General features: G+C 48.2%; 104 protein-coding genes and 4 tRNA genes. 35 read left to right on the top strand and 73 right to left on the bottom strand.

Annotation, left to right across the window (positions count from 1 at the left end):
- Nucleotides 1–86: 86 nt before the first annotated feature.
- The 7 genes from B2X65_RS00590 to B2X65_RS00560 form a co-directional block, all read right to left on the bottom strand.
- Nucleotides 87–160: transfer RNA gene (locus B2X65_RS00590), tRNA-Cys, on the bottom strand.
- A gap of 60 nt (nt 161–220) precedes the next feature.
- A tRNA-Gly gene (locus B2X65_RS00585) sits at nt 221–296 on the bottom strand.
- 132 nt (nt 297–428) lie between these two features.
- Nucleotides 429–986, bottom strand: a complete 558-nt coding sequence (gene pgsA / locus B2X65_RS00580) for a CDP-diacylglycerol--glycerol-3-phosphate 3-phosphatidyltransferase (RefSeq protein ID WP_290609835.1) — start codon at nt 984–986, stop codon at nt 429–431.
- A 32-nt stretch (nt 987–1018) separates the two neighbouring features.
- Complete coding sequence (gene uvrC / locus B2X65_RS00575; protein WP_290609833.1) at nt 1019–2836, bottom strand: excinuclease ABC subunit UvrC; 1818 nt, start codon at nt 2834–2836, stop codon at nt 1019–1021.
- A gap of 4 nt (nt 2837–2840) precedes the next feature.
- Nucleotides 2841–3491: a UvrY/SirA/GacA family response regulator transcription factor gene (gene uvrY, locus B2X65_RS00570; protein WP_349678696.1), complete on the bottom strand. Its 651-nt coding sequence runs from the start codon at nt 3489–3491 to the stop codon at nt 2841–2843.
- 233 nt (nt 3492–3724) lie between these two features.
- A tRNA-Ser gene (locus B2X65_RS00565) sits at nt 3725–3815 on the bottom strand.
- 182 nt (nt 3816–3997) lie between these two features.
- A tRNA-Ser gene (locus tag B2X65_RS00560) sits at nt 3998–4088 on the bottom strand.
- A 161-nt stretch (nt 4089–4249) separates the two neighbouring features.
- Between B2X65_RS00560 and B2X65_RS00555 the strand changes: the two genes are divergently transcribed.
- The 5 genes from B2X65_RS00555 to B2X65_RS00535 all read left to right on the top strand — a co-directional run bounded on the left by B2X65_RS00555 (nt 4250) and on the right by B2X65_RS00535 (nt 6289).
- Nucleotides 4250–4915, top strand: a complete 666-nt coding sequence (locus B2X65_RS00555; protein ID WP_290609831.1) for a Bax inhibitor-1/YccA family protein — start codon at nt 4250–4252, stop codon at nt 4913–4915.
- A gap of 70 nt (nt 4916–4985) precedes the next feature.
- Nucleotides 4986–5333, top strand: a complete 348-nt coding sequence (locus B2X65_RS00550) for a DsrE/DsrF/TusD sulfur relay family protein (RefSeq protein WP_290609829.1) — start codon at nt 4986–4988, stop codon at nt 5331–5333.
- Nucleotides 5333–5689 (top strand): sulfurtransferase complex subunit TusC, encoded by a 357-nt coding sequence (tusC, locus tag B2X65_RS00545; protein ID WP_290609827.1) that lies wholly within the window; start codon nt 5333–5335, stop codon nt 5687–5689. The genes B2X65_RS00550 and tusC overlap by 1 nt, the downstream gene beginning before the upstream one ends.
- Before the next feature lies 1 nt (nt 5690).
- Entirely contained in the window at nt 5691–5957 is a 267-nt protein-coding gene (locus B2X65_RS00540) for a DsrH/TusB family sulfur metabolism protein (RefSeq protein ID WP_290609825.1), read from the top strand.
- Nucleotides 5948–6289 carry a TusE/DsrC/DsvC family sulfur relay protein gene (locus tag B2X65_RS00535; RefSeq protein ID WP_290609823.1) on the top strand — a complete coding sequence of 114 codons (342 nt, stop codon included), beginning with the start codon at nt 5948–5950 and terminating at the stop codon, nt 6287–6289. The genes B2X65_RS00540 and B2X65_RS00535 overlap by 10 nt, the downstream gene beginning before the upstream one ends.
- 42 nt (nt 6290–6331) lie before the next feature.
- Here the strand turns inward: B2X65_RS00535 and serS are convergent, their stop codons facing one another.
- The 5 genes from serS to lrp all read right to left on the bottom strand — a co-directional run bounded on the left by serS (nt 6332) and on the right by lrp (nt 12957).
- Nucleotides 6332–7621, bottom strand: coding sequence for a serine--tRNA ligase (serS, locus tag B2X65_RS00530; RefSeq protein ID WP_290609821.1), 1290 nt, complete (start codon nt 7619–7621; stop codon nt 6332–6334).
- 123 nt (nt 7622–7744) lie between these two features.
- Entirely contained in the window at nt 7745–9097 is a 1353-nt protein-coding gene (locus B2X65_RS00525; protein ID WP_290609819.1) for a replication-associated recombination protein A, read from the bottom strand.
- A 5-nt stretch (nt 9098–9102) separates the two neighbouring features.
- The gene (gene lolA, locus B2X65_RS00520; protein ID WP_290609818.1) at nt 9103–9774 is read right to left on the bottom strand and encodes an outer membrane lipoprotein chaperone LolA; all 672 of its coding nucleotides are present in this window, start codon (nt 9772–9774) and stop codon (nt 9103–9105) included.
- Nucleotides 9775–12249, bottom strand: a complete 2475-nt coding sequence (locus B2X65_RS00515; RefSeq protein ID WP_290609816.1) for a DNA translocase FtsK — start codon at nt 12247–12249, stop codon at nt 9775–9777.
- 213 nt (nt 12250–12462) lie between these two features.
- Nucleotides 12463–12957 carry a leucine-responsive transcriptional regulator Lrp gene (gene lrp, locus B2X65_RS00510; protein ID WP_290609814.1) on the bottom strand — a complete coding sequence of 165 codons (495 nt, stop codon included), beginning with the start codon at nt 12955–12957 and terminating at the stop codon, nt 12463–12465.
- A gap of 136 nt (nt 12958–13093) precedes the next feature.
- Between lrp and ald the strand changes: the two genes are divergently transcribed.
- From ald to cspE (B2X65_RS00495), 3 genes are all read left to right on the top strand, one after another.
- Entirely contained in the window at nt 13094–14215 is a 1122-nt protein-coding gene (ald, locus tag B2X65_RS00505; protein ID WP_290609812.1) for an alanine dehydrogenase, read from the top strand.
- Nucleotides 14216–14518: 303 nt separating this feature from the next.
- On the top strand, nt 14519–14728 hold the full coding sequence (gene cspE / locus B2X65_RS00500; protein ID WP_019674401.1) for a transcription antiterminator/RNA stability regulator CspE: 210 nt from the start codon (nt 14519–14521) through the stop codon (nt 14726–14728).
- 288 nt (nt 14729–15016) lie between these two features.
- Nucleotides 15017–15226 (top strand): transcription antiterminator/RNA stability regulator CspE, encoded by a 210-nt coding sequence (cspE, locus tag B2X65_RS00495; protein ID WP_019674402.1) that lies wholly within the window; start codon nt 15017–15019, stop codon nt 15224–15226.
- A gap of 150 nt (nt 15227–15376) precedes the next feature.
- Here cspE (B2X65_RS00495) and B2X65_RS00490 read toward each other — a convergent pair whose 3' ends face one another.
- On the bottom strand, nt 15377–16831 hold the full coding sequence (locus B2X65_RS00490; protein ID WP_290609811.1) for a glyceraldehyde-3-phosphate dehydrogenase: 1455 nt from the start codon (nt 16829–16831) through the stop codon (nt 15377–15379).
- A 131-nt stretch (nt 16832–16962) separates the two neighbouring features.
- Entirely contained in the window at nt 16963–17352 is a 390-nt protein-coding gene (msrB, locus tag B2X65_RS00485) for a peptide-methionine (R)-S-oxide reductase MsrB (protein WP_290609809.1), read from the bottom strand.
- Between the two features lie 178 nt (nt 17353–17530).
- Between msrB and B2X65_RS00480 the strand changes: the two genes are divergently transcribed.
- From B2X65_RS00480 to B2X65_RS00465, 4 genes are all read left to right on the top strand, one after another.
- Nucleotides 17531–18196 carry a hypothetical protein gene (locus tag B2X65_RS00480; protein WP_290609808.1) on the top strand — a complete coding sequence of 222 codons (666 nt, stop codon included), beginning with the start codon at nt 17531–17533 and terminating at the stop codon, nt 18194–18196.
- Nucleotides 18197–18204: 8 nt separating this feature from the next.
- A complete protein-coding gene (locus B2X65_RS00475; RefSeq protein WP_290609807.1) occupies nt 18205–19224 on the top strand; it encodes a serine hydrolase domain-containing protein in 1020 nt (339 codons plus the stop codon).
- Between the two features lie 356 nt (nt 19225–19580).
- On the top strand, nt 19581–20282 hold the full coding sequence (locus B2X65_RS00470) for a sensor histidine kinase (RefSeq protein WP_290609806.1): 702 nt from the start codon (nt 19581–19583) through the stop codon (nt 20280–20282).
- Between the two features lies 1 nt (nt 20283).
- Nucleotides 20284–20982 (top strand): LytR/AlgR family response regulator transcription factor, encoded by a 699-nt coding sequence (locus B2X65_RS00465; protein ID WP_290609805.1) that lies wholly within the window; start codon nt 20284–20286, stop codon nt 20980–20982.
- A 10-nt stretch (nt 20983–20992) separates the two neighbouring features.
- Here the strand turns inward: B2X65_RS00465 and B2X65_RS00460 are convergent, their stop codons facing one another.
- From B2X65_RS00460 to B2X65_RS00410, 11 genes are all read right to left on the bottom strand, one after another.
- Nucleotides 20993–21670: a hypothetical protein gene (locus tag B2X65_RS00460; protein ID WP_290609804.1), complete on the bottom strand. Its 678-nt coding sequence runs from the start codon at nt 21668–21670 to the stop codon at nt 20993–20995.
- Between the two features lie 117 nt (nt 21671–21787).
- A complete protein-coding gene (locus B2X65_RS00455; RefSeq protein WP_290609803.1) occupies nt 21788–22309 on the bottom strand; it encodes a hypothetical protein in 522 nt (173 codons plus the stop codon).
- Between the two features lie 268 nt (nt 22310–22577).
- Complete coding sequence (locus B2X65_RS00450; protein ID WP_290609802.1) at nt 22578–23177, bottom strand: DUF1287 domain-containing protein; 600 nt, start codon at nt 23175–23177, stop codon at nt 22578–22580.
- A gap of 54 nt (nt 23178–23231) precedes the next feature.
- Nucleotides 23232–23993 (bottom strand): hypothetical protein, encoded by a 762-nt coding sequence (locus tag B2X65_RS00445; protein ID WP_290609801.1) that lies wholly within the window; start codon nt 23991–23993, stop codon nt 23232–23234.
- Nucleotides 23994–24174: 181 nt separating this feature from the next.
- Entirely contained in the window at nt 24175–24843 is a 669-nt protein-coding gene (locus B2X65_RS00440; RefSeq protein ID WP_290609799.1) for a LiaF domain-containing protein, read from the bottom strand.
- Nucleotides 24844–24963: 120 nt separating this feature from the next.
- Nucleotides 24964–25407, bottom strand: coding sequence for a hypothetical protein (locus tag B2X65_RS00435; protein ID WP_290609798.1), 444 nt, complete (start codon nt 25405–25407; stop codon nt 24964–24966).
- 23 nt (nt 25408–25430) lie between these two features.
- Nucleotides 25431–25838: a GFA family protein gene (locus tag B2X65_RS00430; protein WP_290609797.1), complete on the bottom strand. Its 408-nt coding sequence runs from the start codon at nt 25836–25838 to the stop codon at nt 25431–25433.
- Between the two features lie 2 nt (nt 25839–25840).
- Nucleotides 25841–26974 (bottom strand): serine hydrolase domain-containing protein, encoded by a 1134-nt coding sequence (locus B2X65_RS00425; RefSeq protein WP_290609796.1) that lies wholly within the window; start codon nt 26972–26974, stop codon nt 25841–25843.
- A 34-nt stretch (nt 26975–27008) separates the two neighbouring features.
- Nucleotides 27009–27314 (bottom strand): hypothetical protein, encoded by a 306-nt coding sequence (locus B2X65_RS00420; protein ID WP_290609794.1) that lies wholly within the window; start codon nt 27312–27314, stop codon nt 27009–27011.
- Nucleotides 27315–27350: 36 nt separating this feature from the next.
- Entirely contained in the window at nt 27351–27827 is a 477-nt protein-coding gene (locus B2X65_RS00415; RefSeq protein WP_290609792.1) for an alpha/beta fold hydrolase, read from the bottom strand.
- A 35-nt stretch (nt 27828–27862) separates the two neighbouring features.
- On the bottom strand, nt 27863–29224 hold the full coding sequence (locus tag B2X65_RS00410) for an amidohydrolase family protein (RefSeq protein ID WP_290609790.1): 1362 nt from the start codon (nt 29222–29224) through the stop codon (nt 27863–27865).
- Nucleotides 29225–29430: 206 nt separating this feature from the next.
- Between B2X65_RS00410 and B2X65_RS00405 the strand changes: the two genes are divergently transcribed.
- Complete coding sequence (locus tag B2X65_RS00405; protein ID WP_290609788.1) at nt 29431–30228, top strand: glycerophosphodiester phosphodiesterase; 798 nt, start codon at nt 29431–29433, stop codon at nt 30226–30228.
- A 64-nt stretch (nt 30229–30292) separates the two neighbouring features.
- Here B2X65_RS00405 and purT read toward each other — a convergent pair whose 3' ends face one another.
- The 5 genes from purT to malQ form a co-directional block, all read right to left on the bottom strand.
- Nucleotides 30293–31495 (bottom strand): formate-dependent phosphoribosylglycinamide formyltransferase, encoded by a 1203-nt coding sequence (gene purT, locus B2X65_RS00400; RefSeq protein WP_290609786.1) that lies wholly within the window; start codon nt 31493–31495, stop codon nt 30293–30295.
- Nucleotides 31492–33021, bottom strand: coding sequence for an NADP-dependent phosphogluconate dehydrogenase (gene gndA / locus B2X65_RS00395; protein WP_290609784.1), 1530 nt, complete (start codon nt 33019–33021; stop codon nt 31492–31494). The genes purT and gndA overlap by 4 nt, the downstream gene beginning before the upstream one ends.
- Nucleotides 33022–33104: 83 nt before the next feature.
- Nucleotides 33105–35198: a glycogen debranching protein GlgX gene (glgX, locus tag B2X65_RS00390; protein ID WP_290609783.1), complete on the bottom strand. Its 2094-nt coding sequence runs from the start codon at nt 35196–35198 to the stop codon at nt 33105–33107.
- Entirely contained in the window at nt 35198–37390 is a 2193-nt protein-coding gene (gene glgB, locus B2X65_RS00385) for a 1,4-alpha-glucan branching protein GlgB (protein WP_290609781.1), read from the bottom strand. Before glgB ends, glgX begins: the two co-directional genes overlap by 1 nt.
- A gap of 41 nt (nt 37391–37431) precedes the next feature.
- Nucleotides 37432–39621, bottom strand: a complete 2190-nt coding sequence (gene malQ, locus B2X65_RS00380; protein WP_290609779.1) for a 4-alpha-glucanotransferase — start codon at nt 39619–39621, stop codon at nt 37432–37434.
- A gap of 240 nt (nt 39622–39861) precedes the next feature.
- Here malQ and gap point away from each other — a divergent pair, with 240 nt between their 5' ends.
- Nucleotides 39862–40866: a type I glyceraldehyde-3-phosphate dehydrogenase gene (gap, locus tag B2X65_RS00375; protein ID WP_290609777.1), complete on the top strand. Its 1005-nt coding sequence runs from the start codon at nt 39862–39864 to the stop codon at nt 40864–40866.
- A 14-nt stretch (nt 40867–40880) separates the two neighbouring features.
- The gene (locus B2X65_RS00370; RefSeq protein WP_290609775.1) at nt 40881–41753 is read left to right on the top strand and encodes a D-hexose-6-phosphate mutarotase; all 873 of its coding nucleotides are present in this window, start codon (nt 40881–40883) and stop codon (nt 41751–41753) included.
- On the opposite strand, the gene B2X65_RS00365 is transcribed toward B2X65_RS00370, so the two are convergent.
- A complete protein-coding gene (locus B2X65_RS00365) occupies nt 41750–41941 on the bottom strand; it encodes a hypothetical protein (RefSeq protein WP_290609773.1) in 192 nt (63 codons plus the stop codon). The two genes, B2X65_RS00370 and B2X65_RS00365, sit on opposite strands and share 4 nt — an antisense overlap.
- A gap of 100 nt (nt 41942–42041) precedes the next feature.
- Nucleotides 42042–42449 carry a hypothetical protein gene (locus B2X65_RS00360; RefSeq protein WP_290609771.1) on the bottom strand — a complete coding sequence of 136 codons (408 nt, stop codon included), beginning with the start codon at nt 42447–42449 and terminating at the stop codon, nt 42042–42044.
- Between the two features lie 276 nt (nt 42450–42725).
- Between B2X65_RS00360 and ccoN the strand changes: the two genes are divergently transcribed.
- The 11 genes from ccoN (at nt 42726) to ttcA (ending at nt 52642) form a co-directional block, all read left to right on the top strand.
- Nucleotides 42726–44153, top strand: coding sequence for a cytochrome-c oxidase, cbb3-type subunit I (gene ccoN, locus B2X65_RS00355; protein WP_290609769.1), 1428 nt, complete (start codon nt 42726–42728; stop codon nt 44151–44153).
- A 10-nt stretch (nt 44154–44163) separates the two neighbouring features.
- Nucleotides 44164–44772 carry a cytochrome-c oxidase, cbb3-type subunit II gene (gene ccoO / locus B2X65_RS00350; protein WP_290609767.1) on the top strand — a complete coding sequence of 203 codons (609 nt, stop codon included), beginning with the start codon at nt 44164–44166 and terminating at the stop codon, nt 44770–44772.
- A 5-nt stretch (nt 44773–44777) separates the two neighbouring features.
- Entirely contained in the window at nt 44778–44960 is a 183-nt protein-coding gene (locus B2X65_RS00345) for a cbb3-type cytochrome oxidase subunit 3 (RefSeq protein ID WP_290609765.1), read from the top strand.
- Nucleotides 44953–45927, top strand: a complete 975-nt coding sequence (gene ccoP / locus B2X65_RS00340) for a cytochrome-c oxidase, cbb3-type subunit III (protein ID WP_290609763.1) — start codon at nt 44953–44955, stop codon at nt 45925–45927. The genes B2X65_RS00345 and ccoP overlap by 8 nt, the downstream gene beginning before the upstream one ends.
- Before the next feature lie 109 nt (nt 45928–46036).
- Nucleotides 46037–46525 (top strand): FixH family protein, encoded by a 489-nt coding sequence (locus B2X65_RS00335; protein WP_290609761.1) that lies wholly within the window; start codon nt 46037–46039, stop codon nt 46523–46525.
- Between the two features lie 23 nt (nt 46526–46548).
- The gene (locus B2X65_RS00330) at nt 46549–48966 is read left to right on the top strand and encodes a heavy metal translocating P-type ATPase (protein WP_290609759.1); all 2418 of its coding nucleotides are present in this window, start codon (nt 46549–46551) and stop codon (nt 48964–48966) included.
- Between the two features lie 3 nt (nt 48967–48969).
- Complete coding sequence (ccoS, locus tag B2X65_RS00325) at nt 48970–49179, top strand: cbb3-type cytochrome oxidase assembly protein CcoS (protein WP_290609757.1); 210 nt, start codon at nt 48970–48972, stop codon at nt 49177–49179.
- Complete coding sequence (locus B2X65_RS00320; protein WP_290609755.1) at nt 49179–49853, top strand: sulfite exporter TauE/SafE family protein; 675 nt, start codon at nt 49179–49181, stop codon at nt 49851–49853. Before ccoS ends, B2X65_RS00320 begins: the two co-directional genes overlap by 1 nt.
- Before the next feature lie 40 nt (nt 49854–49893).
- Entirely contained in the window at nt 49894–50598 is a 705-nt protein-coding gene (fnr, locus tag B2X65_RS00315; RefSeq protein ID WP_290609753.1) for a fumarate/nitrate reduction transcriptional regulator Fnr, read from the top strand.
- 99 nt (nt 50599–50697) lie between these two features.
- Entirely contained in the window at nt 50698–51630 is a 933-nt protein-coding gene (uspE, locus tag B2X65_RS00310) for a universal stress protein UspE (protein ID WP_290609751.1), read from the top strand.
- A gap of 70 nt (nt 51631–51700) precedes the next feature.
- Nucleotides 51701–52642, top strand: coding sequence for a tRNA 2-thiocytidine(32) synthetase TtcA (gene ttcA, locus B2X65_RS00305; protein WP_290609749.1), 942 nt, complete (start codon nt 51701–51703; stop codon nt 52640–52642).
- Nucleotides 52643–52688: 46 nt separating this feature from the next.
- Here the strand turns inward: ttcA and B2X65_RS00300 are convergent, their stop codons facing one another.
- The gene (locus tag B2X65_RS00300) at nt 52689–53549 is read right to left on the bottom strand and encodes a glucosaminidase domain-containing protein (RefSeq protein ID WP_290609747.1); all 861 of its coding nucleotides are present in this window, start codon (nt 53547–53549) and stop codon (nt 52689–52691) included.
- A 258-nt stretch (nt 53550–53807) separates the two neighbouring features.
- On the opposite strand from B2X65_RS00300, the gene B2X65_RS00295 reads away from it, so the two are divergent.
- Nucleotides 53808–55022, top strand: a complete 1215-nt coding sequence (locus B2X65_RS00295) for a pyridoxal phosphate-dependent aminotransferase (RefSeq protein WP_290609745.1) — start codon at nt 53808–53810, stop codon at nt 55020–55022.
- Nucleotides 55019–56410, top strand: a complete 1392-nt coding sequence (locus tag B2X65_RS00290) for an alanine/glycine:cation symporter family protein (RefSeq protein ID WP_290609743.1) — start codon at nt 55019–55021, stop codon at nt 56408–56410. Before B2X65_RS00295 ends, B2X65_RS00290 begins: the two co-directional genes overlap by 4 nt.
- Nucleotides 56411–56485: 75 nt before the next feature.
- Here the strand turns inward: B2X65_RS00290 and B2X65_RS00285 are convergent, their stop codons facing one another.
- Nucleotides 56486–56833: a YebG family protein gene (locus tag B2X65_RS00285; protein ID WP_290609741.1), complete on the bottom strand. Its 348-nt coding sequence runs from the start codon at nt 56831–56833 to the stop codon at nt 56486–56488.
- Nucleotides 56834–56968: 135 nt separating this feature from the next.
- On the opposite strand from B2X65_RS00285, the gene B2X65_RS00280 reads away from it, so the two are divergent.
- Nucleotides 56969–58219 carry an anti-phage deoxyguanosine triphosphatase gene (locus tag B2X65_RS00280; RefSeq protein WP_290609739.1) on the top strand — a complete coding sequence of 417 codons (1251 nt, stop codon included), beginning with the start codon at nt 56969–56971 and terminating at the stop codon, nt 58217–58219.
- Nucleotides 58220–58265: 46 nt separating this feature from the next.
- Nucleotides 58266–59303, top strand: a complete 1038-nt coding sequence (locus B2X65_RS00275; protein ID WP_290609738.1) for a patatin-like phospholipase family protein — start codon at nt 58266–58268, stop codon at nt 59301–59303.
- An 85-nt stretch (nt 59304–59388) separates the two neighbouring features.
- Here B2X65_RS00275 and B2X65_RS00270 read toward each other — a convergent pair whose 3' ends face one another.
- Nucleotides 59389–60753, bottom strand: coding sequence for a cyanophycinase (locus tag B2X65_RS00270; RefSeq protein ID WP_290609737.1), 1365 nt, complete (start codon nt 60751–60753; stop codon nt 59389–59391).
- Nucleotides 60754–60955: 202 nt separating this feature from the next.
- On the opposite strand from B2X65_RS00270, the gene B2X65_RS00265 reads away from it, so the two are divergent.
- Together B2X65_RS00265 and B2X65_RS00260 are read left to right on the top strand one after the other, a co-directional pair.
- Nucleotides 60956–61348 (top strand): MAPEG family protein, encoded by a 393-nt coding sequence (locus B2X65_RS00265; RefSeq protein WP_290609735.1) that lies wholly within the window; start codon nt 60956–60958, stop codon nt 61346–61348.
- A gap of 65 nt (nt 61349–61413) precedes the next feature.
- A complete protein-coding gene (locus B2X65_RS00260) occupies nt 61414–62778 on the top strand; it encodes a PQQ-dependent sugar dehydrogenase (protein ID WP_290609734.1) in 1365 nt (454 codons plus the stop codon).
- A gap of 331 nt (nt 62779–63109) precedes the next feature.
- Here B2X65_RS00260 and B2X65_RS00255 read toward each other — a convergent pair whose 3' ends face one another.
- Together B2X65_RS00255 and B2X65_RS00250 are read right to left on the bottom strand one after the other, a co-directional pair.
- The gene (locus tag B2X65_RS00255; protein WP_290609732.1) at nt 63110–65785 is read right to left on the bottom strand and encodes an EAL domain-containing protein; all 2676 of its coding nucleotides are present in this window, start codon (nt 65783–65785) and stop codon (nt 63110–63112) included.
- 124 nt (nt 65786–65909) lie between these two features.
- On the bottom strand, nt 65910–66107 hold the full coding sequence (locus B2X65_RS00250; protein ID WP_290609730.1) for a hypothetical protein: 198 nt from the start codon (nt 66105–66107) through the stop codon (nt 65910–65912).
- 162 nt (nt 66108–66269) lie between these two features.
- Here B2X65_RS00250 and B2X65_RS00245 point away from each other — a divergent pair, with 162 nt between their 5' ends.
- On the top strand, nt 66270–67235 hold the full coding sequence (locus tag B2X65_RS00245) for a transposase (RefSeq protein ID WP_290609728.1): 966 nt from the start codon (nt 66270–66272) through the stop codon (nt 67233–67235).
- 336 nt (nt 67236–67571) lie between these two features.
- On the opposite strand, the gene B2X65_RS00240 is transcribed toward B2X65_RS00245, so the two are convergent.
- The 24 genes from B2X65_RS00240 to tagH form a co-directional block, all read right to left on the bottom strand.
- Nucleotides 67572–68201 (bottom strand): hypothetical protein, encoded by a 630-nt coding sequence (locus B2X65_RS00240; protein WP_290609727.1) that lies wholly within the window; start codon nt 68199–68201, stop codon nt 67572–67574.
- On the bottom strand, nt 68185–68607 hold the full coding sequence (locus B2X65_RS00235; RefSeq protein WP_290609726.1) for a hypothetical protein: 423 nt from the start codon (nt 68605–68607) through the stop codon (nt 68185–68187). The genes B2X65_RS00240 and B2X65_RS00235 overlap by 17 nt, the downstream gene beginning before the upstream one ends.
- A complete protein-coding gene (locus B2X65_RS00230; protein WP_290609724.1) occupies nt 68592–72668 on the bottom strand; it encodes an RHS repeat-associated core domain-containing protein in 4077 nt (1358 codons plus the stop codon). Before B2X65_RS00230 ends, B2X65_RS00235 begins: the two co-directional genes overlap by 16 nt.
- Nucleotides 72669–72682: 14 nt before the next feature.
- A complete protein-coding gene (locus tag B2X65_RS00225) occupies nt 72683–73675 on the bottom strand; it encodes a hypothetical protein (protein ID WP_290609722.1) in 993 nt (330 codons plus the stop codon).
- A complete protein-coding gene (locus B2X65_RS00220; protein WP_290609721.1) occupies nt 73660–74706 on the bottom strand; it encodes a hypothetical protein in 1047 nt (348 codons plus the stop codon). The genes B2X65_RS00225 and B2X65_RS00220 overlap by 16 nt, the downstream gene beginning before the upstream one ends.
- Before the next feature lie 47 nt (nt 74707–74753).
- Nucleotides 74754–75044 (bottom strand): PAAR domain-containing protein, encoded by a 291-nt coding sequence (locus B2X65_RS00215; RefSeq protein WP_290609719.1) that lies wholly within the window; start codon nt 75042–75044, stop codon nt 74754–74756.
- Between the two features lie 62 nt (nt 75045–75106).
- Nucleotides 75107–76921, bottom strand: coding sequence for a type VI secretion system tip protein TssI/VgrG (gene tssI, locus B2X65_RS00210; protein WP_290609718.1), 1815 nt, complete (start codon nt 76919–76921; stop codon nt 75107–75109).
- A gap of 96 nt (nt 76922–77017) precedes the next feature.
- Nucleotides 77018–77497, bottom strand: a complete 480-nt coding sequence (locus B2X65_RS00205) for an Hcp family type VI secretion system effector (protein WP_290609717.1) — start codon at nt 77495–77497, stop codon at nt 77018–77020.
- Nucleotides 77498–77806: 309 nt separating this feature from the next.
- Nucleotides 77807–80440, bottom strand: a complete 2634-nt coding sequence (gene tssH, locus B2X65_RS00200; protein WP_290609715.1) for a type VI secretion system ATPase TssH — start codon at nt 80438–80440, stop codon at nt 77807–77809.
- Nucleotides 80441–80460: 20 nt separating this feature from the next.
- Nucleotides 80461–81456, bottom strand: a complete 996-nt coding sequence (gene tssG, locus B2X65_RS00195) for a type VI secretion system baseplate subunit TssG (protein WP_290609713.1) — start codon at nt 81454–81456, stop codon at nt 80461–80463.
- 24 nt (nt 81457–81480) lie between these two features.
- Nucleotides 81481–83313 (bottom strand): type VI secretion system baseplate subunit TssF, encoded by a 1833-nt coding sequence (gene tssF / locus B2X65_RS00190; RefSeq protein WP_290609712.1) that lies wholly within the window; start codon nt 83311–83313, stop codon nt 81481–81483.
- Nucleotides 83313–83801: a type VI secretion system baseplate subunit TssE gene (gene tssE / locus B2X65_RS00185; RefSeq protein ID WP_290609710.1), complete on the bottom strand. Its 489-nt coding sequence runs from the start codon at nt 83799–83801 to the stop codon at nt 83313–83315. Before tssE ends, tssF begins: the two co-directional genes overlap by 1 nt.
- A gap of 5 nt (nt 83802–83806) precedes the next feature.
- A complete protein-coding gene (locus tag B2X65_RS00180; RefSeq protein ID WP_290609708.1) occupies nt 83807–84649 on the bottom strand; it encodes a type VI secretion system accessory protein TagJ in 843 nt (280 codons plus the stop codon).
- Between the two features lie 10 nt (nt 84650–84659).
- Nucleotides 84660–86195, bottom strand: a complete 1536-nt coding sequence (gene tssC, locus B2X65_RS00175; RefSeq protein ID WP_290609707.1) for a type VI secretion system contractile sheath large subunit — start codon at nt 86193–86195, stop codon at nt 84660–84662.
- A 54-nt stretch (nt 86196–86249) separates the two neighbouring features.
- Nucleotides 86250–87740: a type VI secretion system contractile sheath large subunit gene (gene tssC, locus B2X65_RS00170; RefSeq protein WP_290609705.1), complete on the bottom strand. Its 1491-nt coding sequence runs from the start codon at nt 87738–87740 to the stop codon at nt 86250–86252.
- Between the two features lies 1 nt (nt 87741).
- Nucleotides 87742–88242 carry a type VI secretion system contractile sheath small subunit gene (gene tssB, locus B2X65_RS00165; protein WP_290609703.1) on the bottom strand — a complete coding sequence of 167 codons (501 nt, stop codon included), beginning with the start codon at nt 88240–88242 and terminating at the stop codon, nt 87742–87744.
- Between the two features lie 71 nt (nt 88243–88313).
- Nucleotides 88314–89402 (bottom strand): type VI secretion system protein TssA, encoded by a 1089-nt coding sequence (gene tssA / locus B2X65_RS00160; RefSeq protein ID WP_290609702.1) that lies wholly within the window; start codon nt 89400–89402, stop codon nt 88314–88316.
- A 78-nt stretch (nt 89403–89480) separates the two neighbouring features.
- Complete coding sequence (locus tag B2X65_RS00155; RefSeq protein ID WP_290609700.1) at nt 89481–90254, bottom strand: PP2C family protein-serine/threonine phosphatase; 774 nt, start codon at nt 90252–90254, stop codon at nt 89481–89483.
- A 17-nt stretch (nt 90255–90271) separates the two neighbouring features.
- Nucleotides 90272–91000, bottom strand: a complete 729-nt coding sequence (gene tagF, locus B2X65_RS00150) for a type VI secretion system-associated protein TagF (protein WP_290609698.1) — start codon at nt 90998–91000, stop codon at nt 90272–90274.
- Complete coding sequence (gene tssM / locus B2X65_RS00145; RefSeq protein ID WP_290609697.1) at nt 90982–94527, bottom strand: type VI secretion system membrane subunit TssM; 3546 nt, start codon at nt 94525–94527, stop codon at nt 90982–90984. The genes tagF and tssM overlap by 19 nt, the downstream gene beginning before the upstream one ends.
- Nucleotides 94528–94549: 22 nt before the next feature.
- On the bottom strand, nt 94550–95899 hold the full coding sequence (gene icmH / locus B2X65_RS00140; RefSeq protein ID WP_290609695.1) for a type IVB secretion system protein IcmH/DotU: 1350 nt from the start codon (nt 95897–95899) through the stop codon (nt 94550–94552).
- A gap of 19 nt (nt 95900–95918) precedes the next feature.
- Nucleotides 95919–97247, bottom strand: a complete 1329-nt coding sequence (gene tssK / locus B2X65_RS00135) for a type VI secretion system baseplate subunit TssK (protein WP_290609693.1) — start codon at nt 97245–97247, stop codon at nt 95919–95921.
- 30 nt (nt 97248–97277) lie between these two features.
- Nucleotides 97278–97763 (bottom strand): type VI secretion system lipoprotein TssJ, encoded by a 486-nt coding sequence (gene tssJ / locus B2X65_RS00130; protein WP_290609691.1) that lies wholly within the window; start codon nt 97761–97763, stop codon nt 97278–97280.
- A gap of 22 nt (nt 97764–97785) precedes the next feature.
- Nucleotides 97786–99117, bottom strand: a complete 1332-nt coding sequence (gene tagH, locus B2X65_RS00125; protein ID WP_290609689.1) for a type VI secretion system-associated FHA domain protein TagH — start codon at nt 99115–99117, stop codon at nt 97786–97788.
- A gap of 316 nt (nt 99118–99433) precedes the next feature.
- Here tagH and B2X65_RS00120 point away from each other — a divergent pair, with 316 nt between their 5' ends.
- Nucleotides 99434–101449 carry a serine/threonine-protein kinase gene (locus tag B2X65_RS00120; RefSeq protein WP_290609687.1) on the top strand — a complete coding sequence of 672 codons (2016 nt, stop codon included), beginning with the start codon at nt 99434–99436 and terminating at the stop codon, nt 101447–101449.
- Nucleotides 101450–101482: 33 nt separating this feature from the next.
- Here the strand turns inward: B2X65_RS00120 and B2X65_RS00115 are convergent, their stop codons facing one another.
- The 6 genes from B2X65_RS00115 to B2X65_RS00090 form a co-directional block, all read right to left on the bottom strand.
- Nucleotides 101483–102340 carry a cobalamin-binding protein gene (locus B2X65_RS00115; RefSeq protein ID WP_290609686.1) on the bottom strand — a complete coding sequence of 286 codons (858 nt, stop codon included), beginning with the start codon at nt 102338–102340 and terminating at the stop codon, nt 101483–101485.
- A 26-nt stretch (nt 102341–102366) separates the two neighbouring features.
- Nucleotides 102367–103017, bottom strand: coding sequence for a cob(I)yrinic acid a,c-diamide adenosyltransferase (gene cobO, locus B2X65_RS00110; RefSeq protein ID WP_290609684.1), 651 nt, complete (start codon nt 103015–103017; stop codon nt 102367–102369).
- A 2-nt stretch (nt 103018–103019) separates the two neighbouring features.
- Entirely contained in the window at nt 103020–104006 is a 987-nt protein-coding gene (locus B2X65_RS00105) for a FecCD family ABC transporter permease (RefSeq protein WP_290609682.1), read from the bottom strand.
- Entirely contained in the window at nt 104003–104788 is a 786-nt protein-coding gene (locus B2X65_RS00100; protein WP_290609681.1) for an ABC transporter ATP-binding protein, read from the bottom strand. The genes B2X65_RS00105 and B2X65_RS00100 overlap by 4 nt, the downstream gene beginning before the upstream one ends.
- Before the next feature lie 101 nt (nt 104789–104889).
- The gene (locus tag B2X65_RS00095) at nt 104890–105267 is read right to left on the bottom strand and encodes a hypothetical protein (RefSeq protein WP_290609679.1); all 378 of its coding nucleotides are present in this window, start codon (nt 105265–105267) and stop codon (nt 104890–104892) included.
- 105 nt (nt 105268–105372) lie between these two features.
- Nucleotides 105373–105696, bottom strand: a complete 324-nt coding sequence (locus tag B2X65_RS00090) for a YkgJ family cysteine cluster protein (RefSeq protein ID WP_290609677.1) — start codon at nt 105694–105696, stop codon at nt 105373–105375.
- A 111-nt stretch (nt 105697–105807) separates the two neighbouring features.
- Here B2X65_RS00090 and B2X65_RS00085 point away from each other — a divergent pair, with 111 nt between their 5' ends.
- Complete coding sequence (locus tag B2X65_RS00085; protein ID WP_290609676.1) at nt 105808–106566, top strand: glutaredoxin; 759 nt, start codon at nt 105808–105810, stop codon at nt 106564–106566.
- A 76-nt stretch (nt 106567–106642) separates the two neighbouring features.
- On the opposite strand, the gene B2X65_RS00080 is transcribed toward B2X65_RS00085, so the two are convergent.
- The 6 genes from B2X65_RS00080 to B2X65_RS00055 form a co-directional block, all read right to left on the bottom strand.
- On the bottom strand, nt 106643–107908 hold the full coding sequence (locus B2X65_RS00080; protein ID WP_290609674.1) for a serine hydrolase domain-containing protein: 1266 nt from the start codon (nt 107906–107908) through the stop codon (nt 106643–106645).
- Nucleotides 107909–107997: 89 nt separating this feature from the next.
- Nucleotides 107998–108405 (bottom strand): DCC1-like thiol-disulfide oxidoreductase family protein, encoded by a 408-nt coding sequence (locus B2X65_RS00075; RefSeq protein ID WP_290609672.1) that lies wholly within the window; start codon nt 108403–108405, stop codon nt 107998–108000.
- Nucleotides 108395–109243, bottom strand: coding sequence for a DMT family transporter (locus B2X65_RS00070; RefSeq protein WP_290609671.1), 849 nt, complete (start codon nt 109241–109243; stop codon nt 108395–108397). The genes B2X65_RS00075 and B2X65_RS00070 overlap by 11 nt, the downstream gene beginning before the upstream one ends.
- A gap of 240 nt (nt 109244–109483) precedes the next feature.
- Nucleotides 109484–109888, bottom strand: coding sequence for a DUF1801 domain-containing protein (locus B2X65_RS00065; protein WP_290609669.1), 405 nt, complete (start codon nt 109886–109888; stop codon nt 109484–109486).
- A gap of 446 nt (nt 109889–110334) precedes the next feature.
- Nucleotides 110335–111306, bottom strand: coding sequence for an NAD(P)-dependent alcohol dehydrogenase (locus B2X65_RS00060; RefSeq protein WP_290609668.1), 972 nt, complete (start codon nt 111304–111306; stop codon nt 110335–110337).
- Between the two features lie 441 nt (nt 111307–111747).
- The gene (locus tag B2X65_RS00055) at nt 111748–112578 is read right to left on the bottom strand and encodes a hypothetical protein (RefSeq protein ID WP_290609666.1); all 831 of its coding nucleotides are present in this window, start codon (nt 112576–112578) and stop codon (nt 111748–111750) included.
- Nucleotides 112579–112679: the final 101 nt, after the last annotated feature.

The raw sequence follows: 112679 nt of genomic DNA, 5'->3' as shown, positions 1-112679 counted from the left end.
AGCGAGGGATTTTAAATCCCTTGTGTCTACCGATTTCACCACCCGGGCAGACAACTTTTTGTAACCTTTACATCGTATCAGTATTATGGAGGCGGGTCCCGGAGTCGAACCGAGATGGACGGATTTGCAATCCGCTGCATGGCCATTCTGCCAACCCGCCAAATAACACGAAACATTCATCTTACAATAAGAATCTTATAATAAAAATCTTATTAAGAGTTGGAGCGAGTAACGAGGTTCGAACTCGTGACCTCGACCTTGGCAAGGTCGCGCTCTACCAGCTGAGCTATACTCGCAATGCTTATGGCCATGTGCCTTAACACGTGACGCATTCTACTGTTTTAATTAACCCAGTCAATAACAAATTAGTAGTTTTACAACTGACTGCTTATTTTTTAACTGACTTGAGCTAATTAACCGCAATTAACTTATTGCTGGGATAAATCATGCCAGGCTGCGGTTAAATATTGATACATCGACCACAACGTTAAAACCGTTGCCAGATATAACATGGCATAGCCAACCGGCGTAAACCAAGCCAGCAACATAAATTGTGGCTGCCAAATCAAACCAATAAGTGCCAGCATCTGGGCAATCGTTTTATACTTACCCAGATTTGAAACCGCCACATTGGCTCTCTTACCAATTTCTGCCATCCATTCGCGCAGCGCCGATATGGCAATTTCCCGACTAATAATAATAATAGCCGGAATACTAAACCACAGAGACTGTTCATGAATTGCCAGTACTACCAACGCGACGGCGACCATCACCTTATCCGCAACAGGATCTAAAAACGCACCAAATGGCGTCGATTGTTCTAGCTTTCTGGCCAGATAACCATCCAGGGCATCTGTAATGGCCGCCAGACAAAACACCAGTGCCGCCCAGAAACGGTAATGCTCCCAGCCAGAATAAAAACAGAAGATAAACACCGGGATCAGCAGAAGCCTGAACAACGTTAATAAATTAGGAATATTCCACATATAACCGTTCTCACAAAAACAATGACGCTATGCTACTTGTTATGACAAGCCTGGTAAATCTTTTCTGCTTGCGCACGAGAAATACCCGGCACCGAACTTAATTCTGTTACCGACGCTTTCATTACGCCTTGCAAGCCCCCCAGATATTGCAATAACGCCTGCCGGCGCTTCTCACCAACACCCGTTATGTTTTCCAGCGGACTCTTCGTGATACTTTTGCCCCGTTTACTACGATGCCCGGTGATGGCAAAGCGATGAGCTTCATCCCGAATTTGTTGGATTAAATGTAACGCCGGGCTGTCTGAAGCCAAATGCAACTGCTTACCACTATCCCACAGTATCAACGTTTCCAGGCCCGGTTTACGACTGACTCCCTTGGCGATACCAATCAACAAAGGCAACTTTTTAAATGGCCAATTCGAAAATTGAGCCAGCGCGATATTTAACTGCCCTTGTCCACCATCGATAAAAATAATATCAGGAATTTTAGTTTCATCAGTTAAACGGCTGTACCGTTTGTCCAGTGCAAACTGCATGGCAGCGTAATCATCACCACCGGTAATACCGGTTACATTGTAGCGGCGATATTCTTGCTTAAAGGGGCCCTCACCATCAAACACCACACAGGATGCAATGGTTGCCTGGCCCATGGTGTGGCTAATATCAAAACATTCCATCCGTTGAATATCGCTCTCAAGTGCCAGCAACAATTGCAGTGCAGCATATCGTAACTGCATTTTCTGACCGGCAGATTGCCGGCTGTCACAAGCAATTTCAGCATTTTTTTGTGCCAAACTAAGATACTGAGACTTCTCTCCCCGCTTAGCTGCAGTAATCCTTACTTTGCGTCCGGCAGCCTCAGATACTGCCAGGGCCAATGACTCTGCATCATCAAGCCGGATCGGCAACACAATTTCCGGAGGTATTTGCTGGCCACTGCTACCACTAAGATAAAACTGCAGCAAAAAAGCACTCAGTACTTCAACCGGCTCGGTATTAGCGGGTACTTTCGGATAATAAGATTTTGAACCCAGAATTTTCTGCTGGCGTACAAACAGAACGTGGACAACTGCCACCTGGCCAAACTTGGCAAAACCGATAATATCAAGTTCTGCGTGCTCGCCACTGACATACTGTTGTTCCTGTACCTGCCGCAAAGCAGTAATCTGATCACGAAAACTGGCAGCCGCTTCAAAAGCAAGTTGCTCGCTGGCCACATTCATTTTCTGAACCAGCTGCTCAACAACCTGCTGGTTTTTGCCGCTGAGAAATAAACTGGCCAGTTGTACTTGCTCAGCATAATCTTCGTCTGAAATTTTGCCAACACAGGGCGCTGAACAAAGCTTCAGCTGGTACTGCAGACAGGGCCTGGTACGCGCGCGGTAAAAACCGTCCTCGCATTGACGAATAGGAAAAATTTTTTGTAACGTTTTTAAACTCTGCCAAACTGCTCCGGCATTTGGATAGGGCCCAAAATACTGACCACTATGCTTTCTGGGACCGCGATGTGAACTAATCCTTGGGTGTTTATGATTGGAAATCAAAATATAGGGATACGACTTATCATCCCGCAGTAACACATTGTACTTCGGCATGAACTGCTTAATCAGGTTGTTTTCCAGGATCAGAGCTTCGGTTTCACTGTGAGTGGCGGTAATTTCAATACTGGCAATCTGGGCGACCAGTGCTCTGGTCTTAATACTGTCTACCTGCAGGCGAAAATAGCTACTCAGGCGTTTTTTCAGATCTTTTGCTTTACCGACATAAATTACCTGCTCTGCCTGGTTAAACATTCGGTAAACACCAGGCTGAGAAGGAACTGAAGCTAAAAATGTCTTAGAGTCAAACATCAAATCAGGAAGACACCTTGGCAATATCTATCATGCCGTGTCGCAAAGCCAAATGCGTTAACTCCACATCCCCACTGATGGCGAGCTTTTCAAACATTCGGTAACGATAGGAATTGACCGTTTTAGCGCTGACACTTAACTGCTCCGCGATATCATTGACCTTTTGACCACGGGTAATCATCAGCATGATTTGCAACTCTCTGTCAGACAGTCCTTCAAACGGGTTTTCGCTATGGTTATTTACCTTCGCTAATGCCATTTTCTGCGCCACTTCATCAGATATATGCCGCACACCGCTGTACACTTTACGGATAGCAGAAACCATGTCTTTCGGAGCAGAATTCTTTGAGATAAAGCCTGCAGCACCAAGTTGCATGACTTTAGTGGGTACTGGCTCTTCACAAGATACCGACAACGCCAGTACTTTAATATCCGGGCAGAAATGCAAAATACGCTTTGTCGCTGTCATCCCGCCCATACCAGGCATATTCATGTCCATCAGCACGACATCGGGTTCATGCTGCCGGCAAAATTGCAGCGCTTCTTCACCGGAACCTGCTTCGCCAATCACCTTGATACCACGCTCGTCCATTAGTATGCGACTAATCCCGGTTCGTACAAGTCCATGATCATCAACTAACAACACGTTAATCAAGCTGGCTTCTCCGTCTCACTAGTTATTAGAATTATTATGCAGCTAGCATAGTAGAGCCTGAGCGTTTGCGCTAACTGTTAGACACCAATATTGTCGGCAACACTTATTAGCGTAAATAGTGTGCCAGAAAGGTAAAGAATAGGAAACAAGATTCCATAACTATTTAACCAAATGCTGATAGTTTTGAAGTTTACAGATGGGTTAGCTTTGCTTGAAAACGGCTGGAGTAAAAGTGGCGGAGGGAGAGAGATTCGAACTCTCGGTGGGCTATTAACCCACGCCGGTTTTCAAGACCGGTGCATTAAACCGCTCTGCCATCCCTCCGCGGTACGGGGCGAATATTAAGAACTCCCCCCGCCTTTGTAAAGCGCTTTTTTAACGCTTTCACCTGTTTGGTTATAAATCCGCCAGCAATCTGCCATTTATTAAGCTTTACCTGACAGACATCAGCGTTTTATAGCTTATAAAAACAAAAACCACCTTGCGGTGGTTTACGTATTAAAAGGTGGCGGAGGGAGAGAGATTCGAACTCTCGGTGGGCTATTAACCCACGCCGGTTTTCAAGACCGGTGCATTAAACCGCTCTGCCATCCCTCCAGCGCTGCGTATACTAATCAGTTTAACTGGGAAAAGAAAGTCAAAAGTTAAAAAATTTTAGTTAATGCTTTTTTTTATACGATAACCACTGGAGCTACGGGAACTAAGTCAGTATGATAACTATCAGAAAGACATAATATTCAGCTAACAGGAGACTGCATATGTCGTATAGAGAAACCAGTACTATCAACACCGTCAGCAGCGGTATTGAAATTAATAAAGTGCTTCGCAATACTTATTTTTTGCTGGGGCTTACTCTGGCATTTAGTGCGTTAACAGCAGTTATTGCCATGGCAATGAACCTATCCCCTATGGCATCCATAGTCTGCTTTATTGCCGGCTTCATTATGTTATTTGTCGTAAATAAGAAAGCAGATTCTGCCAGTGGTATCTTCTGGGTGTTTGGTTTTGCCGGCGCCATGGGCGCATCGCTTGGTCCGCTACTCAATGCCTATGCCGGTCTGGCAAATGGTCCAAGTCTGATTATGCAGGCTCTGGGTGGCACTGCTGTCATTTTCTTTTCGCTATCTGCCTATGTATTAACTACCCGTAAAGACTTTTCCTTTATGGGCGGCTTTTTGATGGTAGGTTTAATTGTGGCAATGGTTGCTATTATTGCCAACATTTTCCTGGCTATACCGGCTTTAAGTCTGGCGATTAGCGCTGCTGTGATTTTAATTATGTCTGGTTTTATCTTATTTGATACCAGCCGGATTATTCACGGTGGTGAAACAAACTATATTCGGGCGACTGTCGGTCTGTACCTGAACATATTTAATATTTTCGTCCACTTGTTAAGTTTGTTAGGTATTATGGGCGACGAGTAACCCTTTGCCCTAACCTGAAGTTCCGCTAGAATACCCCGTCTTGTACGGGGTATTTTTTTATGAGGCCGATGTGACCACGTTTAGCCTGTTAATCACCACCAGCCCTCTGGCCAGCCAGAACTTTGCCAGTGCGTTGCAGTTTTGCAATGCGGCTCTGATATCAGGTTATCAGATTGAACAAATTTTTTTATATCAGGATGCCGTATTTGCGGCTGCAGCTGACATAGACTTGCCAGCAGATGAACCAAATTTGGGCCAGCAGTTGGCAATACTTTGCCAGCAGAACCACATCCCCTTATTGTATTGTGTTACCGCTGCTGAAAAACGTGGCATGCTTGATCCGGGTAGCAACTTTATCGGCGCCGGCCTGGCCGAATTCGCGATGCGTTTAACAAACAGCAAACTGGTACAATTTTAATGCAACATATTGCGATTATTCAGCGACAGAGCCCCTATAACAGCAGTGGTGGACGTGAAGCGCTTGATTTAACTCTGGCACTTGCCGCCGTCGAACATCAGCTGACCGTCATTTTTATTGGTGATGGCATTTATCAGCTGCTGCCGCTAAACCTGAACAGCGACTTTAGCTTAAAACGCTATCAGCAAGGCTTTAAGTTATTCGGCTTATACGAGATAGAGCAGCTGTATGTATGTCAACACTCCATGCAACAACGCCAGATTACACTTGAGGATTTATCCTTTGCCGCGAAGCAACTTGATACCATAGCGATGCAGCAACTGCTGGCTAAGCAGCAACAGATAGTGTGTATTTAATATGAAATTGATCTCACTGATAAACCCAGATGCTACTCTCGCAGAGCTGGCACCACTGTGCGATAACGACGATACCCTGTTGTTGCGTCAGGACGCCGTATATCTGGCAAGGCGAACCGATATTCGCTGGCCCTGCCAGAACATATCGGCGCTTAAATCCGATCTGGAAGTACGCAGCATCACCCCAGCGCCGGGCATTAGCATCATTGACGATGCCCGGTGGGTAGAACTGGCCGCTAGCGCAGCGCAGGTAGTGTTATGGCGATAAGCTATATTACGGTTGATGACAAGCAGCTTGTATTGGATAAACATGGGTATCTGGCTGATCTAAACGATTGGCACAAGGGTGTTGCAGTGTACTTTGCTGAAGAGGAGCAAATAAGCTTAACCGCCGCGCATTGGGAAGTGATTCAGTTTGTGCGGGATTTCTATCAGGAGTTTGGTACTTCCCCTGCTATCAGAGTGCTGGTTAAAGCGATGGCAAACCAATTTGGGCCTGAAAAAGGAAACAGCAAATATTTATTTATGTTATTTCCACAAGGGCCTGCCAAGCAGGCGACACGCCTGGCGGGACTGCCTAAACCTGCTCGCTGCCTTTAACGGTAACGAGCAGATAGTCTAGGCTAACTGACACACTATAAATTACTTAAGATGCGTCTGGCCTGCCATATAAGGTTGCAATACCGCTGGGATCTCAATCGTACCATCTGCTTGCTGGTAGTTTTCCAGAATAGCAACTAAGGTACGCCCCACCGCCAGTGCTGATCCATTTAAACTATGCAACAATTCTGGCTTTTTCATGTCGGTACTGCGAAATCGTGCCTGCATCCGACGGGTCTGAAAATCGGCCATATTGCTGCAGGATGAAATTTCACGATAAGTGTTCTGTGCTGGCAACCATACTTCCAGATCATAGGTTTTACTGGCACCAAACCCCATATCTCCGGTACATAACAGCATCACCCGGTAAGGTAACCCTAACAGTTGCAACACCTTCTCTGCATGGCTGGTGAGTTGCTCCAGCGCCTGCATTGACTGCTCCGGTTGCACCAGCTGTACCAATTCCACTTTGTCAAACTGGTGCTGACGGATCAAACCGCGGGTATCTCTGCCATAAGAACCGGCTTCGCTGCGAAAACATGGCGTATGAGCGGTAAACTTTAACGGTAATTCCGCAGCATCAACAATGCTGTCACGCACCAGATTAGTTACTGGTACTTCTGCCGTTGGGATCAAGGCCAGGCCCTGACCTTCCTCGGTAGCGGGCTGGGTATGAAACAAGTCGGCACCGAATTTCGGCAGCTGACCGGTACCAAATAAGCTGGTATGGTTAACCAGATACGGCACATAAAGCTCGGTGTAGCCATGTTCATTACTGTGTAAATCCAGCATAAACTGCGCCAGCGCCCGATGCAGGCGTGCCATTTGCCCTTTCATGACAATAAAACGGGTACCGGATAATTTTACCCCGGCGGCAAAATCCAGGCCTTCAACAAACGCCTCCCCAAGTTCAACGTGATCCTTTACCGTAAAATCAAATTTCCGCGGCTCACCGTGTTGCCGAACCAGCTGATTTTCAGTTTCATCTTTGCCAATCGGTACCGAGGCATCCGGTAAATTTGGGATCGTTAATGCCAATTGTTCGACTTCAGCTAAAACTGCATCTAGTTTAGCTTTGGCCGCATCAAGCTCTGCCCCTAAACCATCAACTTCTTTTAACAACGGACTGATATCTTCGCCGCGCGCTTTAGCCTGGCCAATACCTTTAGATTTGCTGTTACGCTGATTCTGCAGTTCCTGAGTTTGCACCTGCAACACCCGGCGTTGTTCTTCCAATGCACTAAATTTATCAATATCCAGCTTAAAACCACGACTGGCTAAGCGGGCCGCAGTTTCATTTAATTCGGTACGTAAAAATTTTGGATCTAACATAATAGTAGTTACTTCTGTCGGCTGAAGCCAAAACTGGCAGACATGGTTAAAATAATAGCCACGAATATTAACCAGCTACGCCTTAAATTGAAATGCCTTCGGGCGACTTAGTTGCAAGAAAGCCTATTTTTTATGGCGTTGCTGCGTGCTTTGCATATCAAGTTGGCGTAAATAAGCGAGTTTGTCTGCCAATTGTTTTTCCATTCCGCGTTCAGTCGGTTGATATACGCGTCTATCAGCCATTTCTGGTGGAAGATAGCTCTCCCCTGCAGCGTAAGCGCCTGGCTCGTTATGGGCATAACGGTACCCTTCACCATGACCCAGTTCCTTTTGCAGTTTACTCGGCGCGTTGCGTAAATGCAGCGGCACAGGGTAATCGGGCAACGTTTCGGCGAATTGTTTCATCTGGTTAAACGCCTGATATACCGCATTGCTTTTTGGCGCCAGCGCCAGATACACCGTAGCCTGAGCAATGGCCCGCTCACCTTCTGCCGGCCCCACCCGACTAAACGTATCCCAGGCATTCAGGGCCAGGGTAAGTGCCCTTGGATCAGCATTACCTATATCTTCGCTGGCAATTGCCAGTAAGCGCCGGGCAACATAAAGTGGGTCGCCACCGCCTGCTAAAATCCGGCAATACCAGTACAACGCTGCATCAGGATCGGAACCGCGGACTGACTTATGAAAGGCAGAAATCAGGTCATAGAACATATCACCCTGATTGTCAAAACCCGGTAATTGCCGGGGAACAACCTGTTTAATAACAGCAGCACTAATTTGCCGGCCCGAACCAGTATTCTCATCTGCCAGGGTCAGATCGGCAGCTTGTTCCAGAATATTTAACAGCTTACGGGCATCACCATTAGCCAGTTGCAACAATAACTGCTTAGCATCACTTTCAATCTTAAGCTGCATGGCACCGAGGCCCAACTTTTGATCGGTAAGCGCCCGCTCCAACACTTGCTGCAAGTCCGTGTCTGTCAGTGCTTTTAACACACAAACACGTGCCCGGGATAAAATGGCATTATTAAGTGCAAAAGCTGGGTTCTCGGTAGTGGCACCAATAAAAATGATAGTGCCATCTTCAATATAGGGTAAAAAAGCATCCTGTTGGGCTTTATTAAATCGATGTACTTCATCAACAAACAGCAACGTGCGCTGTTGATATTGTTGCTGGCGCTGCTGGGCATCATTAATTGCCTGCCGAATGTCTTTTACGCCACTGGTTACTGCAGACAACTTCTGCAAAGTCGCCTTAGCGTGCGTGGCAATCAGTTCTGCTAATGTCGTTTTACCGGTACCCGGCGGGCCCCATAAAATAAGCGAATACACTTTTCCGGCTAGCACTGCCTGGTACAGCGGGGTACCCGGCCCTATCAGGTGCTGCTGTCCAACATATTCACTTAGTGCTAATGGCCGCAGTCTGGCAGCGAGCGGCCTGATATCGTCGCTGAAATCGAGTGGTAAATTAGCCATAACCCTTAACGCTGACGTTGGTCATCAATATCAACGCCATCCGGTACGGTAAATCTGAATTGGCTATCAGCAATATCCGGGTTTAAGCGGGCATCAGTAAACCGAAACACACTTTGCTGCTGGTTAATATCGATGACCGTCATCTCACTGATACCGTTCTTATCAAACGCTAACGTCAGTTGTTGTACCGGGTTGTTACTGTCAATCGGATGAATAATAAAGACATCTGGGCGGGCGATAACCTGATATTGCTGCCATAGCAGAGGATCGGTTGTGGTCAGCAACGCAAATGCTGTCTGCCCTACCTGTGCTTTAGCATCATAAATACTTACCTGTTCAAGCAGCTCGTTATAAAACCACAGGTTATCGCCATCGCTTACCAGTAAAACCGGTTCTGGCTCTTCACCTTCAAACCTGAATTGAGCTACTTTTTTCAGCAGTAACCTACCCTGACCTTGTTGCAGTAACTGCTGCTGTTCGTCAAAAACCTGTTGCTGATATCGCGCAGAGAAACTGCTGATTTTAGCCAACTCAACCAGCAACTCGGCGCTGCCATCCGGCGCACTTAATCGCTGTACCTGTACCTGTTTTAAATGCGGAGCAAACTCAACAGTGGCAGCTTGTTGCGCCAGACAAAGATTGCTGAACAGCATTGCCACTAACACCAGTTTTTTCATTTAGTACCCTTTTGGTTGTGACGGAACCATCACTTCACGATTACCATTGTGGCCGGGGCCACTGACCACGCCACTCATTTCCATTTGTTCAACAAGCCGCGCTGCGCGGTTATAACCGATGCGGAATTTACGTTGCACCCCGGACACAGACGCCCGGCGACTCTCAATCACATGCGCAACGGCCTGGTCATATAACGGATCTGCTTCACCGTCATCACCTTCCATCGTTTCTCCCGGCAACAGGCTTTCTTCGCTGGTCTCACCGCTTAAAATTTCAGAAATATAATTTGGCTTACCACGTTTTTTCCAATCAGCAACAACCGCATGCACTTCATGGTCGTCAACAAAAGCCCCATGCACCCTGTTAGGCACACCAGAACCCGGTGGCAAATACAGCATATCGCCCTGCCCCAATAAGCTCTCTGCACCTTGCTGATCCAATATCGTTCTGGAATCAATTTTTGACGATACCTGAAACGCAATCCGGGTCGGAATATTGGCTTTAATTAAGCCCGTAATGACGTCCACCGATGGCCGCTGCGTCGCCAGGATCAAGTGAATGCCCGCAGCCCTGGCCTTTTGGGCGATCCGGGCAATAAGTTCTTCCACTTTTTTGCCGACAATCATCATCATGTCGGCAAATTCGTCAATAACTACAACAATTGCGGGTAATTTCTCAAGCAATGGTACTTCGGTACGCATATCATCAGAAGGTTTCCATAGTGGATCTTTTAACGGCTCGCCGGCAGCAATTGCCTCTTTTACTTTCTGGTTGTACCCTTTTAAATTCCGAACGCCCAGGGCAGACATCAGCTTGTATCGCCGCTCCATTTCCCCTACACACCAGCGCAGGCCATTAGCCGCATCTTTCATATCAGTAACCACTTCGGTCAGTAAGTGTGGTATTCCTTCATAGATAGATAACTCAAGCATTTTCGGGTCTATCATCAAAAAGCGCACATCATCCGGTGTCGACTTATACAGTAGGCTACAGATCATCACATTAACGCCAACTGACTTACCTGAACCAGTCGTACCGGCGACCAGCAAATGTGGCATTTTTGCTAAGTCAGCGACCACTGATTTACCGGCAATATCTTTACCTAATACCATGGTTAACGCCGACTTCGATTCAGTAAAAATCTCATCGCCAATGACTTCAGATAAACGTACTATTTCCCGGTGCTGATTAGGTAGCTCTAAACCAATAAATGATTTTCCCGGAATAACCTCAACCACCCGAACACTGATTGCAGATAACGAACGGGCTAAATCTTTCGAAAGGCCGGTAATTTTACTAACCTTAACCCCGGGGGCTAAATCCAGTTCAAAACGGGTTACCACAGGTCCAGGATGGACACCCACCACCCGTGCTTCTACGTTAAAATCAAGTAGCTTGGCTTCAACCAGCCTGGAAACACGCTCTAGATCGGCAGGGTCAATGGGGTTCTGCGCTTTGTCAGGACGATCGAGTAACGCTAATGAGGGCAGCTCTTCCATGGTATGCTGAACTTCTTCACTATCATCCGCATCTTCTTCATCCTCAGGAAATTGCATTAAAGGGTCTGACGATTCATAAGGTTCAAGCTGCGCCAGCGTTTTAGAAATGTGCTCGGCATTCATTGGCTCGTCTACTGCACTAAACGACAACTGCTCATCCGCCAGCTGGTCCATACTGTAGTAAGATTTCGCCTCTGTTTTTGGATTTAAAGGTTTAACAGGTAACGGCGCCGTTACTTTTGGCTCGCCAAAAAGCGCAGGTTCAGAGCGCTGTGCGGTCGATTTATGCTGCGCATGATTAAGTTGCAGCGGTGCAGGTTCAGCAGCGTCGGTATCATCTGACTCCGGTGGTGCACTGCCAAAACGCTCGCTCAGCCAGCCTGGAGCCAACGCCAACCATTGGCCAACCTTAAAGCAGGCTAACCCGAGATAATCTGCAACAGTTAACCAGGAAATGCCGGTCATTAAGGTCAGGCCGGTCGCAAAACCTGCCAGTAACAGTAAGCTGGTACCGATAAAGTTAAAATAGGGCAATAGCACGCTGGTGGTCACATCCCCTACTGCCCCACCAGAAGAAAAATAATAAATATCATTAAAATTCATGCTGCTTATTGCAGTGGCACACACCAGCGTTAGTACCAGGCCAATCAGCCTCAGTCCGAGAATAAGATAATCAAGGGCAAAAACGTTGTGATAGCGTTTAAATAATAAGTACCCGAACGCCGCGATCAAAAAGGGCATCAGGTAAGACACCCAACCAAAACTAAATAACAATACATCAGCGACCCGGGCGCCAATGAGCCCGGCAAAATTATTAACGTTGGTTTGATAACCGGTTTGCGACCAGCTTGGATCGGCGGGATCGAACGAAAATAATGCCAATAGTAAAAATAACGCCAGCGCCCAGAACAGGATCAATCCCACTTCGAGCAAGCGTTGCACGCCATTTAACGGAAATATTTGTTTGCTTTGCAAATGATGGGCCTCATTATTTTTATGCTGTCTGCGCAGACCTTACTACCTTACCAGAGCCAGCAAAAAAGTGCATCACCATCCTTGCTTTGCACCCGACTCTGGCTGGCTTTTTGCTATGGCGCTACCCCCACTTAGTGAGAGTAACAACGCCTACATTAACCCCAGCTTTACCTATTGCGGATTGCTAACGTATTACGGCGTAGCACAGTGGCGTTATCGGGAAATACTCATTGCTACAAAACTGCTTTGTTTCACTTCCTCCATGACCACATAAGTGCGGCTTTCCCGAACACTGGGTAATCTGAGCAGGGTTTCCCCCAACAACTCACGATAAGCTGCCATATCGGCTACCCGGGTTTTCAACAAAAAGTCGAAGCTGCCCGAGACCAGATGACACTCTTGAATTTCGACCAGTTTTTGCACCGCCTTACTAAACTCATCAAAATCTTCAGGCGAGGTTTTACTTAGCGTTATTTCCACGAACACCAGCAAGGCAGCGCCCACTTTGTGGGGATCAACCAGCGCCGTATAACCTATAATGTAACCTTCAGTTTCAAGTTTGCGCACCCGCTCCAGACAAGGTGTCGGGCTTAAGCCGACTCGCCTGGCTAATTCGACATTGGCCAGGCGGCCATCGTGCTGCAATTCAGTGAGTATTTTACGATCAATTCTATCTAACTTCTTGATGCTCTTACTTAAAGAGTACATGGTAGTGAAAACCATCTATTAAAAAAATATAGACAGAATTTTGCACTACATAAGCATATTAAAACAAGCATTAATTCTGTTTTTTAGGCTGTATACTGCGCATAAATTTTACCTACAACCTACAGGGCGGAATATCATGATTATCGGCGTACCAAAAGAAATAAAAAATCACGAGTACCGTGTTGGTATGACACCAGCGAGTGTTCGCGAGCTGATTGGCCATGGCCACAGTGTTTATGTAGAGCATAACGCCGGTATTGGCATTGGTTTTACTGATGAAGATTACACCGACACGGGTGCCGTGGTGTTAGCAACTGCCGCAGAGGTATTCGCCAAGGCTGAAATGATTGTTAAAGTCAAAGAACCACAGGCCGCAGAGCGCGCAATGTTGCGTGAAGGTCAGATCCTGTTTACGTATTTACACCTGGCTCCCGATTTACCGCAAACTGAAGACTTAATTAAATCAAAAGCAGTGTGTATCGCTTATGAAACCGTAACAGACAGTAAAGGTGGTTTACCGCTTCTGGCTCCTATGTCAGAAGTAGCAGGACGAATGTCAATTCAGGCGGGCGCCCGGGCACTTGAAAAATCCTGTGGCGGTCGCGGCGTATTGCTAGGTGGCGTGCCAGGAGTTGCTCCGGCTAAGGTTGTGGTTATCGGTGGTGGTATGGTCGGTACCAATGCTGCCCAGATGGCGGTTGGCCTGGGCGCTGATGTGTCAGTACTGGATCGCAATGTAGATGTATTACGTCGTATTAATGCCCAGTTTAATGGAGCGGTAAAGGCGATTTATTCAACCGCCGCAGCCCTTGAACAGGAAGTGCTGGCCGCCGATCTGGTTATTGGTGGAGTATTGGTGCCAGGAGCAGCTGCTCCTAAACTGATCACTGCAGAGCATATCAAACGAATGAAACCAGGCTCAGCCATTGTCGATGTCGCAATTGACCAGGGCGGTTGTGTGGAAACGTCAAGAGCGACGACTCACGCTGATCCAACCTATATTGTCGATGAAGTTGTGCACTACTGTGTAGCGAATATGCCAGGCGCCGTGCCTCGTACATCAACCTTTGCGTTAAACAATGCGACCCTGCCGTTTATTATCCGTCTGGCGAACAAAGGCTATAAGCAGGCACTGACCGATGACAAGCATTTGCTGGCAGGCTTAAACGTTTACCATGGCAAAGTAACCAATCAGAGCGTGGCGGAAGCCCTTGGGTTTGCTTATACGGCACCTGAGCAGGCCATTGCTAATAAATAACCTGTCAAATCGTTACTTGATGGAATTAAACCGGCTGAATGCCGGTTTTTTTTATGTTGCTGGTAATTAATTTTATTATTTTAATAATAAAGCTATACATTCAGCCCAGAAGTGTTAAAGTGCTCCCCGGCCTGTAAAGCAGACCTATGTAACAACATGTTTTTGAAAACTTCGCTACACAGCTTCATAGTAAGTCATGTCCCTGAAGATTCACGCACGTTTGCCCGCATAAGTAAATTTAACAGTCAGGCTAACAGCGCATTAAGCGTAATTTAGTATCATTAAAATTTTTAGGAGTCATTCATGGCTAAAGTAACTGGTGTAGTAAAGTGGTTCAACGCAGATAAAGGTTTCGGTTTCATTACTCAGGATAACGGCGGCGCTGACGCGTTCGTTCACTTCCGTGCAATCATGACTGAAGGTTACAAAACCTTAGACGAAGGTCAGCGCGTAACGTTCGAAATCGAACAAGGCCAGAAAGGCCCACAAGCTGCTAACGTAACTGTACTTTAATAGTACTGTTCGTTCAGTTTAAAAAAACCGGCTTTTAGCCGGTTTTTTGTTTTTCTTAATTTAAATTGGTTGTTTAAAAAACTATACAATCTTTTCAGACCTGATAATATAACTCCCGGCCTGGAGAGCAGACCTATGTAACAACATGTTTTTGAACACTTCGCTACACAGCTTCATAGTAAGTCATGTCCCTGAAGATTCACGCACGTTTGGCCGCATAAGTAGAGTAACAATCAGGCTATCAACCCATTATGCAAAACGTTCTTATATTAATTTTAGGAGTCATTCATGGCTAAAGTAACTGGTGTAGTAAAGTGGTTTAACGCAGATAAAGGTTTCGGTTTCATTACTCAGGATAACGGCGGCGCTGACGCATTCGTTCACTTCCGTGCAATCATGACTGAAGGTTACAAAACCTTAAACGAAGGTCAGCGTGTTGCTTTCGAAATCGAACAAGGCCAAAAAGGCCCACAAGCTGCTAACGTGACTCTGCTGTAATAGCCTGAAACGTTCAGTTAAAAAAACGGTCGTTTTAACGGCCGTTTTTTATTGTCGAAAATTAATAGATTAACGATACTAATATCGCATTAAATTTTATTGCAAAAAAACGCCGCTAAAAGCGGCGTTTTATCTGATTTGCTGTATTACCTACTCTTTCGCAACAGGCAGCGTCGGATATTTAATCCCGGCCATATCATTCATTACGCGTATTACCTGAGTGCTGTAACCAAACTCATTGTCATACCAAACATAAAGTACACAGCGATCACCATCGACTATCGTCGCTTGTGAGTCAACAACCCCAGCGTAACGTGAACCAACTAAATCAGAAGAGACAATCTCCGTAGAGCTGGTGTAATCAATTTGATCCTGCAACTCCGAAAACAATGACGTGCGCTGTAAAAAGGCATTCATCTCTTCACGGCTGGTTTCTTTTGTCAGGTTTAATGACAGAATCGCCATCGACACATTCGGGGTCGGCACGCGAATGGCGTTACCCGTCAGTTTACCTTTTAATTCAGGCAGTGCTTTGGCAACAGCGCTGGCAGCACCGGTTGAGGTTATCACCATATTCAGTGGTGCAGCCCTGCCCCGGCGCTCGGCTTTATGAAAGTTATCAATCAGATTTTGATCATTGGTATAGGAATGCACCGTTTCAACGTGGCCGTTGCGGATACCAAACTCATCATTAAGCGCTTTAAGTACCGGAGTAATGGCATTGGTTGTACAGCTGGCCGCAGACACAAACTTGTGCTCTGGCATAATCATATGCTGATTAACACCATACACGATATTGGGCACTTCACCTTTTGCCGGTGCAGTTAACAGCACCCTTGCAGTACCCTTGCTTTTGAAGTGGATAGCCAACTCTTTGTCATCTTTCCAGATCCCGGTATTATCAACTACCAGTGCATTATCGATACCATAAGCGGTGTAATCTACTACCTCAGGGGAACTGGCGTAAATTACCTTAATAAAGGTGCCATTAGCTTTTATACCCTGGTTTTCTTCATCAACGGTAATGCTGCCGTTAAAAGGCCCGTGAATTGAATCACGACGTAGCAAGCTGGCTCTTTTTTCCAAATCGCCTTGTTTACCACCACGCACCACAATCGCTTTTAAGCGTAATTTACTGCTTGGTCCAGAACGTTCCAGCATTAAACGCGCCAGCAACCGTCCTATTCGGCCAAAACCGTATAAAACAACATCTGTGGGTTTAACTTTATCTTCATGATCAAGAATGTCGCTGAGTTCACGTGCCAGATATTGCTCAAGATCTAAACCCGCTCCCGAGTTCTTAAACAGAAAACCGTAAGCCAGCTTACCAATATCGACCCGGCCAGGGGCAAGATTCATTTTGCTGATGGCTTCCAGCACCGGAAAACATTCGCGTAGCCGCAATTTTTCGCCTTCAAACCGCTCAACAGTTTTGTGCGCTTTAATAATGTCGATAGTGGTGGCGTTTACCAGAGGGCGGCCATAAACCACCACTTCTATTCCCTTGTTACGATATAGCCGGCCAATAATAGGCTGCATATTCTCGGCATATTCCTGGCGTTCCTGCCAGCTTTTCTGGTATTGCTCTGCGTGTGATAGGGTCATGTGTCGGCCTTTTACTTCAATAAAATGAATTAATCGGAGCCTCGTGCTGTTTTGTAGGGTACAGCTTATTTACTAAAGGCGGCACATTGTAATAGATATTGAAACCTTACCACAACCACAACAGGTCATTTTCAGGCTTTTGTCACATGCTGAAAACTCAGGCTCACTGAGTTTACACAAAATCGTTGTCCTGTCGGTGTCGGTCCATCGTCAAACACATGGCCCAGGTGTGCATCACAATTGTTGCACAAAATCTCTGTCCGCTGCATGCCATGGCTGGTATCAGAATGATATTTCACCCTGCCCTCCAGCGCTTCTGAAAAGCTGGGCCAACCGCATCCAGCATCAAATTTGGTGTCAGATGAAAATAACACCGCGCCGCAGCAGATACAATGATAAGTACCATCAGCGGTATGATGAAGTAACTTGCCGGTAAACGGATATTCTGTACCTTTTAACCGGGTTACCCGGTATTGCTCATCGGTCAATCGTTGTTGCCACTGTTGCTCTGTTAACTTCATAGTACCTTCCTGTTGTAGACGACGCATTTACAATAGTGCATTAATCAAGAACAGCTTAGCGTTATTTTGTCATTATACCGTTGAAATATAAAAAACACCGTTAGACATAAAAGTTACCGCTTGTTATTTTAAGTGGTTACACTTAGCTGACATCAACAGCATTGCAAAGGAAATAATTATGCAAAAGTTACTGGTATGGTTCACTGCTTTATTCATGATAACCGTTGCCGCACCCGCTGGTGCAGAGCAGCTATCTGGAAAATGGCGCGGAAAGTTACAAATGACACCGCAGGCAGCACTGACAATAGGCATTAATATCAATAATACACCTGAAGGATATACCCTTACGCTGGACAGTCCAAATCAGGGGATGTTTAATTATCGTCCCAGCCAATTCAGCATCGACGGTAAACGTGTTACTTTTCAGGATGATAAACTTAATGCCAGTTTTAGCGGAACCCTGAAACAAGATCAGCTACAGGGTGAGTTTATTCAGGGTAAAGCCCGTGAGCTAAATTTAACAAAGCTTGATGAGCAGCAGCTTAAATTATTGGAAAATGAAGGTAGTTGGCATGGCGATCTTATTATCAATAAAAGTGCCCGCCTGCCTTTGGTATTAAACATAGCAGTAGCAGCTGATGACTATCATGTCACACTCGACAGCCCTAAGCAGCAAAGCTTTGGTATACCGGTTAATAAATTCAGTATTAACTCTGACAAACTGGAATTCAGCTCTGGCGTCATAAATGCCAACTACAGCGCAACCTGGAAGAATGACAGCTGGCAAGGCACTTTTGTTCAGGGTACTGCAATGCCATTGGTATTAAAAAAAAAGACGGATTAAGTAAACCATTGCAGCCGACATTAGCTAATATTGAGCAATGGTTAAATACAGAATTCAACGATGCCGGTATTGCCATTGCCATCATCAGCGAACAGCACACCCGTTTTTACCTACACGGCCTGGCAGATAGTCAGCAGAACCGGGCCATTAGCAATAAAACGTTATTTGAAATTGGCTCAATCACTAAACCTTTAGTCGGTTTGGTGACTGCACTCGCTGTTAATAACCAGCAGTTGTCCATTAGTGATTCCGTAGCATCGCTGTTACAAGGTACACATTACCAGCAGCATCAATACAACGTAGCTGAGTTACTTACTCATACCAGCGGGTTGCCGCGTTTACCCCCAAACCTGCCACTTTCTGACTTAACAGATCCTTATGCAAATTATACCCATGCTGATTTAATGTTGGCCATGCAAACGGTTCAGCCCGGTGAGAAGCAGTTTGAATACTCAAACTTAGGCTTTGGTTTACTGGCAGAGATAGTCAGCCAGCAGCAGGGCAGTAGCTTTTCGACCTTGTTGAAACAGCAAATCTTCCAACCTCTGGGTATGGCAGACAGTAACGTTGCCATGACCAACGGCCGATATCCAGATCTGGCAAAAGGATACCAGATTGATGGTTCAACCACAGCGAATTGGCATTTTCAGGCACTGGCGGGTGCTGGCGCTGTACTATCGACAATTGACGACATGGCATTACTTGTTCAGCATTATCTGCAAGCCACCGCCATCGGAGATACCGGATCTGCTACGGTGGCGGGATTGGCGGACGCGATGCGTTTATCAGTAACTACTTTGATATCTGAGCCTGCTGTTGGCTTTGGTTGGATGCTGCATCCCGACGGGGCGGTCTGGCACAATGGGCAGACTGCTGGGTTTAACGCTTTTGTCGGTTTTGCTCCTGCTGAGCAGGTCGGTGTTGTGCTCCTGAGTAATTCCACTATTCCGGTAACCCCAGCCGGTATGGCGCTGCTGCAGCAACTTCGTCAAAAGGATGAAACAAATATGGCAGAGAAAAATTATTAATGCATAAATATCTATACAGATTTCATGACAAATTTGCTTATTTCGTGTGTCAGCTGAGCGGATGGCTGACCCTGTACACCATAATTATGGTATCGATATTTAATAAACATTATTTCTCAGCGATAGAGCTGCTGTTTGGTGCCGTCTTAATTGGCAGCAGCGCGGTTGGCTCTCATTTGATGCGCCGCACATATAAAGCGATTATTTTTAAGAAATCAACAATTCGGCAATTCTTGTTTTTTGGCTTTGCCAGTATTTTTGTTGCCGCTCTGGCCACGCTATTGCTAATTAGCACCGTATTTGGCCTCGCACATTTGGGTATAACTGATCCAATTCCGGCGTCGCAATCAACATTTATGATTAAAACAATAGCTATTGGTAATTTCTTCAATATGCTGCTGGCGCTACTTTTCTGGTCGGCCTTGTATTTCAGTATCAGCAAAGTCAGACAATTGCGTCAAACTAGCGAGCTTCTCAAGTCGAGTAAGCTTGATGCCTTGATCCATCAGCTCAATCCACATTTCTTGTTTAATGCTATCAACAATATCAGGGCATTAATCCTGGAGGACCCTGCGCGAGCCAGAGAAATGCTGGCCAGGTTAGCCGACATGTTGCGTTACAGTCTTAGCAAAGACGATACAAGCAAGGTTACGTTGAATTCAGAGCTGGCTATTGTTGATGAATATATCGCACTATGCTCCATTCAATTTGAAGATAGGTTACGTTTTTCTGTTAGTGCACCCGTTAGCGTTCAACAGGCACTTGTACCGAAATTGCTATTGCAGCTGTGTGTCGAAAATGCGATTAAGCATGGAATTAGTACCGAGATTAACGGCGGAGGTATAGACGTTACTGTGTATCAGACAGACCAGATGCTCGATGTTATTATCCGCAACGACGTCACCCTGCACAACGACGCTAAGCATCACGGCGTTGGCCTTCGCAATATTCGGCAACGACTGGCGCTGTTATATCCTGAATGTAGTGCTACGGGGCTACGCCTTTACCACCAAAATAGTAAAGTGATCACGCACGTAAGGTTACCACTGGAGTTTTAAAATGGATGTTCTGGTCGTAGATGACAGCCGGCTGGCCCGGTTAGAACTAGTTGAGCAGTTAAACCAGATTAGCGGCACTACTCTGGTTGGCGAAGCTGCCAACATTAGTCAGGCGAAACAACTGGTACAAAGCCTGAAACCTGATGTCATGCTATTAGATATTAACATGCCAGGTGGCGATGGCTTTAAACTCCTTGAGCAACTGGATTATTTGCCACAGGTTATTTTTGTTACCGCTTATGATCATTACGCCATCAAATCTTTTGAATATAACGCACTGGATTATTTACTAAAGCCAGTGACCTTGAAACGCTTGCAATCTGCATTTGATAAGTTAAAACCTGTTAGTCAGAATGAACAAAAATTGGCACTACACCAGCAAATTTTTATAAAGGATGGGGATAATTGCTTCTTTGTCACCTTAGCTGATGTCATTTGTTTTGAAGCTATGGGTAATTACACAAGGGTACATCTGGCCAATGCTGCACCAGCGACATATCGCAGTATCAGCGCTATTGCTGAACGTCTGCCGGCCGAAAGTTTTTTTCGGGCTAGCCGAAGCTGGATAATCAATACTCACTACATCAAAGAGATCACCCCGTCTGTTGCCGGCGGGTTTGACGTGCAGTTACAGCATGATAAGCAGGTAGAAATTTCACGCCGTCAGGCCAGTGCCTTTCGTCAGCACTGGAGTTTATAAATCTCCCCGCTCAGAAACTAAGTAAATCCTGACGAATAGCCTGCATCAAACGCTGGCTGATTAGTTGCAACTGGTTACCAACCTGCTGTAGCTCCTCACCCATGAATTTAACCGCTTGATAGTCTTTACTCAGGGTTATAGCCACTAATTTATTCATCTGCTCGGCAGAAACAACCAACAATGCCTGATACAACTGCTGAATTTCCAACAAAATCTCGACAACATCATCAGCAGCACTAAGCGTTAGCGCCGCTGTCTGTTTATCAAGCGCCTTGAGTTCGGTATTATTTGTATCGCTGACTTGCTGAATTTCTCCGGAAAACCATAAGGTAGCTAAAGAGGCAGCAGCAGTGTCTTCTGCCGCTTCAGCGGCCTGGTAACGGTTATTAAATTCGGTAAAAAGAGGCAGGAACACATTTCGGTAATCATTCTGATGCCTCAGATGAAATGCCTCCAGCTCATGACAGTAGTCTTCATACTGACAGACTTTAAGTTCGTAAACTTTACGGCGGCGCTCCAGCTCAAGGTTTAATGAATGTTTTAGCTGCTGGTAACGAATATGGCTTGCATGTTTGCTAAAACACCAAAGGGCAAACCAAAGTAAGTTAGTAAGAACGAATAACCAGATATAGTATTCAGGCCAGGCTTCTGAAGGTAGATTAGCCCGCCAGGCAATGATGGTATCCATTCCTCTCCTTAGTACCCAATGAGTACTCCGGTCAGATTAATGCTTATCTGAAATTGCAAAAAGGAAAAACATAGCGCTTAACCGCTGAACTAACGCTGAATTATCCGCTGTACAACCTTATTGAAATAGTTGTTCTATACTGCGCTGATAACGGGTAGACAAGGAATCCAGATTTTGCAGATCAGTGAGCAGCTGTTTAATTTGACTATCAGTGTCTGCCAGCAAATAACTGTAACCACCACTGGCAGAGGTTAAAATACCCATATTCAGTTGCACTGAGCCATCATCAGAGCGAATAAATACCAGATTATTGCGAATTTTGAACTTCTCAGCACTGTATTTAAAAAACTGTAATGCGTATTCCAACTGCTGAAATGAAGTAGGATAACTACTTCGTTTTGCAGGATATTCGCTTACTGATCGGCTAAGCTGGTTTTGCTGAGCATACAGGGTGTCAGGCTTGCTACCACTGAACTGAAAATAGAGCCGGCAGAAACCTGGTTTCCTCTGTTCAATAAGCTGTATACAAGAGACATTTCGCTCTGTATTAAATTGGATTGTTACTTCAGCGGCAAGCTTAAACGGAACTAACAACAAGCCAACGACTAACCACACAACTGGCATTTTAATTAAGATCACACCGCGTCCTCCATTACACTACTTTACTTCACGTACATTATTTAAGCATGTACGCCCTTTTAGTTATAGATGGATTAGTCTGGCGATGCAATTGATAATTTTGTTTTCGCTAATTTAGTCGATTTTTCTCCCAATATTGTGGGAGTTGAGAGCAATACGCTGCACAGTAATCGCCAGAAAGGTTAGTTGGAATATTGTTGTAGTTGATTTAGAAAAAAATGTTGTTTAGGTTAGTACGCTATTTTAAACAAGGAATAAGCATGGATCGCTATTTAAAAAAGTGAAAATTCCCGGTTATCGGGTAATCAAATAAAACGTCTTCCAGTTGTGGGCCGGCGCCGATGTTATGCACAATCAGTGGTCGTTTAGTTCCCGGCACCAGCTGATCAGTCACTATACCAATATGAGGCAAGTTTCCCGGCAATATCCAACTGACGATTGCGCCAGGATGATAATCCTCCGGCTTCTGAGATACGGCTATTTCAATACCGTGGCGTCGAAAAAACGTCTGCAAATTTGGCACGCGACGATGATCAATATTACTATCAGGTCTGTTAAGCCCCCAAATACGCTGTGACGGGTAACTGCTGAAATTATCGCGCATATCTTCATGAATCAATTGTTGCAAATCGATGCCCAGTGCACGATAGCTACGGATAATGACATCGGTACATACTCCAGTATCTGCAGGCACATCTCCTCCCGGATAGGCAATACGTTGATACGCACCGTCATAGCGCACCGCAAAGCTGGTGCGCTGTAATGCTGCCTCCACCAATTGCTGCTGAAAAGCAGTCGGCGCGGCAAAGGCTGCGCTACAGACTAAGCCATACATCAAGGTCAGGAGTTTAACCAATCTTGCTTGCATATAATCTCCGTTTCAATGCTGGAAGCAAGCTTTAAGCTGGCAACTGTCAGCACCTTACCGTAACGACATCTTTGGATAAAAATGGATACATTCTGAACCAAAAGCAGCGTCAGCAAACGCCACTCCCGAACAACAGTCTAACCCGTCGCGACCCACGTAGGTGCCCTGACGACATGCGCCGGGAAGTAATCGTTTCCATCGAAGACCTCGGCTATTTGGACCGCCGTTAGATTCAAACTCATACGCACAATGATGTTGTCTTTTGTCTGCATTTTGCTTATCGCTGTTATAGGTTTCCTGGCTAACCTGCAAGCATTGTTCATACTTCGGCGCATCAAGAGCCTGCGCTTGCTCTGCCGCGGCAATTAATGCAACACATAATGTGTTGTCAGGTTCTTTAATACAATTGACTCTGCCATCAAGCTTTCGCTCAATTTGTTGCAGCGCCAGACATTTTGACTTTAATGCGCCCGGAATTTCATCTTTTGCACACCACTCCTGATAAAAAGCAGGCGTCAAATCAAAAGTATTCTTACCGGGGCCGGAGCCTCGGTATTGGGTAATTAAACATTCAGTAGCGTTATCATCAAAGCAAATTTCACAGGCAGTATTCATTTTACAGGCAACTGGATTACCATCGCCAGAATCCGGGCTGTGAACAAACTTGGTGCCATTTAAACTACGATGAACGACAACATGGGCATCACAATTTGCCGGGCAAGACCGGCCATCATCGTAAATAGTAAGCTTTGGTGCCGCAGTCAGGCTAAAAGGAGTGATAATTAGCAAAACGAAAAACAATACTTTACTGAGCATTTGTAACTCTCCACACGTTACAGAAAAATTGCCCCCACTGGGCTACTCTCCATAACGTGGGCGCGCTTCGGTTAGCACGTTCAACTTCATTTAACTGTTTTGCAAAAATTAGTTAAATATGTACCGGTTAAATATTGCACAACGCAGCACAACAAACAAACTAATTCACCACACCGTTTGCTTATGACTTATTTAAACCAAACATGGCACGACATTGGTCAGCAAAAGCTGTAAACTTTTCTTTTATGGTTTTTTTCAGTTTTACATCCAGTGAACCCAGAATAGAATAGCCCTCTACGACAATTTGTGGCGCCTGCCGATCGCCGATACTTGGCGCACTGTTATCGGTACTGCCAATAATATTAAACATATTCGACACCACATTAACTTGTTCAGGCACCAGAATGGTTAAGCTGCCAATCCAGTTATTTACCCGGATAACAATGTTCTGATGCTGAAAAATGGCTTCTGAAAAATCCAGCACTACTGACCCCACGACATTGATAACCCGTATTTCAGCTGGCACCAGCCATTGACCGTTTTGCCGATTGGATGACAGGACACAAATAATTTTTTCGTTTCGGGTATCATTGCCAGCCTGATAACGTGGCGTAAAGCTTTGATCGCGTTGCTGCTGATACTGTTTATCTGGCTGTAATGATAAGTCGGCCACCACATCAATCAACTCCTGAAAGCTTGTAGCATCAGAAGCGACATCAAGTCGCCGCTCAAAGGCTTCTGCCGATATCACACCATGGCTATAATTCATAATAAGTTGATCAATAGCCTCCTGCCTCACCTGATCAAACGGCCGGTCTTCAATTTTTACACCATGAGTATCGATCGCCATCTGCAAATTCCTGTTTGCTCATTTTAATTGCTAAACGTTAGCATAGTTAGCAAAGAGCAATTTAAGTTTTTGGTTTCAAAATGTAAATAGCTTATGTCATTCGAGGGGCAGATTATCCAATTAGTGTCTGCTGACAGGCCGCAACTTACGCCAGACGCTCACGGTGCCAGCAACATAAAGCATACCAATCGTCAGACAAATAGCGGAGCTTATCAGCCAGAATGTCAGACTATTACCGGGAAACATCGGCATAATAGCAACGAACGCCAGACCCCGTAGTAAGAAAATGGCACTAATAACACAAAGCGCCGTGCGCAGCAGCGGCAAACGGCGAATCACCCCGGCGCCCGACAACGCAAACAGCGCCCACAACACCAGCAACAGTGAGATAACCGCTGTTGCCACGGTTGGATACCAATGTCCCTGCTCTGCCAGCAACGCCATCTGCTCACCTGCACCAAAAAAACGATACCAGTCGCCGCCAAAAACAATACACCCTACATGCGCCACAGCTGCGACTATACAGCACAGCGCCGCAGCAATAAGATAACGATTATTCGACAAAACAGAGTCCTTAATAATTAGAGCTATTTGCGGCCAGGTTCAAAACTATCATAGCGCGGTAAGTTTTCGTCTAAATCTTCCCAGTTGGCTTTAGAACTATAAAAGTTATGTGATTGCGGCCGTTCACTGATAGCGGTAGTAAGAATACCCAACCGGATCCTGACACGGCTAGGATCTTCGACATTACAGCTATACACCGGCGAGCCACACTTATTGCAAAAATAGCGAATACGACCAGGCTTAAAGGCAAACTGGCTTAACCGCTCTGCCCCTTTAACCACGATAAAATCAGTTGTCTGGACAAAGCCATTCGTAGCAAAGGCCGTACCACTAGATTTGCGGCATAGCGAACAATGGCAATGAATGATGCTATTGATAGGCCCGCTAACTTCAATGGCAACCTCGCCACATAAACACCCGCCCTGGTACATTGTTACTCCTCAATAGTAGCGAAAGAAAGCGCAGCTTCCACTAACGTATCCCGGTAAGCCGGAAAAAACTTACTGTCGTTGTTGGTCATAAAAATAATAAGTAACTGCGTATCAGCATAATAGCGAAAATCAGCGGTAAAAATGCCGTTGCTACCACCATGACGCACCACTTTACCAGCCGGGCTAGCGGGTTCTACAATCCAGCCATAACCGTAAAACACTCCGTCACGAGGTGTCATAACATGAGGCGTAAATAGTAATGCAGTTGACGCTTTACTAAGTACTGTTTCGGTTTGCAGTGCCTGCTGCCAACGTCTGAGATCGCCCATCGTCGATAAGAATCCACCATTGGCATGCAAGTTCCACCAAGGGCCGTCTTTATCCCAGGAGTGTTCCAGTGGCGTGCCCCAGCGCTTACTGCTGCCATCGGCTTTACCACCGAAAAAGCTATCGCGTTTTAGCTCATAACCTGCTGCCACGGCTAAGCCAGACCAGTCAGGGATCCGATAACCGGTATGCGATAACCCGGCAGGCTTTAACAAATGCTGCTGCACATAATGCTCATAATTCTGACCAGATAGCCGCTCAATAATTAATCCCAGCAGCGCATAACCAGCATTAGAGTATGAAAACTCTGTACCTGGCGTTGCATCAAGTTTTGAGCGAAACAAGCGCTTGATAAAGGTGTTGCGGCTCACTTTACTGTAATCGCCACCGGATAAATTATTTACCAGGCCAGAGTTATGGGTAAGCAACTGGTGTAACGTAATCGCTTTTTTGTCTTTTCCTGTCTCTGGAAAAAACTGGCCCAGAGTATCGGTTAGCTGCAGTTTTCCCTGCTCTTGAAGTTTTAAAATAGCGGCCGCAGTAAATTGCTTTGTTAAGGAACCAATATCAAATACGGTATCGATGGTAAAAGCTTTGCTAATCTCATAATCGGCCACGCCATATGCCTGTTGCAATAGTGGCTTGCCTGCCTGTACTACCAACACCTGACCGTCAAAGCCTTCAGCCATCGCTTGCCGGTGCCAATGCTGTAGTGCTAAAGGTGCAGCACTTAGCGTGGGCATGGCAACTAAACTGCTAACACCTAGCAGCATGTAACACAGATATTTTATTATCTTTCCAAAATACATGTACCCTCCCTGGAACTTAGACATATTATTAAATTCAATTCGTTACTTGTAGTTCAAGCTTTTTGAACAACCGTGTCAGCTCTTGCATAACCAGCTCTGGCTCATCAAACTGGACAAAGTGACCACTTTGCTCCGTTAACACAGCCCGCCCTTGCGGAGAATCCGTGGTCCAGCTTAGCCAATGCTCACCCCAAAGCTTACGACCTTGCTCGGTAAAGAATAAGTTGGTTGGGTTTTCTACTTTTTTAACTGAAACAATCACCGTTACCGGCATATCGCTAATTTGAGGGTATTCAGGCAAAGGTCGCTTGCTCCAAAAATCCAGATACTGATTCGACATGCCCTCTTTCATATCGTCTAATTTAATCTGAGCTATCTAACGGTTGCCCTGCTCAAGATCAATAGCCCGCAAAATATCAACGTCATGTTCAGAGGATGGATCGAGCATCAGTAACGCTTTAATTTTATCCGGGTAGGCGGCAGCGAAATCCCGTGCCACACTGCCACCATAGGAATGCGCGACCAGAATCACCGGCTCAGATATGTTTAGTTTATCCAGTAACTCACTCGCGTAGTTAGCATAATCAACCGAGGTAAAGTGGCGTTTAATCTGAGTTGAATTGCCATTACCAACACGGGAGTAACGGATAACTGTCGCCTGCTGTGCGATCTGGCTAAATACCGGAGCCCAGTCAGTCATTGCAGACCCGCCACCCGCTTCAAGCAAAACAATATGCTCGCCACTGCCAGCAATTTCATACTCCAGTTCAAATTCATTCACTTTGATAAACTGACTTTGCAAAGCGCAAAGGTTTAAAGATGACAGCACCAAGACAAGTGATAATATTTTCAAAAAAGATCCTTAAAATACTAATTAGTAATAACAAACTATAACGCAAGTTGCATTTGCAACGCCCGCCAGGCTGAACGGGTTAACGAGGTATCTGCTGATGCAGCTCGCAACTCCTTCAGCTCTGCTTGTTGCAATAAGTGACCTCTTATCATAACGCCTACCGGATGCTCTACTGCACTGATGTTGTCTAAAGGGTTGTTGGCCAGTAATACCAAATTCGCCCGATAACCTGGTGCAATGACGCCCGTTTGCTCAAAGCCTAATACTTCGGCACTTACCCGGGTAGCAGCGGCAAGCGCATCATAGGGTGACATCCCGGCCTCGACCAGTAATTCTAATTCCCGAGTTACTGATGCTCCAGGCACAATTGCAAAGCCCCCCGAATCTGTTCCAACAATCAGTGGCACGCCGCCTTCATACAACAGCCGGGTAGCGGTTTTATAGAATTCCGCTCTTGGCCCCTCGTAAACGCTTGTGTCAACCTGGCTCCAGTACTTTACCGCATCTCGTGTTATCAATCGGGTCAATGGGTTTATCGTCTCTGCGCCTGGCCGCTGCAAATAGGTCCCCTGACTTTGTGCAATCAATACTAAACGTTTATGGGCCAGCAGGGTCGGTGTAATCGCCTCACCCGAGGCAGCCAGTTGCGCTGCCAGCTCACGCATGCCGCTCTTTGTTGGCCTATCTCGTAGGCCATGCCAGACAATAGTTTCAATATGCTCAAGTGAATTGAATCCGCGGCCAAGCGTTTCTTGCCAGGCAATATCGAAGGGCTGCTGGCTGGGCACACCACTGCTCCTGACACCCTCAGGTGAATGGCCGGTCAACTGCATGCCAAGCAAGCTGGCCTCATCAGCAATGGCGTCAAAGGCTTCAGAACGCAGGTTTGAATACAATTTAAGAATGCGATAGCCAGCGCGATACTGCGCTTGCACAGCGGCACGAGCCTCAGCCGCGGTGGTCACCGTTTGTTGAATCAGCGTTTGGTTGGGCCCTCGGCTATTTAACATTGGCCCGGTGGTAATAAAATCAGGTGCTAACATCTCATCTTTAGCAATGCGTTCTGCCAGTGCTAAATGAAACGGATAACCCGACATATTGCGCAGCCCGGTAATACCATGCGCCAGATAGGCTGCCAGCTCAGCTTCATCGTTAAGATGAATATGGGCATCAATTAAACCTGGTATCAGGGTGTATCCTTGACCATCAATAAGCGTAACGTCTGACGCTGCTGTTAGTTCACCTGTAGCGCCTACTGCTGCTATACGATCACCTACTATCAAGATAGCGCGTCCCTGCTCAATAGCCGGTGCGCCGGGTTGCATTGAGATCAGCTGAACATTATTAATCAGAACGGCAGCGGGTTTATCGCTATGACTTTTAAAAATTTTTGGCAAGTTAAAGACATTATAAACTGCCCACATCAGTCCTACACTGCACAGTAAAACAAGGCCGATACATGTTGACTTGAAAAAACGTAGTTTATCGATGAACATAACACCTGCTTACGAGCACAATTTTTTATTGCTATTTAAACCGCGCTTGATGCTAGTGGATTTTATTCGTAAAGTGAACAACTTGTTTCTATTAGTGGCTTATTACAGTGCCCGACTGGACACATCATCTTAATACTCTGGCCAACCAGCTATGGCGACTCAGCCCGGCGTGCCGGATAGCGGCCGATCCTGTCCAGGTAAAACTGGTAGCGCATCGCGGTGCCTATATTGCGGGTAACAACAGCCCGGCACCGGAGAATACCCTGGCGGCCTTTGACCGTTGTGTTAAACACAACATTTGGGGAATTGAACTGGATGTCCGGCTTACCCTGGATGGCGAGCCGGTGGTGCATCATGATCCGGCCTGCGGCCGTCTATTTCAGCGGCCTGATTTGCAGATTGCTAGCACTACTTTTGCCACATTACGCCACGAACTGCCGCAAATACCGCACCTGCAAGAGGTAATTGAACGATATGGTAAGCACTTGCACCTGATGATAGAGCTAAAAGTATCCTGGCGTGAGAATAAGCCATTGCAGCCTCAGTTAACCAGATTATTAGACACGCTTGAGCCTGGCGAGCATTATCACCTGCTAAGCCTTGAGCCTGATTATCTTGAAGGCTTTCGCCAGTTGCCAGCTTCAGCATTGATGGATGTGGCAACAACCAACACCAGAGATATTATCCGCCAGAACCTGGCGCTGGGTCACGGTGCTGTTGCAGGCTCTTTTGCCCTGTTTAACCAAACAGCAATAGACCAGCTGAAAGCGGCTGGTAAAAGCATCGGCACCGGCCAGGTTAACCACCCCGACATTGTAAATCGTGAAGCAGCCCGCGGCATTAACTGGGTATTTAGCGATCAGCCGCTGCTGCTGGATAAAAGCATTATCAATCAGGAAAAATAAATTAACCTGTTTAAAAAAACCACCCGCAGGTGGTTTTTTATTTATTAAGAACTCATTTTAAGTGCTACTTCAGCGTTACGCTTAACTGGCTGATGACCTTAAGGGCTTTATCGGTCGCGGCTTCAACCGTGTCGCTCAGAGCCAGTGCGACACCCATCCGCCGCTCGCCCTGCACTTCCGGCTTACCGAAAATACGCAGTTCGGTGTCCGGTTCGCTTAGCGCCTTAGCTAAGCCCTGATACTGAATATCCGCACTGTTGCCGGGAACTAACAATACAGCAGATGCTGCCGGGCCAAAGTGTTTAATATAGGGAATAGGCAAACCTAAAATGGCGCGGGCGTGCAATGCAAACTCGCTTAACTGCTGGGAAATCAGGGTAACCATGCCGGTATCATGTGGCCTTGGGGAGACTTCAGAGAAATACACCGTATCGCCTTTAATAAACAGCTCTACCCCAAATAAACCCCGGCCGCCAAGCGCCTCTACCACGGCTTTCGCATAACGTTTAGTTTCTGTCAGCGCGCTGTCACTCATTGCCTGGGGCTGCCAGCTCTCCCGGTAATCACCTTTTTCCTGACGATGGCCGATAGGCTCACAATATTGAATTCCGGTCAGCGAATTAATGGTCAGCAAGGTAATTTCGTAATCAAAATCAATAAAACCCTCGACGATAACCCTGCCCTTGCCGGCACGGCCGCCTTCCTGAGCGTAAAGCCAGGCCGCATCAATATCTGACTCGCTGCGAAGCACGCTCTGACCTTTGCCGCTGGACGACATAATAGGTTTGACCACACAGGGGTAACCAATGGCGGCAATTGCCTGTATAAAGCTGTCTTTATCACTGGCAAACTGAAATGGCGAGGTTGCCAGCTTTAACTCTTCAGCAGCCAGACGGCGGATCCCTTCACGGTTCATGGTCAGATTAACTGCCTTAGCGCTGGGCACCACATTAAAGCCGCAATCTTCCAGCTCAATTAGTACCGAGGTGGCAATAGCTTCCAATTCTGGCACTATCAGTGCCGGCTTTTCACTGATCACCAACTGGCGCAGTGCCGCGTTATCCAGCATCGACATCACCACAGCCTTATCAGCGACCTGCATTGCCGGCGCATTAGGATAGCGGTCTACCGCAATGACTTCACAGCCATAGCGTTTAAGTTCAATACACAGCTCTTTTCCAAGCTCACCGGCACCTAACAACAACACCTTGGTGCTATTTGCCGTACCCGGCGTACCAATTTTCTCAATATTATGGGTTATCGTCATTTTATCTTCACCATTGGCCGCGCCGGGTTACTCCAGTCCACATGAAACATTTTACCTTTGGCTTTATCTGTACGCTCGAAGGTATGGGCACCAAAGTAATCACGTTGGCCTTGCAGCAGGTTTGCCGGCAATACCGCTGTGCGGTAAGAATCGTAATAGCTCAGCGCAGAACTTAATGCCGCTACCGGAATACCGGCCAGGGTGGCATTAGCCACTGCTTTGCGCCAATTGTGCTGATAAACCGATATTTGTTTGGCAAAAAACGGATCAAGCAGCAGGTTTTCCAGCTCGTCATTGCGCTCGTAAGCGTCGGTAATTGATTGCAAAAACACCGCGCGGATAATACAACCGGCGCGCCATATTTTTGCTATTTCTGCAAAATTTAGTTGCCAGCCGTGCTCGTCTGCTGCCGTCTTCATTAAATGAAACCCCTGGGCATACACACAAATTTTGGCGCAGTACAGCGCATCCTGCAGCGCCTGAATTATCTCGTCTTTTTGCTCTGCAGAAATGAGGTTCTGTGCCGGGCCTGCCAGCACAGTAGCGGCTTTAACCCGCTCGTGTTTCAGCGCAGATAACGAACGGGCGTAGACTGCTTCGGCGATAGTGGGCGACGGGCTGCCCAGTTGCAGGCTGCTTACCGCAGTCCACAGGCCGGTGCCTTTCTGGCCGGCTTTATCCATAATCACATCAACCAGCGGCAAACCGGTTTCTGAGTCTTTGGTGGCCAGCACTTCGGCACTAATGCCAATTAAATAGCTGTTAAGAGGGCCTTCATTCCATTGTTTGAAAACCTCAGCAATGGCGGCAGATGTCATGCCAAGCACGTCACGCATTACCTGATAGGCTTCACAAATCAGCTGCATATCGGCGTATTCAATACCGTTATGAACCATTTTTACGTAATGGCCCGACCCACTGGGACCAATGTAAGTGGCACAAGGCTCGCCTTCAGTAACGGGGTTGCCAGGTTCAAAACGTTCTATTGGCTTACCGGTTACAGGATCTACTTTAGCAGCAATGGCCTGCCACAGAGGCTTAATCCGGGTCCAGGCATACGGGTCGCCACTTGGCATCAAGGAAGGGCCGAAGCGCGCGCCAACTTCCCCCCCTGATACCGCAGTAGAGAAGAAAATAAATTTGCCTTCATACTGTTTTTCGCGGGCAACGGTATCAGTCCACAAGCTGTTGCCGGTATCGACAATAATATCGTCTGCCTGAATACCGGCATCAATAAGCTTATGGCATATATCGTCGACCGGCTTACCGGCTGGAACTGACAGTACAATTAAATGCGGCGCAGATAAACGTGATAATAATTCGGTATACGAGCTGCAGCCAATAACTCTAGCGGGCTTATCGCCACGCTCAGCTTTATCTTGTGCCAGTACCGCTTCCAGTTTCTGATGGTCTAAATCGAAGGCGGCTACCCGATAGCCATTATCGGCAAGGTTTAAAATCAGGTTTTTACCCATCACCCCGGCTCCGACAAAACCGATATCACAAAGTGGCGCTGTATCTGTCATCTGACGATCCTTTACGTAACGTTGCTAAGCCAACAACAGGCTCGGAAAATGGCGCGCATTATACGGTATAAGCGCTGATAAACCTATTGCCACACCGATATACTGTGCGCACTCTGTAAATAATCGCGATGTAAGCCGGTGTTACTGTCTTTAAATCCGTCATTGTGGGCCGTATCGAACAACCGCTGCCAGCCGCCTTCGGCTTTCTCTGTCGGCAGTGTTAACTCAATTGACTGCTCAGCGCCATTAAACACAAACAATAGTGCTTTGCCAGTTCGACGATTGCTAATCCGGAAAATACAGACAGCTCGCAGCGGATCATGCCAGTCGTGCTGTTGCTTTTCAGTGCCATCGGCTAAAAACCAACACACCTGATGTTTATCACCGTGCAATTGGTATTGATCATCTTGCAACGATAACTGCTGTAAGCAGCTGAATTGTTGTCGTAATTGAACTAACTGACAGATAAACTCCTGAAATTTCTGTTGCTGAGCATTTAGCTGCCAGCTCAGCCAGCTTACCGGATTGTCCTGGCAATAGGCGTTATTATTTCCGCCCTGAGTATGACTAAGCTCATCGCCGCCTAACCAGTGGATCATGCCCTGACTGAGCAATAAGGTAGCCGCCAGATTGCGTTTGTGCTGGTAACGCCGGGCCAAAATAACCGGATCGGTCGTGGCGCCCTCTACGCCATGATTACTACTTAAATTGTGACCATGGCCATCGCGGTTTTGCTCGCCGTTTTGCCAGTTATGTTTATCGCAGTAACTGACTAAATCGTCCAGGGTAAAGCCATCATGGTAGGTCAGATAATTTACGCTGCAACTGGCGGGTTTATGATGCTTCTGAAAAGTATCGCGTGAGCCCAGCAGCCGCGTTGCGAATTCAGCCAACACGCCTTTATCGCCGCGCCAAAACGCCCGGAAGGTATCCCGGCACTTGTCATTCAGCTCTGACCAGTTGGCCGGGAACTGGCCCAGATGGTAGCCAAAAGGCCCGACATCCCAGGGCTCGGCAATCAGTTTAGCTTGTGATAGCACCGGGTCCTGGGCAACTATCTGAAAAAAACTGGCATAAGGGTTAAAGCGTTTATGCTCGCGGCCCAGCGTAACCGCTAAATCAAAGCGAAAACCATCAACCTGCATCTCGGTCAGCCAATAACGCAGAGCATCCATTACCAACCGCTGAGTGGCCGGGTTGGCGATATTGAAGGTATTACCGCAGCCAGTAAAATTACAATAGTTTTGGTAATCCACCATGTCGGCATGGCTGTGAAACAAGTAATAATGGCGATCCGCCAGGCCACGAAAACTCAAGACCGGACCATCGTCGCCCGCCTCAGCACTATGGTTAAACACCACATCAAGGATCACTTCAATGCCATGTTGATGCAGAGTCCGCACCATTTCTTTAAATTCTGCTACCGCATCATCCCGTTGATAGCGTGGATCCGGTGCAAAAAAATTGACCGGGTTATAGCCCCAGTAATTGGTCAGGCCAAGGCAGGTTAACCTGGGCTCTGCCATAAAGGCTGCCACAGGCAACAGTTGTATGCTGGTAATACCAAGCTGCTTTAAATGACGGATAATACTGGCATGACACACCCCCAGATAAGTACCCTTAATGGCATCGGGCACATCGGGGTGTTGCATGGTCAGGCCTTTGACGTGCGCCTCGTAAATAACCGTTTTCTCGCGGGCAATATTAGGTTTGTGACTCCCTTGCCAATCAAAACCTGTGTCTTGCCGGCTGTAGGTAGCAACGTCCAGCACACCTTTGGCTAACGCCAGATGGCTTTTTTGCTGATATTGCTCTGATTGCCAAACCTGAGGGCGATTAAGTTTTCGGCTATAGGGGTCAATCAGCACGCGCTCTTTATCAAAACGCAGGCCAGCACTGCTGTTGCAGGCGCCGTCGGCTTTTAACGCATACAAGGTGCCGTCAATAATCCCATCTACCTGCACATGCCAGACACTGCCGGTGCGGCCGCTAAACACCAACTCGGCCAATTGCTCTTCGGTATCAGGTCGATACAGGCATAGCACTAACGCAGCAGCATCAGGAGCAAATACCGCGAAATTCCAACAGCTGTCGGCTACCAGGCTTGGCCCCAAAGGGTAACTGTTGCCATGGCTGATTTGCACTGATAAGGCGTTATTGTCCAGCTCTGCATTCATTACGCGGCATCCTTTTTTCGTAAATATAAGCAGGCTAAGGGTGGCAGGTTTAACCGGATAGCCAGAGATTTACCGTGGCAGCCGGGCGCTGCCGCAGGCAAATGGCTGCCCACTGCGTAATTACCGCCCCAGTAATATTCACTGTCAGTATTGACCACAACCTCATAGTCACCGGCGTGCTCTACACCCAGCATAAAATTATCGCGTGGTATTGGGGTAAAATTGGCGACCACGTAAATGGAGTTGCCAGCGCTGTCACGGCGGACAAAACTTAAGGTGCTGTGTTCTGAATCGTTATGATCGAGCCAGCTGAAGCCCTGTTGCTGGTAATCCAGCTGGTGTAACGGTTTGCAACGCTGGTAGCTGTGGTTAAGGTCTCGGAACAGCTGCTGCATGCCTTTATGTTTAGGGTACGCCAGCAAATGCCAGTCCAGGCTTTGGTTATGGCTCCACTCCCGGCTTTGCCCCAACTCATTACCCATAAAATTCAGTTTTTTGCCTGGATGGGCAAACATAAAGGCAATGTAGGCCCGTAAATTTGCCGCTTGCTGCCACTCATCACCTGGCATTTTGTTTATTAAACTGCCTTTGCCGTGCACCACTTCATCGTGAGATAACGGCAAAATAAAGTTTTCGTTATAGGCATACACCATGGAAAAGGTTAAGTCGCTGTGATGATACTTCCGATAAGAAGGATCTTTACTGATATAACGCAGGCTGTCATTCATCCAGCCCATATTCCATTTAAAACCAAAACCCAGTCCACAACTATCTACCGGCCGCGATACCTGAGGAAAAGAGGTAGATTCTTCAGCAATGGTCATGGCCTGAGGAAACTTACCGTACACCTCAGTGTTTAACCATTTAAACAAGCTGATGGCTTCATAGTTATGGTTACCGCCGTCAATATTAGGTACCCATTCACCCTCGTTTCGCGAATAATCCCAATATAACATTGAGGCCACTGCATCGACACGGATCCCATCAATATGAAAATGCTCCAGCCAATAAAGTGCACTGGCGACTAAAAACTGCCTGACGTAGTCTTTGCCATAATCATAAATGCAGGAATTCCAGTCTGGGTGCCAACCGCGGCGCGGATCGGCATATTCATATAAATGGCTGCCATCAAACTTTGCTAAACCGTGACCATCTTCCGGAAAATGAGCCGGCACCCAGTCCAGGATAACGCCAATACCGGCCTGATGGCAGGCATCAACAAAGGCTTTAAACTGATCAGGGGTACCAAAGCGTGAGGTGGGCGCAAATAGGCCCAGAGGCTGATAGCCCCAGGACCCATCGAACGGGTGTTCCATAACAGGTAACAATTCAATATGGGTATAGCCCATCTCCAACAAATAGGGAATTAACTGCTCTGCCAGTTCCTGGTAATTCAGCGGCTGGTTATCTTCTTTGCGCCGCCAACTGCCAATATGCAGCTCGTATATACTGATGGCGCTCTGATAAGGGTCAGAAGCTGGCCGCTCGCGCCAGGTTTTATCCTGCCACTGATAGCTGTTATGGTCATAAACCAAAGAGGCGTGCGACGGATATTGCTCGGCATAAAACGCCATTGGATCAGCCTTATGGGGCAATACATTTTCGTTTTTATCTTTAATTTCAAATTTATAGCGTGCGCCACTGCTGACCTCAGGCATTACCAGCACCCAGTGGCCGCAATCAGTGCGCTCCATCGGGTGACAGCGGCCATCCCAGCCATTCATATCCCCTACAACGCTGACACTGCGGGCCTCAGGTGCATACACGGCAAAACGGGTAGCTGATAGCAATTTACCATCTGGTTGTAAGCTGATGATCTGGGCGCCAAGCTGGCGATACAGATTTTCAGGTTGGCTATGCACATGATGTACCGCATAAAACGCTTGCTCGCGAAACTGATAAGGATCAACACAACGATAGGTACTGTGCGCATCGCTTACCCGCAGATAATACGCACCTATTTTTCTTTTGCGAGCCAGTACTAATTCAAAGACACCTTTAACATCAGCATGTGGTGCAAGTTTACCCAGGCTTTTATCACTCTGGTACTCAAAAGCTTCTACCGTTAGCGCATGTGGTAAAAAAGTTCGCAGCAGCATACCGGTGCCTTTGGCACTGTAACAGTTTGCCTGCCAGCCCAGCACCGAAAAAGGCTGGCTACAGGTTGCCTGGTTTAATTGCGCTAATGTCATGGTCTCTGTCCTTATTCTGTTATTGTTCGCAGCAAAACACGTTAACCGGCTCTTGCTGCGCTTAGCTGAGCAAGTAAGTCTTGAATATGTGGCTCGTTCGTCCACTGCTCCAGCTCGCGGCTTAACTTGCGGCGCCAGTTTGGATATTCATCACTGGTGCCCGGTACATTAACCGGCTGGGTCATCTCCAGCCAGTCTTCCAATTGCAGACACAGCAGCTGACTGCTGCCGGCAGCCAGATGGCGCTGCAGGGCAAAGTTAAGGGTGCGATCCATGCCGAGATTATCAACTTTGCGCGGATAATCGGCTGGCAACATCCCATGACCGTGCAGAGAATCGAGAATTTGTTGTTTATTAGCATGGCGTTGTTGATACAAACCCTGCAACTGATGCTCATCTTTGTACAAGCCCAGCTGCTGCCCCAGTTTCAGATCATCACAATGCCAGAAGCCAATTAAGGTTGGTAAATCATGGGTACTTAAGGTTGCCATCGCCTGCGCCGGATAATGGGCCGGCGAGATATAACCGCCGTCCGCCGCCGTTTCAAAAAAGAAAACCCGGTAAGAATAGATGCCATAGTCTTGCAATAACTCCCGGATCCCCTCTGGTACCGTACCTAAGTCTTCACCAATTATCACGGCCTGCTGACGTTGACTCTCAAGCGCCAAAATACCCAGTAAATCCATTATCGGATAATAAACATAAGCGCCGCCACCGGCATTTTCTGCAGATTTGGGCACCCACCACAGCCGCAGCAGCGCCATTACATGGTCTATTCTGAGCGCGCCCGCATCCTGCATGTTACTCCTGAATAAGTCGACCATAGGCTGATACGCCTGACTGTACAACTGATAGGGCAACATGGGTGGCAGCCCCCAGTTCTGGCCTGCCGGACCTAATGGATCTGGCGGGGCACCCACGCTGGCATCGCGACAATATAAATCGCCATTGCTCCAGATTTCGGTAGATGCTTCACTAACACCAACCGCTAAGTCGCGATATAACCCCAGTAACATCCCTGCGCTTTTCGCTTGTTGTTGCACGGCATTAAGTTGTTGCTGAGCAATAAACTGCAAATAACAATAAAAATCCAGCTCTGCCTGATGCTCCTCTGCAAACTGCTGCACCGCGTCACTGTGCAAATCACGATATTGCTCAGGCCAGTTTGGCCATCCCCAGTAGTTGCTATCCTGCTTAATTAAATAGGCATGCAGTGCATCGTATAGCGCCAACTGCCGCAAGCTATCGCCGCCCTCACGCTTAAATTCAACAAATTCGCTCGCTAAATCGGCTTTCTTTTTGCTTTGCTGCACAAACCACTGATACAAGCTTTGCATTACCGGCAGCTTAAGTTGCAACACTGCACTGTAATCAACCCAGTCTCGAGCACGCTGTGCCAGCAGCGCCTCGCTAAAAGCCGCGGTGCTTACCCTATCCCGGGTCGCGCTGCAGTGCTGATAACCTGGCATCGCGGTGACATCAATATAAATAATATTTAGCCAACGCCGGGAAGACGGACTATATGGGCTGGCACTTTCGGGCATGGCCGGATACAGCGCATGAATAGGATTTAAGCCCACAAAATCGGCCCCCTGCCCGGCCAGATAATTTACCAGGGTAGCTAAATCTGTAAAATCACCAACGCCCCAATTACGGGCAGAGCGTAAACCATATAGTTGCACCGAAACGCCCCATTGCTTTTGCTGAGCAAATTGTGCTGGCTGATAGCAACTGCCAGGAGTGATAATTAAACGTTGCTCAAAACTAAACTCAGTGTCTTTACAGGTAAGGATCAGGCGGTGGTAACCAGCCTCCAGCGGATAATCCAGCTTGTGCTGGTATTGCTGATATTCTTCCTCGTCAATTACGGTAACTTGAACCAGCTCGCCTGCCACCGGCTCGGTACTAAACTGATAACGCTGACCCTGCTCAGTGTGTAATAAAAAATCAAAGTCGTGGTTAGCCAGCACCAGCGGCACCTGTAACTCGAACATTATTGGCTCACCAAGCGTCTGCACCGAAACCGGAGAGAGAATTTGCTGCCAGAAATCAAGCTGTCGCTCAACAAGTTCCGCTCTGGCGGCATCCTCATCTGCTATATTAAAACCCTGGGCAGCGAGCAAGGCTAACTGATCGGCAGCAGCAACCTGGGTAGGCTTACCCCAGGCGTCATTAAATTCAGTTTCAATTCCTGAGAAAGCAACCAGTTCGGCCAGTAGCGCGGCATCCATTTTATATTCCTTTGTTTAAACAGTTAGTTGGCTTTATTTTACCGTTAAAGGTTATGACAACACCAAATCAATTTACGTTATTAAATTACAAAAAACCAATTTAATGCAGTATAAAACTTGAAAAATGCCAGCTTTAATGTAATTTTACTACACAATAGTGATTGAATACGATTGGATGAATACGTTTTCAATCTCTGCGCATACTCATTTTACTGGTTCAAATTTAATTCTGGAGTCGCTATGTCTATTCGGGTCGCAATTAATGGCTTTGGCCGCATTGGCCGCAATGTGTTACGTGCTTTATATGAAAGCAGCAAAAATTACGATATTAAAATTGTAGCCATTAACGATTTAGGCGATGCGGCTATTAATGCACACTTGCTAAAGTATGACACCGCTCACGGTATTTTTGCTGCCACGGTAACTCATGACGAGCAGGCTATTTATGTCAACGAAGACCCAATCAAAACCTTAAGCATCCGTAACCCGGCAGACCTGCCATGGAGCGATTTAAAAGTAGACGTTGTACTAGAGTGTACCGGCTTATTTACCGATCGCAAAACTGCCGGCGCCCATTTAACTGCCGGTGCCAAAAAAGTCATTATATCTGCACCGGGCAAAGACGTTGATGCCACTGTGGTGTACGGCGTGAATCATCAGGTCATTACCCCACAAATGACCATTATCTCTAACGCCTCTTGCACCACTAATTGCCTGGCGCCCATTGCTAAACCGCTGTCAGATGCGCTGGGTATCGAATCCGGTTTAATGACCACTATTCATGCTTACACCAATGATCAGCGTCTGAGCGATGTGTATCATACCGATGTGCGCCGGGCCCGGGCAGCCGCCATGTCGATGATCCCGACCAAAACAGGCGCTGCAGCGGCAGTAGGTTTAGTCGTGCCAGAACTCAAAGGCAAGTTTGACGGTCTCGCGGTGCGGGTTCCTACGCTTAATGTCTCTCTGGTTGATTTAACCTTTATTGCCGGTCGGGATACCAGTATTGAAGAAGTAAATGATATTATTCGCGCCGCAGCCGCGCAAAGCCCGATGAATCAGGTACTAGCAGTTAACGACTTGCCGCTGGTGTCGGTCGATTTTAATCACAACCCGATGTCATCTATTTTTGATGCCTCTGAAACCCGGGTAAATGGCAGGTTGGTAAAAGTAATGTCATGGTACGACAATGAATGGGGCTTCAGTAACCGAATGCTCGATAACGTAGTTGAGTTAATGAAGTAAAAGATGCCTGCTTAATGACCATACAACCCTCAGTCAGTCAGCATACTGGTTTTGCTCAGTTAACTGATTTGCCTTGCCTGACACTGCAATGTGCTAACGCCACTGCAGTGTTATCGTTGTATGGCGGTCAGGTATTGTCTTACCAGCCCACTGCAGGTAACGAGTTACTTTGGTTATCTGCTAAAGCACAGTGGCATAACAGCACAGCGATTCGGGGCGGCGTGCCGGTGTGCTGGCCCTGGTTTGGCCCTGTTAACCCAAAACTTAACCCCCAGCAGCTGCCACTGCATAATCATGGTCTGGTTCGAAACCGGATGTGGCAATTGACGCACAGCAAGACAACTGAAGATTCCGTCTGTGTCACCCTGACAATAACGGTTGACGATATCCCCGCGAGTTTGTGGCTTTCAGCCAGCGAGCAGCAACCGGTAACGCTCAACCTGGTCGTTACCCTAACTTCTGCTAACTTGAGCATGCAACTGGTATGCAATACTCCTTTATATCAGCAAGCCGCGCTACACAGCTATTTTACCGTCAGCAACCTGCAGCAAACCTTAGTAACAGGCCTGAGCCCCGATTATTTTGACAAGGTGGCCAACGCACAACGCCAGCAGCAAGACGGCGTCGTGCATTTTACGGCAGAGACCGACCGTATTTATTATGATACTGGCTCGCAGTTACACTTGTCGGATGACAAGCAACTACGGTGTATTACTCAGCAAGGTCACGATGCCAGTGTTATCTGGAACCCATGGCAACAAAAAAGCCGTGACCTGCCCGATATGGCAGATAACGGCTTTACCGAATTTGTTTGTGTAGAAAGCGCCTGGCTTAATATTAGCCAGATCAGCGTTCTAGCGTTGGCCCAGACACTCCAGGCGCCTTAACACTGGCCGTGTAAAAACTGCTTAAGATCCTGTTGCGGGTAGCCAAGTTGGTCCAGCATTTCCGGCAGCTCATCCTGAGGCAGGAAAACGCTATCAAAGTGCTCTAAAATCACAGTTAAATCAGCACCCTGGTCCCGTAGCTGCTGAGCGGTTGCTAAATGAATATTGCGGACAAAATCACTGGTCATTGCGGTTAACCTCTGAATGAAATTAGCGTTAGCCTCTGCTTGTTTCGCCGACCCATACTGAACATATTTTAGCCAGCTGACAAGCTTTAAATCAGACTTTTTACCAGCTTGAATTAAACCGCTCATTTATCAAAAGTTTTTGACCATCAGCCAACTGGAGCGTCAAGTTCAGTTGCCAGATCATGGCAGGATCAGCGCAGGCTCCCAGCAGAAAGACAGCCTGCCATTGCTCTGAACCTGCTGAGTCATCCGTACTAAGCTTTTGAAAACGCAACGGGATTAACCCCATGTACATGCTTACTCCGGTTAGCTCGGCACTGATTGCCGTAACGGGCTGTTCACTTTGCACAGTAATCTGCAATGGTGTTTCTACCGGTGCCGTCGCCGGGCTTAAGCGAACGGCAAGCGCCGGTTGCTGATATAACACCAGCATGCTGTCATCACCCCTAGGTGGTTGACAGGCCAGCAATATCAACAGGCTGAAACTAACGGCTATCCACTTTGGCATGGGCTAATTAAGGACGGGAAATAATGGCATTGTACCGGCTTTTCAGCAAAAGGGCTAAATAGTGACTACAATTGGCTGTTTATTAAGCAGAGACTTTGTTCTACGTCATAAAATGGGCGAGTTAACCTATCTTTTAAAAGGCAAAACTCGTATCATTTCGCCCAAAATTCAGTGGCTGCAACAGCTAAGTTAACATGGTGTTAGTTGTCCACTTTATAAGAAAGGGCCACCTTAAGGTGGATTTTAGTAACCAGCATAACTGCAGCGGAACTCAACATGATCCAGACCAAATCGTTAAATGTTGAATACAACTATAGCGTTGTCCGCCTCTTTGCCATCACTACCGTTTTATGGGGTATTGTTGGCATGGTGGTGGGTGTATTACTTGCAGCCCAGCTTTACTGGCCGGCATTAAATTTTGATATTCCGTGGCTGACATACAGTCGTTTGCGGCCTTTACATACCAACGCAGTTATTTTTGCATTTGGTACCAGTGCCTTATTTGCCACATGTTACTATGTGGTCCAACGAACCTGCCAAACCCGGCTATTTGCGGAAAAACTGGCCATGTTTACCTTCTGGGGCTGGCAGCTCGTTATTGTCGCCGCGGCCATCACCCTGCCAATGGGCATGAGCCAGAGCAAAGAGTACGCAGAGCTGGAATGGCCGATTGATATTTTAATTACCCTGGTCTGGGTGTCGTTTGCGATTGTGTTTTTTGGAACGCTGGTAAAGCGTAAAACCAGTCATATTTACGTGGCTAACTGGTTCTACGGCGGCTTTATTATTACCGTTGCTGCATTACATATTGTAAACAGCATGGTCGTACCGCTAAACTTATTTAAATCCTATTCCATTTACGCTGGTGCAGTGGATGCTATGGTGCAATGGTGGTACGGCCACAATGCAGTTGGCTTCCTGTTAACTGCGGGCTTCCTTGGCATGATGTACTACTTTGTACCCAAGCAAGCTGGTCGGCCGGTATACTCATACCGCTTATCAATTGTCCACTTCTGGGCGTTGATTGCCTTATATATCTGGGCAGGTCCGCACCACTTACATTATACCGCGTTACCCGACTGGACTCAGTCATTGGGCATGGTGATGTCTATCGTGCTATTTGTACCAAGCTGGGGCGGCATGATTAACGGCATCATGACGTTATCCGGAGCCTGGCATAAACTGAAAACCGACCCGATACTGCGGTTCTTAATTGTGTCTTTGTCATTTTACGGCATGTCGACCTTTGAAGGCCCAATGATGGCGATTAAGTCGGTTAACGCCTTGTCCCACTACACTGATTGGACCATAGGCCATGTTCACTCTGGCGCGCTTGGCTGGGTAGCGATGATCTCTATCGGCGCCATGTACCATCTTATTCCGGTTGTTTATAACAAAGTGGGTATGTATAGCACCAAACTGATCAACACCCATTTCTGGTTACACACCATTGGCGTAGTGCTGTACATCGTTGCCATGTGGATATCCGGTATTATGCAGGGCATGATGTGGCGTGCCGTTAACACCGACGGCACCCTGACGTACAGCTTTGTGCAAAGCTTAGAGGCGTCTATGCCGTTCTATCTGATGCGCTTTATTGGTGGGGTATTTGTCGTCGTCGGTATGTTGATTATGGCGTACAACGTGTATAAAACCGTCCGTAGTAAAGATGAAGTGGCGCACGCAGTGCCAGCAACGGCATAAGGGGTTTGACATGTCGAAAAATCATCACGAAAAAATAGAAAAAAGTGTTGGGCTGCTTGGTATATTTACCGTCATCGCCATTAGTTTTGGTACTCTGGTTCAGATTACGCCACTGATGTTTATGGAAGAAACCAAGCAACCCATCGACGGATTAACGCCCTATACCGCGCTGCAAATGGAAGGCCGGGATATTTTTATCCGCGAAGGCTGCACCAATTGTCACAGCCAGATGATCCGGCCTTTCAGAGCCGAAGTTGAGCGTTACGGCCATTATTCGGTTGCCGGCGAGAGCGTGTGGGAGCATCCATTTTTGTGGGGCTCCAAGCGCACCGGGCCAGACCTGGCAAGGGTTGGTAATCGCTATAGCGATGACTGGCACTACGCTCACTTAATGGATCCCCGGTCGGTAGTACCACAATCGAATATGCCTGGTTACCCGTGGTTAGACCGCAATGTACTGGATGGCAAATACACTACCCGTAAACTGGAAATCTTCCGTGGGTTTGGCGTGCCATATACTGATGAGGATATTGCCGGCGCCGCTGATTCAGTAAAAGGTAAAACTGAAATGGAAGCCCTGATTGCCTACCTGCAATCATTGGGCACAGCGTTGAAGTAACCATTATGGAATTTGCAACAGTTCATAGCGTATTAACCGTGATTCTGTTCGTCGGCTTTGTTGCTTTCGTTATCTGGGCTTACAGTAAAAAACGTAAGAAAGATTTTGACGAAGCGGCCAACCTGGTGTTTGACGACGAACCTGAATTAAAAGAACAGAAAACCAAACGGGAGTCAGATCATGAGTAGCTTTTGGAGTGCTTGGATCATTGTTTTAACGTTACCAGTGCTGATTGGCTGCTTTATTCTTCTGCGCTGGAATTTAACCAACTACGTTGGCGTACCGGAAGATGAAACCACCGATCATGAAGTAGACGGCCTGAAAGAAGTCAATAATCCACTACCCAAGTGGTGGACTTACATGTTCTACGGCACATTGATCTGGTCTGTATTTTATCTGGCAGCCTACCCGGGTTTAGGGAATTGGCCCGGCTTTCTAAACTGGACCAGTTCAAACCAGGGTATTAAAAACCTGGAAGAATCGCGCGCAGCAATAGTCGCAGCCAAAGCCGAAGGTCGCAATGTGCAGCTGGACATTGAAAATGAAGTCGCAGCAGCAACCTATGGCCCGGTATTTCAGCAATTTGCCCAGCGTGATGTGCTGGACCTGGCTTATGATCCGGACGCGCTAAAAATTGGCCAGCGGCTGTTTCTGCAAAACTGTGCGCTTTGTCATGGTTCTGATGCCCGCGGCCAGCGTGGCTATCCTAACCTGACCGACAACGATTGGTTATACGGTGGTAGTACAGCGAAGATTAAAGAAACCTTACTGTATGGCCGCAGAGCTGCGATGCCAGGTTGGGAAGCCGCCCTGGGTGAGCAAGGTATTAAAGAAATGACTGCCTATGTGCTGAGTTTATCTGGCCGCGCAGTTAATGAGCGTGATGCCGCCGCCGGCAAAACCAAGTTTGGGTTGTGTGCCGCTTGTCATGGCGCAGACGGCAAAGGCAGTGTGGCGCATAATCTTCCCTTCGGTGCCCCCAATCTTACCGATAATATCTGGTTATATGGTGGTTCAGCCGGAGCCATCGAGGAGACCTTAATTAAAGGCCGTTACGGTGTAATGCCGGCGTTTAAAGATACACTGGGTGAAGATAAAATACATATTATTACCGCTTACGTTTATCGGTTGTCTAACCCGGAAGATAAACGTTAAACCACAGGTTAGCTTCGTTTAACCCGCAGCTAACAGGTTATAAGCGATAAAAACAGGCTAAACCCCACTAGGCCCCGTAAAGGGGCTTAGTACTATCCAGACAGAGGTAATGATGCGACAGGATACTAAACCCTGGTATAAACAAGTATGGCCCTGGATCCTGATTGCCATTCCGGTATTAACCGCATTGCGGGCGATTTATGCAGTGGTATTGATGAATCAGCAGCAGCCTGATTTAGTGGTTGATGATTATTACCAAGCCGGTAAAAGCATCAATCTGCAATTAGCAAAATACCGGGAGGCCGCATTACGCAACTTAAATGCCACGGTATTGATTGCCGGCAACCGCGCCGTGGTGCGTTTTGCCGAGAATGCAGTACTTGAGGATAGTGTTCATCTGGATTTTTACCACCCTACCCTGGCCGCTCAGGATTTTGCCGTTGATGCGCTGCGCAGTGGCGAATTACTCTATGTTGCAACCTTGCCACTAACCCCAACAGGCAAATGGCGCTTGAACGTCAGCGATAACAGCGCTCAGTGGAAATTACGGGCGACTTTTGAGCTGCCCGCTGAACAGGAAATTAAACTCGGATATTAGTGATATGCGCTGCAGAGGTCGGATTGGCAACCATTAGCTGTTTTCATTGTTTAGAGCCCGTCATCACTGGCGAGCGCTTTCGATTAACTATTGCAGGTAAGCAGGAACTGTTCTGTTGTGCAGGTTGCCAGGCCGTGGCGCAGACCATTATTGCCAGTGGCCTGGATGATTACTATAAGTTTCGCACCAAAGCAGCCGCAAAAGCAGAGCGGTTACCTACCGAGCTGCTGGCAAGTTTACAGCAATACGACAGCCCGGAGGTTATGGCCGACATCAGTCAGCCACAACAACACGGCACGGAAATTGAGCTAGCGATCAACGGCATGAGCTGCGCAGCCTGTGCCTGGTTAATTGAAAAACATCTCAGCAGACAAGTCGCCATCAATAAAGTCAGTATTAACGCCTCAACCCAGCGGGCATTACTTAACTGGCAACCCGGACAACTCGCGCTAAGTGAAATTTTATTACTGATCAGCCAACTGGGATATCAGGCCAGTCCTTTTATTGCTGATGAACAGGAAAGCCAGTTCAAAGCCGAATTAAACCGTTTTCTAAAGCGTCTGGCGGTGTCCGGTATTATGACCATGCAGGTAATGATGCTGGCTTTTGCTTTGTATTTTGGCGAATACAGTGGCATTGATGCGTCACATCACGGCTATTTACGCTGGATCAGTATGCTCCTGACCCTACCGGTTGTGTTATATGCCGCTCTGCCTTTTGTCAGCAGTGCCTGGCGTAGCATTAAAGCCCGCCAACTTAACATGGATGTACCGGTTAGCCTGGCTATTTACTACACCTTTTTTGCCTCTGCGTACGCTACCGTTACCCAGACTGGCGAGGTTTATTTTGAATCGGTTTGCATGTTTACCTTTTTATTGCAGCTGGGTAAGTTTTTTGAGTACCGGGCGCGCGCGCAAGCACGGGATGCCACCAGTAACCTGCTGAAAATAATGCCGGTGTCAGCAACCTTGCTTAAGGACGACCAGCAGCACGTTGTATCGGCCCGCAGGCTTCAATCCGGCGACACCATTATGGTGAAGCCAGGCGAAACCTTTCCGGCTGACGGTGTGGTCTTAACTGGCAACAGCACGGTTGATGAGTCGATGCTAACCGGTGAATATACGGCGATAAGCTGCCAGCCGGGACAGCCGGTGCTGGCAGGTACGATCAACCATGATGGCTTGTTAACCGTAACGGTTAGCGCAACATTGGCCCATTCCCGCCTTGGCCAGATAATTCAATTACAGCAACAAACATTACATACCAAGCCGCGGCTGGTTGAAAAAACCGATAAACTGGCCCGTTATTTTGTCGAGCGCTTGCTGCTTATTGCCGCTGCAACCTTTGCCTTATGGTATATCTGGCTGGATGCTGACCGGGCGTTCTGGGTTACCTTGTCGGTACTGGTCGCCACCTGTCCCTGTGCGTTAAGTCTGGCAACTCCCACGGCTGTAACCTGCGCCCTGGCCAGGCTAAATCGGCACGGCATCCTGGTGAAAAATGCCCAGGCGTTGGAAACCCTGCCCGAACTCAGTCATATTATTTTCGATAAAACCGGCACGCTGACCGAAGGCCGCTTTAGCATTACGCAGATAAACAGAATACCCTGCTCTGCCGGCGACGCCATAACGGACAGCAATCTGCTGAACCTTATCGCTAATCTGGAACAACACTCTGAACACCCTATTGCCAGGGCGTTTGCTGGCAGCCTGCAATCGAAGCTCCAACTTGCTGATATCGACATTAGTATTGGCCAGGGGATCAGTGCCACCTGGCAAAATCAGCTACTAAAAGTGGGTAGTGCGGATTTTTGTCAGGTAAGTGCAGCGCAACTAGCCCTGACCGGTCAGGCCAATGTATTTGTAACACTGGATCAACAGTTAGTGGCGGCAATAACCCTGGCTGACAGCTTACGCGCTGGTACAGAACAACTTATCAGTCGCTTGCAGCAGCAGGGGTATCAGGTGGGGATGCTAAGTGGCGACAGTTCAGGTCAGGCAGCTAAGCTTGCCGGCGAACTTCGGCTTGATTTTATGCAGCAGGGTTGCAGCCCAGCAGACAAAGTAGCCGCGATTAACGCCCTGGTGACAAAGGGCCATACCGTATTAATGGTCGGCGATGGCATCAATGACAGCCCGGGCTTTAATGCGGCCCATATTTCTGTAGCGGTAGAGTCCGGCACAGATTTATCAAAGAACCAGGCTGATGTGTTATTGTTACAACCGGACATCGGCGCTTTGGCCACCCTGCTAAGTGCAGGTAAGCAAACCGCACGGGTGATCCGGCAAAATCTGGGCTGGGCTGTAGGTTATAACCTGCTGATTATCCCCCTGGCGGTAGCAGGCCTGGTTTCCCCCTATGTGGCAGTGCTGGGTATGTCATTCAGCTCCCTGCTGGTGGTATCGAATTCACTTCGGCTGCTAAAAAACAAGAGTCTCTGAACAATGAGCATTATTTACGTATTAATTCCAATTGCTATCTTGTTTGTCATGATAGGACTGGCCATTTTTTTCTGGGCAGTACGTAGTAAGCAATTTGAAGATTTGGATAAAGAAGGCTTCAGCATTTTATTCGATGAACAACACGCTGAGTCAAAAACGATGAAAACCGACAAAGATCCATCGCCTGGATCGGACCAGGACCACAAGCGCTAATGAATGCAGAGTTAGTTGCAGCAATCATGATTGGTTTTCTGGGCAGCAGTCATTGCATCGTGATGTGTGGTGGTATCGTTGCTGCTTTACAGCTGGCCTTGCCTGAGCGCAGTTTCAGCTGGAAACTGGCTATGCAACTGTTACTGAGTATGGGCCGCCTGACTACCTATACCCTGCTGGGCGCGCTGGTGGGCTATTTTGGCGCACAGGCAATGGCCCTGGCGGGTATCTCGCTTATCTGGTTGCGCTTACTCGCTGGCATACTGTTACTGTTGATGGCGCTGTATATCGCCAGATTATGGTTTGCGCTTACCGCGCTTGAGCGTGCAGGCAGGCATATATGGGCATTGGTCAAACCGCTGAGTCAGAAAGTCATGCCACTAGATAGTCTTCCCAAGGCTTACCTGTACGGTCTGTGCTGGGGTTGGTTACCCTGTGGTCTGGTATATTCTACCTTAGGCTGGAGTCTGGCCAGTGGCAGCGCCAGTCAGGGCGCGCTTATTATGCTAAGTTTTGGTATCGGTACTCTGCCAGCATTATTAGCCTTTGGTAGTATGGCCAGCCAGTTAAGTAAATTTAAAAATAAACCAATGGTACGATACAGTGCTGCCGGACTATTAGCTATCTATGGTCTTTATACGATATACCTTGCTTTAAAAAGACTTGTTTTTTAAGCTGGTGCGATAAATTCAGGTACAGTCAGGAATTCAGATTATGCAACGATCAGCTATTAACTGTCAGGATTGTGGGTTTAGCCAGTTATGTTTACCTTTTTCGTTGAGTGAACAAGAACTCACCCGCTTAGATGACATAATTCAGCGTAAAAGGCCGTTGCACAAAGGCGATATGTTGTTTGAAAGCAACAATCCTTTAAAAGCCTTGTATGCTATTCGCTCTGGGTCGTTTAAAACCTTTACCTTGACTGAGCAGGGCGAGCAGCAAATTACCGGTTTTCACCTGCCTGGCGATGTTATTGGTTTTGATGCCATTAATACAGAAATGCATAACAGCTATGCGGAAGCCCTGGAAACCGGCATGGTGTGTGAAATACCCTACCCGAATCTGGAAGTATTACTGGATCAACTGCCGAAACTGCGTCAGCAGTTGATGCGGCTGATGAGTCAGGATATTCAGGCAGATCAGCAAATGATGTTGTTATTAAACCGTAAAACCGCAGAGCAGAAGCTGGCGACCTTTTTAAACCATCTGGCCGAGCGCTTTGGTAGCCGGGGGTTTTCTGAGAAAGCCTTTCGTCTATCGATGACCCGCAGTGATATTGGTAATTATCTGGGATTAACAGTTGAAACCATCAGTCGCCTGTTAAGTAAGTTGCATAAAGAACAGCTTATTATCGTCGACGGTAAGCTGATAAGTATTAAAAACCCTGCGGCAATGCAACAATTGGCCGGTAATTGTTAGTTTTTTTGATTTAGCACAATCTGAAGCTACCCCCGCTGCTTTTTTATTGACTACACTGTTTGTAATCAATTAGCTAAATAATAAAGCAGGGAGTGAGCTATGAGTGTTTTCAGCAACATTTTAATCGTGTTAGACCCGTCAGATAGCCAGCACAAAGCCTTACAGCGCGGCCTGGAATTAGCGCGTAAGCAAACGTGCAAACTTACCGCCTTTTTATCGGTATATGATTTTTCTTATGAAATGACCACGATGTTATCCGGTGATGAACGGGAATCGATGCGTCAGGCCGTGATCCATGACCGCGAGTTGTGGGTCGGTGAGCTGATTAACGATGCCCGAAATACCGGTATTGATATCAATTTAAAAGTGGTGTGGCATAACCGGCCGTTTGAAGCGATAGTTCATGAAGTGCTGGAACACAATTTCGATTTAGTCATTAAGGGTACCCATAATCATGACGTACTGAAATCGATGATCTTTACGCCCACCGACTGGCATATATTACGTAAATGTCCCTGCGCGGTATTGCTGGTAAAAGAACATGAATGGCCTGATAACGGCAATATTATTGCTGCCGTAAATGCCGGCAGTGAACAGGATCATCACCAATCCCTGAACCAACGGGTTATCAGCAATGCCAAATCAATGGCGCAGGTGCTGCAAGGCAGAGTTCATATGGTCAATGCCTTCCCCGGCACCCCGGTTAATATTGCTATCGAAATTCCGGAATTTAATCCGCAGCAATATAACAGTGCAATGCGCCGGCATCATGAAAATGCCGTTGCAGAGCTTGCCAGCCAGTTTGACATGGCAGAAGAGGACACGCATGTGCTGGAAGGAATGCCGGAAGATATTATTCCGGCACTGGCCACACAATTGGATGCTGAAATGGTGGTCATCGGTACCATTGGCCGCACCGGTTTTTCTGCCGCCATCATCGGTAATACTGCCGAGCACCTGATTGATCAGCTTGATTGCGATGTTTTAGCGTTAAAACCAGCAAACTTTGTCAGTCCTTTAGCAAAACACTAAAATCCGCCCTATGGTATTGGCGCACACTTGGTTATAATGTGCGCCATTTTTCTGTAGGGTTACTGTTGTTATGTCTCATGCCGCGCAAGCAAAAGCTCAATATAATTTAAATAAACTGCATAAACGGCTGCGCCGCGGCGTCGGCCAGGCCATCAGTGATTTTGGCATGATAAGCGACGGCGACAAAATAATGGTTTGCCTGTCCGGTGGTAAAGACTCGTACACTATGCTGGATATTTTGCTGAACCTGCAACAGTCTGCCCCTATCAGTTTCAGTATCGTTGCCGTTAATCTTGACCAAAAACAACCGGGGTTTCCGGCCGAGGTGCTGCCAAATTACTTACAGGGTATTGGGGTCGACTATCACATTGTCACCGAAGACACCTACGCCATAGTAAAAGAAAAAATTCCGGAAGGTAAAACGACCTGCTCGCTCTGTTCACGCTTACGTCGTGGCATTTTATATCGCACCGCAAAGGAGCTGGGCGCAACCAAAATTGCCCTTGGCCATCATCGCGATGACATGCTCGAAACCCTGTTTTTAAACATGTTTTATGGCGGCAAGATGAAATCGATGCCACCGAAACTTATCAGTGATAACGGCGAACATATCGTGATCAGGCCACTGGCGTATTGCAAAGAAAAAGATATTGAAAAATATGCGCAGGCCCGTGAATTTCCTATTATACCCTGTAATTTATGTGGCTCTCAGGATGGCTTGCAGCGTCAGGTTATTAAGGAAATGCTGCAGGACTGGGATAAACGCTTCCCCGGTCGCATTGAAACGATGTTTCAGGCCATGCAGAACGTGGTTCCCTCGCACCTGGCCGACAATAGCTTGTTCGATTTTGCTGCCATAACCAAAGATCACGCGGCAAGCGCAGAAGGTGACACGGCATTTGACCCGATTTCGGTGCCAGCCATACCCGTTGGTCTGGTTAGCGATGACGAACATGATAATCTGGCCAGCAGCGCCGACCAGAGTGAACTTAAAATAGTGCAGTTAATCTAGTGCCGCTATCTGGTGAAGATAATATCGCGCAGTTAACACAGTACAGTTAATCTTCCAGAAAGCGCCGGTTGAAGCGGATCATGCTGCTGATTTCAGTAATATACTCTTCGCCGCGTTCTGAGTAGCGACCTAAGCCAGCCGCTAATGCCTCGCCTCTTACCGGCTTGCGCTCTGCCCTTAATTTTGCCCGGATCTCTCTGAGCGATTCATAAGTATGAAATGTATTCAGGTTATAAAAATAACTACGAATGCTCTTTGCAGGTGAATCGAATTTTGCCACCTCGTGCGATTGGTCCTCGCCCCGGCTTAGCGGCACCAGACCGCAGCCTTCACGAAAACACCATTGCCCAAAAAAATTAAAACCTTCCACGGCAAAACGGCTGGTCCCCCAGGCAGATTCATTTGCTGCCTGCATCAGCACCAGACTCGGCGGTAAAATATCAACCCGCTTTAACAGCTCCTCAAGCATTTGCGGATCAGTTTCCGCCACATCCATCCTGAACTCGTCATACAAACTGTATAGAAAAGCGTATTCATTAATATTTAGTCGTTGGTTTTTCCTTTTTTTCTCAGCCAACTCCAGCAATTGCTGGCGCAGGTAGCGCAGCCGGTTATTTTCTCGCTGGACATGAGGACGTAAATAATCGAAAAACGCTCGTTTTTTAGCGGTTGTGTCGTTAATAGCATTAAAATCCGGCAAAGGTTTAAAGGCAACAGCCGGTTCCGTATAAGCTAACCGCTCCAGTACTCGCTTCTTATCTGCCTGGCTTAACGCTTCAATTCTGTCGGGCCGTTGCCATTCATCAAGTGAGTCTTGCTGAGGTATCGGCTGCAAACCGACAAACGGGCTTAGTGCAGCAGCACATACTGCCAGCCAGCCAACTATAATTGCACTTTTTTTAATCAAATAATCACCACTATATTCAACAGCATTACCGCAAGCTCCACTGAACTTCACCGGCTACTGACTTGAAAAATCATTGGTCATTTTAGCCTTTGCTTGCCCCAGAGTGAACTAAAAAAATTTTCAGCACCTTTTTTACTGAAAATTCGTCAACATTTGTGGTCACTGCATTGCAAATTATCCGCCGTTATGTGACAACTACATCTTATTGTTTTAGCTATCTGGATGGATATTATTTTAAGGGGCAAACCGGTTCTGTCTATGAAACCAATTGAACGTTCAACCAAACTTGATGGCGTATGTTACGACATTCGCGGACCTGTGGCTCAGGAAGCCCGTAAAATGGAAGAAGAAGGGCACCGTATTCTTAAACTGAATATCGGCAACCCGGCACCTTTTGGCTTTGAAGCGCCAGACGAAATACTTAAGCATGTTATTCATAACCTGCCGACAGCCCAGGGCTACTCTGACTCGCAGGGTATTTACCCGGCAAGGGTAGCCGTGGCGCAGTATTATCAGCAGCGTGGTATCAGAGGCGCCGATGCTGACGATGTCTACATCGGAAATGGCGTGTCAGAGTTAATCTTAATGTCGCTGCAGGCCCTTTTGAATAATGACGATGAGGTGCTTATCCCCTCTCCTGATTATCCGTTGTGGACAGCGGCGGTTAACCTCGCAGGCGGCAAGGCGGTGCATTATCGCTGTGACGAGCAGCAAGACTGGTATCCGGACCTGGCGGATATCAGGCATAAAATAACTAATAAAACCAAAGCTATTGTGCTAATTAACCCAAATAATCCCACCGGAGCGGTTTACGATAAAGCCTTTTTAAATGACGTTCTTACCATAGCCCGGGAGCACCGCCTGGTGGTATTAAGTGATGAGATATATGACAAGGTGCTATACGACGGTACCGAGCATATCAGCACCGCAGCGCTGGCAGATGATCTTATTATGCTGACTTTCGGCGGCTTGTCGAAAAATTACCGGATTGCCGGTTTTCGGGTAGGCTGGCTATTTATCTCTGGCGCCAAACATCTGGCAAAGCACTACATTGAAGGCTTGAACGTATTGGCTTCAATGCGACTTTGTGCCAACGTCCCCTGCCAGCATGCCGTTCAAACTGCGCTCGGCGGTTACCAGAGCATTAATGAATTAGTGATACCCGGTGGCCGTTTGTATGAGCAGATGGATCTGGCTCATAAACTGGTCAGTGAGATTGATGGCTTAAGTTGTATGCGTCCAAAGGGTGCTATGTATTTATTTCCAAAAATTGATCGCAAAAAAATCCGGATTAAAGACGATGAATTGTTCGTCCTCGATTTTCTTCGCCAGCACAAAGTCTTATTAGTGCATGGCCGGGCGTTTAACTGGCCGGAACCGGACCACTTCCGGATCGTGTTTTTGCCGCATAAGGAACAACTGTCGGCTGCCCTTGGCAAACTTGCCCAATTTTTACCAGGCTATAACCAATGATAAGTGACTTTTCGTTCCAACAGGTATTTGAAAGTTTCACCGCTAAACTTGCTGCCATCGTGTTTTATGCGTTTGATATTAACGGCATTGCCATACCCATGGTATTGATCTGGCTGATGAGCGGTGCGTTGGTATTCACCTGTTATCTCGGCTTTATTAATGTCAGAGGGTTTGGCCATGCTATTGGTTTGCTTAAAAACAACAAAAGCAGCGGCGGCAGCGGTGAAATTTCACCCTTTCAGGCACTGAGTACGGCGTTATCAGGCACCGTGGGTACCGGTAATATTGCTGGCGTCGCGATTGCGATAAGCCTGGGCGGGCCGGGTGCAACCTTCTGGATGATCGTGGCCGGCCTGCTAGGTATGTCTACGAAATTTGTTGAATGTACCCTGGCAGTAAAATACCGGCAGATTAACAGTGACGGTTCGGTATCCGGCGGCCCGATGTACTACATTAAAGCGGCACTGGATAAGTTTAATTTGCCGCTTACCGGCACCGTGCTGGCTATGGCATTCTCGGTGTTTGTTATTTTTGGATCTGCCGGTTTTGTCCATGTTAATCAGGGGTTTGTTCAGGTTAAAACCGTTACGGGTTTTGATAATGCCTGGCTGTTCGGTGTTATTTATGCAGGACTGGTGGGCGCCGTGATAATTGGCGGCTTAAAAAGTATCGCCCGGGTGACCAGTAAACTGGTGCCGTTAATGTGCGGACTTTATCTGGCAGCGTCGCTGCTTGTTATGTTTACCCACTTTAGCGCGATCCCTGCTGCGCTGTGGCTGATTGTCCAGGGCGCGTTTACTCCTGAAGCAGGTTATGGCGGTTTTATCGGCGTATTGATTCAGGGATTTCGGCGCGCGGCCTATTCTAACGAAGCAGGCATTGGCTCCTCGCCTATTGCGCATGCCGCTGCAAAGACCAAAGATCCTGTCAGCCAGGGGTTTGTTGGCTTGCTCGAGCCCTTTATCGATACCGTCGTTATCTGCACTATTACCGCCCTGGTGATTATCCTGACCGGCGCATACCAGACCCCGGGGCTGGATGGCGTGCAAATTACCTCCGGCGCCTTTGCCTCCGTTGTCAGTTGGTTTCCGTGGGTGCTAATGGTGGCCCTGCTGTTATTTGGCTTTTCTACCGTGATCAGCTGGTCGTATTATGGCTTAACCGGTTGGCGTTATCTGGTGGGCCATGACAGGCGTCTGACCAAGCTTTATAAAGTGCTGTTTTGCTTTATTGTGTCAATTGGCGCCGTGCCAAATGTAATGGCCGTTTTCGATTTTATCGATTCAATGATATTTCTGATGGCAGTGCCTAATATTCTGGCGTTGTATTTACTGCTGCCTGAAGTAAAAGCCGATTTAAAAGCCTACTGGCTAAAGCGGACACCTTAATACCATAAAGGCTTTGGCTGCGCTGTCACATCTAAGTCAGCGCAGCTTTTGCTTACTATTGCCATTGCAAGTGGCTCAGGCAGCTTGCTCTGCCCCAGGCTTGTTTGCTGCTAATTCAGTCTCGTCAGGCGCTTTTGTTTCAGCGACCGCTTTAGCTGGTTTTTTTAGCGGCGCTTTCTCCGCCACTTTTGCTGGCTTTTTGGCACCCAATGCGACCAGTAACGCGTCTTTATTCTGGGCCAGATATAACGCCAGAGTCTCGGTTTGCGCTTCATCATTCAACAGGCTACTGGCGTTTAGAAAACCAGCTAACTCATCAGCAGTATCCAGCATTTTGTCATAGGCATCAGCCTCCGCTTTTGAGGTAAATGTCATTTTCTCTACTCCATTGCGCTCTACAATATATTTAATTACTACTGCCATTTTGCTGCCCCTGATTAATTTTAACTGTTATTTTATACAGTATAATTTAGCCGGTGTCGAGTGCTCGAATTAAAATCGATTGTCGCGTAGTATAGTGGCTCTTGCTAAGCCGTTTTATCATGATTAAGGAAGGTTATGTTAGCAATTTGGTCGGAGCGACACTCAGAGGGCAACCATGATCGGCCTAATGATCAACGCTCACCCTGGCAGCGTGACCGCGCGCGTATTCTGCACTCTGCCGCATTTCGGCGCTTGCAATCAAAAACCCAGATCCTGGGGATTGGCCAGAATGACTTTTACCGTACAAGACTTACCCACTCGTTAGAAGCGGCCCAAATTGGTACTGGACTGGTGAGTCAGCTGGAAAAAAAGTCGAGCGGGCAGATTAAAGCCGCATTGCCAGATCTCAGCCTGATGGAGGCGTTATGCCTGGCCCATGACATCGGCCACCCACCCTTTGGCCATGGTGGTGAAACTGCACTGAATTATAAAATGCTGTCTGACGGTGGCTTCGAAGGTAATGGCCAGACGTTGCGAATTGTTGCCAAACTGGAGCCCTATACCCAGCATCACGGTATGGATTTAGCAAGGCGTACCTTACTGGGGTTATTAAAATACCCGGTATTGCAACCACCCTTGCCTACCATTAATAACACGGCTAACCCACTGAACTTAAACCACTGGAAACCGGCTAAAGCCATTTTTCAGGCCGACGCTGATATTTTAGACTGGATATTGCAGCCACTAAGCAGCAACGATCGCGACGCCTTTGAGCAGGTAGAAACTTTAGCACAATCGCCTTTTATTAAATCCCGCTACAAGTCACTTGACGCATCCATTATGGAACTGGCCGACGATATTGCGTATGGCGTACATGATTTAGAAGACGCTATTGTGCTGAGCAATGTAAGTTATAGCCAATGGCAACACTATACCGGCGATGATATGCAGCAGCTGGGGGCAAAGCTGTTCAGTAGTGAGCACCATATCCGAAAAGACGCTATTGGCGCCTTAGTAAACCGGCTTATTACCTCAGTGGAGATCTATCAACCATTGCCAGATGCCAGCGAGCCGTTAATTCGCTATAACGCCCGCTTACCGGGTGCGGAAACCGCACTGTTACATAGCCTGAAAAAACTGGTGTTTAATTGTGTTATCCGCCAGCCAATGATTCAGCAATCCCGGTTTCGCTGTCAGAATATGTTGTTGCAGCTGTTTGATGCTTTCGCCTCTGATCCCAGTCGCTTGCTGCCGCTTAATACCCAACAGCGCTGGCACAGTGCCAGCGAACATGGCCAGGGAATGCGGGTCATTTGTGATTATATCTCTGGCATGACTGACGATTATGCCGAACGCATGCATAAAACCTTGTTTGGCCCGTTATAAGGTGTTTTAACATCGGCCTGAATACTTACTGGAGAGTCCTGTCGTTTTGAATAAGCTTCGCGTACTAGCCGGCCCGGGTGCAATGGCGCATATTAAACAACATGGCCTGCAGGCCGACGATATCAGCGTGATGGTGGGAGCAAGTGGCGGCCCCAAATGGTTTTGTCTCTATGGTCTTGACCAGTACTTACTGGCTGAATTTTTCGCAGGGCGCACCAAGCCACTGCATTTATTAGGTAGCTCGGCCGGAGCCTGGCGCTTTGCCTGCTATGCCCAGGCCAACCCGGTTGCTGCCTCAGCGCGCTTTGCCAACGCCTATTCCACCATTACGTTTCCACCTGGCGCCGATATTCATCAGGTAACCCGTATTTCATCGGCCGTTATCGACCAGGTGTTCAGCAGTGAGCAGCAGATTAACGAAGTACTCGACAACCCGGTGATGAAACTCAACCTGATTGTGGCGAAGGCCAAAGGTATCAACCGTAGCCAGCGCAAATTATGGCAAGCGGCCGGTTTAACCCTGGCCGCCGGCGCTAATTTATTAAACAGACGAAATCTGCAGCACTTTTATCAGCGGGTGCAGTTTCATCCGCAGCATTGCCAGGCGCCGTTTCATCGCTACACCGGCTTGCCCACCCAACATGTGCCCTTAAGCCAGGCAAATCTGCGCCAGGCAGTGTTGGCCAGTGGCTCCATCCCGCTGGTATTGTCCCCTGTAAAAAACATCGAAGGCGCAGGCCCGGGGCTTTATTACGATGGCGGCATAACCGACTATCACTTTGATCTGCCATTTAGTCATCATGGGCTGGTGCTGTATCCGCACTTTTACCCCCACCTTACACCAGGCTGGTTCGACAAAGCGCTTAAATGGCGCCGGCCCAATGCCGCGCACTTGCACAACGTGGTATTGCTGTGTCCAAGCGCCAGTTGGGTGGCCAGTTTACCGAACGGTAAAATCCCCGACAGAAATGATTTTAAGCTCAGCGATCCGCAGCGTATCGCAAACTGGCAAATCGTGCTGCAGCGCTCACATGAGTTGGCCGAGGCGTTCGCGAACGGTGATTACCAGCTGGAGCCGCTATAAGCCTTGGCCGTTAGCCACCACGGCCGGCTTAGTGACCACAACACTTAGGTTGAGCAAGTACGCCCCGGCGATGAACCTAAATGAGCTAGTGCTTTGCCTGGGCCTTTGTGCGGGTTGTCTCGCTTGCTGCACTAAGCGGCGTAATCGTGAACTCAGTCGGTATAATATCCAGCTTTACCCCGAAGGCACTGCCACTATCGAGCAACCCATCAAGATATTGCCAGTATCCGGTGGTGTATTCATCCTGAGTAAACCGCAGGGTAAAGCCGGTCCCTTGCCCCTGATGCAGATAACTGACCACCTGTTTGCTGCCTTTATTGTCAACCAGATCAAAGGTCAACATATCTTTTAGCCGGGTATTGCGGCTAAACACACCCGACACCACAGGTTCTGCCAGATTAAGATATTCATGGCCCACGGTAGCGTGCTTAAGCGGGTTAGCGACAAACTGCTCGGTATCAAAATGATACTGATCCCCGCCCTGCATTACGCTAATACGGACATTTTCAATATGAAAAGCATGGGGATTTTTAATTCGCCTGGCATTGCTGACATCAATAGCAGTAACCGCACCGGCCCCGATGACCTGCACACTATGATTTGCGGCGGTATAAACCAAAGCGGTATTTTCATCAATGCCAAAGCCCAGCGGAAATGTAGCTTTGTTCAGTTCAGTAGCCAAAATTAAACGGCCAAAGCGGGCTTTGCGGTCAAAATGCTGGTCAATAATGGCATGGGGGAAGAACCCCAATCCCTTGGCCAACATTAATGGGCCATTTTCCTGATCCTGCATACCGTTGTAACTCTCGGTAGTGCCTTCTGTCAGCGCCCCCCAGGAATCACCCGCCGCGATCATAACCTCGCTCATCATTGCCGCACCGGCGCTGGTGCCGCCAATCACACCACCGCGTTGATATAGCGCCCAGATAGCCTCAAGCAATACTGACTTCTGGCCATCCGGCGCCAAAGTGGCGGTAATGTTCAGCTGATCGCCGCCCAGAAACCATACCGCCGTATACTGGCTGAGGTGTTCCGCCAGTTTAAAATCGGTAGCACCGCGGCGCCACTGGCTTTCATCAATATCGGCAGTACTTTTGTCATCATTCACAGCAACCGGAAACAACGTCATCTGGTCTTCATCCAGGCCGTAACGCTGCATGTCCTTACGAAATTGTTTAAAGTACTTTGCCGGCTGACCACTGGCAGCAGGAATAACCGCGATCCTCGCTTGCAGTTCACCACCTGCCAGCTCAATAAAACGCTGATGTACATCCGCATTAGACGCGGCAAGCGCCCCACCAACTAACACCAGCGACCCTTTATCTGGTAACGGCGCAGGCTCAGGGGTGTCGGCTTCGCTACAGCCGGTTAGCCCGCTTAACGTTAAAATCAGACTTAACGTTAACATCGGCTTTGCCATCAGATTTAAAGAAATAACAATGTGCTTCACCCGTTTTGCTCCATTTTTATGCTTTTTGTATTCATTTTTTAGCCGGGCAGTTATTATTTTTATGGCCCACTAAACAGAGTACCAGATTTAAGCTGGTAAGGTCACTCGCTACAAAGTAAGCTGAAGCTAGACTGTTTCTTTAAATATCAACGCTGCTTTCTTTTAATATCAACGCTATTGTGTTCGAACCGGAGAATTTTTAATGCTAAGTACACTTTTACTCACGTTATTTATTGCCATGTTATTACCGTTTTTAGCCAAGGCTCCGCTGGCATTTGCCATGCAAAAAGCCGGTGGCTATGACAACAAAAACCCCAGAGAACAACAAGCGGCATTAAAAGGCTTTGGCCAGCGTGCCAATGCTGCCCACTACAATAGTTTTGAAGCGCTTATTATCTACGGCTGCGCGGTACTAAGCGCGGTGGCTTTAAATGCGGTAGACAGCACTACCGTCATTTTGGGCTGGGTCTTTATCGCCAGCCGCATCCTTTACTACATTTGCTACTGGTTCGACTACGCTACCCCACGCTCTACCGTTTGGTTGGTAGGAATGATAGCCGCCTTTGGTATGGCGGGTCGGGCTTTGCTATACTGAGTGGCTTACCACCTGGCCTGTAAATACTGTTCAGATTGAACAATAACCCCGGAAGGAGCATTACCTTGAGAACAACGCTATTTCCGTTGGCAATGCTTTTTTTGCTAATTCTTATTTCCTCTTGTGGCGGGCGCGCCCAATTATCTGCGAAGGCCGGCACTGGTGCTGATCCGCAACTGCCAGTGCCTAACCCTTCTCTGATCCCCACCGTCAAGATCGCACCAGCTATCGGCTGGCCAAACGGTGTCACGCCAACCCCAGCTTCGAACATGAAAGTCACAGCCTTCGCTGAGGGTCTTAAGCATCCACGCTGGCTGTACGTTCTGCCAAATGGCGACGTACTGGTTGCCGAAACTAATGCGCCCCCAGGTAAAAGTGGTATCGGCGGCATTAAAGGCTGGATAATGAAACGGGTTATGAAAAAAGCCGGGGCTGCAGTACCCAGCGCCAATCGCATTACCCTGCTTCGCGATACCAACGGCGATGGCAAAGCCGAATTGCGCACTGTTTTTTTGCAGGGTCTGCATTCGCCGTTTGGCATGGCGCTGGTTGGAGACACCTTATATGTGGCCAACGCCAATGCATTAGTAAAAATGCCTTATCAGCGCGGTGACACAACGATAACCGCTACGCCTACCAAAGTAACTGACTTACCCGGCAAGGGCGATGAATTGAACCACCACTGGACCAAGAGTTTGCTCGCCAGCGCTAATGGCAGCAAGCTTTATGTCGGCGTTGGCTCAAATAGCAATATTGCCGAAAACGGCATGGAAGCCGAACATATGCGCGCCGCCATACTCGAGTTTGATATTGCCACCGGTGCGTTGCGCACATTCGCGACCGGACTGCGTAATCCGGTAGGCTTAGACTGGGAGCCCCAGACAGGTGCACTGTGGGCGGTAGTAAACGAGCGGGACGAATTAGGCAGCGACCTGGTACCCGATTACCTCACCTCAGTGCGCCGGGATGCGTTCTACGGTTGGCCATACAGCTATTTCGGCCAGAACATCGATAAGCGCGTAAGTCCACAAAACCCAGAGCTGGTGGCAAGTGCTGTATCACCCGATTTTGCCCTCGGCGCACATGTCGCGCCGTTAGGTCTGGCCTTTAATGACAATACTGTGGCTGGTTATGCAGAGGGTGCCTTTGTTGGTCTGCATGGCTCCTGGAACCGCCAGCCACTAAACGGCTATGAAGTTGTCTTTGTCCCCTTCACCAACGGAATGCCGACCGGAACGATGCAGGTGGTGTTGTCAGGCTTCATCGACGCCGACGGCAACGCCCGTGGCAGACCTGTTGGAGTTGCAGTAGATGGACATGGCGGCCTGCTGGTGGCCGACGACGTTGGCAACACTATATGGCGAGTTACCAGCGCACGCACTATTTTTGAACGGGTTTCAACCAAAGATTCTACCGGCAAACCTCGTTAAGCGAACGCTTAGTGTGTGGCCTTTTTCAAATCTATTTACAGATTTTTGCAGGTGATATGTAGAAGAGATTTGCCCTGATAGCATCAGTCAGCATCAGGGGCAGTCTTGCTTTTTGCCAATTGTCTTGCTAGCTAACCCGTGAATAGTGCCAACCACAGTATTCTCTAAGCTTATTTAGCGACAAACTGCCTGTTTGATATTCTAATTTAGGCTAATAGCGGTTCGTCACGTAAATTTGTTCTGACTCCAATTGTTGTTGGATAAAATCCATAACCAGACAGTTGGAGGGACTTTTTTCGCAGCTAGTTTCAAAAGCTAAAGAGGTGTGTTGTTAATTTGAGTCTGTTTTGGCGTTAAATGGCCGGGGTTTAGCAATATGGTAGCCCTGAGCATAATCAATACCAAATTGGCGCACCGTTTGCAGTATCTCAGCCGACTCAACAAACTCCGCGATTGTTTTGATCTGCATTTTGCTTGCTAACCCGGTGATTGCTGTCAGCAGATGCTGGCTGGTGCTGTCGGTGTGGATCTGACGGATCAGCGAGCCATCAATTTTAAGGTAGTCAATATCTAAGCTCAGCACATGGACAAAATTGGAGTATCCAGAGCCGAAATCATCAATAGCAATTTTGCAGCCATGTAGCTTCACTTGACGGATAAACGCACTTACGGCCATATAGTTGCTCACTTCTGCCGTTTCAAGCAATTCGAATGTCATGCGTTTAGCGACATGCGGGTAATGCTGCAACAACTGTAGTAAATAATGCAGGGTCTTGGCATCTTCTATGTCATCCATAGACAAGTTGACTGAAAACTCCGCACTGCTGTGCTCAAACAATTGCATACTTTTTTGCAGCATAGCGGCGGTAAGCCTGGAATACAGCTGCGACTTTTTCGCCACTTGCATAAAATACCCCGGCGCCAGCACAGTGCCCTCATCGGTTACAAGTCGCATTAAACACTCGTACTTTACTGTTCCTGTCGCGGTAAGGGGCTCGATACGTTGCACGTAAGGCACAATATTGTCGCTATCTATCGCTTGCTTCAGTTGGCGCAATACCAGTAGGTTATGACAAAACTCTTCAGAATTAGCCATTTCCGGTTTAAACATGGCATAGCGCTGAGACTGCTTTTTCGCCCAGCGTCTGGCGATATCAGCCAGCGACAACATGTCACGGTTACTGCTTTGCGCCTGTTCACGTTGCACTATGCCCAACGTTACTGATAAGTAATAGTCGTTCTCTGACACCTGCAATGGGCGTTGCATTAGCAGGTTAATAATATTTTCTGCATTGGCGTCAGTGCATTTTGTGTTAAAGGTAATTACAAACTCATCCGCGCCAGGGCGATATAGTTTGGCGTCAAGCAGATTACAATGCGCGGTTAGCACACTGGCAACATCACAAAGCACTTTATCAGCCGATACGGTGCCATAGAAATCATTCAGACTGCCAAAATCATCGATATTCACCAACAGCATCGACGCCGGCACAACAGATCCAGTATCAGCAAGTAAACGTTTTCGGTTGGCAAGCCCGGTCAGACTATCTTCGAATGCAATGTGATAGAGCTCAGCCTTTTGAGTGCCTATATGGTTAAAACTGGTTTGCAGTGACTGACGCATTTGTTCAAAATGTTCGGCCAGGGTTTGTATCTCATCGTTGCTGCTAATCGTCAGCTGCGAGTCAAAATTACCCTGTACTATTGCCCGGGTCCATTGGGTAAGTTGTTGCAAATGGCGGGTAATATGGCGGCCAATCCTTAGCAGTAATGCCAGCGTCAGCGCCAGAATACATAGCATCAGCAGCAGGTTCATCATTGCTATGCGCAGTAATTCCTGGCCAAACAACTTAACCTGAATAGAAGCGATGTAATAACCGCTAACCTCCTGATTGTGAATTATAGGGACCAAGACGTTGCTAAAACCAAGCATCAGTTCAGCAAGCCGGGTTTCAGGCGTATCTATGGCGGTAACGTTGGCAGATTTGCTGGTAAAACGGACGCTGCGCTCTGGTTGTTCAGCCAGTGAAGAAAGTAAAGGTTGCCAAATTCCCTCGACAAAATATTGCTCTGTCGAACTAAAACCAAGTTCTGTAGCCCTGAATTGCTGAATATTGCGGTTCTGCCTACGATGATGCAAGCTGCGGATCCGCCCCTGAGCATCAAGTAACGCTACATCCGAAATAGTGATTTGCTCAAGTGATGCCGTGTATTTTTCTACCCGTACCATGGCAGGCTCAAGAAAGATTTGCAGTGCTTGAGTTAACGCTTGCTCAGAGGGAGGATTTTCTGTTTGTGTCTGCTGCACCAGCGACAGATGCAACATATGCACATTGTCTATGATGCCTTGTTTGATCAGCTGGCGGTGTTCATAAAACTGGTAAGCTAACAACACTAACTGTGCCATTACCACCAGCATGGCACAACTTATTGCTAACTTACGATGAAAAGGCATTGCCAGTTGCAATAGCCAGTGCAATAAAGGTTCGGCCAGGCAGTACAACAAAAAGCTCAACGTCAGACCATAAAGCAGCAGCGAAGCGACCGTATAAACTCGATTAATATCCAGCCGTTGCACCAGGGAATTACGCTGGCCAAAAGGATTGGTTTTATACGCTGGATTAGTTGGATCATCCAGCCAAACAGGGTCTGGCTGATTTTTCAGATAAACGACAAAGCGATATTCCGTGTCACCAGGTTTGGCCGCTAACATATAGTGCCAATGCGTTTCATCGAGCTGTTGCAGTTGATAAAAACTGTCATCACCACTCCAGTCTGAGAAATGGCCACTGACAAATACTTTTTCAATGTCGGGATTAACGGGCAACTGATGACGATCAGCAAAATCGGCTGGTAAAGGCAAAGATAATTGCAGTGCTATCGGCGTCAGGTTGAACCGCTGCACTATTTTGTAAATATGTGGCAAGGCAACCAACAGACTGGCTAGCAGCACCAGTAGACTAAGCCTGAATTTCCAGTAATACAGGTAGTGCCCTATCAAACTCATTACTGCTCCACTGCCGCAGATGTTCAACCGGCAGTGTAACGAAAAACATGCAGTCAGGCGAGCGAATTAAAAAGCCATGATTTGCGGGCTAAACCTATAAAAATTTATTTAACAATTTTTACTGTTATTCGATTACATGTTTCCTGGCATCCACCTCATAAGGTGAATCCATATAACTAAATCGCATTATCTCGCCAATGTAGCGGGACAAAAATGCTTCGGCCGAACCGGCTTGCTCGTACTGGTGAACATGGCGTAGCTCGTGTGACAGCAAACGTGTGGTTAAGTAACCCTGTTTAAAGAAGCAAACTTGGACAGGCACACCTATACTCCTGTGCGATCAAAGGAGAATCATGTTGGACAGGCACATGTTGGACAGGCAAATCTAAACAAAACTTATTTGATCAACCACCAATACCTTGACAGCCAAGCAATTGGTTACTAACTTTGACACTGTATATTTAACCAGTTATAAGGTTGCCTTATGCCCAGGCCACGTAAAGCCCTCATTGCCGTCGACGATACACCTTATTACCATGTAGTGTCTCGCTGTGTGCGCAGGACTTTTTTGTGTGGTGTTGACAGCGATACCGGTGAAAATTACGAACACCGCCGGGCCTGGATTGAACAGCGCATTCGCCTGCTGGCCTCGTTGTTTGCTATCGACATCTGTGCCTACGCGGTTATGTCTAATCACTTGCACTTAGTAGTAAAACTCCAACCAAAGCAGGCATCTGATTGGAGCGTGCGAGACGTGCTGTTGCGCTGGACAAGTATTCACAAAGGGACGCTGCTGGTGCAACGCTATCTGGCCAGCAGCACTCTTAGCGCCGCCGAGTTGGACTCAGTGCAAAACTGTGTCGAAGTATACCGCCAGCGGCTAACCAGCCTGAGTTGGTTTATGAAGTGCCTTAATGAACCCATTGCCCGCCAGGCCAACAAGGAAGACGGCTGCACCGGACATTTCTGGGAAGCAAGATTCAAATCCCAGGCACTGCTAAGTAATGAGGCTCTGCTGTCCTGCATGGCCTATGTCGACTTGAACCCTGTACGCGCACAGATAGCCGAAACACCTGAAATCTCGGAATTTACCAGTATTAAAGAGCGGCTGATGCCGACATTCGATTTGACAGCAGCTATCGATGAGCAGACCCGGAAAGGTAATCTGCGACATTTCAGGCACCCTCTCAAGCCGCTGCTATCTTTCGAGGGGGCGCTGGTTGAGCACGCGCAGCACGGTATAATGTTTAATCTGTCTGACTATTTGGGATTAGTGGACTATACTGCTCGCACTGTCTGCCGCCGCAAACCAAGGGCTGATGCTGGACTACTACCACCCATCCTGCAAAGGCTGAGTCTCAACCAGCATGATTGGCTTGAACGCGCCACCCAATTCGAAGCTCGCTACACCACTTTTTTTAGCCGACGAGCCCTCCGAGACACTGCCTGAACATCTCATCAATTCTTACTATCAATACTTGTCGGCTAAAAATTTTCATTCAGAAACCGTCATATCTGAAAAAAAATAGCAGGGTCACATATGGCTCGAATTCATGTCAATCAACGCTTTCTATCAGTTTCCTTCTGCGAATTAGCACTGAATCTATAAAACACCATTTATTTGTTGGGCGGTGGGCTAGATCATCTAAATTGTGCCTGTCTTAAACAGAATCAAACTGTTCTGAATAGTGCCTGTCCTAAATCTAATCTCTGAGTGCTGCGCCGACCCAAGGCATCGTGCTAGCAACTGATCGAGATCTACTCTATTCTGCATAAAGCTCTGTTACTAGTGTTTGGTAATAGTTTCATTCAGTGCTTGTTCTAAAGTTCGAAAAAACTTTTCAGCTCGTTCCGGATGATCGTAGTCCTGCAAAGCGATTGCGTAATCGATTGAGTCAAAATGAGAAAGATCGTTTATTGCATCAATGAAATTTTCAATGTCAGCGGAATATTTCGTTTTCAGTTTATTACGCATCTCGAGACAAGCAGCTTCATCGTTTCCATTTCTAACGAAATCCCGATAAATATGCCTTAAAATACTAACCACTGATGGATAATCTACGTAAAACCTTAACACCTCCTCCTTTACTATATGTCCGGGAATCAGCCGTTCATCAAATCTCACCCCAGCTAATTGAAACATATCTTCATGCAAAAAAATGGTGGCTTTAGTTGCCGCAAAATTGATTACGTGCTGATTTGTGTAGGCACGGGCAACAGCTTGACTATAGTCGGCATACTTGTTTTTAAGGATCCAAATTATGGCTTCACAATCACGCTTTAGCCCTGCAAGATCCTGTTTCGCTTCAGCCGCATATTTAGGGGTGAGAAAAGTCATATATTTGTGCTTTACTCCCCCCCACATTAAATACAAAAAAGCAAATACGGGCTGCGGCACATTAGAAATCATATGCATGAAATCCCCCTCTTCCAAATTGCTCTATGAGTATAGTAATCATTCGACTATCTGGTTTATAGTCATGCCTAAAAACGTTATAAATCAGGGATGTTTTAAAAAAGTAAATCTCGCTATTCGTTTTAATAATTATCTCAGCCTCCGCAAGTGAGACCTGTTCATTATTCCATTCAAATATACATTTCTCTGATAACTCTGATACTTTAGAAACAGCAATATGCCTACGAATATTAACTAACAGTCCAGTGCGGTAACACTTAACTAGTGCGTCGATCAGTTTAAATTTAAATTCGGATTCTTCAGCAGAAAATATTTGATTAGGGTCATAATCGGGAATATTAATTTCATTGTTCCCATGAATATATATGCCTCCACGTGCATTACCGAATATCATGCTTTTATCCATTTGCCATCAACCTCTACAAAATATTGACCGTTTACTTTTTTATAAACACCGTCAGTATGAAATATTAGATTTGCATTTTCATGGTCTTCATCAAACGTACAGGCTGCCCATCTGCAATTACCCATATCGGGTTTTAACAACTTGTCAATCGTAGTAGGTCTGTTAACCTGCGTTGACGTTGGTTGAATATTTAATGAACCACAATTAGGATACAAACAATACATTGGAATCGTCTCACCTGACGTAAAAGTTCGATGGTATGCATCGTCTAATGGGTCCCAATTCTCAATTGCCACTCCTAGATCATCAGTTATTACAGCTCCGTCTTTACTAAAAAATGTTATTGAGGTCCCATCAGGTACAACTGTCGATTTAGATATTTTTACAGAGCCATGCCCTGCAAATACAACTCCTTTTTTATATTTATCTTCCTTACAACTCAGCCCTAACGGATCCACCCAATTGATATGATTAGGGGCATACTGGTAGTGGTTAATGCCGCCAAGCAGGCCTATGGGGTCCTGGCTGATAAAACGGCCGGTGTCGGGGTCGTAGTAACGAAAATGGTTGTAGTGCAGGCCAGTTTCGCTATCAAAATACTGGCCTTGAAAACGTAACGGGTTATCGATTTCGTTACGCGTTACAGTTGCTTTACCAAATACGGAGTAGCTGGCCTGCCAGACTATGCGGTTATTAGTGTCGGTTACTGATATCGGCGTACCAAGCTGGTCTAACTGGTAATAATAAATTTCGCCATTTCTGATAAACAGTAAAGGTTTACTCGTGCCTGGCTCATAGACATACCAGATTTGCTCGCCCGCACTGCTAGTACCCGCACGGGTTTCACCGATAAGTTTATCACCATCCCAGTAGTACTCAGTGCGCTCGTTGCCAACGATTTTAGCACTGCGCCGGCCCAGAGCATCATACTCGTAACGGCTGATAGTGCCATTGCCGCTGACACTGGTTAGCTGGTTAAAACCATTAAACTTCCGTTGCTGACTAATATCAGGCGCTGAGACTGCAAGCTGATTGCCGCTGTCATCATACTGAAACTGCTTATCGTGATAGCGCAGCAGCCGGTCATGCTTTACTTCAATGCCTTCGCCGGTTGGGTTGCCAAAGCTATCCCATTGATGACTCTCGTTCTGACTGCTATCTGTGCTATGCGTTTTACTGGTAAGCTGGTCAAGCTTGTTGTATTGGTACTCAGTGTTACCCAGCTGGTTATCCGTTACTTTTTTCAGCTGGTGCAGTGCCGTGTAACGGTACTGGCGCTGCTGACGTTGCTCACCCCGATGCCACTGCTGCATGGTTAAGCGGTTAAAGGCATCAAACTGCTGCGCTAACGTCAGGCCACTGTCATATTCGCGGGCAGTTTCGCGTCCGGCACTGTCGAAAGTGCGCCAAAGAACAGGCTGCTGATTGACGGCCAACTGGCTTAGCTGGCCTTCTTCGCTGTAACGGTAGTCTATCGTGGTGCCATCAGGCAGCTGGGTCGTGCTGCATTTACCCTGCTCATTATATTGATGATATATGCAGCTGTTATCCTGCCAAATTTCGGTGGGCTTACCGTTTAAATGATAATTAAATCGCAGTTTGCGCTGGCCATTGCTGGCCCGCAATATCCGGCCAATTTTATCATAATGAAAATGATTACTGGCCAGCATCTGACCATATAACGCCGTTTGTTCGGTGATCCGGCCGCGCTGGTCGCGTTTAACTTTTAGCTGGCGTTTGCTGCCATCACGCACACTGGCAACGTGGCCGTTAATATCATAGTGAAAATGCTGCAACCGGCCATCAAAGCCCTGTAACCTTACCGGACGCTCCTGTGCATCATAATCCAGCTGATAACGGGCGCCGTCACTACGCATTATGGCGGTTAAGTTGCGCTCGTTATCATACTGGTAATTAAAACCACTGCCGTCTGCTTGCAGCAGGCTGGTCGGCTGGCTTAACCCGGCGAACTCGCGCTGCGTCACATCGCCGTGGGTATTGGTGGTACTGAGCAAGCGGCCGCTACTATCATAACGGTAGTGCTGCTCTATTCGCTGAATGGGGCTATCCGGCAGATCCGCCGCTAAAATATCTGGCGAGGTGTCTGCTGCACCAGTTGCTGAAGCGTCGGCCGGGTACTGGGTCTGTTTTACCAGTTTACCAGCCAGATTATACTGATATTCGGTGACCAGGCCACTGGCATCAACAATACCATTTAACCGGCCCAGACTGTCATAGCTGAAACGGGTTAATGCGTCATTGTGTTTTACCGCAAGTAACTGACTCTCGTCGCTCCACAATAAGCGCTGTACGCCGCCTGCAGGCAAATACACTTTTTCCAGCTGGTTCTCAGCATTATATTGGTAACGGGTAACTGAATTATCGGGGTTGGTTTCACGTAATAACAAGCCGCCCGCACTATAGTCCCGGCGCCATTGTCGCCCTTCAGCATCAATAATACCGCAGCGTTGACCCAGCTCATTGTATTGGAAATGGCTAATTGCCGCGTCAGCGTGTTCCTGAGTAACCAACTGACCATTGTCATTGTAATAAAAACGCGTCTGACTGCCATCGGGCAGTGTTTCAGTGGTTTTCTTGCCCTGTTTATTCCAGCTGTATTGCCAGGTGGCGCCGTCTGGGGCCACCTTTTTTATCAGCAAATTACGTTCATTATGAAAGTACTGCCAGCAATGGCCATTACCATCGATACTGTGGGCACTGCGATTACTATCATCATAACTGAAGCGGTAATCATAAATGCCATTGTCACCCCAGTTACGAACACAGCGGGCGTTAGGGCCTGCACCTTGCCAGCTGAAATAATGACAAAATCCACTCGCCCGCTGTCGTACCGTCAGCAAATGCTGACTGTATTGGTATTTTTCGGTTTCACCGCCACTATTAATGGCGCTGACAAGCTCATTGTCATCATTATAATGATACTGCGCCAGTAGCAGTTCTGTGCCCTTTGCCCCCTGTTCACTCAGGCTAACCGCTTCAATGTGGCTTAATAAGCCCGCGGTGTTGTAATGCAATTCAATGCCTTTTTTGCGGGTGTAATCAATCCGGCTTAGCTGGTTTTGCCGGTTATAAAAAAGTTGTAAATAACGCCCCAGACTATCCATTACCTGATGAAGTACCCAGCGTTGTTTATGATCAGGCCTACCGCTTTTCAAAACAGGTTTGCTAGCCGCCGGTACAAATATCCAATGGGTATTATCTGGTTTTAGCAGCACCAGGCTGCCATCGGTTTCAGCTCGCAGCGCCAGCGACTCAGCCAACTGATAACTGGTCTGGCCCGGCTCTGGCTTCAAAAAGTGCAGCTGTCGGCCTTCTTCATTAACCAGCAGTAATGCTTTCGCCCCGTCTTCATCAGTTATGCTGTCGATATACAGGTTAAAATTACTACGCCAACCATAGCCAAAACCAATATTCTGATGGCTCTGGCTGGAGCGGTAAGTACGTCGCCATTGCATTGCTAAAGGCCCGGCCAGCTCAAAGTCGGTTAGCTCAAGGATCTCCTCTCCGGTGCACATAGACACCGGATCGCCACAGGTTTCGACCTTGTCAGTTTCTGGTGTGTGTTGATTGGCGGCGTTAGTGCCAGCCTGCTTAGAAGTTACAGCAACCTCACCTTCAGGGTGAGCATTGGCCGAACTTGTGGCTGTGGCTCTGCCCCCTTGCGCCAGAGTTTTGGCAGTGGTCGCTGGCGGCGTGACTGACTCAGGCGCTGTTAAAACAATTTTTTGTTCAGGCAACTGCAGGATCAGAAGTTTGCCCTCAAGCAGCACGGTGGCAAGAGTACGGCATAATTCAGCGTCGCGCACGGCGCTAAGAGGTGCTGCCAAATCTGCTGCCGTTGGCTGCTTACAAAACCATTGATATACGTGTCTGATACTGTCGCTTTGGGTGGCGCTACGATCGAATGATTGACGGATCCAGTTGGTCGCCGCATCGCGGCTGGCAAATTGCAACGGTGTACCACTTTGACCCTGGGTTTCTGTGCAAAATACATACATTTTGCCCGACTGGGATTTAAGGGTTAAAGAATGCGCTGCCATGCCAGTTAATATCCTTAAAATTCAGAAATGCTGCTGGCATGCTGCCAACTGAAAACGGCCACGGCACGATACAGCCGCGGTGAAATTTCGCACTGCAGGGTAGCGCCATTCAGGCTTCCGCTTTTGTACCCCAGATATAAATGTAATAGCCGGTAAACACCGCCGGCCGCACCAAGTTCACCGGTATAATAGGCAGGAAAGTGCAGCTGAGTACTCATATCAATTTTCGGTGCCAGGCAGGAATAATGACGCTGCCAACATGCGGTCACTGCAGTGCTGCCATTGTCTGGCAAATACAGTTGGCTAAGTGGGCCTTTGCTACCCTGTGCAGCCCCCACAAATAAATGGCCCATAGCCAGGTCGGCGCTGGTATGACTAACCGTGGCATCTGCTGCCAGATGCTGACACCGTAAACCCGCGTCATCCTGATTAAGGGCCATTGCCACGGCGCCCTCAGACCACAGCACCTGTTCAGTTTGCAGCGCATCTGTCAAATCAACCGCCTGCCCGTTGCTGGCAGATGCCCCTGTTGCCAATGGCAGGTAACTGGTTACCGGGCTATCCACTGCAATCAGCCATACCACCGGCGTCCCTTCCTCAAGTAACTGCCTGGCAGCAGAAAGCGCCAGCAATGCTGCACTGCAGCCATAAGGAAATATCTGGCATGCGCAATGGCTTAACAACGTCGGAAACGCCTGCTGCAGGCTACTGACAAATTGTGCTAACAGGGGATCGCTAGCCAATTGCTCGGGTAACACTAACAAAACCGGCGCCGCTGCGGGCGCAGCAGTTAATTGCGGCCACAAACCAGCCAGTAAGGCAACCAACCTTGCCGCAAACGACATACCGGGTTCAAGCTCAGCTACGCGGTTAAATTGCCGCCATTGTCCGTTAAGCATAGAAAGTGTGGGCGCTACCGGCACCGCATCCAGCTGCATTGCCCAATCAGTAACTGAAGTTTTACCCAGCACCGCGGCATATTCTTTAACGGCTATGCAACCGGCCATAGTCCACCTTGCCAGTTGTTTGGTTCAGCCAGAGCCAGACCAGGGGTCTGCAATACCCGCAGAGCAGCCGCAGCAAAACGCTGATACTGATTGCCGCTGGCCCAACACGCAGCAAAATCTAACGAATTCAGCAGCTGCCCGCCAAGCATCGGCTCGGTTGTATCGGCTGGCAACCTTTGTCTATCTGCCGCCAGCTCCGTTTGTAAATTATCAGCTGCCAGCGCACCGAGCATCGTTATCAGAGCACTTTGCGCTGCAACCCGGTGGGCAGGTTCTTGCGTTATCTCAAGTAATACCGGACAAAACTTAGCCAATCCGCTAAACCCCATCGCATTGACCGCCAAAGCAGTGTCGCTGCTACATAGCGCATTAACGATCCGTATTTTGCGCTCCGTGCAGGCACCCAGCAGCAATAATTGCAGTTGTCGTGTCGTCAGACATTCTGCATTGTGTAACTGCAGTACCAACTCAAATTCGTCGCTATGCTGCCCCAATAAATATAATGCGTAATTAAGCTCGGCCAGACGTGCCGCGCCCAGAGTATGATCGGTTGTCTGCTTTAATAAAGCAGCACGCTGAGTCGTTAAACCACACTGCCCGGCTAACTGCACGGCGCTTCGTCTGTCAAAAGACTGCATAACGTCAAACAGGCGACTAGCAGCGGGTTTGTCAGCAAGCAGGCAGAGTAACAGGCTTTGTTCTGAGCGGCAGTACTGCTCAAAATAATGTGCTTTGGTTTTTTGCTGCAACGCCAGCCACAGCTCTGCCAGTAACACCTGAGCAGATAAAGTCAACGGCAACGCCAACAAGCTGTCCAGTTCAGCCACACGATTATCCAGCAACGCCTGCAGCCACAACGGCAAATCGAGCTGCTGGCTCAGATAACGCTGGCATAAACGCACACTTTGCAGCAGGCGATTGTCATGCTGCTGCAACTGGGTAAGCGTAATGTAGTCACTGCTACTGAAGCGGTCGCGTTGCAACCATAGCAGATGACTACGCTCTGCCAGATCAGAAAATGTTTGCATCATTGTTCAGCCATACCAGTGCCACCCCGTTGCCTTATTCTTGATATAACCTAGCCACCAATCAGCACGGTGGGGACCCCTACCACTATCTTGCCGCCATGGGCTGTGTCATCGCCAAGCCTGGCCGCATTCTTGCCATTGATAAACACGGTAGCCGAGCCGCCGCTGATGCTGTCAGGCGGTCCGACACATAGCAGCTTGTCGGCCTTACGTGCTGCAGGCATACCGGCAATGCTGACATTAGGGGAGCCTTGCAGCACAGGCCCCCCCACGTGCGGTACCTGGCCAGTAACTTTGGGGCAGACATGCATACAACCAATTATCGCGGCGGGCTTGCTCATTGTTCACCTGTATTGCAACGCATTCTGCGCCAGTGTCTTACTCGCTCAGGTTTGCGTTTGCACTAGTTAATACTGACTTTAGCGCCATTGATCGTAATGTTAACGCCTTTAATGGCAATGGATCCGTCGCTTTTCATGGCAATCGAGGCGGCGCCGGTTTTAATGGTAATGGCATCTCCTGCCTCAATAGTGAGTGCTTTCCCTACTTTATGCGTTTCAGCGCCATCCACCTTAATGGTCCGGTCTTTATTGACCGTGTCCTGGTCACTACCCTTAATCAGACGCGTACTGTCATTATCGATACTGATCTGTTGGTCGTGTTCAACCTGCATGGTAAAGTTTTTTTCGGCATGCAAATAAAACAGCTCATCGCCTTTCTTATCTTCAAAACGAATTTCGTTAAAATTATCGGCCGCCCCCCCTTCGCTGGAGCGGCTTTTAATCCCGCTCTGTGTTTTATCGGTGGGTAAATCGTATGGCGGCATATGATCAGAGTTGTAAACAGCACCGATGATTACCGGTTGATCAGGATCACCATTTAAAAATTCCACCAGCACTTCCTGATCCCGGCGCGGGTAAAAAAACATGCCCCATTTTTTGCCCGCCCAATTCTGACTCACCCGGATCGGACAAGAACTTTCATGATCAGTTATGTCACTGCGATCCCAGTGAAACTTCACGGTTACCCGGCCCAGTTCGTCAACCGAAATCTCCTCAGAGCCTTTACAGGTTACAGTAGCCGTCTGTACGCCTTGCACCAGTGGCTTTGCGGTTTGTAATAAGGGCCGGTATGCCACCTCTTTGGGCACACAACGGAAACTGTTGCTAATAATTATCCCGGCGCTTTGATTAGCACCCGTTTGACTGATAATGGCGGCATCTAAGCGCAAGTCGGTAATAACATACTGCTTGCCCTCTTCTGCTTTATCCTCATGCTCACTGATAGTAAAGGTACGTCCGGCGGTAAAACTTCGACAACTGCTGGCCCCTTGTTGCATGGCCATATCACGTTGTAATGCTTCAAGTCTGATTGTGGCTATGGCGTTCGCGCGGGTGTGGGTGTCAGCTTCTGCTTCGTATTTAAAGATTTCATAATCAGCATGCTTACTAACCAGACTCCCCTTGCCATAGGTGCCGGTAGGTAACGCTTTAGGCTTTTCCAGATTGTAGCCACGCTGCACAAACTTGCCCGGTACCATCCGTATGGCTTTTTGCCACTGGCTAATATGCGCCTCTGCCAGGGTGCCGGTGTGAAACTTAACATGGTTCTCTGTGCAAGGCTGATAAGCCGACGCTTTATCCGCCAGTATCAGCTTATGCTGGCCTTTACTGTGTTCAAAAAAGTAGAAAATACCTTCTTGCTCCAGCAAGCGACTGATAAAACTGAAATCAGCTTCTTCGTACTGTACTTTATATTCGTAATCGGGATAACTGCCGCTGATTTTAGAACTGGCGTCCAGGGTAATGCCATGTTCAGCAGCCAGCATTTCAACAATTTTCAGCACATTGCTGGCTTTAAAAATGCGACTATTCACCTTATGCTGCATGTACCATGCTGCGGGCACGATACTAAGATGATAGTCGCGAAAGTTATTGCCACCGGCGTCTTTGTTTACCCGTAACCCCAGCGAACTAAGCGAGGCTACCACACCATGAATATGGCGCTGGCGGTTATTTCCCAATTCAAGAGTTATACAAACCTCTTTACCAATCAAATCTTTAGCTGCTATTTCCTGACCATTAGTATAAACCGTTGCGGCCAGTGAAAATAACCGGGATATTCCTTCATCTAATACAAAGCGGGTCAGATAAAGCGCATCCTTACCCAGCGGGGTATCAATTCTGATGCTGTTTTCATCCTGGGTAGCTTTTTGCATCCGTTCGCCTCAATCAAGAATGGATTGGTAAAAATTCCGGGCTGATTTGCAGTAAGTGCAGCTGACACCGCAGGCGGCATCAGCTGCAGCTCAACCTTACAGCTTGGCGCCTTTAACGCCGCTGTAACCGTATACCAGTGGTGCAGTAACGTTGTTTTTGTCGTCTGTTGGGGTAACAGTCATCATCAACTCGGTGTAGCTGATCACGATAGTTTCAACAGGACGGTCACCTGAAACTGACATCTGATAGCTGCTGATCATCGCATCAGTCAGTTCAATTTTCATGATTTCTTCAATTTTGTCGCCTTGCTTGGTAATGTGGAATACCGCCTTCTGGCCTTTACCAATAGTCGCTTCTTTGAATAAATCCGGTGATGATTTATCTTGCAGTTTTGTAATAACAATATCGTTTAACCGGGTAGAACTGGCTTCACGATCCATCGCCGTACCGGTGTATGAAGTTAACTCGCGGTGAGAACCCCAATCCAGAGATAAAACAGTGATCATGTCTTTGAATTCATCAGCGGTCGATTCGCCTTTGATCGCGCCATACTGCAGGTAGGTATTTGCTTGCATGCTATGCTCCTTTTGCATATTTAAAATAGTGTCCACTCAGGACAGATATAAACCCGGGCAAACTCACCCCGGCCAAACGCCAAAAAAAACACTTCCTACAGCCACTATGCATACCACAAACACATTTAACAATGTTTAAACATTAAAGCGGACTTTGTTGGTAAAGTACTTTTTCAAACTGTACAAATTATACATTCTAAGAAACTATGATCAACTTTTAATTAACTATTTATTTATTTAATTAACCGATTAGGTCGGCAATAAATATAAAAAAAGTTTACAACTTAATTTGTTTATTAAATGTAATAATTAATCAATATGGTAATCGAAAGTTTCGCCATTAAAACTTAGCTGCACCTGCTCAATGGTTTGCTGCTGCGCGCTACGCTGCAGGATCATGACTGACAACTCCGGTAATAACGTATTTTGCAGAATATTGTGGATAGTACGCGCACCGGAGCCAGCGTCCTGACAGCGACTGACAATGGCGTCAATCACCTCACTCTGATAGCTGAAATCGGCACTGTAGTGCTGCTGTAACCGCTGCACAATCCGCTGTAACTGCAATCGGCTAATCATCGCCAGTTTGTCATCGTCCAGTGGCAGGTAAGGAATAACGTTTAGCCGCCCCAAAAAAGCGGGTTTAAAAATCTGCAGTAAATCGTCTTTTAACGCTTTTGTCAGGCCAGCAACAGAGGGAGCAGTGTCGATATCTTCAAATAACCGCATAGTGGTGTCTGTGCCGACATTAGAGGTCATAATAATGATGGTATTTTTAAAATCGATATCGCGCCCTTCCCCATCTTTAATCGACCCTTTGTCAAATACCTGATAGAAAATATCCTGCACTCCGGGATGCGCTTTTTCCATTTCATCCAACAATACCACGCTGTAAGGCTTACGACGCACGGCTTCAGTTAAAATGCCGCCTTCGCCGTAGCCGACATAGCCTGGGGGCGAGCCCAGTAACAACGACACTTTATGTTCTTCTTTAAACTCCGACATGTTAATAACGGTAAGGTTATCTTCGCTGCCGTAAACCTGTTCTGCAATCGCCAGTGCAGTCTCCGTTTTTCCCACTCCGCTGGGACCTGTTAACAAAAAGATACCGTTTGGCTTGTTCTCATCTGCCAGTTGCGCTCGTGAGGTTTGCACGGTGCGGGCAATCAGTTGCAAAGCATGTTGCTGGCCAACGACCCGCTCTGCCAGGTGTTGTTCCAGTGCCAGCACCGTATTTATTTCATCAGAGTGCATTTTACCAAGCGGTATACCCGTCCAGTCAGCCACCACCTCTGCAATCAATTGCCCGGTAACCTGCCAATGCACCATCGGGGTGCTAAGTTCGGCTAATGACGCCCGCAGCGCACTCAGCTCTTCGAGCAGTGGCCCGGTATTAACCGGTGTTTCAGTGCCCTGCTCAGGGTTGTCGCTCGTTGTCGTTCTGGCATCCTGTTGCAGCTGTGCTGCCAATTCCCGCGCCCTGGCCACCCACTCACGCTGGGTTTGCCATTGTTGCTGCAGCTCACCACGTAACGTTTTTGCCTGCGCTAATTGCTGTTGTATTTCCTCAAGCTGACGGGTGTGCATCTGGCCAAGCGTCTGCTCGCGCTGCAATACGTTGATTTCACGAGCTAACTGATCAACGATACGTTGTTGATCTTCAACCGGGCCGGGTATTGCGTCCTGGCTCATCGCTACCCTGGCACAGGCGGTATCAAGTAGCCCTACTGCTTTATCCGGCAGCTGACGGCCACTGATATAGCGGTCAGACAAATACGCGGCGGCTTGCAATGCGTTGTCAGTAATACTCACGCCATGATGGCGCTCCATCACGTCAAGCAAACCACGCATCATTAATACAGCTTTTGCCGGGCTCGGCTCTTCTACTTTTACCACCTGAAAACGTCGGGTTAATGCCGCATCTTTCTCAAAGTACTTTTTGTATTCGGCCCAGGTAGTGGCGGCGATGGTTCTAAGCTCACCACGAGCCAGCGCGGGTTTCAGTAAATTGGCAGCATCGTTCTGTCCGGCCTGACCGCCGCTGCCAATCATGGTATGGGCTTCGTCAATAAACAAAATAATCGGCGTAGGGCTTTGCTTTACTTCGTTAATAACGTTTTTCAAGCGATTCTCAAACTCGCCCTTCATGCCTGCACCTGCCTGTAACAGGGCCAAATCAAGCACCCGCAGGGCAACAGCCTTAAGTTTTTCCGGCACGTCCGCTGCTGCAATCCGTAAGGCGAGGCCTTCTACTACAGCGGTTTTACCCACGCCGGCTTCACCCGTTAATATCGGATTATTCTGACGCCGGCGGGTTAGAATATCGATCATCTGGCGGATCTCAAAATCGCGGCCTACTATCGGATCAATCTTGCCAGCGCGCGCCTGTGCCGTTAAATCAACGGTAAATTGATCCAGTGCCGGCGTTTTACCAGGCTTGGTATCTGCAACCGCTGCGCCGCCCTGTTCGGCCGATTGAGCCGCCAGACCAGGCCATACCCGTAACAGCTCGGCGGCGTTTATTTTATCCAGCTCTGGGATACGGCGTAACATCAGACCTGAGAGACTCTCGTCCTGCAGCAGGGTATATAATAAGTAGACACTGCGAACCTGATGGTCATTAAACTCGATGGTCGTGTTAAGCCAGGTTGCTTTTAGCCAGCCAATCAGTTGTACCGAGATCCCCGGCAATGAATTATTTCCGGTTTTCAGCTGCTCCAGAGCTTGTTGCAGCTGTTGGCGCACTTTATCTGTGTCAACGGCAAATGCCCGAAACACCAGTGAAAAATCAGCACTATCGCGTTGTACTAAAGCATCCAGCCAGTGTTCAATTTCTACCGAATAGTGGCTGCGAGACTGGCAACGCGCCGTCGCAGCTTCAAGTGCCTGTTTACATTCGTTATTGAGGGTTTCTACCAGACTTTTTAGAGAATGTGTCGACATAAATGCTTCCTGTGCATTAATTAAAGCCGGCCCAGTTGGAAACCAACCTGAGCGGGATGCTGCGACATTGCAGCGCGAATACTTAAGCGGCTACCCCGGCCCAGCGACGTTGTGCTGTCAGCCAGACGGCTACAGGGGAAATCCTGTTGTCTCCCCTTTACTACCAACCGAACTTGCAAATGAGGGTCGAGATAACGGCCAGCAATATGCTGAACTAACTGGTAGCGACTGGCGCCTGGCAAAAAGCCGGCTAATGTATTGGCGGGTGGGGCAACTTCAATCACTACCACTGAGCTGACATCCCACACCTGCTGTCCCAACATACTGGTTTGGCCCAGCATGCCATTCTGACCTTCAGGCAGGGTGCGACTGCTAAGCCGGCTTTGATCCTCTTTGGCCAGCGCCAACCATCGGCCCGCCAAGGAAATCACCTTAACCGGCGCGCCCAGCAAATCCGTTAATATTTGCTGTAAAAACTGGCTTGAGCGATTGCGCTGGCTAAACGCCCCCGCGTAATACAAACCAAGATTGTCATTACAGCCACTGAGTTGTTGCAGTAAGGTACTGAATGGATCATTTAAGCCATTGGCAATCTCATACTGACAAGCAAACCGGTATTTTTCCCAGGCCCGGTAATACAGTGAAATCAGTCGATGATTAAACATATCGAAAAAGTCACGCATGGCGCCGTCGCGTTGCTTTAAGCGCTGCAATAACATCTCGGTATAATGCTGCGGCATTACCCCGCTGGGCCCGGTTAACCCCAGGAAACTGACATATAACTCCAGTGCCAGCTGATCGTTATCGTTGGTGCGTGCATTGGCTTTATTTATAGGCTGGCCGGCAAAACCTAAATGTTGCTCGGCCTTAAACCGGACCAGCTCTGCGCCGGGAAACGCATCGCGTCCCACCCCGTGCCACTTTTTCTGCTCAGCACTTAACTGGCGCTCTATCTGATATACCGCCTGGTAAAAGTCGAAATCGCCTGGGCTGGCAACTAACGCGGCGAAGCTCATAGTGGCTCTCCCATCACGCCATACTCATAGCAATACTCTGCTACCTACTCTGGCGGGCCAGCGATGGTAGAGTTGTTCATGCTCTTTTAGTTTGACACTAAGCCGGGTGTAGCTGTTGATGCTGGCATACTGGGCAAAGAAAGCATCGAGAATGTTGGCGAAAAAATACACATTGCTGCCAGTGTAAGCAGACTGACTGAATTCCAGCAAAATTTCGGTACCGCTGCAAACAGCAATCCGGCCCTGCTGATTAACCCGCGCTGAGCCACTGCTCAGGGTCAGGCCGGTAATACCGTCAATCAACGCTTTTGATTCTGGCGTGCAACGAAAATCGTATAGTTTTAATGTTTCCTGCAATACCGTTAACGCCTGCTCACCACTAAAATGGTTCAGGGTAAGGTGATTTACCAGCTGCCAGCGGCTGCTCTCAGCAAGTGCCGGGCGAATGCTCATGGTTGGTGCCACCAGACAACGTACCGATTTAATCACATCAGCGTGTTTACTGATGGCAAATTCCGGCTCGCCGCCACCAAATGGCAAATAAGCTGGCTGATTGCGGTTACTGCACAGGGCGTTAACCTGAATAACCCAGTTTTGTTGATCATCATGGCTACTGACGCCCTTGAAATGACGGTCAATAATGGATAAATACACTTCGGTGCCCGCTTCCGCATAGCCCCCCGCCCAGTCAACAAATTCACGCCGGGTATGCCAGAACAATTGCTGTTGCGCCAGATAATCAGGGTGGCCCTGGCTGTAATAAGGATTGAGGGTCACTTCATTTCCGTGTGGATCAAAAGCCTGTACCTGTTGTACCTGTACCACCTCACAGACATCAGCATCCAGATAGCGCGGCGCCAGCCGGTACTCATATTGGGCCGACTCTAACTTCACCGGCTCAAGTTTTTGCTTAAACAAATTAATCACCGGAGTGCAGCCCAGCAACACGCTATCGGCGGTAACATGGCGCTCTAACTCATCTGCCCCTTCGGCCAGATAAAAATACAAATCTACCTTATCGGCAATACCCGGCCAGCTTGGATCCAACCCGGTCAGGCCAAAAAACAGAAACTTTTCCGGACATAAAAATTGCTCAATAAGCAACCGGTAACCACTGAAACTGCGCTGACTGTAAGGCACAACCTGCTCATCATCGGCAAAGCCAATGGCGTGGATATGACGAGGTTGCAAAAACTTCATCTGCTCAGGCTGGCCAGTCGGCGCCACGCCAATGCTAATAACGTGCCTGAGGATCAATTCAAACAGCTTATAGACATGATGACGCTGACCATTAAGGTAGAATCGCAACTGGCCTATCGCCAATTCCTGCAACGAGGTGTTATCAAACTCACAGGCTAAGGTTAACTTGAGTAAGGCCTTAGCGGTCGGACTGGCTGGCGGTCTTGGCGCATGAAATGGCGCATTCTTAAATTCGGCCTGCACCACTTCCAGCGGCCAGATATCGCTGTCATAGCAACTCTGAAACGTACAGGGCTTCAGCCCTTCAGCCCGGGTTTCAAACTGAGTGCCACGTTTAATCTTAATACCCGATGTCGAGACATTCTGACTGACCAGCTTTAATACCGATACGGACGGAATAGGTGCCTGATAATCCGGATACATCTGGCCCAGCAAGGCATCGGTCAGTTCGGGAAAACTGTCATCCAGCTTCTGCCGGATTTGAGCACTGAGCAGGGCAAAACCTTCAATTAACCGCGAGACATGTGGATCTTCAACTGTCTCTTCGCTAATACGCAACCGACCGGCAATTTTCGGATATTTTTCGGCGTATTCGGCCCCCATTCTGCGGATAAACGTCAGTTCACGATTGTAATACTTTAATAACTCATCATTCATTACTGATAATCCCTGATGGTCAGCCCCAGATGCACCGGTTCCACCTCGGAGTCGAACATAATATGTTCCGGCTCGGGGTCGGCATAGAGCAATGCCTGGATCCGCAGCCGTAACACCCGCTCAATGGTTTGATCGTCATCGGCTAACGACACTTCTACCTCAACAAACCTCGGTTCAAAACGGCGGATACATTGCTCTACTGCCCGACACAACTGCTGGCGGCCTTCAATAGAGTCGACCACCATTACCGAAAAATCTGGCAGACCATAGTTCAGCAGGCTTTGCTGCAACTGCTGATAACTCTCTGGCCAGACGTGCCATTGCACCCGGGTATTGAGCAGGTTTTCCAGATCCCTCCGGACACTTTGTCGCAACGCTTTTAAATCAAAGCCACGACGTTGCCGGCCGGGATCTTTCTGGCCAGGTGCATCGTCAATAAGCCGATCGAGCAGCGACATTTGCAGCGCCTGTTTCTGATGTACCTTCATCTTGGTTATTCAGCCATTGCCGCGACAGCTGCAGGCTCAGCTTCACTGATGGCGTCAAGCTCGAACACCTCACTGAGCGCTACTGCCTGCTCGCCCAGCAACAACATTTTCTGGCCAGTACCGGTAATCAGCCGATCACTATGCTCATGCCAGTCGGTCGCCCGGCCAAGTTGTATTAACGGATCAATATCGGCAGCATCAGCAACAGGGTTCGCCACATAAATCATTGGTAAAAAAGCCTCACCCTGTGGGCCGTCGACAATACTGATATCAACCCGCCGCCAAATGGTGTCGAGCAGGCTTTTCACCGGATGCAGCTTTAAACTGGCAACTTGCTCAAACCCGGCCAGGTAATATTTGCCATCGGTACCAAACAACTCCAGATATCCCCCCAGACTGTCGTCCAGGTCACGGATATCCGTATGGCACTTATCGCCACAGGCAATAGCAACCTGTGGCCGCAGTTGTTCCATCTCCCCGGCCGCTAACGTCGCCCCGGCAATGTCCTGCTCATGCATCGCTAAACGAAGCTTTAACAGTGCGCTGAACATCGGCGCCGGCTCACCAAATAAAGTGGCCGTCATGCCACCCTGGTAAAAGTCACGCCGGGCAGTTTCTGCCCGGATAAGCTGTCTTACATTGACGGCGCCAAGCAGAAAGTCCGGATGCTGACGTACTATCATGTCCAGCTGAGCATCGGCTTTGTCCAGCTCACCGGCTATACATAATAACTCAACGTACACCGCACGCATCTGGGCATTGAGTGGGTCTTCCCGTAGCTCGCTCAGCGCATGGTTTAACGCACCGGCTAACTGACCGCTACTGATTAAGGTATTAAGTTTTTTCATTTAAGATCCCTCAGGCTGACGCCTTTTGCTTTGGAGATAGCTCCGCGACTAATTTTACTGATGTCACCATCTGATCCAGCTGAAAGTGAGGCTGTAACTGGATCACTGAATAATAGCGGCCGGGCTGGCCCCTTTTTTCTTTCACTTTTATTCGCGCTTCACGCAAAGGCCGGCGCGCCCGCACTTCATATGACGCATCCTCAGAGGCTGTGGTGTAGTTATGTAGCCAGCGCTGTAATTCCTGCTCGCATTCTTCTGCCGAGACATAACCCCCAACTTTGTCGCGACCTATCACCTTAATGTAATGGGCAAACCGGGCCACACATAAGATGTACTGCAACATGGCAGATAGCCTGGCGTTTACACTCGACAAGGTTTTATCGTAGGCTTTTGCCTCCTGCACCGAGGCATTGTTATAAAACGCATAAAAATCGCTGTACGGCACAGCCGATAGCGGCACAAAACCGGCATCAGATAACGCCGCTTCAAAGCGATGCCCCACCAGCAAATTGACCGATGGCTTATTAAAAGGCTGGTATTTTTCGGTTTCGTACTGGCTAACCGGCAGATGGGTCACCAGGCCAAAGTTATAATGGCCCGCTTTCATACCGCGTATTTGCCCAAACCAGCCCGACTCGCTATAGGCCCTGACCAACACGCCGGCAAACGCCCAGGCGGCATTACCCCACAGATAGTCCCGCTCTGGCCGGCTAAATTGTTCTTTAAACACAAAACCTTCAGTGCGGCTGCCATCGTCCTTGTAAGGTGGGCGCATCAGTACCTGTGGCAATACCAAGCCCAGAAAGCGGGCATCTTCCATATTTCGTAGCGCCCGCCACTTAACATATTCCGGCTGTTTAAACTGGCTGGCGATATCAGTCACCTGGCCAAGTTCTGAGAAATGATCCACCCCGAATAACGAAGGGTGGGCAGCGGTAATAAAAGGCGCAAATGCAGCGGCAGCCGTGCGCGCTACTTCCTGTAACGTATCGAGGTCATTAATACTCTGGCCACGACGGATTTTATGGCTGATCTGATAGTCACCAACCAAAACGCCAAATGGCTCGCCACCTGCCATATCAAATTCGTTGTCGTAAATGAGTTTGAAGAAATCACTCTGGTCAAAATCGATAGCCCGGTTTATGTCTTTACTTAGCTCAGGCCAGGATAGTGAAATAAGTTTAACTTTAACTTTTTGTTCGCGATCATAACGTTCGGCCTGCTCTGTCAGGTACAACAAGCCCCGCCAGCTGGCCTCCAACGTTTGAAATGTCTGGTGATGCAACACCGCATTAAGCTGCTGGTTAATCAGGCTGTCAATTTCGGCAATGGCCCGGCCCAGCACCGGGGCAATAAAAGCCGCCCCGGCACAGGGACGGCTTTCAATATGCTGCAGCCAGAATAACACCGCGTTCAGCGGATTGGATTCACGCAAAAAACGGCTCAGTAAACCTGTTCTGGCATAACTGGCATAGGACGGACAGGGCCTGCTGCCCTCATCCGTATCAAATACTGTATCAGCAACAAAATTAACTGCGTCAACCATGACTTGTCCGTCCCTGCCTTTTATAACCGCTCAGAGTTGGTTACTAAAACGTGCTTAGCTACCCATTTCCGGAATTTTGGCTACTAAACGTAATGACGTAGACAATTCTTCCAGCTGCAACCATGGCCGTAACCAGGCTACGGCATTATAAGAACCAGGACGCCCCGGGATCTCACGCACCTGCACCTTGGCATCCGCCAGTGGATAACGGGCCCGGACTTCCTGGCCGCTGCCTTCTGAGGCATTAACATAAGTCAGGATCCAACGATTGAGCCACACTTCCACATCTTCGGCCTCCATAAAGCTGCCAATTTTGTCGCGGGCCAACACTTTGAGGTAATGGGCAAAACGTGATGTCGCCATTAAATACGGTAAACGGGCTGATATAGCGGCATTTGCGGTGGCTTCCGGGCTATCATATTTTTTCGGTTTTTGTGCGGTCTGGGCACCAAAAAACACGGCGTAGTCGGTATTTTTATAATGGCATAATGGCAGAAAGCCCATTTTGCCCAGCTCTGCTTCACGACGATCGGTAATACCAATTTCGGTAGGACATTTCAGATCCGGGTCACCATCATCACTCATAAAGATATGCGACGGTAAACCTTCCACTTTACCGCCGCCTTCTGCGCCGCGAATGGCGGTACAAAAGCCATATTGTGCAAAAGCATTGGTCAACCGGCTACCCAATACATAGGCGGCATTCATCCAGCAATAGTGGTTATGGTTAGTATTTTTGGCAACGGCTTTCTGGCCATCTAATTCAAACTCTTCATAGCCAAACTCTTCTACCGGCGCCGTAGTGCTACCGTAAGGCAGGCGTGCCAGTACCCGTGGCATTGACAGCGTCACAAAGCGTGAATCGTCACTGTCACGGAATGAACGCCATTTAGTGTATTCCAGCGATTCAAAAATCTTTTCTAAATCGCGTGGCTTAGACAGTTCCGTCCACTCGTCAAAACCAAACAACGCCGGTGAGGCACTGGACAGGAACGGGCAAAAACCAGCGGCAGAAACATTAGACATATAGGTCAGCGTTTCAATATCTTCCGGATGGTTGGTAAACTCATAGTCACCAATGATCGCACCATAAGGCTCGCCACCTGGGGTACCAAACTCTGTTTCATACACTTTTTTAAAGGTCTGGCTCTGGTCAAACTCGACCGCTTTACTTAAATCCTTGTACAGCTCTTTTTTGCTCATGCTAATCATGCGGATTTTAAGTGAACTGCCCGTTTCAGAGTTAGTCACCAGATGATTAAGCCCACGCCAGCTACCTTCTAATTTCTGAAAATCTTCCGCATGCATAATGGCCGCCAGCTGATCAGAGATCAGGGTGTCCAGCCGGTTAATCGCTTCGTTAAACGTTACCGTCAGGTTTTTATTCCAGCTGACCGTGCCGCTCATTGCTTCTTCGGTTAGGGTGCGAATAAGTTCTTCGGCGCGCGACGCATCTGTCTGCTTGGTGGCACCGATAGCCTGGTCCAGTAGCGATGCAAACTCAGTGCTGCTGTCGTGGCTTTGTGCTAAAGCTTCCGTACTCATATTATTTATCCTCTACATTCAGTTCCTGCGCCAGCTGTTGCAGGTCAGCATCACTGTTAAGTACCCGTTCCAGAATATTTTCCAAATCTTCAGAGCGGTCTATTTTGGTCATCAGATCCCGTAACTTATTACGGGTAGCCATCAGTTTCTCCAGCGGTTCAACCTGGCGCACAATGGCCGCAGGTTCAAAGTCCTGCATCGATTTAAATTGCAAATCGACGGCAAACTCGCTGCCGTCGCCGGCCAGCTTATTTTCCACTTTAAAATTTAGCTTTGGGTTCATCCGCTTTAATACTTCGTCAAAATTATCGCGGTCAATTTGGACAAAACGCCGATCTTTTAATGGTTTTAACGCTTGAGTATTGTGACCGGCGAAGTCGCCCATTACCCCTACTACAAAAGGCAGTTCTTTTTTTACCGCGTTGCCTTCAGTCTCAACATCATAAGTAATGTGAACTCTGGGTTTGCGTACCCGTGACAACTTACTGTGAATACTTTCCATTTACGCTCTCCTATCATTTGTCTGTCGTGGCCGCGCAGGCAACGCTGGCCGGTTGCACTACTCAGGTTGTACTACTTGGTCTGCGGGATCCCCGCCAGACGAAAATAACTGTTTCGGGTATTGTTATCGTCAATCAGCTCCTGCAACAGCTCCGGTAAAGTGAGGTCACTCCAGCGGATCACTTGCTCAAGCGCATACGACATTGGCGAATGCGGTTCGGTTTTTCGAAAAAAATCAACCGCATGCTGTAATGAGCGAATAACCTGCTGACGTGATTGCAGTTGCTCGTCGACGTTATTCGGGTTCAGGTTAACAGCGGTATCAGCAGCATCCGTTGCGGCATGATGTTCAGCCACACTCAGCTTATCTGCTGCCAGATAGCTCACCGCATCCAGACATTTCTGCATTGCTTTACTAATGGCAGTTGTCGGCTGCGGTGAGCCTTCCATCGCGGCATCCATCACATCAGATAACTGTTTAAATTCAGCCATCGCCAATTGAATGTCGCTGTAAAGCTGCTGGTAAAAACCAGCGGGGGTTTCCTGAACCGCCTGTTGAATTTGCTCCAGACTGGCGATGCCGGCATCGGCGCGCAGTTTCTGTTTATTCTCGTCTTTGCGGGATAAGTCCGCCGCACGAACATATTGCCAGCAGGCAAAACAGCCCACCGAGCTGATATCCGTGATGGGAATACTTAATATCGGGGTAATTAGTGCGCCATCACCTTCGTAACCATTAAGGCCAATCAACGGCGCTATCCGTGCGTCCATGCCTTCATCATCGGGTAATGGATAAATATCTTTCCAAAACTGTTCAATCAGTAACCGCGTGGTTTTAAAACCCGCCGCCAAGCCAGCAAAGCCCTCGGTGCGACACCAGGCCTCAATCAGCCAGGCTGCATATTCCAGATCTTTACTTTGCTCAGTTAATATATCGGGTAAAGCCTGGGCAAGCGGTCGCCAGTCAAGCACCAGTGACTGAAAATCATCATCTTCAAACAGCATGGCCCGCTCATTGGCACGAGCCTGACTGCGAACGTCTTTTAAGGTGTAGTACTGTGAGGTAGGTGAAATATCGCTACGTGGATCGATGCCCGCCGGCGCATGTTCCGCTACGGGTTTAATTAACAACTCAAAATCTATTAATTCACTGCGATCCATCACAATTAACCATTAAGTACATCAACAGCAAAATATGTTACTTTATAGTTCACGAAATAACAACATTTCAAACTATATTTATACAATTTTACGATTTAACGGTATTGTCATGTCATTTGAATTAACATTTGCGTGACCTTTAAGCTCCACCAGGATGCTGGTGACATTGTCTTTTGCGCCGGCTACCAGAGTGGAGTGCAATAATGCTTTGCTGGCGTCGGCTATATCATCATGTTGTAAATATTGATGAATTTCATTGTCAGGTAACTCTTTTGTTAAACCATCGGTACACAGCAAAAATAAATCACCCGGCTGACAGCTATCTGAACAGATTGCAACCTCCAATTCAGTATCAACCCCAACCGCCCGGGTAATCACATTTGCCAGCTCATGACTTTCTGCTTCGCTGGCATCCAGTAAGCCTTGCGCTACCATTTCATTAACCTGGCTGTGATCATGGCTCAACTGCTCTAACGTATTGTTACGTAATAAATAACAACGGCTGTCACCCGCCCAGAGTAAATGATAGGTAGCCTGCTGGATAAACAATACCACCACCGTAGTGCCGGCCAATGTGCCAAGCAATTGCTGCTGACTGTATTTCACCAGTGCCCGGTTAGCCTCCTGCAATGCCTGGTTTAATATGGCTGCACTTAGCGCCTCTCCTGCACTGTCGACTGCTGTTTTAAGCAGGTCCATTACCATCCGGCTGGCAATGTCACCCGCGGCATGCCCTCCCATACCATCAGCTACAGCCCATACGCCGGCTTCAGGTAGTGCCAGACACGCATCTTCATTTAGTTGGCGAACTAAGCCTTTGTGGCTTTGGGCATGAAATGCAATTTGCATCATTAATGTCACCATCCGGATTAATATTGAATTTGTTTTTGTTGCCAGTTCCAGCGCGACCAGTCACCATCCAGCATGGCAGCATACTGACTCACCTGAGGCAAACCAGATGTCACCAGCAAACACGGGGCGACATGCTCAGAGCCGTTGGTCCACCACAGGCAATAACGTGAAAACTGTTGCAGGTAACTCTGATGTAACAGACCAAGACTTTCCAGCGGCGCACTGGCACTGATAGTCCAGGCCTGGCGGATAGCTTCGTTGCTGCTTTGGCTGACCTGGATCCGCTTTGACTCAGGCCAGGCTACCGGCAGCTTGGCCAGCGCAGTCAGCCAGCGCTGCAGCTCAAAGCCATCGTCCAAAGTGGCAAGTGCTTGTTGCTCAAGCTCTTCACACCAGCCTCGTTCGTGCCACGCCTGAACCGGCGTTACCGAAAGTTCAGCGGCAAGGGTAAAGGGGAAGTGACGCCCCACCTGATCCACCGATGGCATCAGCGTGCCTGCCATGGCCTGATCACTGCAAACCCCGGGGGATAAGGCAAAATGCCAGACAGGACTTGTCAGGTAAGTTTCAAGCCACGCCGCTCCCAGTTGCTCACGACTTACCGCAAGCACCGCTTGCAGCCACTCATTCCAACTGTCGACAAAGGCAACCTCAAGTCCCTGCGCCAGGAAATCTCCCTGGCTGGCCACTTTGCCACAAATACCTAAGGGTGATACCACCTGTTGTGCTACAGACTGGCCGGACACGAGAATGCCTCCAACTCGCTACTCCAGAACGGCGTATTTACCGTATCTGGAACCAACTCCAGCCTGGCTTTATTGCCCTGCACTGCCAGATGCAGCACTTTGTCGGTGCGGGTTTGCGGTCGTGCCAGGGTCAGTTCATCCAGTAACCGGAACCAGGACCACTCACCCTGATAGCTAACATTAGATGATAAGCCAGCATTTGCCGGGGTAAATACCAGCCGGGTCTGCAGTTTGTTGCGATCACCCGGCCAGTAGAACTGGCTGGAACGGGTTGGTCCATGCCGGTAAGACAATTCCTGCCCCGCTATATCCAGCATCAGGTGGGTAATATGCCGATCCAGAAATAATGGTTTTAAACTAAAACCTACTTTTAACTTCTGACTGCCCGGTTCAAAAAAGGTACTCCGTATGCGCTGGGCACGTTGAAATGTCTGCAGCACATTAGCATCAAGACCGATATCTTTTTTAAAGGTCCAGGCGGTGCGACTGGTGTTAACAAAAGGGCTCAGATAATCATTAAAGAAACTGTCCAGAGTGCCGCCATAACCAAAAAACTTCTCAAAATCACGTAGTTTAATATCTGCCTCGGCCCTGCGGTTCAGAGGATAACGACCGGCGATAGCACCACGATACTCGCTGAGTACCTTGCCTTGCCATGCTTCATTAATATGCTGACGACTGCCGCTGGCAAACAGCTGTGCAGTATCGCTGGAAATATTACCCAGCCAGGTACTGAACGGCGCGGGGATTTCACTGCGTAACCGACGCAGTGCCACATTAAGCTCATTGCCCTCCTGCGAGTTTAGCTGATTAGCGTACGCCTGACGTGCCCTGCCCCCTGGCGCATACAGCCGCTCCAGATATTCATAATAACGCCGGGTAGTCTGGCCAATTTGCTCCAGCTGAACAGGTTCGATGGCCAGCAGCGCTGAAAACGCCGCCTCAACTTCTTTTCCGGGCAAGCTACGACTGACATCTGGCATCTCATCCGGCAGTATCCGGTTTAAGCGGGTGGTCTGACTGGAAAACTGTGTTTTAGCTACTTTACCGGCAACATCTGCCGCCATATCCAGTTCAGCCGATTCAGGCAACTGCGTTAAACGCAGGTTTTGCTGCGCCGCTTTAATCAGGTTCTGAATAGGCTGCTCCGGCCCAGCCAGGATCCTGGTAAGGGCCAGTCCCTGCTCGACATTGGTAATAGGTTGCATTTCAATGTCGTTTAGCAATTCCTGCCATAAATACACGTAGTCGCGTAAATAACGCAGAGTGACCTTTGCAGATAAATCTGCGTTATTCTGTTCACCACCAGCCGCGTCTTCCTCACCATATACCCAGCTGTCGGCCAGCAACTGGCGAATGATCCGGCGCTTCTCAATATTAAAAACGCCATGAAACCCCTGATAGGTATACAAGCCTGAGATGCCCTGGCGTAGCGGTTTACCACTTCGTCGACTGAATAGTGTTACGCTGTCAGTTGCCAACACATCTGACAGACGAAAATCTGGTATGTGGCTGTCCATCAGCTCGGTGCGGACCCGCTGATAAGCGCGCTCGGCCAAAGGCACAGTCATCAGTAAGTCACGGGTGTCAGCGACGACATTTTCATCGTAACGGGCGCCCTGAATACCTGCCTGCAATAATGCATCCAGATGGCTTTGCAAAGAGGTTCGCAGCGGCTGGTTAACATCAGCGGGCATCATACGTTCGGTAAACTGTGCAAACCATGCCTGCACCTGCTCTGCCTCAAATCGCTCCGGCTGAAAAATCATCAGATAGGTTTTCAGCGTCTCATATAAATAATCCCGATGCTCAGCATGTTGCTGCATCTCGGAGGCTAAACTGTTCAGCAGAAAAGGCACAAAGTCGGTATACAATGCCCGCTGATAAGCGGTTTTAGCAGACTGACCTAGTTTGTCACCCTGATATAAACCAAGATTCTTCGGGCCGTCCGCCGGTAATAAACCGGCATAGCCGGCGGGCATATCGCGCAGTACATTAAGCCGCTCGTTAAGTTGCAGCATCGATTGCTGCGCTTGCGACTGATCCAGGCTATGGTACTGCTGCAAAGACAGCGCAACGTCATCGACCAGCTGTCGGTTCCAGTGATAACTGGCAGTCCAGGCACTCAGTAACCAGACTGAAGCCACGGCAGTAGCGGCCAGAGTGCCATGTCGGATCCAGCGATGTTTGTTTTTATGTTGCAAATTTACCGAGGCCAGCTCCCGCTCTGGGATCACAATCTGCTCAAAAAAACGTGTCAAAAAGTAACTTTTCCCCTCGCCACTATGCCGGCGCAGCGGTGGCTCAGCCAGGCCGAAATTGCCGCCTAACTGCGCCATAATCCGATCAATCGGCTGGCCCTGCTGGGTGGCGCTGGCAATATAAACGCCACGCAACATCGTGGCTTTTTCAAATGGGTTGGGTGAAAAAATCTCTTTCAGGAAGTCATCAGCTGCACTTTGCAATAATCGTAGCTGGCGCGGAAATTCATAGATAGCAGCCCGGCTCTGTTGCTCCCGCTCGCTTTGCAGCCGGCTGTATAAGCGCTGGTGCAGCCGGTTAACCATGGCATGAAATTCTTTATTAAACTGAGCCACAATGCCTTTTTCTTCGTTCTCTGGCTCCAGCGAAAAAGTGGTACCCCATACCTGCTGCCGATCTTCCGGCGCCAGATCATCAAAAAACTCAGAAAAGCCGGCAATCAGATCCGCTTTAGTAAACATCACATAAACCGGAAAGCTCATCCCGAGCTGGTTCTGCAGCTCCTGCACCCGTTGTTTTATTGCCCTGGCATGTAAGTTACGCTCGGTGCGGGTCTGGTTCAGTAAATCAGCCAGACTGACAAATACAATTACGCCATTTATTGGCCGGCGTGGCCGGTGCTTGCGCAGTAAGCCCAGAAACCCCTGCCAGGCTGTTGCATCCTGCTGGGCATGACTGTCCTGCGTGGTATAGCGACCGGCCGTATCTATTAACACCGCCTGATTAGTAAACCACCAGTCACACTGCCGGGTGCCACCAATACCTTCAATAGCATCAACTCCCATTTGTTCCTTTAACGGAAATTCCAGGCCAGACTGTTGCAACGCGGTAGTTTTACCTGACCCTGGCGGACCAATAAGCATGTACCAGGGTAACTGATAGATATCCCGTGCCTTGCTAAAGCGGGCATGTTTTAAAATATCCAGCGCCTTTTGCATTCTGCTACGCAGTATTTCAATATCCCGTTTCGCCATCGCATCCTGTTGCTGATGCGCCTCGCCATTTAGCAAAGTGTCTACCGCTTGTTTATGCGAGCGGTCTTCGCGCATACCACGGATATAATGGCTGGCGCCCCAGATCAGCGCAATAAGCAGCAGTGTCACCAGCCTGGCGGTGGTGCTGGCTAATGGCTCAACACCGGCAATTGCCACTAGGGGTCCACCAAACCAAATCAACAGCGCCAGTGCCGTTAAGCCAAGTAAGGTTATCACCCAGCCGGCGGTCAGAATGCGGCGCAATGACAGAAAAAATCCTTTAATTTTCATACTTCTAATCCTTTGCACTTGGCTACTGCGCTAACAAATCTATTTCGACCCGCCGGTTCAGCGCCCGGTTTGCGGCGCTATCGTTGGTCGCTATTGGATCAGCTTCACCGCGTCCTTCTGGCCATAACCGACCATGTAACTGGCCGCCAAAAGCCAGGGCGTCCGCCATCGCATTAGCGCGGGCCAGTGACAGATGCCAGTTGGACGGATATTTACTGGTAAAAATGGGTAAGTCGTCGGTAAAACCGGTAACCAGAATACGACCCTCAACGCCTTCGAGTGACCTGGCTATTTTGGTAATAACCGGCATAAAGCTTTCATTAATGGTGACGCCACCCGGGGTGAACAGATGATGTAACCCTACCCGGATCCGCACCCGATCAGGCAGCTCTATCACCTGTAACATATCGCGCCGAATTTCGGTTTGCAGCAGTTGTTGTAAGCGGATCGCATCCTGATGGGGTTTGCCACTCTGGCCTGACACGACATCAGGCTGCCAGTTCACCAAAGCATTTAACTGACGATGAACCTGATCAGAGTAATTATTAACCTGGTAATTAAGATACATGTAGACGCCAAGCAATAAGGCGGCAACAACGGAGCACAATACCCACAGCGGCAAGCGGTTTTCCAGGGCTCCGGATTGCACCACATCACTGCGCCATTTTGGCGACAGCTCGCGGGCAGGCTCGCCACGCTGGCTTCGAATCGCCTTGTAGGCGCGATCCTTGATCAGCTCCAGTTTTTCGTAGCCGCGCTCTTCAACCCGCATTTTGCCCACGAAACCAAAAGACAGACATAAATACTGCAATTCCAGTAACGTCAGGTTTTGCGAAGGCTGGTTTATTGCACTCTCCAGCAGAGTAAAGAAATACTCTCCGCCAAAGGTCTCATTATGAAATGTTGACAGCAGGCTCTCTGTCGCCCAGTCACTATTGCCACCCCAACGGGTGTTGAGCACAATCTCATCAATAAAGCAGCATAAGGTATAACGGGCCTGCTCAATCACTTCTGCCACAACACCTTTGGCACGCAGCTGCTGCTCATATTGATTAATTAAACTCACACACTGCTTTTTTAAGCTATTAACATCATGATGACTGGCAGTACTGCGTATCGGTGCCACCAAAGAAAATAAGATCGCGGCTTCATCAACCAACACGTTGTCACTGATCGACAACGTTTGCGGCCCCTGACCGGACGTATTGCTGCGATTGCCCGTGGCAATCCGGGTTTTGTCATTATTAACACTGGCGCTGGCAGCTGTGGCGGCCCCGCCCGATGCTAAGGGCTCTGCCGGAGCAGCAGAGGTAATTTCTGGTCGCTTCGCACGACCTCCTGGCCGGGGTTTCATAATGGTTTGATCAGACATTGCCTTCTATCCCTATATTTCAGGCCTTAATCGCCCAGAGTTCCAGCTTTAAGCCGGGGTAATTCCCCGATAAATGCAAAGCCAGTGCGCCACTGTTTGCCAGTCGCTGCCAGTAAATACTGGTTTTATCCAACTGGAAGTAGTGATAACCGGCATGATATGGCACCTGCCTTGGTGCAACCGGTAAGCCCGTAACCGGTATGCCGGGAAGTTGGTTGTTGACCAATTCACGGATATGTTCGACCGGACCAATTTTAAGTCTGGCCGGCAAATGCTTGCGGATGTCTTCAGCAGGTAAGTCAGCGTTGACCGCCAACACAAACTGGGCATATTCCAGCAGCGTTTTGTCGGTTAGCGGTGAGACTAAAACACCGAACTTGGCCTGTTCTAATGGCAATGCCTGAGCAGTTTGCTCCAACACCACGCTGAGCGTCTGATTCATAATCACCGCTAAGTTGCCAAAAACGGCGGTCAGATCCTGATGAATATAGGGCGGAAACTCAGGCGGCCTTTTCTCTTTGCTGGTAAAGGTGGCAAGTTCACCGAGCATACTGACCATCAGCTGATACAAAGCCAGCGGATTACTGCCATCAAGTTGCTGCCAGTGCTTTAACAGCGGCTCATACCGGTTCAGCACCTGTAACATCAGAAAGTCGGCAATAGAGCTACTGGTACCCTGACCTTTGCTGATCCGACTGCTTAATGCCTGCGAGCGCTGGTTAAGCATACCCAGGGTTTCATTTATCAATGCTTTTAGCGGTGGATTGCGCTGCACATTGAGTAGTGGCGGAATAAACTTGTCGTCCAGCTTCACTTCGCCCTGATCGGTCACTTCCCGGATCCGGCCAATGGCAACGCCAATAAATCCACTTCTATCGTCACTTTCCAGTTTCAGCAACACGCTGAGCCTGGCTAACTGCAAGGTTTCAACCGCCGCTTCGGCTAAGCTGGTGTCGGTCAGGGTATGATCAGCAAAATGAAAGCGGGTTATCTGTTCACTGTGTTGCTCAGCAATATTTAAACCATTCGCTTTATCAACCGCCAGGCAAAGATACACCTGCTGGTCGCGACACCCTCTGGCAATGCTAAGCGGTGCCGGCAGTGGCTCAATATCAGGTAATTCCAGTAAAGTGCCATCTGGCAGGATACCGCGCAGACGGCTTAAGCCAAACTGACTGAACTTTAAACACTGGCTGTCCAGCTGATAATCGTAGACGCCCCAGCTAAAGGGCGCTAACTGCGCCTGGCGGCTTTGTTGGCTATAATGCAGATGGCGCTCTTGCTGTTGAAAGTGTTGCGGCCGTAAAAACATCCCTTCTGACCAGGCAATTTTACTGAATTCACTCATTTACATTCTACTCCGGGCAGACTGCCGCCGTTAACGGCTGGGCCGCTCTAGATCATGTTCACGGATATACACGGCAAGCTTGTCCACGTAGACATAAAAATCGTCATAACCTGTTGGTTTAACATCTACTACTGCACGCCAGCGGGCACCTTCAATATCCCGGTATGCGGCAATCACAGCAACTGCTTTGGTAGTGGGTAGCAAGGCCATTTTGTATTCGGTGCGCTGCCCGGGTTCAAACACCAGCTCATCTATTTTAAGTAAATCGGTACGTAGCGTTTGTTCAGGATTATCGTACAGCGCAAAAAAATCCTGATTTTCAAATACGGTTTTTGACGCCAGTTCATACACCCGCACAATTACCGGCGATGGACGCTGATCCGCATCCGGGTTTATGTCCTGAGCCACCCTAAAATGCAGCGTGGTAGAAGGTGGAAAAGTGGAATAGACAGCCTGACAACCCGTTATAAAGAGCACAGATAGCATGACTATCACCAGCAGGGTGATCCGTTTCATAATTGACAACTCCGTTGATCTATCATTTTTGTTTTGTTAAGTAGTTTTCATAAGCACGGATAAAATCATCGTTTACCCCACCTTTGGCAGTGCGACCCACTTCAGCAAGCAGCTCCTGATGCAGCGCCTGATACAGCCTCCAGTAACGACTGTAACGTTTCGCAGGGTTTACCTTATCGATAAAGCCGGCGCCAAAATCCCGCTGTGCTATCAATTGCGGTGTCAGTTGCGCAAGCAGCCCCTGCATTGCGCCAGCGGCGCCGGCAATAATTGCCGCTTCGTGCTCACTGATATCGGCAAAAGCCGCTTTTACCGCTTGTTGCGGTGCCATAAAGCTGCTGGCGTTATGATTAAATAAGTTATGAAAAGCTTCAGTGACATTGGCAGAAAATTTCAGCGGATTATTTTCCCGCTGCCCAAACGTAGTCTGGTTAACCCGTAAGGTGTTTTTTAACTCTGAGCGGGAACGCATAACATCAATCATGCCTTGCAACGATGCCTGCAACGCCTCACCTAGCTGCCCCCACCAGGCGGGGTTTTGCAGCTGCTGTGCTGGCGGCGTAGCAACGTTAAGTGCACTGAGAAAGGCCTGTAAACATTGCCCGGCATTCGCCTGTTCAGCGCCCACATCTGCTGCAGCCGCAGTACCTCCTGCAGCCCTAGCACCTCCTGCACCCGGCATTGCCGAAGCCTGCGAGCTGACATGGTTGGTTGCCAGCTGCAGTGGTTCGTCGGGTAAGGGAGTCTGTTGCCACTGTGGTTGCCAGTCGTCGGGAATAATACTCTGTGGCGGGCTAAAACTTTCATCCAGCATATCGTTACTGGCCAGCGCATCAGTCTGCTGATAGCCGTCGGTTTGCTGGTAATGGGAACTCTCAGAGGTAATTTGTGTATTATTTTGTGTAGTAGTCTGAAAATGCGCAGCAGCAAAGTCACTGACTTTCAGACCCGGACCAGGCGAGCTCGCCGGCATGCTCTGTGGCAAACTCGCTGCGCCCGTTTCGGCGTGGCTGGGAGCGGATATAATGGCAACGTTAATTTCATAGTCACCCAGACACAATAAATCACCGTCGGTCAGTAAATGTTTCTGACCGTTGCCAAGTGGCGCAACAGCACGATTAACAAATAGACCATTGGTTGAAAGATCCGTGATCCAGAAACTACCGCTCTGGTATCCAATTTGACCATGAATGCTGGATACCACCCGCTCTGGATCCGGCAGATGCCAGTCAGCATGTTCTGCCCGGCCCAGCGTGCCACCATTACCGTCAAAACGTTTTAATGCCACCTGACGTGGTGACAACCGGTGATAACTTAACACCGACAGCTCGAGTAACCTATCCGTCTGACCCACTTAACACTCCCTGCCGAAAGCACCCATTTAATACACATTAATTTTACCAAATGTTGCAGGCGCAAAGGTTAGAACCAAAAAGAAACCAAGTCAATATATATCTTGTTTACATTATTGCAATTTAACTTGATGTTTTTTCATCTAAAGCTAAAATGGCAAGGCATTAAACAACGTGACGGTACTTAACATCGTAGAAGGCTGAGGTTTTTATTCAGCATTTATAACTATTTGTCACGTTTATGTAAAAAGGTGGGGGGTGCAGTAATACTGATGCGTCACACAACCGCAGCAGATTAACGAGTAAGGTAACTAAACAATGGCTGATAACGCTGACAAGACCACTCAACCTGATACAACACTTGCTGCAGATGACACGTTCGCAGCAGATAACGAGAAAACCCGCTTTGCCCGCCGCCCCCCTGCGACAACAGCACCGGGAAGTGACTTAAGCGGTAAAACAATCAAACAACGCTATTTACTGGAATCAAAAATTGGTTCTGGCGGGATGAGTGACATCTACCGTGCCCGGGATACTTTTTTAGCCGAGGCTGGCGTTGCAGAAGCTCAGGTAGCGATAAAAGTGTTGCAACCACAGTTTGTCAGCCAGCCAGAAGCACTGCAGCTGTTGCTACAGGAAGCCCACAAAACCCAGCAGTTGTCCCATCCTAATATTGTCAATGTGTTTGATGTTGACTGTGAACAGAACTGTTACTTTATCGTGATGGAATATCTGGATGGCGAAAGTCTGGACCAGGTAATAAAACGCTATAAGCCAAAAGGACTCCCCCTGCGTGCCGCAATTAAACTACTGGACCAATTAGGTTCGGCCCTAAATTATGCGCACAGTAAAGGTATCGTCCATGCAGATTTAAAACCGGCCAACATTATGGTTAACCGCAGTGGCCAGTTAAAGGTGCTGGATTTTGGTGTCGCCCATACCCTGCAACTTAATCATGATATTTATGCCGCTGAGCAGCATAACCCGGCGGCTGCATTAAGCGGCTATACTCCTGCCTACGCCAGTACCGATTTGCTCGCAGGCAACGCCCCCTCAGTAAGTGATGATACCTTTTCATTCGGCTGCATCAGCTATGAGCTGTTAACCAGTAAGCACCCTTTTGACAGGATCCCGGCGGATAAAGCTGCCAAGCAACAAAAACAGCCTGACAAACCCGCTCATCTCAATCCATGGCAGTGGCTGGCGTTAAAACGCGCGCTGCGTTTTGACAGAAATAGCCGCCAAACCAGTGTTAGCAGAGTATTAGAGGGGCTGAACCGGCGCTACTGGCCAGCAGCAACCGCAGCTGGTGTCGCATTGTTGGCTGCCACCAGCTTATGGCAGTTACACAGTCAGCAGCAGCAACAGCTGCTGGCACTGCAACAACAGCAGGCCAAGCAACAACAGCAGCACGATCATTACCTTGCGCTGGCTAGCACTGCTGCCCCGGAGTTTCTGAGCACATTCTCAGCGCTTGAAAACACTGATCCTCTGATACGCTCTGGTTTATTGCGTTTACAATCCGACAAGCTGCTGGCGTACTTTGAACAGCAAATTGATCAAGTGATTAGTGATCGGCGCTTTAACTATCCGGATTATCCGCAGATTGAACAATTGCTAAATCAGGCCAGCCGCTTATATCCCGACTCGCATTATTTGGCGGGTATCGCCAGTAATATGCATCGTAGCAAGCAAACGGCGCTTGATGTCCTGCGCAACCAACTGCGTAGCCTGCTCGTTAATCAGCAATACCAGACAACAGTCGATGACACCGATATTTATACTATTCTTAAAGAGATGAAGCGGATAGATCAGCACTATATTGTGGTGCCGGACGACGCTGAAATCAGTGCTTATCAAACTGCCTTTGCCAAGGCCAGCCAAGAGCATAATGCGCCGGTGCTGCATGCGTTAATTAATGCCGGTAAACATATTTTTGCTGACAGTGAGCAAACCCGTGATTTACTAAGCCATAGCGAACAGCTGCAAAGCGCCGTCGCGGCGATGGCGGCCTATCACACGGCCAAAGATACTGCCACGCCGCTGCCCTTCCCTCATCAGGAAGCCGCGGTGTTTTATCAGCAAACCTTTGCACGGCTTAGCGAAGAGCTAAACCTCAGTCGTTCAGCTCGGGACACTGACAGTGTGTTTGAACAGTATCAGCATTACAGTGCTCAGTTACCGGCAGATTTCAGCTTAATTAAGGGTTTAAAACGGCAATTGGCTGACAAATACCTGACATTATCGGGTGAGCTGTTAAAAACCAATCAGGTGCGAAATGCTGAGCGGTTAATGCGCCGGGCCAACACCCTGATGAGTAGTATTAACAGCTAGCAGCCAGGCACTATGTTGATAATACTGCCGTGGCTAACGGTAACTATCAAGGCCCTGACATAATTGCCGGATACCGGTCAAGGTGCGCGGACTGGTCCGATACAGTAAGTCGGCATCGACGGTGATAAATTGGCCCAGCGCGACGGCCGGGATCACCGGATAAGCCTGCCAGAAACCAATATCTGCGGGCGTAGCACCCGCCGTAGCCTGAATAATCACCTGCGGCCGGGCCTGCAATACCTGCTCTAAGCCGGGCTGAGGATAATCGTTGCTGGCACTGGCAATGATATTGTCCGTGGCGCACAGCGCCATAGCTTGCGCTGGCCAGGCCTGATTGGCTACAGAAGTAAGCGGTTCGGTACCCATACTGAAAAATACCTTTAGCCGGGGCTTATTGCTATATTCGGTTTTCAGATCAGCCAGTTGCCGTTCAAACTCTGTTGCTACTGCCTCTGCCTGTTGCCGGTGACCCGTAACATCGCCCAGATAGCGAAGCTCATTGGCGATATCACCGATCTGAATAGGATCGGAGTACACCACATTAATACCAAACTGTTGTAAACGGCTGATATCCGCTGCCACATTGCCGGTTTTCCAGGCAATGACCAGATCGGGCTGTAACGCTAAAATAGCTTCAAGGTTTACTCCGGCATAATTCGCCACCTGCGGTAAGGCTTTCGCCGCTTGTGGATAATCGCTAAACGCACTCACCCCAACCAGTTGCCCGCCGGCACCAATAGCATACAGCAGCTCGGTAATATGCGGTGCCAGCGCGATAATCCGTTGCTTTGGTTCAGCTTGCGGTTGGGGTGTGGCCGACTCTGCAGCTAACGCTGGCTGACCAAAACATAGCAACAGATACCATACTGAGAAAACACAACGGGTCTTCACCCGTTGACTCTTCACAAATCGACTTTTCACCAATCCAGGCCCCGCTGTGCTTTAATGCCGGCATCAAACGCGTGTTTCACCACCTGCACTTCACTGACCGTGTCGGCCATCTCAACTAACGTGCGATGACAGGAGCGGCCGGTAATGACCACATGCTGCGCCGCCGGGCGGTTTTGCAGCGCACAGACAATCCGCTCCAACTCAATATAATGATAACTGACCATGTAGGTCAGCTCGTCCAGCAATACCAAATCAATGGCCGGATCGGCCAGCATTTGCTCAGCGCGCTGCCAGACTTTTTCTGCGGCAGCAATATCAGCCGCTTTATCCTGTGTATCCCAGGTAAAACCGGTTGCCATTACCGCAAATTCTACCTGATGTTGCGCCAGCAAATTGCGCTCGCCGCACTCCCAGCTACCTTTAATAAACTGGACCACAGCTGCGGTTAAACCATGACCAACAGCCCGGGCAACAGTACCAAAGCCTGAAGTAGATTTGCCTTTACCATTGCCGGTAATAACCAGCAGCAAACCTTTTTCAGCCGTTGCTTTATCAATACCTTGCTGCACCTGTTGCTGCAGCTTTTGCTGGCGCAATTTGTGCCGTTGTTGCCGGTTTTGTTCATCCGCCGCGTCGGTAGCGGACGTATCCTTTTCAATAAAGTTATCATCAGACATCGCTATGCTGTACTCCTGCGTTGGCGCATAATCACCAGAAAAAATAGACTGCCAAGTACCGAGGTAATAATACCCAATGGGATCTCCTGGCTTAGCAAGGCACTACGGGCCAGGTTGTCAATCCAGACCAGAAACAAGGCACCAAACACCGTGCAGCCCAGCAACAAGGGTATCGCCGTCACCCCGACAAAATAACGCACCAGGTGCGGGATCATTAAACCAACAAAAGCAATGCCCCCGCACTGTGCCACAATACAGGCCGTTACCAGAGCGGTCAGCAGCAACAATATCACGCGCAGCCGGGTTGGGTTAACGCCAAGCGTCTGAGCACTTTCGTCACTGAGCAGCAAGGCATCCAACTGACGGCGCAGCATCAGTGCAACCAGCAACAAGACGCTGACCGCTGGCGCTATTAAGCCAACACTGCCCCAGTCGGTCCGGCTTAAACTCCCCATCAGCCAGAAAATGACTTTGTTGGCGGCAAAAGGCTCTGCAAAGTACAAAATAAAGCTACTTATCGCACTTAGCATAAACGACACCGCCACCCCAGCCAGTAACGTCATTTCTATTTTTCGCCATTGCCGGCCCATACACACCAGAAACACCAGCGCTACGGCAAATAGTGCCCCCAGAAAGGCCGCTAAAGCCAGGCTTAACACATGGGGTGGCAGTAGAATACTGGCAATGCTGGCCCCCAGGCCGGCGCCGGCCATTAAGCCAAACAAATAAGGATCTGCCAGCGGGTTACGGCTGGCATTTTGCAGTACCGCGCCAGCTATCGCCAGCCCGGCCCCCACTAACATGGCACACAATAGCCGCGGCAATCGCACCTGCCAGACAATGGTACTGGCAAGCGGATTTTGCTGGCTGCCCAGCAGTGCCTGCCATACCTCGGCAATAGTTAAACTGGCCGTGCCAATCGTTAAACTCAGCACAGCGCTTAACAGCAACGCCAGCAGCATTAACCCCAGTACAAGCGGCTGTTTCATAGCCCGCTCCCGCTGGCAAAAAAGGTGATTTGTAGTTTGCCATGCACCGGGTGCACGCTGACTTCACACGGCAGCTGAAAAACCTGGCTAAGCTGCGCCGTCGTTAATACCTCGGCCGGGCTGCCAAACGCCAGCAACCGTCCCTGATGTAACAAGGCTATTTTGTTACAATAGCGCGCGGCTAAATTTAAATCGTGCAAACAGGCCAACACTGTTTTGCCCAGCCCCCGGCTCAGCTGCAAAATCTGATGCTGATACAACACATCAAGATGATTAGTTGGCTCATCCAGCAGCAATAGCTCAGCTTGCTGCACTAATGCCCTGGCCAGATAGAGCCGTTGCAATTCACCACCAGACAGGGTTTCCACCAGCGCCTGTGCCTTATGTTGTAACCCCAGTTGCTGTAAAGCCAGCGCTATCTGTTGTTCATCTTCGCTGGTGTTACCGTCAAACCAGCCCTTGTGCGGTAATAAGCCCATCGCCGCCACCTGATACACCGTTAACGCAAACACCGGCGGACTAACCTGGCTGACACTGGCAATTTTGCAGGCTCGCTGGCGGGAGTTTAATTTCGCCAGCGAGCGTTGTTGCAGCACGATATCACCCGAGCTTAAAGGCTGCGTGCCATTAATCAGTTTCAGCAGGCTACTTTTACCGGCCCCATTGGGGCCGATAATGCCAATAAAATCACCTTTATTTGCGCTGAAGCTAAGTGGCGCCACTATAGATTGGCCATCAATCGTTAGGGCAGCCTGATGAAGTCGTAACAACGCCGGGGGCAAACGCAGCTCCTGAATTATCCTGCCAAAACAACACTGCCGGCTAATTGCCGGCAGTGTTGGTCTTATTGTTAAGCCGGCAATAGTAGCCGCTTACACCAGTGTTAGTCCAGATTTGCCAGTAAGGTTTTATCTAAACCATCTTCATTTAATATTTTAATAATTGCCTGGCAGTGGTCCAGGGTAAAATCGCCTTCACCAATTTGCGAATTCAGCATCGCCCGGCGCTTCAGTACAATTTCCGAAACCTGCTTACCATCACCGAGTTTGCTGTGTAATTTTTCCAGCCACGGGTACAGCTTTTGTTCCGCATCGTAAGCAGCCTGACGCGCCTCTGGATGAAAGTCCTGACACGCATTGATATTCAACAGATAAAAATTCAGGTAACCGGCAACGGTTATCAGCTTATAATCCTGCGTCTCTGCCTTAACCGGTAAAGTTACTATTAACGCGGCCACCGCGGCACCTAACCATTTTTTCATTGTTATTCCCTGCCATCTGTTGCTAATTATGCCAACCAATCTAAACAGAAAATGCTTATTTTGCAATGTTGGTTCCAAAAAAAGCCAACCAGTACCGCCGCGTTGTTAAAGCGAACCGCCAACATTAAATTCCGCCCGCTCTGTCAGGCAATCGTCTGAACCCATGGCAAACTCGCGGCAAACCCAGGGCCGCTGGTCATATATCGTGCAGCGATAGGTGTCACGATCTAACGCAGAACACCAGCCATCGGCCAGCCTTAACATGGTTTCACCACCCCACTGATCCGTCGATATGTGGTAATCCGGCACCCCGGTATCAGAAATTATCATCACTTCTAAGCGGCAACAACATGCCTGACAATTCGCGCAACTTACTGTTGCCGGCGTTACCGTGCTGGTGGGAATAATCGTGGCTACTGATTTAGTCATAGCTAAGTTTAGCCTGCCCTGCGCCATCGACGCAATAGCAGCGATGGCTTCCCCCTTTGGTTGCAAATGGCTCGCCAGCTACTAAAATCATCAAACAAAGATGGAGGTACTATGGCAACAAAAGCAAAAATAAAAGAAGCAACGCTTTATCGGATGCTAACCCCCGAACACACCTGTCCATTTGGCATGAAATCAAAAGCGCTGTTACAGCGACAGGGTTATGACGTCACCGATAACCACCTTAGTAACCGACAGCAAATTGAAGAGTTTAAACAGCAGTATCAGGTTAAAACCACACCACAAACCTTTATTGATGATAAACGGATTGGCGGCTACGAGCAGTTGCTGGATTATTTTGATAAAACCAAACCCGGTAATGGCTTTGCCGCAGCCTACCGGCCGGTGATTGCTATTTTCGCCATCGCACTGTTAATGGCCTTCGCGCTGAACGTTGCAGCCGGCGCTGAAATTTGGTCGATAAGCACGCTCGAAAACTTTGTCGCCTTCAGCATGGCTTTGCTGGCACTGCAGAAATTACAAGACGTGGAAGCGTTCAGTAATCAATTTTTAGGCTACGATTTACTGGCTCAGCGCTGGGTGCGTTATGCGTATATCTATCCCTTTGCTGAAGCGTATGCGGGTATTGGTATGCTGGCTGGTTTATCTGCGTTTATCGTCGCGCCGGTGGCACTGTTTATCGGCATTATCGGCGGCATTTCAGTATTTAAAGCGGTATACATTGAAAAACGGGAACTAAAATGTGCCTGTGTAGGCGGTAACAGTAAAGTGCCACTGGGCTTTGTGTCCTTAACTGAAAATCTTTTTATGATTGCAGCCGGCAGCTGGATGCTGCTGCAAGCCTGGCAATAGGCTAATGACCTGACGCATCAATGGTCTATTTCTGCTGTAACGCAATAAAGTGAGGGATCATACGTGGTTTTTTTCCCTACTTACTGCGGTAAAAATCAGACAGTGCCTTTAAAAAGGTATATTCATCCAGCCCGGCTCTGTATAGGGGTTTAGACTGGGCACTCCACATTACCACCACCAGGCTGGTATCGGGATCAACAAAGATATACTGGCCGAAAATACCCTCTGCAGCATAACTATTGCCATGCATTGGCCATAACATGTAGCCATAATTAACCTGCTCACCTGCAATAACCTGACGGGTACTGGCCGTCTTTATCCAACCTTGTGGCAGCACCCGTTCGTCATTTATTACCCCATCGTTTAGCAGAAACAAGCCAAAACGACCGTAATCACGTAAGGTTGCCGACAAACCGCTGCCTCCAACCTCAAGGCCATCGGTTGATTGCAGCCACCAGTTCGCGTCGGCTTCCATGCCCTTCGACCAGATTTTTTCTGACAGATAATCGGCAACGGGTTTGCCGGTCGCCGCCCGTACCAGCGCCCCGGCCAACTGCGTTTCGCCGGTGCTGTAATTCCAGCGGCTACCTGGCTCTGCAGCCCGCGGCAGTGTCGCCATCAGATCGAGTACGGCACCGGGTTGCTGACTAATTTGTGCTTCAAGCATGCGTCGTCTGTCAGATGTCGGATCCGTATAGGTTTCGTTCCAGGCCACACCCGAGCTCATTTGCAGTAAATGTTTTACCGTTACGCCATCGTAAGCGGTGCCTTTAAAGCGCGGTAAATAATTAACTATCGGATCATCGATACTGTTAATGGCGCCATCCTGGATTGCTGCGCCAATCAGTGTTGCCGTAATAGACTTTACCACTGACATCGACATCCAGCGGGTATGCTCATCATTGCCCAGTTGATATTTTTCAAACTGTATTTCGCCGTTGTGTATGATCAGCATGCCGCTGATGGCATTGAGCGAAAATACATCATATAAATCGTATTGTTGCTTGTCGACCGTGTAGCTAAAGGCTTGTAACGGCTGCTGACTTAACGGTAACGTGATTACCGTCTCACCTCGCGCAACGGTGCGGGTTGGAAACAGCCGGTCAATATTGCGAAACGTATTTACCCGGATATCGGGGTAAAGCTTGCCGTCATACAACTGACGCACCGTGCCAATCGGTTCATCGGCGTGGCGATAAGCCGGTGCAGCATTGCCAGGTTCAGAACTATGCACAGCGCTATCGACAGCACTATCAACAGTACTATAAACAGTACTATGCCAGCCAGCAGCTACCAGTAATAATACCGGTCCAATTATTCTGAGTGTGTTAATGGTAAACATAAAGTGTTCATCCTTTTGTTTAATGAGATTGCCCACTTTTATTTAGCGATATCTTTGCCCTGTCACGTGCCCGGGCAAAAAATACCTGCTTAAAATTTGTCGTTACCGGACAATCTTAAATTATTAACCTTTTTTTTTCCTAATATCTTTAATAAAAGGTTGCGAAAGCATCGCAGAACGGGATAAAGCACCCCAGACACGGTTTTTGATTTGAAAAGCCAGTAGTTTATTCGGTTAAGTATGCCGTATCGGCTGCCAATTAACGCCAGAGCATGAATGGCATCGGCACCAAAGTAGAGTTGTTCGCCTATTTTCAGCACCATTCCCTGGTCAACATCCAAGCCCTTAGCGGTAATTTCTTCCATAATGTCACTCTCTTCCCGGGCATTAACGAGTATCAAATCGCCCACACTTCGCCGTATATTCACCACCTGACAATAAGCATGACACGCCGGACACTCTTCATCATAGACCAGTATTATTTGCTCACGTTTCACCGGGTTTTTCCTTGTTCATAACCAGTGCAATGCCGCCAAGTATAGCCACACTAGCAACGAGCAGACGTACGGTAACTGGCTCATTTAAGATAATAATACCGCCCAGGGCTGCAATCACCGGTACGCTAAGCTGCACCGTTGCAGCGCTGGTTGCCCGCAGCGCTGGTAGCACCCTGTACCAGATGGCGTACCCCAACCCGGACATTAAGGCGCCCGAGGCAACGGCATAGCCAAAACCTGCCATATCAAGTGTTATCGAATTTAAAGTGAGCAGGCTCATGGCTAAGGTGATAGGAACCGCACGCAGAAAATTCCCCGTGGTTACCCCGGTAGGATCGCCCGCGCCTTTGCCACAAAGAGAATAAATGCCCCAGGCTACCCCCGCACTTAACATCAGTATAGCGCCTTGCAGCGGCGGTGCCGAAAGCCCCGGCAGCAGCATCACTAATAGCCCCCCGAGTGCCAGTAAAAGCCCGGCAAGCTGCCATTTGCGAACACGCTCTCCAGCATAAATGCCATAACCAATCATGGTCGCCTGCACAGCACCAAAAAGTAGCAAGGCACCGGTAGCAGCAGACAAACTAATGTAAGCTAAAGAAAAGCCGGCGGCATAAACAAATAACGCCATGGCCGACAGCCAGTTACCCGCAATGACAGGCGCCCCCTGCCGGCAGCGGATGAGTAGCACAAGTACTATTGCACCGGAGATTAATCGAATGCTGGTGAAACTGGCCGCATCAATGCTGGTATGAAGCAAGGCAGCCCGACACAGCAATGAATTGCCAGCAAATGCCGCCATGCTCAGCGACGTTAAGCCTAAAATACGTAAAAATGACATCAATCTTTTCCCGGGGCTGACATAATTATCTGCAATAGCCGATAGAAAGGTCCCGTCCATGAATTAAAAGGTTTTCATAAAACTCTGATAAGTTGCACAAATCGCCACAGTAGATTAGAACACCGTTTTTCGCTGGCCCTGACATCTGCTTTTCCTTGCCGTGTACTGTGAAATAAATAATGCTGATAACATAAAGCACCAATGATGGCACGCACAGCTTCTACGGCATAACCTTGCCGATCAAGCGCCTAAAAGTGGCAAATGTTTGCGCTGTTGATAAGTTAAGGCAAGCTCTACACAGTGCTTAATTGCTGCCTCAGGCAAAGGGTTACATACGCTTAATACGATTGCCCTATTGCCTTGAAACTCCAGCGTACTATTGTGTAATTCTCTAAACGTGTCGACTAACTTAGTTTTGCAATTGAAAAACAGAAAATAGTTATCTGGCGACTTAAATTTCCAATCAATTCGGATAGGGCTACCCGTTTTGACGCTATAACTCGGCTCGCCCCACTTCAACGATTCTTCGACTTTACCTAAATCTAAGTCAGATGAAAGCTTGAGAATTAAATTTCTTAACTGTTCCAGCCGAGGGCGAACGTTTTCGGGATACTCTTCAAAACGAGTTTTGACTACCTTGTCCATTGAAACTTCCTATTCACATGACGCTCAAAGCACACCGTCGACAAGCAGTGCAGTGGGTTGGCGTCTAAGCGGCTACAGGCCGCGAGTAATACGTATTGTTAGCTTTGATTGCGTTTAAATGCATAATATTGTTTGAAAAAATATAGATATACACCAAGCACCACAGCTAATAGCAAGAAATACATATTGCCAAAGACAATACTATTTACGGCGAAAATAGATGAAATAAAAACTGCCCAGAAAAGTTTACGTGGCTTTGAGTATTCTACCTTTACAAAATATCCTTTCTTGAGCGCAAACATTTGTATGACAAGCAGTGCAACTATTACAACGAACACAAAAAATTGTGCGTTTAGAAACGAAAAGTTATCCATTTACTCATTGCTCCCTGAAAAGCTAATACCCTTATTCACGTGCCAGCGCAGCTGGTCGCGTGCAATAGATAGTTATGTGCGAACAACAATCTTTCCTTTGTGGGCAGCTGCCTCAAAATGATGAAATGCATTGCGGACACCATTGGTTGTGAATTCAAACACCGTATCAATCACCGGTTTGAACTTGCCGGCTTCGAACAGTTCGTTAAAGTAGGCCAGATCGCGATTGGCCTGAAGCCCTATAACCCGAAGCTTCTTGTCTCGCGCACGGTTTATGCGTACGCCTGAGAGGGCAATCTTCAGCAACCTGGATACTTTTCCACCTACGGTCGCATATATACCATCAGTGTTCAGAGCACGCTCGTAGTCCGCTGGGTTCCGATCGGTCTTGACATCGATAATCAAGTCATAACACCGGCCATTGCGTGTAAAATCCTCAGCTTGATAGTCGATCACATGGTCGAATCCCCACAGTCGCATCGCGTCCAGTTTTGCTGCGCTATCGACGCCAGTCACCTCTATATCATGAAGCTTCAGGAGTTGAATGGCGATACTACCTACTCCACCCCCAGCGCCGTTTATCAGAACTTTCTGTCCAAGTTTGGGTTGACCACCCGCGGTCACTCCTTGGAACGCAAGCATTCCCGCATGAGGGATGGAGGCTGCTTGTTCAAAACTCATACTTGGAGATTTAAATTTTACGGCACCTTCTGGTACACATACATACTCTGCAAATCCTCCGAACCCGGAACCAGATAGATCACCGTACACTTCGTCACCAGGCTTGTATGAGCTGACTGCACTGCCAACAGCTTCAACTACTCCAGCAATGTCTGTGCCCATGATGATGCGCGGTTTAAACAGCCCACCTATAAAGCGATTTGGTACAAATGGCGAACCGTGCAGCAAACCACAATCCCAGTCGTTGACCGAGACAGCTTTTACTTTAATCAGTACCTGATCACCCACTGGTTTTGGTTTTTCAACATCTTGAATCTCTAAAAAATCAGGTGACCCGTACTTTCTAATATTCAGTGCTTTCATATGTTCGCTTCCGCGCGATTTTGCGTTTTTTTTGAACAGTGCTCCCAACACCCGTCACTCTGTATGATAATTTGAGCATTGCACAGGGACATAACTGCCGCAGCGCAGCGTAGGCAGTCCAGTGGAGGCCACGTTGTTTGTGGCCGGAACGAAATTAAGCAGTTTGTTATGAGCCAATTTTATTTGAATCCTTTTTGAATTTTAAATAAGTCGCGAGCAAGGCAAATGGAAAGCCCAGCCAAGGATTAAACAAAGCCAAAATGAAACTAGCTAATTCTCCTTTCTCATTAGCATATAGCCAAAATGTTGAATCAAGTCTCACCTGAAAATACAGTTCAGCCCCAAGTGCACACAATAATGAGATTATTGAGAAGATAATAAGGTTAAGGTTAAACGCCCGCTTAAACATTAAAACTCCAATTTGACTTTTAGCATATCGCTTTAAGCAGAGGCGCCGTTTGCGGCGTCCTGCTGACTTAACTTGTTATAAGCCGATGGCACGTACTTGATTGCCAACAACTCTTCGATACATCCTGATTTCGATAATTCTTTTAAGGATTTTTTTAAAATTTTGCGCAGTGATGGCTTTAAATGATGTGCAGCTGTATCGAAAGGTATATTCTTCAGGCATAAAAAAATAGCCAACGCATACACATGTTCCGTTTCCGTCAAATACCCATTCCTACTGTAACTCCAACCTTGAGAGTCAATTTCCGAAAATTGCCGAAAATTAAATGCAGAATTGGCCATGAAGATGCCAAAGCCTAGAAAAGTAGCCGTAATGTCAGTAGCAAATTCCCAGTTATCCCATCCACCAGGGGGCTCTTCGATACAGGTGGCAGTTAAATAGTGAGCAAGTTCATGTGCAAATGTAGCCACAAGTTCAACGGGTTTTTGAACTGCTGCCGGGCTATAGGTTATAACAACCTCTTCGCTTTCTTTAACTTCAAAAGTTCCAAGTGGGTTTTGCGGGGCATTCTGAATTGCGATAGTTGGAGATACCCTTACGTCAATGTCGTCCTCTTGCGCTTCTAATTTGCATGGCCAACCCTCCATTCCTGCGTACTTTTTCACGGCCAAAAATGTTTCATTTGCAGCGTGCTCGATGTTATCAACCTTTGAAGGAAAGAAATTTTTAGTAGGAAGAACCAGTGTTGAATCTTGATAGAAATCATCCCCACCAAAATGTTTCAGTAACCACTTGAAAGTAGCGATTTGGAATTCTGTATCCTCGACAGACAGAATAGGCTTGCTCTCAAAAATTCCAAACATACTCAATCCTTAAAAGGCTTATAACGCCCAAACTTAGCGCGGAAAGCCGCGCAGCGGGTTGACGTCGCAGCCAGCGCTTTTTGCTGGCGATAATATTTGCT

Source organism: Arsukibacterium sp. UBA3155, assembly GCA_002364615.1.
Taxonomy (GTDB): Bacteria; Pseudomonadota; Gammaproteobacteria; order Enterobacterales; family Alteromonadaceae; genus Alishewanella.
Note: the sequence above shows the minus strand (reverse complement) of the source record. Positions and strands in the feature narration are given on the sequence as shown.

What these genes read in the sequence shown, in the direction of transcription:
- pgsA (WP_290609835.1), bottom strand. Translation starts at nt 986, where the DNA reads ATGTGGAATATTCCTAATTTATTAACGTTGTTCAGGCTTCTGCTGATC.
- uvrC (WP_290609833.1), bottom strand. Translation starts at nt 2,836, where the DNA reads ATGTTTGACTCTAAGACATTTTTAGCTTCAGTTCCTTCTCAGCCTGGT.
- B2X65_RS00555 (WP_290609831.1), top strand. Translation starts at nt 4,250, where the DNA reads ATGTCGTATAGAGAAACCAGTACTATCAACACCGTCAGCAGCGGTATT.
- tusC (WP_290609827.1), top strand. Translation starts at nt 5,333, where the DNA reads ATGCAACATATTGCGATTATTCAGCGACAGAGCCCCTATAACAGCAGT.
- B2X65_RS00540 (WP_290609825.1), top strand. Translation starts at nt 5,691, where the DNA reads ATGAAATTGATCTCACTGATAAACCCAGATGCTACTCTCGCAGAGCTG.
- B2X65_RS00535 (WP_290609823.1), top strand. Translation starts at nt 5,948, where the DNA reads ATGGCGATAAGCTATATTACGGTTGATGACAAGCAGCTTGTATTGGAT.
- serS (WP_290609821.1), bottom strand. Translation starts at nt 7,621, where the DNA reads ATGTTAGATCCAAAATTTTTACGTACCGAATTAAATGAAACTGCGGCC.
- B2X65_RS00525 (WP_290609819.1), bottom strand. Translation starts at nt 9,097, where the DNA reads ATGGCTAATTTACCACTCGATTTCAGCGACGATATCAGGCCGCTCGCT.
- lolA (WP_290609818.1), bottom strand. Translation starts at nt 9,774, where the DNA reads ATGAAAAAACTGGTGTTAGTGGCAATGCTGTTCAGCAATCTTTGTCTG.
- lrp (WP_290609814.1), bottom strand. Translation starts at nt 12,957, where the DNA reads ATGTACTCTTTAAGTAAGAGCATCAAGAAGTTAGATAGAATTGATCGT.
- ald (WP_290609812.1), top strand. Translation starts at nt 13,094, where the DNA reads ATGATTATCGGCGTACCAAAAGAAATAAAAAATCACGAGTACCGTGTT.
- cspE (WP_019674401.1), top strand. Translation starts at nt 14,519, where the DNA reads ATGGCTAAAGTAACTGGTGTAGTAAAGTGGTTCAACGCAGATAAAGGT.
- cspE (WP_019674402.1), top strand. Translation starts at nt 15,017, where the DNA reads ATGGCTAAAGTAACTGGTGTAGTAAAGTGGTTTAACGCAGATAAAGGT.
- B2X65_RS00490 (WP_290609811.1), bottom strand. Translation starts at nt 16,831, where the DNA reads ATGACCCTATCACACGCAGAGCAATACCAGAAAAGCTGGCAGGAACGC.
- msrB (WP_290609809.1), bottom strand. Translation starts at nt 17,352, where the DNA reads ATGAAGTTAACAGAGCAACAGTGGCAACAACGATTGACCGATGAGCAA.
- B2X65_RS00480 (WP_290609808.1), top strand. Translation starts at nt 17,531, where the DNA reads ATGCAAAAGTTACTGGTATGGTTCACTGCTTTATTCATGATAACCGTT.
- B2X65_RS00470 (WP_290609806.1), top strand. Translation starts at nt 19,581, where the DNA reads ATGATTAAAACAATAGCTATTGGTAATTTCTTCAATATGCTGCTGGCG.
- B2X65_RS00465 (WP_290609805.1), top strand. Translation starts at nt 20,284, where the DNA reads ATGGATGTTCTGGTCGTAGATGACAGCCGGCTGGCCCGGTTAGAACTA.
- B2X65_RS00460 (WP_290609804.1), bottom strand. Translation starts at nt 21,670, where the DNA reads ATGGATACCATCATTGCCTGGCGGGCTAATCTACCTTCAGAAGCCTGG.
- B2X65_RS00450 (WP_290609802.1), bottom strand. Translation starts at nt 23,177, where the DNA reads ATGCAAGCAAGATTGGTTAAACTCCTGACCTTGATGTATGGCTTAGTC.
- B2X65_RS00445 (WP_290609801.1), bottom strand. Translation starts at nt 23,993, where the DNA reads ATGCTCAGTAAAGTATTGTTTTTCGTTTTGCTAATTATCACTCCTTTT.
- B2X65_RS00440 (WP_290609799.1), bottom strand. Translation starts at nt 24,843, where the DNA reads ATGGCGATCGATACTCATGGTGTAAAAATTGAAGACCGGCCGTTTGAT.
- B2X65_RS00430 (WP_290609797.1), bottom strand. Translation starts at nt 25,838, where the DNA reads ATGTACCAGGGCGGGTGTTTATGTGGCGAGGTTGCCATTGAAGTTAGC.
- B2X65_RS00425 (WP_290609796.1), bottom strand. Translation starts at nt 26,974, where the DNA reads ATGTATTTTGGAAAGATAATAAAATATCTGTGTTACATGCTGCTAGGT.
- B2X65_RS00420 (WP_290609794.1), bottom strand. Translation starts at nt 27,314, where the DNA reads ATGTCGAATCAGTATCTGGATTTTTGGAGCAAGCGACCTTTGCCTGAA.
- purT (WP_290609786.1), bottom strand. Translation starts at nt 31,495, where the DNA reads ATGACGATAACCCATAATATTGAGAAAATTGGTACGCCGGGTACGGCA.
- gndA (WP_290609784.1), bottom strand. Translation starts at nt 33,021, where the DNA reads ATGACAGATACAGCGCCACTTTGTGATATCGGTTTTGTCGGAGCCGGG.
- glgX (WP_290609783.1), bottom strand. Translation starts at nt 35,198, where the DNA reads ATGAATGCAGAGCTGGACAATAACGCCTTATCAGTGCAAATCAGCCAT.
- glgB (WP_290609781.1), bottom strand. Translation starts at nt 37,390, where the DNA reads ATGACATTAGCGCAATTAAACCAGGCAACCTGTAGCCAGCCTTTTTCG.
- malQ (WP_290609779.1), bottom strand. Translation starts at nt 39,621, where the DNA reads ATGGATGCCGCGCTACTGGCCGAACTGGTTGCTTTCTCAGGAATTGAA.
- gap (WP_290609777.1), top strand. Translation starts at nt 39,862, where the DNA reads ATGTCTATTCGGGTCGCAATTAATGGCTTTGGCCGCATTGGCCGCAAT.
- B2X65_RS00370 (WP_290609775.1), top strand. Translation starts at nt 40,881, where the DNA reads ATGACCATACAACCCTCAGTCAGTCAGCATACTGGTTTTGCTCAGTTA.
- B2X65_RS00365 (WP_290609773.1), bottom strand. Translation starts at nt 41,941, where the DNA reads ATGACCAGTGATTTTGTCCGCAATATTCATTTAGCAACCGCTCAGCAG.
- B2X65_RS00360 (WP_290609771.1), bottom strand. Translation starts at nt 42,449, where the DNA reads ATGCCAAAGTGGATAGCCGTTAGTTTCAGCCTGTTGATATTGCTGGCC.
- ccoN (WP_290609769.1), top strand. Translation starts at nt 42,726, where the DNA reads ATGATCCAGACCAAATCGTTAAATGTTGAATACAACTATAGCGTTGTC.
- ccoO (WP_290609767.1), top strand. Translation starts at nt 44,164, where the DNA reads ATGTCGAAAAATCATCACGAAAAAATAGAAAAAAGTGTTGGGCTGCTT.
- B2X65_RS00345 (WP_290609765.1), top strand. Translation starts at nt 44,778, where the DNA reads ATGGAATTTGCAACAGTTCATAGCGTATTAACCGTGATTCTGTTCGTC.
- ccoP (WP_290609763.1), top strand. Translation starts at nt 44,953, where the DNA reads ATGAGTAGCTTTTGGAGTGCTTGGATCATTGTTTTAACGTTACCAGTG.
- B2X65_RS00335 (WP_290609761.1), top strand. Translation starts at nt 46,037, where the DNA reads ATGATGCGACAGGATACTAAACCCTGGTATAAACAAGTATGGCCCTGG.
- ccoS (WP_290609757.1), top strand. Translation starts at nt 48,970, where the DNA reads ATGAGCATTATTTACGTATTAATTCCAATTGCTATCTTGTTTGTCATG.
- B2X65_RS00320 (WP_290609755.1), top strand. Translation starts at nt 49,179, where the DNA reads ATGAATGCAGAGTTAGTTGCAGCAATCATGATTGGTTTTCTGGGCAGC.
- fnr (WP_290609753.1), top strand. Translation starts at nt 49,894, where the DNA reads ATGCAACGATCAGCTATTAACTGTCAGGATTGTGGGTTTAGCCAGTTA.
- uspE (WP_290609751.1), top strand. Translation starts at nt 50,698, where the DNA reads ATGAGTGTTTTCAGCAACATTTTAATCGTGTTAGACCCGTCAGATAGC.
- ttcA (WP_290609749.1), top strand. Translation starts at nt 51,701, where the DNA reads ATGTCTCATGCCGCGCAAGCAAAAGCTCAATATAATTTAAATAAACTG.
- B2X65_RS00295 (WP_290609745.1), top strand. Translation starts at nt 53,808, where the DNA reads ATGAAACCAATTGAACGTTCAACCAAACTTGATGGCGTATGTTACGAC.
- B2X65_RS00290 (WP_290609743.1), top strand. Translation starts at nt 55,019, where the DNA reads ATGATAAGTGACTTTTCGTTCCAACAGGTATTTGAAAGTTTCACCGCT.
- B2X65_RS00285 (WP_290609741.1), bottom strand. Translation starts at nt 56,833, where the DNA reads ATGGCAGTAGTAATTAAATATATTGTAGAGCGCAATGGAGTAGAGAAA.
- B2X65_RS00280 (WP_290609739.1), top strand. Translation starts at nt 56,969, where the DNA reads ATGTTAGCAATTTGGTCGGAGCGACACTCAGAGGGCAACCATGATCGG.
- B2X65_RS00265 (WP_290609735.1), top strand. Translation starts at nt 60,956, where the DNA reads ATGCTAAGTACACTTTTACTCACGTTATTTATTGCCATGTTATTACCG.
- B2X65_RS00255 (WP_290609732.1), bottom strand. Translation starts at nt 65,785, where the DNA reads ATGAGTTTGATAGGGCACTACCTGTATTACTGGAAATTCAGGCTTAGT.
- B2X65_RS00245 (WP_290609728.1), top strand. Translation starts at nt 66,270, where the DNA reads ATGCCCAGGCCACGTAAAGCCCTCATTGCCGTCGACGATACACCTTAT.
- B2X65_RS00240 (WP_290609727.1), bottom strand. Translation starts at nt 68,201, where the DNA reads ATGCATATGATTTCTAATGTGCCGCAGCCCGTATTTGCTTTTTTGTAT.
- B2X65_RS00235 (WP_290609726.1), bottom strand. Translation starts at nt 68,607, where the DNA reads ATGGATAAAAGCATGATATTCGGTAATGCACGTGGAGGCATATATATT.
- B2X65_RS00230 (WP_290609724.1), bottom strand. Translation starts at nt 72,668, where the DNA reads ATGGCAGCGCATTCTTTAACCCTTAAATCCCAGTCGGGCAAAATGTAT.
- B2X65_RS00225 (WP_290609722.1), bottom strand. Translation starts at nt 73,675, where the DNA reads ATGGCCGGTTGCATAGCCGTTAAAGAATATGCCGCGGTGCTGGGTAAA.
- B2X65_RS00220 (WP_290609721.1), bottom strand. Translation starts at nt 74,706, where the DNA reads ATGATGCAAACATTTTCTGATCTGGCAGAGCGTAGTCATCTGCTATGG.
- B2X65_RS00215 (WP_290609719.1), bottom strand. Translation starts at nt 75,044, where the DNA reads ATGAGCAAGCCCGCCGCGATAATTGGTTGTATGCATGTCTGCCCCAAA.
- tssI (WP_290609718.1), bottom strand. Translation starts at nt 76,921, where the DNA reads ATGCAAAAAGCTACCCAGGATGAAAACAGCATCAGAATTGATACCCCG.
- B2X65_RS00205 (WP_290609717.1), bottom strand. Translation starts at nt 77,497, where the DNA reads ATGCAAGCAAATACCTACCTGCAGTATGGCGCGATCAAAGGCGAATCG.
- tssH (WP_290609715.1), bottom strand. Translation starts at nt 80,440, where the DNA reads ATGTCGACACATTCTCTAAAAAGTCTGGTAGAAACCCTCAATAACGAA.
- tssG (WP_290609713.1), bottom strand. Translation starts at nt 81,456, where the DNA reads ATGAGCTTCGCCGCGTTAGTTGCCAGCCCAGGCGATTTCGACTTTTAC.
- tssF (WP_290609712.1), bottom strand. Translation starts at nt 83,313, where the DNA reads ATGAATGATGAGTTATTAAAGTATTACAATCGTGAACTGACGTTTATC.
- tssE (WP_290609710.1), bottom strand. Translation starts at nt 83,801, where the DNA reads ATGAAGGTACATCAGAAACAGGCGCTGCAAATGTCGCTGCTCGATCGG.
- B2X65_RS00180 (WP_290609708.1), bottom strand. Translation starts at nt 84,649, where the DNA reads ATGAAAAAACTTAATACCTTAATCAGTAGCGGTCAGTTAGCCGGTGCG.
- tssC (WP_290609707.1), bottom strand. Translation starts at nt 86,195, where the DNA reads ATGGTTGACGCAGTTAATTTTGTTGCTGATACAGTATTTGATACGGAT.
- tssC (WP_290609705.1), bottom strand. Translation starts at nt 87,740, where the DNA reads ATGAGTACGGAAGCTTTAGCACAAAGCCACGACAGCAGCACTGAGTTT.
- tssB (WP_290609703.1), bottom strand. Translation starts at nt 88,242, where the DNA reads ATGGAAAGTATTCACAGTAAGTTGTCACGGGTACGCAAACCCAGAGTT.
- tssA (WP_290609702.1), bottom strand. Translation starts at nt 89,402, where the DNA reads ATGGATCGCAGTGAATTAATAGATTTTGAGTTGTTAATTAAACCCGTA.
- B2X65_RS00155 (WP_290609700.1), bottom strand. Translation starts at nt 90,254, where the DNA reads ATGATGCAAATTGCATTTCATGCCCAAAGCCACAAAGGCTTAGTTCGC.
- tssM (WP_290609697.1), bottom strand. Translation starts at nt 94,527, where the DNA reads ATGAAAATTAAAGGATTTTTTCTGTCATTGCGCCGCATTCTGACCGCC.
- icmH (WP_290609695.1), bottom strand. Translation starts at nt 95,899, where the DNA reads ATGTCTGATCAAACCATTATGAAACCCCGGCCAGGAGGTCGTGCGAAG.
- tssK (WP_290609693.1), bottom strand. Translation starts at nt 97,247, where the DNA reads ATGAGTGAATTCAGTAAAATTGCCTGGTCAGAAGGGATGTTTTTACGG.
- tssJ (WP_290609691.1), bottom strand. Translation starts at nt 97,763, where the DNA reads ATGAAACGGATCACCCTGCTGGTGATAGTCATGCTATCTGTGCTCTTT.
- B2X65_RS00120 (WP_290609687.1), top strand. Translation starts at nt 99,434, where the DNA reads ATGGCTGATAACGCTGACAAGACCACTCAACCTGATACAACACTTGCT.
- cobO (WP_290609684.1), bottom strand. Translation starts at nt 103,017, where the DNA reads ATGTCTGATGATAACTTTATTGAAAAGGATACGTCCGCTACCGACGCG.
- B2X65_RS00105 (WP_290609682.1), bottom strand. Translation starts at nt 104,006, where the DNA reads ATGAAACAGCCGCTTGTACTGGGGTTAATGCTGCTGGCGTTGCTGTTA.
- B2X65_RS00095 (WP_290609679.1), bottom strand. Translation starts at nt 105,267, where the DNA reads ATGAAAAAATGGTTAGGTGCCGCGGTGGCCGCGTTAATAGTAACTTTA.
- B2X65_RS00090 (WP_290609677.1), bottom strand. Translation starts at nt 105,696, where the DNA reads ATGACTAAATCAGTAGCCACGATTATTCCCACCAGCACGGTAACGCCG.
- B2X65_RS00085 (WP_290609676.1), top strand. Translation starts at nt 105,808, where the DNA reads ATGGCAACAAAAGCAAAAATAAAAGAAGCAACGCTTTATCGGATGCTA.
- B2X65_RS00080 (WP_290609674.1), bottom strand. Translation starts at nt 107,908, where the DNA reads ATGTTTACCATTAACACACTCAGAATAATTGGACCGGTATTATTACTG.
- B2X65_RS00070 (WP_290609671.1), bottom strand. Translation starts at nt 109,243, where the DNA reads ATGTCATTTTTACGTATTTTAGGCTTAACGTCGCTGAGCATGGCGGCA.
- B2X65_RS00065 (WP_290609669.1), bottom strand. Translation starts at nt 109,888, where the DNA reads ATGGACAAGGTAGTCAAAACTCGTTTTGAAGAGTATCCCGAAAACGTT.
- B2X65_RS00060 (WP_290609668.1), bottom strand. Translation starts at nt 111,306, where the DNA reads ATGAAAGCACTGAATATTAGAAAGTACGGGTCACCTGATTTTTTAGAG.
- B2X65_RS00055 (WP_290609666.1), bottom strand. Translation starts at nt 112,578, where the DNA reads ATGTTTGGAATTTTTGAGAGCAAGCCTATTCTGTCTGTCGAGGATACA.